At 65.9% G+C, this 85947-nt stretch carries 92 protein-coding genes, 1 tRNA gene and 1 riboswitch; of the genes, 63 read left to right on the forward strand and 30 right to left on the reverse strand.

Annotated features, from left to right (window positions below; translation table 11 throughout):
* The 7 genes from L0C60_RS08315 to mglB all read right to left on the reverse strand — a co-directional run.
* The coding region (locus tag L0C60_RS08315; RefSeq protein ID WP_243092659.1) for an MFS transporter at window positions 1-437 on the reverse strand (437 nt) is incomplete at its 3' end.
* Window positions 434-919 carry a hypothetical protein gene (locus L0C60_RS08320; RefSeq protein ID WP_243092660.1) on the reverse strand — a complete coding sequence of 162 codons (486 nt, stop codon included), beginning with the start codon at window positions 917-919 and terminating at the stop codon, window positions 434-436. The genes L0C60_RS08315 and L0C60_RS08320, both read right to left, overlap by 4 nt.
* A gap of 63 nt (window positions 920-982) precedes the next feature.
* Window positions 983-2671 carry a b(o/a)3-type cytochrome-c oxidase subunit 1 gene (locus L0C60_RS08325; RefSeq protein ID WP_243092661.1) on the reverse strand — a complete coding sequence of 563 codons (1689 nt, stop codon included), beginning with the start codon at window positions 2669-2671 and terminating at the stop codon, window positions 983-985.
* A 3-nt stretch (window positions 2672-2674) separates the two neighbouring features.
* Window positions 2675-3181, reverse strand: coding sequence for a cupredoxin domain-containing protein (locus L0C60_RS08330; protein ID WP_234505069.1), 507 nt, complete (start codon window positions 3179-3181; stop codon window positions 2675-2677).
* Between the two features lie 3 nt (window positions 3182-3184).
* Window positions 3185-3289: a cytochrome c oxidase subunit 2A gene (locus tag L0C60_RS08335; RefSeq protein ID WP_039459144.1), complete on the reverse strand. Its 105-nt coding sequence runs from the start codon at window positions 3287-3289 to the stop codon at window positions 3185-3187.
* Window positions 3290-3479: 190 nt separating this feature from the next.
* A complete protein-coding gene (mglA, locus tag L0C60_RS08340; protein ID WP_039459146.1) occupies window positions 3480-4070 on the reverse strand; it encodes a GTPase MglA in 591 nt (196 codons plus the stop codon).
* A 1-nt stretch (window position 4071) separates the two neighbouring features.
* Window positions 4072-4563: a GTPase-activating protein MglB gene (mglB, locus tag L0C60_RS08345; protein ID WP_234505071.1), complete on the reverse strand. Its 492-nt coding sequence runs from the start codon at window positions 4561-4563 to the stop codon at window positions 4072-4074.
* Window positions 4564-4580: 17 nt separating this feature from the next.
* On the opposite strand from mglB, the gene L0C60_RS08350 reads away from it, so the two are divergent.
* From L0C60_RS08350 to L0C60_RS08400, 11 genes are all read left to right on the forward strand, one after another.
* On the forward strand, window positions 4581-5906 hold the full coding sequence (locus L0C60_RS08350; RefSeq protein WP_234505073.1) for a M20/M25/M40 family metallo-hydrolase: 1326 nt from the start codon (window positions 4581-4583) through the stop codon (window positions 5904-5906).
* Window positions 5907-5911: 5 nt separating this feature from the next.
* The gene (gene speB, locus L0C60_RS08355; RefSeq protein ID WP_234505075.1) at window positions 5912-6793 is read left to right on the forward strand and encodes an agmatinase; all 882 of its coding nucleotides are present in this window, start codon (window positions 5912-5914) and stop codon (window positions 6791-6793) included.
* A 28-nt stretch (window positions 6794-6821) separates the two neighbouring features.
* Window positions 6822-7709: an alpha/beta hydrolase family protein gene (locus L0C60_RS08360; protein ID WP_234505076.1), complete on the forward strand. Its 888-nt coding sequence runs from the start codon at window positions 6822-6824 to the stop codon at window positions 7707-7709.
* An 85-nt stretch (window positions 7710-7794) separates the two neighbouring features.
* The gene (locus tag L0C60_RS08365; protein WP_234505079.1) at window positions 7795-8697 is read left to right on the forward strand and encodes a quinate 5-dehydrogenase; all 903 of its coding nucleotides are present in this window, start codon (window positions 7795-7797) and stop codon (window positions 8695-8697) included.
* Window positions 8694-9248, forward strand: coding sequence for an elongation factor P (gene efp / locus L0C60_RS08370; protein ID WP_234505081.1), 555 nt, complete (start codon window positions 8694-8696; stop codon window positions 9246-9248). The genes L0C60_RS08365 and efp overlap by 4 nt, the downstream gene beginning before the upstream one ends.
* Window positions 9249-9358: 110 nt before the next feature.
* Window positions 9359-9856 carry an acetyl-CoA carboxylase biotin carboxyl carrier protein gene (accB, locus tag L0C60_RS08375; RefSeq protein WP_234505085.1) on the forward strand — a complete coding sequence of 166 codons (498 nt, stop codon included), beginning with the start codon at window positions 9359-9361 and terminating at the stop codon, window positions 9854-9856.
* The gene (accC, locus tag L0C60_RS08380; protein WP_234505087.1) at window positions 9853-11190 is read left to right on the forward strand and encodes an acetyl-CoA carboxylase biotin carboxylase subunit; all 1338 of its coding nucleotides are present in this window, start codon (window positions 9853-9855) and stop codon (window positions 11188-11190) included. The genes accB and accC overlap by 4 nt, the downstream gene beginning before the upstream one ends.
* A 12-nt stretch (window positions 11191-11202) precedes the next feature.
* Entirely contained in the window at window positions 11203-11532 is a 330-nt protein-coding gene (locus L0C60_RS08385) for an Asp23/Gls24 family envelope stress response protein (RefSeq protein WP_234505170.1), read from the forward strand.
* The gene (gene nusB / locus L0C60_RS08390; protein ID WP_234505089.1) at window positions 11525-11980 is read left to right on the forward strand and encodes a transcription antitermination factor NusB; all 456 of its coding nucleotides are present in this window, start codon (window positions 11525-11527) and stop codon (window positions 11978-11980) included. The genes L0C60_RS08385 and nusB overlap by 8 nt, the downstream gene beginning before the upstream one ends.
* Complete coding sequence (locus tag L0C60_RS08395) at window positions 11981-12832, forward strand: bifunctional methylenetetrahydrofolate dehydrogenase/methenyltetrahydrofolate cyclohydrolase (protein ID WP_234505091.1); 852 nt, start codon at window positions 11981-11983, stop codon at window positions 12830-12832. It abuts the gene before it with no gap.
* Complete coding sequence (locus L0C60_RS08400) at window positions 12816-13271, forward strand: divergent PAP2 family protein (RefSeq protein WP_234505093.1); 456 nt, start codon at window positions 12816-12818, stop codon at window positions 13269-13271. The genes L0C60_RS08395 and L0C60_RS08400 overlap by 17 nt, the downstream gene beginning before the upstream one ends.
* Here L0C60_RS08400 and L0C60_RS08405 read toward each other — a convergent pair.
* Window positions 13250-13450 carry a hypothetical protein gene (locus tag L0C60_RS08405; RefSeq protein WP_234505095.1) on the reverse strand — a complete coding sequence of 67 codons (201 nt, stop codon included), beginning with the start codon at window positions 13448-13450 and terminating at the stop codon, window positions 13250-13252. The two genes, L0C60_RS08400 and L0C60_RS08405, sit on opposite strands and share 22 nt — an antisense overlap.
* Window positions 13451-13524: 74 nt before the next feature.
* Here L0C60_RS08405 and L0C60_RS08410 point away from each other — a divergent pair, with 74 nt between their 5' ends.
* Entirely contained in the window at window positions 13525-15510 is a 1986-nt protein-coding gene (locus L0C60_RS08410) for a (Fe-S)-binding protein (RefSeq protein ID WP_234505097.1), read from the forward strand.
* Here the strand turns inward: L0C60_RS08410 and L0C60_RS08415 are convergent.
* From L0C60_RS08415 to L0C60_RS08425, 3 genes are read right to left on the reverse strand one after another with little or no spacing between them, the layout of a single operon-like run.
* Entirely contained in the window at window positions 15500-16024 is a 525-nt protein-coding gene (locus tag L0C60_RS08415) for a class I SAM-dependent methyltransferase (RefSeq protein ID WP_234505099.1), read from the reverse strand. The genes L0C60_RS08410 and L0C60_RS08415 overlap by 11 nt on opposite strands.
* Window positions 16017-16691 carry a TerC family protein gene (locus tag L0C60_RS08420; protein WP_234505172.1) on the reverse strand — a complete coding sequence of 225 codons (675 nt, stop codon included), beginning with the start codon at window positions 16689-16691 and terminating at the stop codon, window positions 16017-16019. The genes L0C60_RS08415 and L0C60_RS08420 overlap by 8 nt, the downstream gene beginning before the upstream one ends.
* A gap of 5 nt (window positions 16692-16696) precedes the next feature.
* Window positions 16697-17635: an alpha/beta hydrolase-fold protein gene (locus L0C60_RS08425; protein ID WP_243092662.1), complete on the reverse strand. Its 939-nt coding sequence runs from the start codon at window positions 17633-17635 to the stop codon at window positions 16697-16699.
* A 42-nt stretch (window positions 17636-17677) separates the two neighbouring features.
* Here L0C60_RS08425 and L0C60_RS08430 point away from each other — a divergent pair, with 42 nt between their 5' ends.
* On the forward strand, window positions 17678-17836 hold the full coding sequence (locus tag L0C60_RS08430; protein ID WP_234505104.1) for a hypothetical protein: 159 nt from the start codon (window positions 17678-17680) through the stop codon (window positions 17834-17836).
* 8 nt (window positions 17837-17844) lie between these two features.
* On the opposite strand, the gene L0C60_RS08435 is transcribed toward L0C60_RS08430, so the two are convergent.
* The gene (locus tag L0C60_RS08435) at window positions 17845-18669 is read right to left on the reverse strand and encodes a DUF1517 domain-containing protein (protein ID WP_234505108.1); all 825 of its coding nucleotides are present in this window, start codon (window positions 18667-18669) and stop codon (window positions 17845-17847) included.
* 114 nt (window positions 18670-18783) lie between these two features.
* On the opposite strand from L0C60_RS08435, the gene lon reads away from it, so the two are divergent.
* The gene (lon, locus tag L0C60_RS08440; protein ID WP_234505174.1) at window positions 18784-21198 is read left to right on the forward strand and encodes an endopeptidase La; all 2415 of its coding nucleotides are present in this window, start codon (window positions 18784-18786) and stop codon (window positions 21196-21198) included.
* 21 nt (window positions 21199-21219) lie between these two features.
* On the opposite strand, the gene bshA is transcribed toward lon, so the two are convergent.
* From bshA to L0C60_RS08455, 3 genes are read right to left on the reverse strand one after another with little or no spacing between them, the layout of a single operon-like run.
* On the reverse strand, window positions 21220-22317 hold the full coding sequence (gene bshA / locus L0C60_RS08445) for an N-acetyl-alpha-D-glucosaminyl L-malate synthase BshA (protein WP_234505111.1): 1098 nt from the start codon (window positions 22315-22317) through the stop codon (window positions 21220-21222).
* A 56-nt stretch (window positions 22318-22373) separates the two neighbouring features.
* Window positions 22374-23480: an LptF/LptG family permease gene (locus L0C60_RS08450; protein ID WP_234505113.1), complete on the reverse strand. Its 1107-nt coding sequence runs from the start codon at window positions 23478-23480 to the stop codon at window positions 22374-22376.
* Window positions 23477-24097: a hypothetical protein gene (locus tag L0C60_RS08455; RefSeq protein ID WP_234505116.1), complete on the reverse strand. Its 621-nt coding sequence runs from the start codon at window positions 24095-24097 to the stop codon at window positions 23477-23479. Before L0C60_RS08455 ends, L0C60_RS08450 begins: the two co-directional genes overlap by 4 nt.
* Window positions 24098-24161: 64 nt before the next feature.
* On the opposite strand from L0C60_RS08455, the gene L0C60_RS08460 reads away from it, so the two are divergent.
* Together L0C60_RS08460 and L0C60_RS08465 are read left to right on the forward strand one after the other, a co-directional pair.
* Entirely contained in the window at window positions 24162-25595 is a 1434-nt protein-coding gene (locus L0C60_RS08460; protein ID WP_243092663.1) for an O-antigen ligase family protein, read from the forward strand.
* The gene (locus L0C60_RS08465) at window positions 25592-25999 is read left to right on the forward strand and encodes a hypothetical protein (protein ID WP_234505120.1); all 408 of its coding nucleotides are present in this window, start codon (window positions 25592-25594) and stop codon (window positions 25997-25999) included. The genes L0C60_RS08460 and L0C60_RS08465 overlap by 4 nt, the downstream gene beginning before the upstream one ends.
* Window positions 26000-26002: 3 nt before the next feature.
* On the opposite strand, the gene L0C60_RS08470 is transcribed toward L0C60_RS08465, so the two are convergent.
* The 3 genes from L0C60_RS08470 to L0C60_RS08480 are packed head-to-tail and all read right to left on the reverse strand — an operon-like array spanning window position 26003 to window position 28717.
* On the reverse strand, window positions 26003-26578 hold the full coding sequence (locus L0C60_RS08470; RefSeq protein WP_267962567.1) for an apolipoprotein A1/A4/E family protein: 576 nt from the start codon (window positions 26576-26578) through the stop codon (window positions 26003-26005).
* Window positions 26579-26587: 9 nt separating this feature from the next.
* Window positions 26588-28210, reverse strand: a complete 1623-nt coding sequence (locus L0C60_RS08475; RefSeq protein WP_243092664.1) for a hypothetical protein — start codon at window positions 28208-28210, stop codon at window positions 26588-26590.
* Between the two features lie 18 nt (window positions 28211-28228).
* Window positions 28229-28717, reverse strand: coding sequence for an FHA domain-containing protein (locus L0C60_RS08480; protein WP_243092665.1), 489 nt, complete (start codon window positions 28715-28717; stop codon window positions 28229-28231).
* 303 nt (window positions 28718-29020) lie between these two features.
* On the opposite strand from L0C60_RS08480, the gene L0C60_RS08485 reads away from it, so the two are divergent.
* The 28 genes from L0C60_RS08485 (at window position 29021) to L0C60_RS08620 (ending at window position 59004) form a co-directional block, all read left to right on the forward strand.
* Window positions 29021-30262 (forward strand): oligosaccharide flippase family protein, encoded by a 1242-nt coding sequence (locus L0C60_RS08485; RefSeq protein ID WP_279231941.1) that lies wholly within the window; start codon window positions 29021-29023, stop codon window positions 30260-30262.
* On the forward strand, window positions 30259-31380 hold the full coding sequence (glf, locus tag L0C60_RS08490; protein WP_243092667.1) for a UDP-galactopyranose mutase: 1122 nt from the start codon (window positions 30259-30261) through the stop codon (window positions 31378-31380). Before L0C60_RS08485 ends, glf begins: the two co-directional genes overlap by 4 nt.
* Window positions 31373-32287 carry a glycosyltransferase family 2 protein gene (locus L0C60_RS08495; protein ID WP_243092668.1) on the forward strand — a complete coding sequence of 305 codons (915 nt, stop codon included), beginning with the start codon at window positions 31373-31375 and terminating at the stop codon, window positions 32285-32287. The genes glf and L0C60_RS08495 overlap by 8 nt, the downstream gene beginning before the upstream one ends.
* Before the next feature lie 156 nt (window positions 32288-32443).
* Window positions 32444-33328 carry a glycosyltransferase family 2 protein gene (locus L0C60_RS08500; RefSeq protein WP_243092669.1) on the forward strand — a complete coding sequence of 295 codons (885 nt, stop codon included), beginning with the start codon at window positions 32444-32446 and terminating at the stop codon, window positions 33326-33328.
* Between the two features lie 172 nt (window positions 33329-33500).
* Window positions 33501-34658 (forward strand): O-antigen ligase family protein, encoded by a 1158-nt coding sequence (locus tag L0C60_RS08505; RefSeq protein WP_243092670.1) that lies wholly within the window; start codon window positions 33501-33503, stop codon window positions 34656-34658.
* Window positions 34615-35691, forward strand: coding sequence for a glycosyltransferase family 4 protein (locus L0C60_RS08510; RefSeq protein WP_243092671.1), 1077 nt, complete (start codon window positions 34615-34617; stop codon window positions 35689-35691). The genes L0C60_RS08505 and L0C60_RS08510 overlap by 44 nt, the downstream gene beginning before the upstream one ends.
* Window positions 35692-35839: 148 nt before the next feature.
* A complete protein-coding gene (locus tag L0C60_RS08515) occupies window positions 35840-36934 on the forward strand; it encodes a sugar transferase (protein ID WP_243092672.1) in 1095 nt (364 codons plus the stop codon).
* Between the two features lie 9 nt (window positions 36935-36943).
* Window positions 36944-37756, forward strand: coding sequence for a hypothetical protein (locus L0C60_RS08520; RefSeq protein ID WP_234507559.1), 813 nt, complete (start codon window positions 36944-36946; stop codon window positions 37754-37756).
* Between the two features lie 154 nt (window positions 37757-37910).
* Window positions 37911-37984: transfer RNA gene (locus L0C60_RS08525), tRNA-Gln, on the forward strand.
* A 45-nt stretch (window positions 37985-38029) separates the two neighbouring features.
* The gene (locus tag L0C60_RS08530; RefSeq protein WP_234507561.1) at window positions 38030-38410 is read left to right on the forward strand and encodes a response regulator; all 381 of its coding nucleotides are present in this window, start codon (window positions 38030-38032) and stop codon (window positions 38408-38410) included.
* A 4-nt stretch (window positions 38411-38414) separates the two neighbouring features.
* Entirely contained in the window at window positions 38415-40547 is a 2133-nt protein-coding gene (locus L0C60_RS08535) for a transglycosylase domain-containing protein (RefSeq protein WP_234507793.1), read from the forward strand.
* Window positions 40531-41274 (forward strand): RNA methyltransferase, encoded by a 744-nt coding sequence (locus tag L0C60_RS08540; RefSeq protein ID WP_234507563.1) that lies wholly within the window; start codon window positions 40531-40533, stop codon window positions 41272-41274. Before L0C60_RS08535 ends, L0C60_RS08540 begins: the two co-directional genes overlap by 17 nt.
* Entirely contained in the window at window positions 41267-42814 is a 1548-nt protein-coding gene (locus tag L0C60_RS08545) for a sensor histidine kinase (RefSeq protein ID WP_234507565.1), read from the forward strand. Before L0C60_RS08540 ends, L0C60_RS08545 begins: the two co-directional genes overlap by 8 nt.
* A 19-nt stretch (window positions 42815-42833) precedes the next feature.
* Window positions 42834-43319, forward strand: a complete 486-nt coding sequence (locus L0C60_RS08550) for a low molecular weight protein-tyrosine-phosphatase (protein WP_418952991.1) — start codon at window positions 42834-42836, stop codon at window positions 43317-43319.
* Window positions 43282-44070 (forward strand): fructosamine kinase family protein, encoded by a 789-nt coding sequence (locus L0C60_RS08555; RefSeq protein ID WP_234507567.1) that lies wholly within the window; start codon window positions 43282-43284, stop codon window positions 44068-44070. Before L0C60_RS08550 ends, L0C60_RS08555 begins: the two co-directional genes overlap by 38 nt.
* Complete coding sequence (locus tag L0C60_RS08560) at window positions 44046-44804, forward strand: DUF4388 domain-containing protein (protein WP_234507569.1); 759 nt, start codon at window positions 44046-44048, stop codon at window positions 44802-44804. The genes L0C60_RS08555 and L0C60_RS08560 overlap by 25 nt, the downstream gene beginning before the upstream one ends.
* Before the next feature lie 7 nt (window positions 44805-44811).
* Window positions 44812-45657, forward strand: a complete 846-nt coding sequence (locus L0C60_RS08565) for a pseudouridine-5'-phosphate glycosidase (RefSeq protein WP_234507571.1) — start codon at window positions 44812-44814, stop codon at window positions 45655-45657.
* A 4-nt stretch (window positions 45658-45661) separates the two neighbouring features.
* A complete protein-coding gene (locus L0C60_RS08570) occupies window positions 45662-46522 on the forward strand; it encodes a RodZ domain-containing protein (protein WP_234507573.1) in 861 nt (286 codons plus the stop codon).
* A 61-nt stretch (window positions 46523-46583) separates the two neighbouring features.
* A complete protein-coding gene (gene rimO / locus L0C60_RS08575) occupies window positions 46584-47888 on the forward strand; it encodes a 30S ribosomal protein S12 methylthiotransferase RimO (RefSeq protein ID WP_234507575.1) in 1305 nt (434 codons plus the stop codon).
* A gap of 12 nt (window positions 47889-47900) precedes the next feature.
* Window positions 47901-49238, forward strand: coding sequence for a Trk system potassium transporter TrkA (gene trkA, locus L0C60_RS08580; protein WP_243092673.1), 1338 nt, complete (start codon window positions 47901-47903; stop codon window positions 49236-49238).
* Window positions 49210-50682 carry a TrkH family potassium uptake protein gene (locus L0C60_RS08585; RefSeq protein WP_243092674.1) on the forward strand — a complete coding sequence of 491 codons (1473 nt, stop codon included), beginning with the start codon at window positions 49210-49212 and terminating at the stop codon, window positions 50680-50682. Before trkA ends, L0C60_RS08585 begins: the two co-directional genes overlap by 29 nt.
* A 20-nt stretch (window positions 50683-50702) precedes the next feature.
* Window positions 50703-53159, forward strand: a complete 2457-nt coding sequence (gene glgP / locus L0C60_RS08590) for an alpha-glucan family phosphorylase (RefSeq protein WP_234507580.1) — start codon at window positions 50703-50705, stop codon at window positions 53157-53159.
* 39 nt (window positions 53160-53198) lie between these two features.
* A complete protein-coding gene (locus L0C60_RS08595) occupies window positions 53199-53963 on the forward strand; it encodes an ABC transporter substrate-binding protein (RefSeq protein ID WP_234507582.1) in 765 nt (254 codons plus the stop codon).
* A gap of 48 nt (window positions 53964-54011) precedes the next feature.
* The gene (locus tag L0C60_RS08600) at window positions 54012-54800 is read left to right on the forward strand and encodes an amino acid ABC transporter permease (RefSeq protein WP_234507584.1); all 789 of its coding nucleotides are present in this window, start codon (window positions 54012-54014) and stop codon (window positions 54798-54800) included.
* 61 nt (window positions 54801-54861) lie between these two features.
* Window positions 54862-55812 carry a TAXI family TRAP transporter solute-binding subunit gene (locus L0C60_RS08605; RefSeq protein WP_234507586.1) on the forward strand — a complete coding sequence of 317 codons (951 nt, stop codon included), beginning with the start codon at window positions 54862-54864 and terminating at the stop codon, window positions 55810-55812.
* Window positions 55813-55876: 64 nt separating this feature from the next.
* Window positions 55877-57847 (forward strand): TRAP transporter permease, encoded by a 1971-nt coding sequence (locus L0C60_RS08610; protein ID WP_234507588.1) that lies wholly within the window; start codon window positions 55877-55879, stop codon window positions 57845-57847.
* Window positions 57844-58587, forward strand: a complete 744-nt coding sequence (locus L0C60_RS08615; protein ID WP_267962774.1) for an amino acid ABC transporter ATP-binding protein — start codon at window positions 57844-57846, stop codon at window positions 58585-58587. The genes L0C60_RS08610 and L0C60_RS08615 overlap by 4 nt, the downstream gene beginning before the upstream one ends.
* 3 nt (window positions 58588-58590) lie before the next feature.
* Entirely contained in the window at window positions 58591-59004 is a 414-nt protein-coding gene (locus tag L0C60_RS08620; protein ID WP_234507591.1) for a hypothetical protein, read from the forward strand.
* On the opposite strand, the gene L0C60_RS08625 is transcribed toward L0C60_RS08620, so the two are convergent.
* The 3 genes from L0C60_RS08625 to L0C60_RS08635 all read right to left on the reverse strand — a co-directional run bounded on the left by L0C60_RS08625 (window position 58955) and on the right by L0C60_RS08635 (window position 60868).
* On the reverse strand, window positions 58955-59806 hold the full coding sequence (locus L0C60_RS08625; protein WP_234507593.1) for a patatin-like phospholipase family protein: 852 nt from the start codon (window positions 59804-59806) through the stop codon (window positions 58955-58957). The genes L0C60_RS08620 and L0C60_RS08625 overlap by 50 nt on opposite strands.
* Window positions 59803-60135, reverse strand: a complete 333-nt coding sequence (locus L0C60_RS08630; RefSeq protein ID WP_234507595.1) for a helix-turn-helix domain-containing protein — start codon at window positions 60133-60135, stop codon at window positions 59803-59805. The genes L0C60_RS08625 and L0C60_RS08630 overlap by 4 nt, the downstream gene beginning before the upstream one ends.
* A 130-nt stretch (window positions 60136-60265) precedes the next feature.
* Window positions 60266-60868: a PIN domain-containing protein gene (locus tag L0C60_RS08635; RefSeq protein WP_234507597.1), complete on the reverse strand. Its 603-nt coding sequence runs from the start codon at window positions 60866-60868 to the stop codon at window positions 60266-60268.
* 33 nt (window positions 60869-60901) lie between these two features.
* Here L0C60_RS08635 and trpC point away from each other — a divergent pair, with 33 nt between their 5' ends.
* The 5 genes from trpC to L0C60_RS08660 are packed head-to-tail and all read left to right on the forward strand — an operon-like array spanning window position 60902 to window position 65229.
* Window positions 60902-61666, forward strand: coding sequence for an indole-3-glycerol phosphate synthase TrpC (gene trpC, locus L0C60_RS08640; RefSeq protein WP_234507600.1), 765 nt, complete (start codon window positions 60902-60904; stop codon window positions 61664-61666).
* A 4-nt stretch (window positions 61667-61670) separates the two neighbouring features.
* A complete protein-coding gene (hisA, locus tag L0C60_RS08645) occupies window positions 61671-62375 on the forward strand; it encodes a 1-(5-phosphoribosyl)-5-[(5-phosphoribosylamino)methylideneamino]imidazole-4-carboxamide isomerase (protein WP_234507601.1) in 705 nt (234 codons plus the stop codon).
* Between the two features lie 7 nt (window positions 62376-62382).
* Window positions 62383-62697 (forward strand): hypothetical protein, encoded by a 315-nt coding sequence (locus L0C60_RS08650; RefSeq protein WP_234507603.1) that lies wholly within the window; start codon window positions 62383-62385, stop codon window positions 62695-62697.
* Window positions 62694-64694, forward strand: a complete 2001-nt coding sequence (locus tag L0C60_RS08655) for a single-stranded-DNA-specific exonuclease RecJ (RefSeq protein ID WP_243092675.1) — start codon at window positions 62694-62696, stop codon at window positions 64692-64694. The genes L0C60_RS08650 and L0C60_RS08655 overlap by 4 nt, the downstream gene beginning before the upstream one ends.
* Complete coding sequence (locus L0C60_RS08660; RefSeq protein ID WP_234507606.1) at window positions 64666-65229, forward strand: DUF6812 domain-containing protein; 564 nt, start codon at window positions 64666-64668, stop codon at window positions 65227-65229. Before L0C60_RS08655 ends, L0C60_RS08660 begins: the two co-directional genes overlap by 29 nt.
* Here the strand turns inward: L0C60_RS08660 and L0C60_RS08665 are convergent.
* Together L0C60_RS08665 and L0C60_RS08670 are read right to left on the reverse strand one after the other, a co-directional pair.
* Window positions 65213-67804, reverse strand: coding sequence for a valine--tRNA ligase (locus L0C60_RS08665; RefSeq protein WP_243092676.1), 2592 nt, complete (start codon window positions 67802-67804; stop codon window positions 65213-65215). The two genes, L0C60_RS08660 and L0C60_RS08665, sit on opposite strands and share 17 nt — an antisense overlap.
* Window positions 67805-67854: 50 nt before the next feature.
* A complete protein-coding gene (locus L0C60_RS08670; RefSeq protein ID WP_243092677.1) occupies window positions 67855-68442 on the reverse strand; it encodes a hypothetical protein in 588 nt (195 codons plus the stop codon).
* A gap of 70 nt (window positions 68443-68512) precedes the next feature.
* On the opposite strand from L0C60_RS08670, the gene L0C60_RS08675 reads away from it, so the two are divergent.
* From L0C60_RS08675 to L0C60_RS08695, 5 genes are read left to right on the forward strand one after another with little or no spacing between them, the layout of a single operon-like run.
* Window positions 68513-69565: an Mrp/NBP35 family ATP-binding protein gene (locus L0C60_RS08675; RefSeq protein WP_234507611.1), complete on the forward strand. Its 1053-nt coding sequence runs from the start codon at window positions 68513-68515 to the stop codon at window positions 69563-69565.
* A gap of 1 nt (window position 69566) precedes the next feature.
* Complete coding sequence (locus L0C60_RS08680; protein WP_234507613.1) at window positions 69567-70163, forward strand: helix-turn-helix transcriptional regulator; 597 nt, start codon at window positions 69567-69569, stop codon at window positions 70161-70163.
* 4 nt (window positions 70164-70167) lie between these two features.
* The gene (locus L0C60_RS08685) at window positions 70168-70932 is read left to right on the forward strand and encodes a 50S ribosomal protein L11 methyltransferase (RefSeq protein ID WP_234507615.1); all 765 of its coding nucleotides are present in this window, start codon (window positions 70168-70170) and stop codon (window positions 70930-70932) included.
* Between the two features lie 3 nt (window positions 70933-70935).
* Window positions 70936-71622: a 16S rRNA (uracil(1498)-N(3))-methyltransferase gene (locus L0C60_RS08690; protein ID WP_234507617.1), complete on the forward strand. Its 687-nt coding sequence runs from the start codon at window positions 70936-70938 to the stop codon at window positions 71620-71622.
* Complete coding sequence (locus L0C60_RS08695; RefSeq protein ID WP_234507620.1) at window positions 71619-72050, forward strand: hypothetical protein; 432 nt, start codon at window positions 71619-71621, stop codon at window positions 72048-72050. The genes L0C60_RS08690 and L0C60_RS08695 overlap by 4 nt, the downstream gene beginning before the upstream one ends.
* Here L0C60_RS08695 and L0C60_RS08700 read toward each other — a convergent pair.
* Window positions 71964-72866: an AEC family transporter gene (locus L0C60_RS08700; protein WP_234507622.1), complete on the reverse strand. Its 903-nt coding sequence runs from the start codon at window positions 72864-72866 to the stop codon at window positions 71964-71966. The two genes, L0C60_RS08695 and L0C60_RS08700, sit on opposite strands and share 87 nt — an antisense overlap.
* 9 nt (window positions 72867-72875) lie before the next feature.
* Here L0C60_RS08700 and L0C60_RS08705 point away from each other — a divergent pair, with 9 nt between their 5' ends.
* Window positions 72876-73697 (forward strand): Rossmann-fold NAD(P)-binding domain-containing protein, encoded by an 822-nt coding sequence (locus L0C60_RS08705; protein ID WP_234507623.1) that lies wholly within the window; start codon window positions 72876-72878, stop codon window positions 73695-73697.
* Here the strand turns inward: L0C60_RS08705 and L0C60_RS08710 are convergent.
* Window positions 73692-74600 (reverse strand): zinc-binding dehydrogenase, encoded by a 909-nt coding sequence (locus L0C60_RS08710; RefSeq protein WP_234507625.1) that lies wholly within the window; start codon window positions 74598-74600, stop codon window positions 73692-73694. The genes L0C60_RS08705 and L0C60_RS08710 overlap by 6 nt on opposite strands.
* A gap of 37 nt (window positions 74601-74637) precedes the next feature.
* Between L0C60_RS08710 and L0C60_RS08715 the strand changes: the two genes are divergently transcribed.
* On the forward strand, window positions 74638-75237 hold the full coding sequence (locus tag L0C60_RS08715; protein ID WP_234507628.1) for a protoglobin domain-containing protein: 600 nt from the start codon (window positions 74638-74640) through the stop codon (window positions 75235-75237).
* Here the strand turns inward: L0C60_RS08715 and L0C60_RS08720 are convergent.
* From L0C60_RS08720 to L0C60_RS08735, 4 genes are read right to left on the reverse strand one after another with little or no spacing between them, the layout of a single operon-like run.
* Window positions 75234-76040, reverse strand: coding sequence for a carbohydrate ABC transporter permease (locus tag L0C60_RS08720; protein WP_234507630.1), 807 nt, complete (start codon window positions 76038-76040; stop codon window positions 75234-75236). The two genes, L0C60_RS08715 and L0C60_RS08720, sit on opposite strands and share 4 nt — an antisense overlap.
* Window positions 76040-77149 (reverse strand): carbohydrate ABC transporter permease, encoded by a 1110-nt coding sequence (locus L0C60_RS08725; RefSeq protein WP_243092678.1) that lies wholly within the window; start codon window positions 77147-77149, stop codon window positions 76040-76042. Before L0C60_RS08725 ends, L0C60_RS08720 begins: the two co-directional genes overlap by 1 nt.
* Window positions 77150-77203: 54 nt before the next feature.
* Complete coding sequence (locus L0C60_RS08730; RefSeq protein WP_234507634.1) at window positions 77204-78439, reverse strand: ABC transporter substrate-binding protein; 1236 nt, start codon at window positions 78437-78439, stop codon at window positions 77204-77206.
* Complete coding sequence (locus L0C60_RS08735; RefSeq protein WP_234507636.1) at window positions 78396-79589, reverse strand: ROK family transcriptional regulator; 1194 nt, start codon at window positions 79587-79589, stop codon at window positions 78396-78398. Before L0C60_RS08735 ends, L0C60_RS08730 begins: the two co-directional genes overlap by 44 nt.
* A gap of 119 nt (window positions 79590-79708) precedes the next feature.
* A riboswitch (cobalamin riboswitch) is annotated at window positions 79709-79867 on the forward strand.
* 139 nt (window positions 79868-80006) lie between these two features.
* Between L0C60_RS08735 and L0C60_RS08740 the strand changes: the two genes are divergently transcribed.
* The 7 genes from L0C60_RS08740 to L0C60_RS08770 are packed head-to-tail and all read left to right on the forward strand — an operon-like array spanning window position 80007 to window position 85182.
* Entirely contained in the window at window positions 80007-80861 is an 855-nt protein-coding gene (locus L0C60_RS08740) for an ABC transporter substrate-binding protein (protein WP_234507638.1), read from the forward strand.
* Between the two features lie 3 nt (window positions 80862-80864).
* Complete coding sequence (locus tag L0C60_RS08745) at window positions 80865-81893, forward strand: FecCD family ABC transporter permease (RefSeq protein ID WP_234507640.1); 1029 nt, start codon at window positions 80865-80867, stop codon at window positions 81891-81893.
* Entirely contained in the window at window positions 81880-82632 is a 753-nt protein-coding gene (locus L0C60_RS08750) for an ABC transporter ATP-binding protein (RefSeq protein ID WP_234507642.1), read from the forward strand. Before L0C60_RS08745 ends, L0C60_RS08750 begins: the two co-directional genes overlap by 14 nt.
* Window positions 82613-82945 carry a hypothetical protein gene (locus L0C60_RS08755; protein WP_234507644.1) on the forward strand — a complete coding sequence of 111 codons (333 nt, stop codon included), beginning with the start codon at window positions 82613-82615 and terminating at the stop codon, window positions 82943-82945. Before L0C60_RS08750 ends, L0C60_RS08755 begins: the two co-directional genes overlap by 20 nt.
* Window positions 82946-82984: 39 nt before the next feature.
* Window positions 82985-83722, forward strand: a complete 738-nt coding sequence (locus tag L0C60_RS08760) for an SDR family oxidoreductase (RefSeq protein WP_234507646.1) — start codon at window positions 82985-82987, stop codon at window positions 83720-83722.
* Between the two features lie 20 nt (window positions 83723-83742).
* On the forward strand, window positions 83743-84018 hold the full coding sequence (locus L0C60_RS08765) for a hypothetical protein (RefSeq protein WP_234507648.1): 276 nt from the start codon (window positions 83743-83745) through the stop codon (window positions 84016-84018).
* A 3-nt stretch (window positions 84019-84021) separates the two neighbouring features.
* Complete coding sequence (locus L0C60_RS08770) at window positions 84022-85182, forward strand: serine hydrolase domain-containing protein (protein WP_234507650.1); 1161 nt, start codon at window positions 84022-84024, stop codon at window positions 85180-85182.
* Between the two features lie 16 nt (window positions 85183-85198).
* On the opposite strand, the gene mntR is transcribed toward L0C60_RS08770, so the two are convergent.
* A complete protein-coding gene (mntR, locus tag L0C60_RS08775) occupies window positions 85199-85864 on the reverse strand; it encodes a manganese-dependent transcriptional regulator MntR (protein ID WP_234507652.1) in 666 nt (221 codons plus the stop codon).
* Window positions 85865-85947: the final 83 nt, after the last annotated feature.

The raw sequence follows: 85947 nt of genomic DNA on the forward strand, positions 1-85947 counted from the left end.
CCTAGGGTGGCCCCCAAGGTGTCCAGGCCCCGGTGGAGGCCGTAGGCCCGGCCTAGGGCCTCTTGGGGCACGCTTTCCGCCAAGAGGGCGTCCCGGGGTGCCGTTCTAAGACCCTTGCCCGTGCGGTCCAGAAAGCGGTAGAGGAGGACATGAAGGGGGCTTTGGGCCAGGGCGAGGAGGGGCCTTAAGAGGGCGGGGAGGCCATAGCCCAAAAGGAGAAGGGGCTTGCGGCGGCCCAACCGGTCGGAGATCCTTCCCCCCACCACCTTGAAAAGGCTCGCCGTGGCCTCGGCCACCCCCTCCACGAGGCCCAGCGTCCCTGCTCCCGCACCCAGGCCCGCGAGGAAGAGGGGCAAGAGGGGATAGACCATCTCGCTCGCCACGTCCATGAGGAAGCTCACGAGCCCCAGGAGGTACACCAAGGGAGGAAGCCTCATGGCCGGTGCCTCAGGTAAAGCCCAAGCAAGAAGGGCTCGGGGAGGGTCATGAGGAGGGACAGGGGGTCCAAGGGCGCAGGGGCCAGCCAGGCTGGCCCCAAAGGGGTGCCAAAGGGGAGGGGCAGGGTGCGGGTCAAGAGAAAGAGGAGAAGGAAGACCGAGGATAGCCCCACCCCCACCCGCCACACCCAAGGGGCAAAGGGCGGGTCTCGGTCGGGATACATGAAGCGGAGGACCAGAAGGAGGAGGGCATAGGTGGCCTTTAGGGCAAGGAGGACGAGGAAGAGTTGGCCGTAGAAGTAGTACTCGCTCACCAGGCCGTAGCGCACCGCCTCGGCTTCCGTGACGCCCAAAGCGCTCCCGCATAGCCCCTGGCCCAGGGTGCCCTCGAGACCCAGGCCCAGAAACTGCAGGAAAAAGGGGAGAAGGCTTAGGGCCACCACCCAAGGAAGCCCCGGACCGGAAACGAAGCCCACGGCCATACTTTTCCCCTCCTTTTAAAAAAGATCAAGGGCCGGAAGTCCCCGGCCCTTGACGAAGGGCACCTACCAAAGCCGTACGCCCGGCACCGGGTTCAGGTTGCTGAAAAGCTGCACCAGGGTGGGCCCGTAGGCCAAGACCACCAGGATCACCGCCACGGCGAACCAGAAGCCGATGCGGTCCATGGCCTGGACGAGCCTCCGGTCCTCGGGGCCGGAGATCACCTCGGCGAAGGGCACCGGGGCCTCGGCGAGCTCTGGCCGCCGCTCGCGCCCCAGGAGGACGCTGAAAAGGCCGTAGATGAAGAGGAGAAGCGCCACGAGCAGGATGATGCCCGCCAGGATGTTGAAGACCATGGGCATGGCGGCGTGGGCGTAGGCGTCCGGCACCTGGGCGATGTAGGCCCGCCGGGGTACGTTGAGGAGCCCCGCCCAGTGGAGGCCCACCGCCATGACCATCATGCCGATGAACCAAAGCCAGACCACCGCCAGGCCCAGCCGCCTTTGCCCATCGGAGATGGGCTTGCCCGTGAGGTTGGGGATGAGCCACCACAAGGAGCCCATGGCGGTGAGGGTGACGAGGTTTGCCACCTGGAGGTGGAAGTGGCCGGGAATCCAGGCGGTGTTGTGCACCACGTAGTCCAGGGTAAAGCTGGCGTTCACAATGCCACCCGCCCCGCCAGGGATGAAGCCGATAAGCCCGAGCACCGGGGCCACGAAGGCCGGGTTGTCCCAGGGAAGGGCCTTGATCCAGCCCAAAAGCCCCTTCCCGCCCCGCATCCTTCCGGCAAACTCCAGGCTTGCGGCGATGGTGAAGGCGGTCATCAGGCTCGGTACCGCCACGAAGAGGGTGAGGACGGAGTGGATCATCTTCCAGGTGGGGTCAATCCCCGGGTCGGCGAACTGGTGGTGGAACCCCACGGGGGTGGAGAGGAGGAGGAAGAGGAGGAAGGCGAGCCGGGCCATGGGGTCGGATACCAGCTTCCCGCCCGCTTGCTTGGGCAGGATGGTGTAGATGATGGCGTAGGCGGGCAGGAGCCAGAAGTAGACGATGGGGTGGCCCGTCCACCAGAAGAGGGTGCGGGCCACCAGGGGGTCAACCCCCTGGATGAGGCCAAAAGACCAGGGCAGGAGGAAGAGCACCGCCTCCAGAACGAGCCCGATGGAGGCCAGGAACCACATGAGCCAGAAGACCACGGCCATGTAGGTGACCAAGGGGGTTACCTTCCCCGGGTTTTGCGCCTTCCAGCGGCGCCAGAGGTCCAGGACGATGTAGATGCTCACCCAGGTGGAGAGGACGAAGACGCTCGCCCCCAGGTAGAAGGCCCAGTGGCCCTTGAGGGGCGGGTAGAAGGTGTAGAGGACCGTGGCCTCGTTGGCGAGAAGGGGGAGGGCGGCCACCACGAGCCCCAGGAAGGCCATCCACCAGGAGAGCCACATGAGGCCCATGTTGGGCCTAAGGTTTAGCTCCCGTGCCGGCAGATAGACCATGATGGCCTGGGCGAAGAGCTGGGTGAAGACGATGGCGTTCAAGACCCCGTGCAGGGTGAGCCCCTGGTAGTAGGACTGGACAAAGGGGAGAAGGCGCTTGAGCAGGGGGTAGGCGTCCACGTTCCCGTAGTTCAGGGCCTGGAAGGGGCCAAAGAGGCTCCCCACGATGACGGCGATGAAGCCCAGGACCAGGAAGTAGAGGGTGGCCTTCTTTTCCGGATAGGCCTCGTAAATACGGCTAATCTCTCCCGTACGCACCGCCATAGCTCACTCCTTCACCACGATCTTGCCGAACATGTTCTGGTGGCCGATGCCGCAGTACTGGTTGCAGATGATGCGGTACTCCCCGGCCTTCTTGAAGGTGTAGCGCACGGTGGACACCTCCCCGGGAAGCACCTCCACGTTGATGTTGGTGCCCTCCACGTGGAAGCCGTGGATCACCTCGGGGCTGGTGATCTTGAAGACGATTTCGGCCCCCTTGGGTACCTCAATGGGGTTGGGCTGGTAGCCATAGGCGAAGGCCAGGACGTAGACCGTGTACTGGTTGGGGCCGGTCTGGACCACCGCCTGGGCGGGGTCGGCCCAGGGGCCCTCCGTGCGCACGGTGGCGGGGTTGACCCGCTCCAGCTTGCCCGCAGGGATAGCCCCGGCGGTGTGGGTGGCCAAGGTGTAGGCGATGAGGGCGATGAAGACGATGAGCATGGCTAGGGAAAAGGCCAGCCAGCCCTTCTCGTAAGCCAGGATCGCCTTGTGCGCCTTGTGTTCGTCCACCATGGTTTACCCCCTAGCGAAGAAAAGGGCATATACCCCCAGCCAGAAGACCAAGATGGTGAGGGTAAGAACCACTATTACTCCCATGGCGCCAACCGGTTTCTCCTCCATACCCTTCCTCCCTAACGGCGGGGTGCCGTATACGGGGGTTATGGTAGCGAAAAGCCCGTCAAAGGGTGAAGTACATTTGTCCCTTACTTTAGGGAGCAATTGGGACAAAAGTCCCTTCCCGCTCTTAGATACAGGAGGGGGGTAAAGGGAAGGGCCGGGAAGATTTCCCGGCCCCCGGCTTCGTCCCGGCTTAGGCCCCGCTTCCCACCCGGGCCAGGACCAGGCGGCTCACCTCCTTAAGGGTTTCAAACACCCCCTTCCCCTCCGTGGCCACCGCCTCAAACACGGGGAAGCGCCCCTCTGGGTCCACCACCGCCCGGACCATCTCCACGGGGAGGGCATCGGGGAGGTCGCGCTTGTTGACTTGGAGGACCACGGGGAGGTCTTCCACCTTCAAGCCGTATTCCGCCAGGTTTTCCCGCATGTTGCGCATGCTCTCGGCGTTGGCCCGGAGTCGGTTTGGGGCGGAGTCGGCCACGAAGACGATCCCGTCCACGCCGCGAAGGATGAGCTTGCGGCTGGCGTTGTAGAAGACCTGCCCGGGCACGGTGTAAAGGTGGAAGCGGGTTTTAAAGCCCTTCACTTCCCCCAAGTCCAGGGGGAGAAAGTCAAAAAAGAGGGTTCGCTCGTCCTCGGTGGCCAAGGAAACCATCTCCCCCTTCCGCCCCTCGGGGATTTTGCCGTAGATCCACTTTAGGTTGGTGGTCTTGCCCGAGAGGCCGGGGCCATAGTAGACGATCTTGAAGTTGATCTCGCGGTTGGCGAAGTTGATGGTGCTCATGTTAGTTGCCAAAGAGCTCGTCCAGGAGGGCCTTGGCTTCCTCGCGGTACTGGGTGTCCAGGTTGAGCTTGGGCGGGTTGGCCAGGGCTTCCTCGGCGAGCCTAGCTAGGGCCTCCGCCGCCCGCTTCCCGTAGAGCTTCACCTTGCCCAGGGGGGCGTTCTCGTCAAAGACCAGGACCAAAAGGGCGTGCTCCCCGGCCTCGTCCACGTAGAGGCCCATGCGCTCGCCCTGGTGCACCACCTCCTGGAAGCGGGCCTCACCCAGGAGCTTGGCCAAAGCCTGGGTGGCGGCGGCGTTTCCCGCCACCAGGGTGGCGAGGGAGTCCAAGGGCGGGGGCTTAGGGGCCCATAGGGCCTCCTTGTGGGCCAGGACGAAGCCCTTGCGGTCTATGAAGAGGGCGTACCGGGCCCCGGTTTCCCGAAGCGTTTCCTCCAGGACGTCCATGGCCCGCTCGTAGGGGCCTCCGTAGAGGACCAGGGAAGGTTCCACCATAGTATGCTCAGTCTACCATGAGGCCTTTTCTAGAGGAGGCAAGGGCCCTTCTTGCGGAGCTCGTGGCCTTGCCCACGGTGAGCGCCGAGGGCCGGGCTTTGGCGGAGGGGGCGGAAAAGGTGGCGGGGCTCTTGGAAAGCCTGGGCCTAGAGGCGGAGCTTCACCCGGGCTATGGCCCCCCGGTGGTCTATGCCGAGGGAGGCGAAGGGGAGAGGACCCTTTTGTTCTACAACCACTACGATGTGCAGCCCCCGGACCCCTTGGAGCTCTGGGAAAGCGACCCCTTTACCCTCACGGAACGGGACGGGGCCTGGTACGGCCGGGGCACCCACGACGACAAGGGGGAGCTGGTGGCCAGGGTGATGGCCCTAAAGCTTTTCCAGGAAAAGCACGGGTTTTTGCCCCGGGTGAAGTTCGTGGTGGAGGGGGAGGAGGAGGTGGGAAGCCCCCACCTCGAGGCCTACGTGGAGGCCCACGCCCCCCGTCTACGGGCGGACGCCATCCTGTGGGAGGCGGGGGGCGTGGACGCCCAGGGGCGGCCCTACCTCTACGCCGGGCTTAAGGGGATCGTGGCCCTGGAGCTTAGGGTGCGCACCGCCCGCTATGACCTCCACTCCTCCTACGGGGCGGTGGTGGAAAACCCCATCTACCGCCTAAGCCGGGCCCTGGCCTCCTTGAGGGACGAGGAGGGGAGGGTCCTCATCCCGGGCTTTTACGCCAAGGTGCGCCCCCTCACGCCCTTGGAGATGGAGGTGCTCTCCGAGATCCCCGACGAAAGCGAGGCCCTAAAGGAAGCCTTCGGCGTGCGGGACTTCTTGGGGGGTGCGAGGAACCTAGAGTTCAACCAGAGGCTTTACGCCGAGCCTTGCGTCAACATCAACGGCATTCACTCGGGCTACGGGGGGCCTGGGTCCAAGACGGTTCTCCCGGCGGAGGCCTACGCCAAACTGGACTTCCGCCTGGTGCCGGACCAGGACCCCGAGGAGATACCCGTGCTCTTGAAGCGCCACCTCGAGGCCCACGGCTTCCACGACGTGGAGGTGGTGGTCTTGGAGAAGGGGGAGCGGCCCGCCCGCTCGGACCTCGCCCACCCCTTCGTGGGCCTGGCGCGAAAGGCCCTGGAGGAGGCCTTTGGGGCGAAGGCGGTGCTTTACCCCAACATGGCGGGGTCTGGGCCCATGTACCCCTTCCTCCACCACCTGAAGGCCCCGGCGGTGGGCCTAGGGGTGGGCTACCCGGGGAGCCGGGTCCATAGCCCCAACGAGCACATCCGCATCCGGGACTTTGAGCGGGGCACCTTGGCCATCCTACGCCTAATGGAGCGCTTCTTCGGTATCCTCTAGGGGCTATGCGCCTCGTCTTCGGCGAACAAGACACCCCTTACGAGATGGCGCGGGTGGTGGTCCTGCCCGTGCCCTACGACCTTTCCCTCTCCTTCCTCCCGGGGGCAAGGCGGGGCCCCGAGGCCATCCTCCTGGCGAGCCGGGAGCTTGAGCCCTTCCTCCTGGAACTGGGCATCGCCCCCGAGGAGGCGGGCATCCACGCCGCCGAGCCCGTGCCCTGGGTGGCGGGAAGCGCCGAGGAAAGCCACCGCCTGATCGGGGAGGCCGCAAGGGCCCACCTGCGGGCGGGGAAGTTCCTGGTGGCCCTCGGGGGGGACCATTCCATCACCCGCCCCTTGGTCCTGGCCCATCGGGAGGTCTTGGGGGAGTTCTCCCTCCTCCACATTGACGCCCACGCCGACCTCTACCCGGAGTGGCAGGGCTCCCCTTACTCCCACGCCTCTCCCTTCCACCGCCTCCTCCTCGAGGGCTTCCCCCTGGTCCAGGTGGGCATCCGGGCCATGGACCGGGACTCGCTTCGCCTGGCACAGGAGAAGGGCGTGGCCCTCTTCCCCGCCCACCGGCTTCACCGGGAGGGGCTTCCCCTAAAGGAGATCCTCGCCGCCTTGGGGAAGCGGGTCTACATCAGCTTTGACTTTGATGCCCTGGACCCTTCCCTCATGCCCAGCGTGGGTACCCCCTTGCCCGGGGGGCTTTCCTACCGCCAGGCGGTGGACCTCCTGGAGGCGGTTTTCGCCGAAAAGGAGGTGGTGGGGATGGACTTCGTGGAGCTTTCCCCCAATGGCCAGTTCCACGCCGAGATGACCGCCGCCCAGCTCGTCTACCACGCCATCGGGCTCAAGGCCCTGAGCGCCGGGTGGCTCGCCCCGGAAGGGGAGCACAGTTAGCCTAGGCCTTTCCCGCTAGCCTGGGGGCATGCGCCGGGTAGCCTTCGCCCTGGGCTTCCTCGCCCTGGCCTGGGCCCAGGCTCTCACCCTTCCCGAGCTCCGCGCCCGGACCTACGGGGAAGGGGGCTTCCGGGTGGAACGGGTTCTGGAAGAGGGGGTCCGCTTCACCCGGGTCCAGTTCTCCCACCTTTCCGAGGGCCTAAGGGTCCACGGCTTCGCCAACCTTCCCAGGGGCAAGGGGCCTTTCCCGGTGGTGGTGGTCCTCCACGGCTACGTGGAGCCGAGCCGCTACCGCCTCCTCGCCTACACCGCCCGTTACGCCGACTGGCTCGCCCAGGAGGGGTTTCTCGTCCTCCACCCCAACTACCGCGGCCACCCCCCTTCCGAGGGCGCCCCTGCCCGGGGCCTCCGCCACGCCTACGCCGTGGACGTGCTCCACCTCCTCGCCGAGGTGCGCAAAGGGGCCTTCCCCCAGGCGGATGCGGGCCGCATCGCCCTCTTGGGCCACTCCATGGGGGGCGGCATCGCCCAGGTGGTGAGCCTGGTGGACCCTGGGCTTAAGGGGGTGGTCCTTTACGGGAGCATGAGCGGGGACGAAAGGCAGAACCTGGAGCGGATCCTCCACTGGTCCCGGGGTGCGCGGGGAAGGGAGCTTTACACCCTATCGCCCGAGGTCCTGCGCCAGGCCTCCCCCTGGACCTACCTGGCGGAGCTTTCCGTCCCTTATAGCGTCCACCACGGCCTAAAGGATGCCCAGGTGCCCCCCGAGTGGTCCTGGGAGCTTTGCCGGAGGCTCAAGGCCTTGGGGAAGCCCGTGGAGTGCTTCAGCTACCCAGCGGGCCACCTCTTCCAGGGGGAGGCGGACCGGCGCTTTAGGGAGCGGGTCCTGGCCTTCTTGGGGCGGGTGTTGCGCTAGGGTGAAGGGGATGGGGGCGTTTTTGGCCAACCTACAGGCCCTCTTCCTGGCCCTTGGCCTCCTCTTCGGGCTAAAATAGCCCCTCGTGGCCAAGCGCGTGGTTTCGGTTTCCCTGGGGAGTAGCCGCCGCGACTCCGTGGCGGAGGTGGAGCTCCTCGGGGAAAAGGTGCTCCTGGAAAGGCGGGGGACGGACGGGGATCTGGAGCGGGCGGTGGCCCTGATCCGGGAACTGGACGGCCAGGTGGACGCCATCGGCCTCGGGGGGATTGACCTCTACTTGGTGGCGGGGGGAAGGCGCTACGTCATCAAAGACGCCAAGCGCCTCAAGGGGGCGGCGCGGAAGACCCCGGTGGTGGACGGCTCGGGGCTCAAGCACACCTTGGAGAGGCGGGCGGTCAAGGAGCTCGCTTCCCTCATAGACTGGAAGAACACCAAAGTGCTCCTCCCCTCCGCCGTGGACCGCTTCGGCCTGGCGGAGGCCCTTTGGGAGGCGGGGGCCAAGGTGCTCTACGGCGACTTCATCTTCGCCCTGGGCCTGCCCATTCCCCTCTATCGCCTTTCCCTATTGCAAAAGCTCGCTTACCTTCTCCTTCCCGTCCTCACCCAGCTTCCCTTCCGCCTCCTTTACCCCACGGGGAAGGAGCAGGAGAAGCAGGTCCTGGACTGGCGGACCCGGTACTACGTTTGGGCCGATCTCGTGGCCGGGGACTGGCACTACATCCGCCGCTACATGCCCGAGGACATGCGGGGGAAGGCGGTCCTCACCAACACCACCACGGAGGAGGACCTGGCCTTCCTCAAGGCCCGGGGGGTGAAGCGCCTCATCACCACCACGCCCCGCTTAAAGGGCCGGAGCTTTGGCACCAACGTCATGGAGGCGCTTTTGGTGGCCTTGGCCGGGCGGGAGCTCGCCGAGGCCGACTACCTCCGGTATATTGACCTCTTAGGGCTTAAGCCCCAGGTCTTGAACCTAGAGGAGGAAGCATGATCAGCGTGACCGACCTGCGACCTGGAACCAAGGTGAAGATGGAGGGCGGCCTCTTTGAGTGCGTGGAGTACCAACACCAAAAGATCGGCCGCGGTGGGGCGAAGGTGGTGGCCAAGTTCAAGAACCTGGAAACCGGGGCCACCATTGAGCGCACCTTCAACTCGGGGGAGAAGCTCGAGGACATCTACGTGGAAACCCGCGAGCTCCAGTACCTTTACCCCGAAGGGGACGAGCTCGTCTTCATGGACCTGGAAACCTACGAGCAGTTCCACGTGCCCAAGGACCGGGTGGAGGCGGCCCGCTTCCTGAAGGAGGGGATGACGGTCCTGGGGGACATGTACGAGGGCCGCCCCCTCAAAATCACCCCGCCCACGGTGGTGGAGCTCAAGGTGGTGGACACGCCTCCTGGGGTGCGGGGGGACACGGTTTCCGGGGGGTCTAAGCCCGCCACCTTGGAAACGGGGGCGGTGGTGCAGGTGCCCCTTTTCGTGGAGCCCGGTGAGGTCATCAAGGTGGACACCCGCACCGGCCAGTACGTGGGCCGGGCCTAGCCCAAGGGGTGCGTGGGGGCCCGGCTCGCCGGGTCCCCTACGTTTTGACCCGGTCTAAGGGAGCTAACCTTTCGCCATATAAGGTAAGCTTTATGCCACGAGGTGCTTCTATGACGCCCAAGGAGCTCAAGCAGATCCTGCAAGCTTTGGTGGAACACGGGGTGAGCGAGCTTACCCTGGAAACCCCCGACTACAAGCTCACCGTACGGCGTGGGGGGGAGGTGCAGGTGGTGGCGGTGCCCCAGGCGGTGCCCGCCCCGGCCCCGGTCCTGGCTCCCCTGCCCCAGGCGGAGGCCCCAGCACCTCCCCCGCCTCCCGCCCCGCAGGAAGCGCCCAAGGCCCCCGCCCAGGGGGAAGAGTGCGCCGGGTGCGTGGAGATCCGCGCCCCCATCGTGGGCACCTTCTACCGGGCGCCGGCTCCCGATGCCCCGCCCTACGTGAAGGAGGGGGACCGGGTGGAGAAGGGGCAGGTGCTTTGCATCATTGAGGCCATGAAGCTCATGAACGAGATTGAGTCCGAGGTTTCCGGCATCGTGAGGAAGATCCTGGTGCAAAACGGGGAGCCCGTGGAGTACGGCCAGCCCCTTTTCCTCATCCAACCCGTATGAAGAAGGTCCTCATCGCCAACCGGGGCGAGATCGCCTTAAGGATCATCCGGGCCGCCAAGGAGCTCGGCATCAAGACGGTGGTGGCCCACTCCACCGCCGACGAGAAGAGCCTCCCCGTCCTCCTGGCGGACGAGGCCATCTGCATCGGCCCGCCCCCCTCGGGGCAGAGCTACCTTAATATCCCGAACCTCCTCTCCGCCGCCATCGTCACCGGGGCCGACGCCATCCACCCGGGCTACGGCTTCCTGGCGGAGAACGCCACCTTCGCCGAGATGTGCCGGGAACACGGCATCACCTTCATCGGCCCCACCCCGGAGAACATGCGGGCCCTGGGGGACAAGGCCACGGCCCGCAAGGTGGCCCGGGAGGCGGGCGTGCCCACGGTGCCCGGCACGGACGAGATCGCCAGCGTGGAGGAGGCCAAGCGGGCGGCCTTGGAGATCGGCTACCCCGTGATCCTCAAGGCCTCCGCCGGCGGGGGTGGGCGGGGGATGCGGGTGGTGCACACGGAGGAGGAGTTGGAGCGGGCGGTGCAACAGGCGCAAGAGGAGGCCCGGGCCGCCTTCGGCAACCCCGCCATCTACCTGGAGAAGTACATTGAGGAGCCCAAGCACATAGAAATCCAGGTCCTGGGGGATGGGGAGAACGTCATCCACCTTTGGGAAAGGGACTGCTCCATCCAGCGCCGCCACCAGAAGCTCTTGGAGGAGGCCCCAAGCGTCCTCCCCTACGAAACCCGCAAGGCCATCGCCGAGGCGGCGGTGCGCCTGGCGGCCCACGTGGGGTACGTTTCCGCCGGCACCCTGGAGTTTTTGGTGGACAAGGAGGGGAACTTCTACTTCATTGAGATGAACACCCGCATCCAGGTGGAGCACCCCGTGACGGAGATGATCACCGGGGTGGACCTGGTGCAGGCCCAGTTCCGCATCGCCCAAGGGGAGAAGCTTTGGCTTCGGCAGGAGGACATCGTGGTGCGGGGGCACGCCCTCGAGGTGCGCATCAACGCCGAGGACCCCGAGAAGGGCTTTAGGCCCTCCATCGGCAAGGTGGAAACCCTCCTCTTCCCCGGGGGGCCCGGCATCCGGGTGGACAGCCACCTCTACGCCGGCTACCAGATCCCGCCCCACTACGATAGCCTCATCGCCAAGATCATCGCCTGGGCCCTCACCCGGGAGGAGGCCATAAGGCGGATGGAGCGGGCCCTTTCGGAAACGGTGATTGAGGGCCCCGGCCTCAAGACCACCATCCCCTTCCACCAAAAGGTCCTGCAGAACGCCTTCTTCCGCCGGGGGGCGGTCTACACCAACTTCGTGGCCCGGCGCATGGAGATGTAGACTGGGCGTGTGATGGTGGACTACGAGATCAGCGACCACGCCCTCGAGGCCCTGGTCCTCCACGCCCTGGAGGGCCTGGAGGGTGTGCGGCCATTGGAGGCCGTCCCCCGCTCCCTGGGAGAGGTTTTCCGGCGCGCCAAGCCCGTGAAGGTGGAAAGGACGCCGGAGGGCCTGAGCGTGGACCTGGTCCTTTCCGTGGACTACGGCCTCGCCATTCCCGAGCTGGCTCCAAGGGTGCAAAAGGCCGTGGCCGAGGCGCTTTTTGTGGCCACCGGGGAGGCGGTGAAGGCGGTGAACCTCACCGTGGCCCAGGTGGAGTACCGCAAGGAGGCCCATGCTTAGACGGGCAAGGGAATTGGCCATGCGCGCCCTCTTCGCCCACACCCAAGGGGGCGTGGGCCTGGAGGAGGCCTTCCGCCACGCCCTGGAGGAGATGGGCGGGGAGGACGACCCTTACGGCGACCCCCTGGACGAGGAGGGGATCGCCTTCGCCAAAAGGCTTCTCCAAGGCTACACGGCCCACCGGGAGGAGGTGGACCGGGTCCTTAGGGAAACGGTGGAGGGCTGGGACTTCGCCCAGATGTCCAAGACCGACCTCACCGTCCTCCGCCTCGCCACCTACGAGATGCTCTACGAGCCCACCCCCTTCGCCCCCCTCATTGAGGTGGCGGTGAAGATCGCCAACCGCTACGGGGGGGAGCACTCGGGGGCCTTCGTCAACGGGGTGCTGGGCCGCCTCTACCGGCGGATCCAGGAGGGGGAGCTGAAGACCGTGCCCAAGGAGGCGTAGATGACCCTAGCCCGTACCCTTTCCGGCCACGAGGTGGCGGAGGCGGTGTACGCCGAACTTCGGGAGAGGCTAAAGGCTTTGCCCTTTGTCCCCTCCTTGCGGGTCCTCCGCTTGGGAGAGGACCCGGCCTCCGTGTCCTACGTGCGGCTTAAGGACAAGCGGGCCCGGGAGCTTGGGTATAGGAGCCAGGTGGAGGTCTACCCCGAGGACTTCCCCGAGGAGGCCCTGCTTGCCCGCATTGCCGAGCTCAACGCCCACGAGGACGTGGACGGCATCCTGGTCCAGCTTCCCTTGCCCCGGCACATCCGCACCGAGAGGGTCCTCGAGGCCATCCACCCCCTCAAGGACGTGGACGGCTTCCACCCCGTGAACGTGGGCCGCCTTTGGAGCGGGGGAGAGGGGCTTTTCCCCTGCACGCCCTTGGGGATTGTCCGCCTCCTCAAGCACTACGGCGTGGACCTAAAGGGCAAGGAGGTGGTGGTCTTGGGGCGCTCCAACATCGTGGGGAAGCCCTTGGCGGGCCTCCTCCTGCGGGAGGACGCCACGGTGACCGTGGCCCACTCCAAAACGGAGGGCCTCCCCGAGGTGACGCGCCGGGCGGAAATCCTGGTGGTGGCTGTGGGGAAGGCCCACCTGGTGCGCAAGGACTGGGTGCGGCCCGGGGCCATCGTGGTGGACGTGGGGGTGAACCGGGTGGAGGGGCGGCTTTTGGGCGACGTCCACCCCGAGGTGGCGGAGGTGGCCTCCGCCCTCACCCCGGTGCCCGGGGGCGTGGGGCCCATGACCGTGGCCATGCTCATGGCCAACACCCTCAAGGCGGCCCTCCTGAGGCGGCATGGAGCTTCTCTATAACCAGGTCTTCTGGACTGCCATCCTGGCCAACTTCCTGGCCCAGACCCTGAAGCTTTTCCTCTACTACCTCTTGGAGGGCCGCTTCCAGTGGGAGCGCTTTTTGGAAACCGGGGGGATGCCGAGCTCCCACTCCGCCACGGTGAGCGCCCTGGCGGTGGCGGTGGGGCTAGAGGAGGGGTTTGGTAGCTCCCTCTTCGCCGTGGCCGCCGTCTTCGCCCTCATCGTCATGTACGACGCTACGGGCATCCGCCGGGCGGCCGGGCTTCACGCCCAGCTCCTCAACCAGCTCGTCCAGGAACTCCAGAAGGTCCTGGAAAAAGGCCCCGCCCCCGAGCCCCTGAAGGAGCTCTTGGGCCACACCTACCTCGAGGTCCTGGTGGGGGCCCTCCTGGGGGCCCTGGTGGCCTTCCTCAGCTATCAGCTTTTCCCGGCGGCGTAGAAGGCCAGGGTCTGGCCCAGGAGGAAGACCAGGAGGCCAAGGACGGGGGCCAGGAAGAAGACGAAGACGCTCAGCAAAAGGACCAAGACCAGGGGCAATAGGGGCTTTTGGAAGCGGCGGAAGACGAAGAGGTTTAAAAGCCCAAAGAGGAGAAGGACGAGGAGGGCTACGGTTTCCACAAGGGGCCATTGTACGCTCTTGCCATGGATGGGGAATCGGGTAAACTTTTACCGAGTATAAGGAGGGCCATCCCATGTTGACCCTACCGGAAAAAATCCTCTTCCTCCTCGTGGCGGCGGTAAGCCTTTACTACGCCTACACCGGCTTCCGGCGCGTCTACCTGGCCATAAGACGGGGGCGGCCCGAGGACCGCTTTGACCGCCTACCCGAGCGGGTGGGCAGGGCCCTCTGGGCGGTCCTCACCCAGGAAACCGTCTTCAAGCGCAGGCCCCTCGTCTCCCTCCTCCACGCCTTTGTCTTCTACGGCTTCGTCTACTACCTCTTGGTGAACCTGGTGGACCTGTTGGAGGGCTACTTCCCCCTTCACACCCAGGGGGGCCTTTGGAACATCTATAACCTCCTCGCCGACCTCCTCACCGCCTTGATCCTCGTGGGCATCCTGGGCCTCATGCTAAGGCGCTACGTGGTGGCCCCCAAGGACTTCACCTGGAACCCCAAGGTGCCCCTCCACGAGAGGGTGCGCCAGGGCATCCCCAGGGACTCCGCCATCGTGGGAGCCTTCATCACCTTCCACGTGGGTAGCCGCCTCCTCTCCAAGGCGGCGGGCCTGGCCCAGGAGGGCCCAGACCCCTTCCAGCCCGTGGCCAGCGCCCTGGCCCAGGCCTTGGCCGGGCTATCCCCTTCCGCCCTGGTCTTCATGGAGCACGTTTTCTGGTGGGGCGCCTTGGGCTCCATCCTCCTCTTCCTCCCCTACTTCCCCCGCTCCAAGCACATCCACCTCTTCATGGCCCCCATCAATCTGGCCTTCCGCAAGGAGAAGCCCGGGGCCCTCCTGCCCTTGGACTTGGAGAAGGAGGAGGAGAAGTTCGGGGCGGAAAGGTTGGAGGACCTCTCCTGGAAGCGGCTTTTGGACGCCTACGCCTGCATCATGTGCAACCGGTGCCAGGAGGCCTGCCCCGCCTACACCACGGGCAAGGCCTTAAGCCCCGCCGCCATCCTCATCTCCGAGCGCTACGAGCTCAACGAGATCCTGAAGGATTTCGCCGCCGGCAAGGAAAGCCCAAGGCCCCTCATGGACTTCGCCCTGAACGAGGAGGCCCTTTGGGCCTGCACCACCTGCATGGCCTGCGTGGAGGTCTGCCCCGTGGGCAACGAGCAGATGCTCCACATCCTGGACGTGCGCCGGGCCAAGGTCCTCATGGAAGGGGAGTTTCCCCAAGAGCTCAACAACGCCTTCCGGGGCATGGAGCGCTCGGGCAACCCTTGGGGCATCGGCCAGGACAAGCGCCTGGACTGGGCCGAGGGGCTTAGCGTGCCCACCGTGGAGGAGAAGCCCCACCCCGAGGTCCTCTACTGGGTGGGGTGCGCCCCGAGCTACGACCCCCGGGCGCAGAAGATCGCCCGGAGCATGGTGGAGATCCTGAACGCCAGCGGGGTGGACTGGGCGGTCCTGGGGCGGCGGGAGAAGTGCACCGGGGATGCCGCCCGGCGGGCGGGGAACGAGTACCTCTTCTTCCAGCTCGCCACGGAAAACGTGGAAACCCTGAACCAGGTGGCCCCCAAGACCATCGTCACCACCTGCCCCCACTGCTTCCACACCCTGGGGAACGAGTACAAGGACTTTGGCGGCCAGTACCGGGTGGTCCACCACTCGGAGTTCATCGCCGAGCTTTTGCGCACGGGGCGGCTCAAGGTTTCCGAGGAAACCCGCAAGGTGGTCTTCCACGACCCCTGTTACCTGGGCCGCCACAACGGGGTCTACGAGGCCCCCCGGGAGGTGCTCAAGGGGGTGGGGCTTGTCCTCACGGAGCCCCAAAGGAGCCGGGAGAAGAGCTTCTGCTGCGGGGCGGGCGGGGCCCAGTTCTGGAAGGAGGAGGAGCCCGGGGCCATGCGGGTTTCCCAAAACCGCTACCTGGAGCTCAAGGCCACGGGGGCTGAGGTCATCGCCACGGGTTGCCCCTTCTGCATGGCCATGATGAACGTGGAAACCGCCCAGGACGAAAGCGCCCCGGAGGTCTTGGACATCGCCGAGCTGGTGGCCAAGGCCCTCAAGGCCTAACGTAGACGGCGAAGGCCCGGTGGCCCTCCCGCCACCCCTCCCCATAGGCCCTTAAGGCGAGGCCGGGGGGAGGGGTTAGGAGCTCGTAGCGCTCCCAGTAGAAGGGGCTACCCTCCCTTCCCCTGCGCCTCGCCTCCTCCCGGGTGAAGCCCTCCACCAGGAGAAGCCCCCCTGGGAGGAGGAGGGGGGCGAGGGAGGAAAGGAGGGGGCGGTTCACGTAGTAGGAGAGGACGATGCCGGCGAAGGGGCCTTGGGGGAGGGCGGGGTCGGCCTCGAGGTCCCCTTCCACCAGGGTGAGGCCCGGGGTGCCCTTTAGGCGCTCTAGGGCCACCCGGCTCCTCTCCACCAGGACCACGGGGTGGCCCCGCCCGAGGAAGTAGCGGGCGTTCCGCCCAAGGCCCCCCGCCAGGTCCAGGACGGGTCCCATGGGCACGAAGGGCCCGTAGGCCCGCACCACGAAGGCGGGGGGGCGGTCCTCCGCCCCTTGGTAGAAGGCGTCCCAGTCCCTAGGCATGGCGGCGGAAGGCGAGGAGGCTGCCCACGAGGAGGATGAGGAGGGTGCCGCTCCAGAAGAGCGCCTTGGGAAGCTCAAAGGCGAGCTCCGGGCGGTGGAGGAGGTGGGCGAGGGTGGCCTCCCCCTCCAGGAAAAGCTTTACCCCCGCCCAGCCCACCAGGGCGTAGGCCACCTTCTCCAGCCCGGGAAAGCGCTCCATGAGGACCACCACGCTGCTCGCCAGAAGGCGGATGAAGAGGATGCCCAGGGCCACCCCCAGGAAGACCAGAAGGAGCTCCTTGGAGAAGGCCACCACCGCCAGGATGGAGTCCACGGCGAAGGCCAGGTCCACCAGGTTGATGAGGAGGACCACCCGCCAAAACTCCCGGGCCGCGGCCTCCAGGAGGGGTTTGGCCTCCCCTTGGTCCTGGAAGTGTTGGAGCATGAGGTGGAGGAGGTAAAGCCCTCCCAGGATCTCCACCCACCAGAGCCGGATGAGGTAGACGGCGAAGAGGAGGGCGAGGCCCCGAAGGACGTAGGCCCCGAGGATCCCGTAGAAGAGGGCCCGCCGCCTGAGGTGGGGCGGCAGGGGCTTCACCATCACCGCCAGGACCAAGGCGTTGTCCCCGGAGAGGAGGGCCTCGAGGGCGGCCACGGAGAGGAGGACGAGGAGGGCCTCGAGGCTCATCTGGCTCACCCTTCCCCCAAGAGGTAACGGAGCCCAGGGGCCAGGGCCTGCTTCCAGGTGACCCAGTTGTGGCCCGAGGGGCGCTCCTTGTAGGCGTGGGGGGCTTTCCGGTCGGCGAGAAGGGCGGCGAAGCGGCGGTTTGGCCCAAGGAGCCACTCCAGAAGCCCCACCTCCAGGTAGATGCGGGGCAAGGCTTCCGCTTCCCGGTAGCGCTCAAGAAGCCACTCCTCGTCCTGGTAGGCGTCCATCCCCCCGGGGTGGGCCTTGAGGGCGGGGGAGAGGGCGAGGACCTTGGGAAAGCGCCCCGGGTGGCGCCAGGCCTGCCACAAGGAGAAAAGCCCGCCCAAGGAGGCCCCCACCAGGACCACCTCCCCCAGGGGGCCGTACGCCCGTTCCACCTCGGCCAAGACCCCGTGGAACTCCCCCTCGTAGGCTTCCGAGAAGCGGTATTCCCGGCTCCGGTCTATGGGCTCCACGAAGACGAGGCGCACCGGGGGGATCTCCCCCCGCTCCAGGAGGGCCCTGGCCACCTTGTGGAGCCCGGCGGTGCGGTAGAAGGCCACCCCGTCCTGGGCCACCACCGTGGCCTTAGGGGCTTCCCCCGTTTCCGCCACGTAGTAGCGCCTTTCCCCCAGGCGGTGCCGGTGTACCTTGGGCTCCGTTTGGGGCTCAGGGGGGGCCTCGTAGCGGAAGCCGGGAAGCCGGATGGCCCGGGGATAGGTCCACCAGGGGTTTTCCGCCTTCTCGGGGTTGTCGGGGTCGGGGAAGGGTTTTCCCTCCCGGTCTAAGAAGGCGTATTCCACATAGGCCCCTTCCGGGAACTCCAAGGTGAGGGGGCCCTCCAGGGGGATGGGGTTCCTCTCCCAGTCGGTGAAGTCCCCGACGAGGGCCTTGGCCCCTTCCGGCGGATAAAAGGTGACGCGCCTATGGCCTACCCGTACCACGGCTATACTCTACCCACGAAGGTAGGCATCGTGGGCTCCGGCATGGCGGGCAGCGCCGCCGCTTACGCCCTTGTTCTCCTTGGGGTGGCGCCGGAGGTGGTCTTGGTGGACCTGGACGAGGCCCTGGCCCGGGCCCATGCGGCGGCTTTGCGGAGAAGCGCCGAAATTCTTAAGGAAGCGGTCTTCGCCCTGGGGTTGTGACCCTGAGATTAGAGCTTTTCCAGGCCTGGATAGAGGAGCAGGAGTTCCTCCTCGGTGAGGGCTTCCTCCTCCCGCTCCGGGGTCCAGGAGAGGTAGAAGGCGAGGAGGGTGAAGGGGCTTGACCCCGCCAGCTCCAAAAGGGCCTCCTTCACCGCCTTTGGGGTGAGGGGGCGCTTGGGGGCGAGGACGCTCCGGTCTGCCAGGATGAGGCTCACCACCACGTACCGCCCCCCAGGCTCAAGCCTCGCCTGGTAGGCCTCCGCCACCCGCTTCTTTCCCTCAAAGTGGCGGAAGGTTTCCTGGTACTTGCTCCTTTCCTCCAGCATCCAGGCGTCAAACCGGGCCAGGGCCTCCGCCTCGGAGCCGTGTTCCACCTCGTAGCTGGCGAAGCGCCAACCGGGTTCTTCCCTTAGGAGAAGCAAAGCGGCCTCGTCCAGGAGGTCGGCAAGCCCCTTGGCCGTGGTGGTGTCCGCCTCCTCGGCCAGGCGCCTAAGGGCCCCTTGCACCCCGGGGCGTTGGAGGAGGGCGAGGCGCAGGCGGGCGGCGCTCGCCACGGGGCCTTCCCCCGCCTGCCTTAGCCCCCGCACCATGAGGAAGGCCACCAGGGCGAGGCCCAAAAGGACCACCACCGGAACCACCCCCAGGCTTCCTCCGCCTCCCGGGTAGACCACCACGGGGCCAGGGTAGGTGGGCACGGGCATGGGGTAGGTGGGTGCCGGCCCCGGGGCCATGGGCGGGGGACTGGGGCTATAGGGGCGCCCCCCCACCCCGCCCCCGCTTTTCTGGGCCAAGGCCAGGCCCAGGAGGAGGAGAAGCACCCAAAGCCGCGCCACCGCTATAGCATAAGGCTTTGTGCCTGGGGGCCCTTTGCGCTAAACGGGACTTCGCAGTAAACTTGATATAGGTAGGCTTAGGCTATGGACGAGAAAAGCCAAAGGAGGGAAACCATGCTGCCAGAATCCTTGCCCGTCTGCCCCGTGCGGGGGTCGGTCATCTACCCCACCATGGTCATGCCCATTGATGCCGGCCGCCCCATCTCCATCCGGGCCATTGACGAGGCCTTGGCCCGGGAGCGGGTGCTCCTCATCGTGAGCCAAAAGGACAAGGAGGTGGAGGCCCCCAAGCCCTCCGACCTCTACGAGGTGGGCACCGCCTGCAACATCCTCAAGATGCGCAAGAACCCGGACGGCTCCGTCCAGGTCCTGGTGCAGGCCTTCGCCCGGGTCCGGGTGGCGGAGTGGCTGGACCTGGGGGACCACCTCGAGGCCAAGGGGGTAGTCCTGGCGGACGAGCCCGGCGACCCCACCCTGGTCAAGGCCCTGGTGCGGGAGGTGAAGGACAAGTTCCAGGCCCTCCTCAAGGAGGGGCGGTACCTTCCGCCGGAGGTGGTCCAGTTCGTCCTGAACCTGGAGGACCCCTCCCAGCTCGCCGACTACATCGCCTTCCACATGGACTTCCGCCTGGAGGACAAGCAAAAGGTTCTGGAAACGGCGGAGGTGGCGGAGAGGCTCAAGCGGGTCCTCATCCTCCTGCAGGCGGAGCTGGACCTCATTGAAACGCAAAAGCGCATCCAGCAACAGGTCAAGGAGGAGATTGACCGCAACCAGCGGGAGTACTTCCTCAGGGAGCAGATGAAGGCCATCCAGCGGGAGCTCCACGGGGAGGAGGGGGAGCAGGAGGTGGAGGAGTTCCGCAAGAAGGTGGAGGAGCTCAACCTGCCCCCCGTGGTGCGCCAGGAGGTGGAGCGGGAGCTCAACCGCTTCGCCCGCATGCACCCCGACTCCGCCGAGGCCAGCGTCATCCGCACCTACCTGGACTGGATCGTCAACCTCCCCTGGAACAAGCGCACGGAGGACAACCTGGACCTCAAGCGGGCCAAGGAGATCCTGGAAAGGGACCACTACGGCCTGGAGAAGGTCAAGGACCGGGTCCTGGAGTTCTTGGCCGTGCGCAAGCTCAAGGCCGAGCGGGCCAAGCGGGGCGAGATCCCCGAGGAGGAGGTGAACAAGGGGCCCATCCTCCTCTTCGTGGGGCCGCCCGGGGTGGGGAAGACCTCCATCGCCAAGAGCATCGCCGAGGCCTTGGGCCGCAAGTACGTGCGCATCTCCTTGGGCGGGGTGCGGGACGAGTCGGACATCCGGGGGCACCGCCGCACCTACATCGGGGCCATGCCGGGGCGGATCATCCAGGGCCTGCGGCAAGCGGGCACCAAGAACCCCGTCTTCCTCCTGGACGAGGTGGATAAGCTCGGCATCTCCTACCAAGGGGACCCGGCGGCGGCCCTCCTGGAGGTCCTGGACCCCGCCCAGAACAAGGAGTTCGTGGACCACTACCTGGGCGTGCCCTTTGACCTGAGCGAGGTGATGTTCATCTGCACCGCCAACTTCCCCCAGAACATCCCCGCCCCCCTCTGGGACCGCATGGAGGCCATTGAGTTCACCAGCTACATTGAGCAGGAGAAGCTGGAGATCGCCAAGCGCTACCTCCTGCCCCGGCAACTCAAGGAAACGGGCCTGGCCGAGGGGCAGGTGGTGGTGACGGAGGCGGCCCTCATGCGCCTCATCACCCACTACACCCGGGAGGCGGGGGTCCGGCAGCTGGAAAGGGAGATCGGGGCCCTGTTGCGCAAGGCGGCCCGGCAGATCCTGGAGGAGGGCAAGAAGCGGGTGCGCATCACGGAGAAGGACCTGGAGAAGTACCTGGGCCCGCCCCGCTTCCTCCCGGAAACCGAGGCCCGGGAGCCCCAGGTGGGCGTGGCCACGGGCATGTACTACACCCCCGTGGGCGGGGACATCATGTTCGTGGAGGTTTCCGTCATGCCCGGCAAGGGGAACCTGATCCTCACCGGGCAACTGGGGGACGTGATGAAGGAGTCGGCGCGGGCGGCCCTCTCCTACGCCAAGAAGAACGCCGTGCGCTTCGGCATCCCCTTGGAGCGCTTTGAGAAGTCGGACATCCACATCCACGTGCCCGCCGGGGCCATCCCCAAGGAGGGGCCTTCCGCTGGGGTGGCCATCGTGAGCGCCCTGGTTTCCGCCCTCACGGAGGTGCCCGTGCGCCACGACATCGCCATGACCGGGGAGATCACCCTCACGGGGCGGGTCCTGCCCATCGGCGGGGTCAAGGAGAAGGTCCTGGGGGCCAGGCGGGCGGGGATCCGCGAGGTGATCCTGCCCAAGCCCAACCAGGCGGACCTCTCGGACATCCCCGCCCCCTTGCGCCAGAACATGACCTTCCACTTCGTGGAGCACCTGGACGAGGTTCTTGACCTGGCTCTAGTGGGCGGCTTGAAGGCCCTCGAGGCCCGCGCAAAGAAGGCCAAGCCCAAGGGGCGCAAGAAGGAGCTCGTAGCCCACGCCTAGGGGGCCCATGGCCCTGGGGGGCTAGCCCCCCAGGGCCTTTTCGTACACCTCCAGGTACTGCCGGGTGATGCGCTCGGGGTGGAAGCGCTCTTGCGCGTAGGCCCGGGCCCTTTGCCGCATCTGCGGAAGCTCGGGGTGGGCGAGGAGCTCCAAAACCGCCTCGGCGAAGCCCTCCAGGTCCCCGAGCTCCACGAGCCGCCCCACCTCCGGGCGGACGAGCTCCGGCACCCCCCCCACCGCCGTGGCCACCACGGGTACGCCACAGGCCAGGGCCTCGAGGGCCGCCTGGCCGAAGGACTCCTCCTCCGAGGCCAGGAGGAAGAGGTCCGCCGCCCCCAGGACCTCCTCGGGTTGGGGCGTGGGGGGGTGGAAGGTGACCCAGGCCTCCACCCCAAGCTCCCGGGCCACCCGCTTCGCTTCCCCTTCCTCCGGGCCCTTGCCCAGGAGGAGGAGGCGCGCCCTCGCCTTCTGGCGCACCTTGGCGAAGGCCCGCACGATGTCCGGCACCCGCTTGATGGGCCGGAAGTTGGAGGCGTGCACCAAAAGCCACTCCCCTTCCTCGGCGTAAAGCCCCTTCCGCTCGGGGCGGGGGCGGAAGCGCTCGGGGTCCACGGCGTTGTGGATCACCACGGGCTTTACCCCAAAAGCCCTTTCCGCTTCCTTGGCCAAAGCCTGGCTCACCGCCGTGGTGGCCCGGGCTGCCTGTAGGGCCCGCCTGGTGGGCCCATGGAAGGCGGGGTCCATGCCCAGGACGGAAACGTCCGTGCCGTGGAGGGTATGCACCAGGGGGAAGCCCTTGCCGAAGGCCAGGTAGCTGGCGGCGGCGTGGGGGATGGCGTAGTGGGTGTGGACCAGGTCCAGGCCGAGCCGCTTGGCCTCCCGCTCCAGGGTCCCGGCCAGGGAAAGGGTGTAAAGGGGTCCGGGGAAGACGGGGTAGAAGGGGAGGTCCACGGGGACGAAGGTGGCGGGGCTATCCTTGGGCAGGCGGAAGGGGCGCTCCGTGGCGAAGAGGAAGACCCGGTGGCCCATCCGGGCCAGGCGGTCGGCGAGCTCCGTGGCCACGATGCCGCTTCCCCCAAGGCCCGGGTAGGCCACGAGGCCAAGCCTTAGGGGCTTCACTCCTGGCGCCCTCCCTCTTTTTCCCCTACAGGTCTAGAGAAAGCCATGCCCCAAGTCTAGCGCAGGGCCCGCGCCCCCAGGGCGAGGAAGAGGAGGTTGGCCCCCCAGGCCCCAAGCTCCGGGGGCAAAGCCCCGATGCCGGCTAAGGAGCGCCCCAAGAAGAAGGCCCCGTAGTAGGCCAGGGCCAGGACCACGCTCATCCCCAAGGCGAGCCCCGTGCTCCGCCCGTAGCGGAGGGCCATGGCCGCCGCCAGGAGGACCAGGACCAGGTTGGCGAGGGGCAGGGCCAGCTTGGAGTGGAACTCCAACCGGGCCCGCCAGCGCTCCAGGGGGGCCAGGAAGGGGTCTTTGGCCTTCCGCCAGGCCTCGGAGAGGCTATCCTGGCCGAAGCTAAAGGTGTCGGCGTAGTCGGCGATGGCCCGGGCCCGGGAGAGGTCGGACTCCACCTCCAAGAGGGACCCTTGGCTCACCACCTTGAAGACGCGGCGCACCTGGCCGAGGAGGTCCTTGGCCCCCTCGAGGCCCGGCACCTCCTTGAAGTCCACCCGGTAGTAGCGGTAGTGCTCCAAGGTGATGACCTTCCCCTCCCACCGGCCCCGCTCGGCGAAGAGGAAGGTGCCCTCCTCCCCTTGGAAGGCGGAGATCCTTACCCCCAGCATCTCCTTCCTCTCCCAGTCAAACCCGGAGAAGTAGAGGCTTTTCCCCTGGCCGATGGGGATCTGGAGCCCCACGAGCCGGTGGAGCCCGGCCCCCTGGGTGTGGATCTCGTCCCACCAGGCCACCCGCACCCGCTCGTTGTAGTGGGGCACCACGGCCTCCTGGAGGTAAAGGGCTATCCCTGAGAGCACCGCTCCCACAGCCAGGAGGGGAAGGGCTGCCCGGTAAAGGGGGATCCCCCCCGAGAGGAGGGCGAACTGGGCCCCTTCCGCCGAAAGCCGCCCAAAGACCAGCACCGTGGTCACCACGGTGGCGATGGGGAAGACCTGCACCAAGACCCCGGGCACGTGGTAGGAAAGCCAGCGGAGGACCTTGACAAGGGGCACCCCCTCCAGCCACCGCGCCCCGGCGTAGAAGAAGCCGAAGAGGTAGACGGCGGTGAGGAAGGCCAGGGCCAGGAGGAGGACGGGTAGGCTTTCCCTTAGGACGTAGCGGTAAAGGGTCATGGGAGGCGGCTAGCGTAGGTGACGAGGCGCATGGCGCTCTCGGGTACCTTGGTGGAGGCCAAGACTTTCCCCCCTTGGAAGCGGAGGTGGAGCCGGGCGGAGGCCCCTTGCCCCTTGAGGGTGGCCTTGCCTTCCTGGTAGGTGAAGCTTCCCAAGGCCAAGGCTTCCCTCCCCTTCAGGTCCACCACCAGGGCTTCCGCCTGGAGCTTAGGGCTATCCGCCTGGACCTTGCCCTTGAGCACCACCACCTCCTCGGCGAAGAGGGCAAGGGCCCTTTCCGCCTTAAGCCCCTTGAAATCGGCGTTGCTAAAGGTGAGGCTTTGGAAGCGGGCTTCCTGCTTGGGGATGTCGTGCTCCAGGCTTTGGGCGAGGAAGGTTTCCTTGCTGGAGAGGAGCTCCACCCCCCTTGCCCGGACGAAGGCGCCCTCTTTGTACTCAATGTAGCTTCCCTTCAAGCGGAGTCCGTTTTCGTTGTCCACCAGGATCCCCCCCTGGGGAAGGGTGGTGACCCCGGTGTCCAGGTTGACCCGTTGGGGGCCGAAGGGCTCCACGCTGAAGGTGGCGAAGCGGGCAGCCAGGGCTACCCCGAGGAAAAGCAGGGGCCAAAGCCTTCTCATGGAGGGCACTTTACCCCATTTCCCTTAGGGTTGCGTTAGCTCCCTTTTTGGTAAAGTTTAGCCCGTGCGCCTCCTTTCCCTAGGCCTCGCCCTTGCGCCCCTCTTCCCCTTCTTGGGCTGGCTTGCTCCCTTCTTCTTACCCGGCCTTCGCGGGCTTCCCCGTCCCATCTTGGGCCTGCTGGGGTTCTACGCCCTTTCCCTTCTCCTCCCAGCCCTTTTTGCTCCCGAGCCCTTGGCCTTTCCCATGGCCCTTTTCCGGGTGCTCTACGTCCTCGGCTTGGTGGGGGCGGGGGTAGTCTTGGCCAAGCGCTTCTCCTCGGAAGCCTTAGCCCCCCTGGGGTATGGCCTAGCCCTCCTTTACCTGACCGCTTTCGCCGCCACCTACCTCGTCTTTGGGGACAGGGCGGTGGGGGAGCGCCTGGCCCACCCCTTCCATAGCCCCGTGGGGCTCGGCCTCATGGGGGCGGTGGGCGTCCTCTTGGCCCTTTACCTGCGCTACCCTTGGCCCTTTCGCCTTCTCCTGGGCCTTCTTGGGGGGGCGGTCCTCCTCCTTTCCGGGAGCCGGGGGGGGATGCTGGGGCTTCTTTTGGGCGGGGCGGGGGGGCTTCTCTTCCGCCGGCGGGGGTTTTGGGCGTTGGGGCTTTCGGGGCTTCTCCTGGGGGTTGCCACTTTCCTGGACACCCCGGCCACGGAGCGGTTTTTCCAGGTCCAGCTTTCCGGGCGGGAAGCGCTTTGGCTTCGGGCGTACGAGGTTTACGCCGCCCACCCCTGGACCGGGGTGGGGCCCTACCTCCTAGGGGACTACCTTCGGGGAACCCTGTTTGGGGACTGCTTTCTCTTTTCCCTTTTGGAGGCGCGCGGCCTAATGTGCCCCGCCTGGCTTAAGCCTCTAGGGGGGTTCTGGCAGTTCGCCCATAACCACTTTTTGCAAGCCCTGGGGGAAAGTGGGCCCTTAGGGGCCTTGGGACTCCTTCTCCTCGTGGGGGGATTTTTGGCGGCGGCCTGGGGGGATGGGCTTCTTTTTTCCCTCCTCTTGGCCTACGCCGCCATGGGCATGGTGGACAATCCCTTTAGCGTCCCAAGTCCCTTCCGCGGCGAGATTTTCTTCCTAGCGGGGGGGTTGGCCTTGGCCCAGGGACGCCTTGTCCTAAGCCGTACCTTGGGCCTTGCCGCAGGGGTGGCCCTCCTTTGGGCCCTTCCCTTTTGGCAACTTGCCCTCACGCCTTCCCCTTCGCCCCCCCGCCTGGCCTACGCCGCCTTGGGACGGGAGGGGGGAGTGGTGCGCCTCGAGGGGGGCGAGGGCTACCGGGTCCAGGTCTGGCTTTGTGCCAAGGCCTGCCGCCGTGTGGGCTGGGAGTGGGATGGGGCTAAGCCCATCGCCTTTAGCCTTCCCAAGGACCTACCTCCCGGGTCCTACCGGCTACGGGTCCTGGTCTTTGCCCCCTCGCGCCTTGGGCAAAAGCCCCTTTATGCCCTGGAAAGGGAGGTGGTGCGGTGAGGGGGGCTTGGTTCCTTGCCCTTTCCCTCCTTGGCGCTTTGGGGCTAGGGCTTTGGGGCCTACGGGAGGCTTTTGCCCTGCGTCCCTTGGCCCTTGGGCCCTGCCGGCCAGGCCCCTTGCCGGAGCGGGCGGAGCTTTGGACGAACGGGGTGGTGGAGATCCCCCTTTGCCGCAAGGCCACCTTGGTTCTCCGCCTCGAGGGCACCCCCGCCCAGGGTAAGGGGCCCCACGTCTTGGTGGCCGAGGGAGGCCGCCTCCTCTTTGAGGGGGAGGTTTTGGGCCTTGTGGAGCTCAGGTTCCGCACCTCGGGGGAAGGCATCGTGGCGGTGGCCTTCACCGATGACCTTTACCTTCCCCCGGAGGACCGGAACCTCTTCCTGCGGGGGCTCCTGGTGGAGCCTTAGGTCTTACCGGAGGAGGCTGATCAAGGTTAAGACTATGCCAATGGCGGTGAAGACCAGCATGGCCTTGTTGAAGGCCCCGTTGATCTCCGCTTTGACCTCTTGGCGCAGGGAGTAGATCGCCTCTTCCAGCCCTTGGATGCGCCCCTCCAGCTCGGTCCTAAGCTGTTGGATGCGTTCCTCCAGCTTGGTCTCTACCTGCTGGATGCGTTCCTCCAGCTTAATTTCTACCTGTTGGATACGCTCCTCCAGCCTGGTCTCTACCTGTTGGATACGCCCTTCCAGTTTGGTTTCTACCTGCTGGATGCGTTCTTCTAGTTCAGCCTTGACCTGCTGGATACGCCCTTCTAGTCTGGTCTCTACCTGCTGGATGCGTTCCTCCAGCTTGGTTTCTACCTGTTGGATACGCCCTTCCAAACGGGCTTCCGCGGTCCTCAGTTCCCCTTTGACCTCCTCGCGCAAGGTGTCAATGCGGCGGGAGAGATCGCTCACCAAGGGAGGGAGTACCTGGAGGGTAGCTTCCACGATGCCCTCCAGCTTCTCCAGGCGCTCGGCCAGGCGCTCAGGGTCCACTCCTGGCATAAGGCCATTCTAGCGCAAGGAAAGGCCGAAGGTGAGGCTTAACCCCGGGGTTTCGTCGTACTGCCCCTGGAGGACGTTTTGCGCCCGAAGCTCGTAGGCGAAGCAGCCGTCGTAGAGGCGGAGGGTGAGGCCGTAGCGGGTAAGCCCTCCGCCCCCAAAACCCACCTCGGGGGCGAGCCAAAGGGCCTGGCAGCAATTGCGGTCCGGTAGGGGCATGGCGTAGGCGAAGCGGACCTCCTCCAGGCTTCCCCGCACGTAGGCCGCCCGGAGGCTTCCGAAGCGCTCGCTTTGGAAACGCCCTTCCAGGCGGTCTAGCCGGTTCCCCAGGGGGTTTTCCAGGGTGTAGCCGAGGCCCAGGGGGCCATAGGCCGCGTCCACGAAAAGCCTCTGGTATTCGTCCCGGTTCTCGTAGGTGAAGGGCGGGGTCTGGCCCAAAGGCTCAAGCCTCCCCCCGTACCCTGCCCGTAGGGTAAGTTCCCCGTCCCGGAAGCTCCCTTCCACGCTTCCTCCCAGGGCCAGGTAGGGGTCGTACCCGGCCCCGGGGTAGAGGGTGAAGAGCAGAGCGGGGGTGAGGGAGAGGCGAAAGGGGCCTTCCTGGAGGGTAGCCCGGTAGGAGGCTTCTAGCCCCAGGGTCCAGCCTTGGCTCCTTCCCGTTTCCGCATAGCGGAGGAAGGGGCTAAGGGTAAGGTCCTCCAGGCGGAAGGTGGGGCGGTAGCGGACCTCGAGGCGGGGGGTGTCGGCGTCGGGGGGCTTGGGGCTTGCGGCGAAGAAGAGGTCGCCGAAGAAGGCCCTGACCCCGGGGGCGTAGCCCAACTGGGCCTCCATGCCCCGGTCCCCCTCCCGGTAGCCCAGGAGGAGGGCTTTCTGCTCGGTTCCGAGGCCCGTGGCCAGGAGGGTAAAGCGCCTCTCCCACCGCCCAATCTCCTCCCCGGGCTTGGGGAGGGGGAAGCCCCTGACCCCCACGCTCCAACCCCCGTCCGCTGTGCTCCCCAGGACCAGGGGGCTTTCCAGGGTCGGTTTGCGGTGGGCGTTGGCCCGGGCTTCCCCCAGAGGGATGTCCAGCGCCCAGAGGCCCAGGCGCGCTTCCCCCACGAGTTCGCCACTGGCCACGTCAAACCGGGCCTCCTCCATGGCGAGGCGCACGTCCTCCCCGCAGGGGCAGGGCGTGGCCAGAAACCCTTTGAGGATGGCTTCCTTTTGGTGGAAGCGGGCCTCTTCCGCCCTTACCCGGTAGGCGGGGGACTCGAGGAGGACCCTTTGGCCCAAGGGGGGGCTTTCCAGGAGGACGCTTTCCGCTTCTGCCCGAAGCCTTCCCTGGGCAAGGCGCACGCCCTTCAGGGTCTTGCCCTCCAGACGCTCCGCCTGGATACGCCACCCCTCCGCCTCCCCGGTGAGGTTTTCGGCGAAAAACGCCTTGGCCTCCTCTCGGTAGCGGATGAGGGGGGTCTCGAGGAGAAGGCCTTCCCGTTCTAGGCAAGCGCGTCCCTCAAAAACGAGCTCCTCCCCATCGTAGGTGAGTTCTTCTCCGCCCAATAGTCCCTCTTCCGTTTCCAAGGTGTAGGGCCTTTGGGCGCAAGGGCCCGCCAAGGCCAAGCTTCCCCAAAGGGCTAAGAGGGGGAGTAGGCGCCTCATGGCTAAGACGATACCAGACTAGAGGGCCCAGCCCGAGGGCCTTGCCGGGTAGGGTGGGGCCTGGCCCCGCTTGACCTCTACCCGGAAAAACCCCGAGAGGGTGAGGGTGCCCCCCGTGGCCCGGGCTTGGGCCAGGGCCTGGTCCAGGAGGGTGCTTAGCTCTAGGAGGAAGCGGTCTTGTACCGCCTTCTCCACGGGCAAGGCGCCGAAGGTGAGGCAGGCGGGGTTTACCTTTGGGCAGTGGGGTTCTAGCCTGAGCCTCCCCCCAAGGAAGTAGAGCCGCCAGCTTCCCAGGTCCACCCGGTACCCGGCCCGCAGGTGGTCCTGGTACTGGAGGGCGAGCCTTTGCCAGAGCTCCCTGGCTTCTTTGCCCACGGGGCTTAGGGTGTACCGCCAGGCTGTGGCGCCCTCCTGGGTGAGGCTTTGGCTCCGGGTGAGCCGCCACTCTTGGGCGTGGGCCAAGGGGAGGAGGAGGAGTATGAGGAAGCTTGGCCCACCCCTTCGCATACCCTTTCATTCTCCCTCCGTCGGCCTTGGTTCTCTGCCTCCCGAGGGTTTGTGGGGGAGGTCCTGTAAGGTGTTATAGTTTGGTGGGGATGGCGCCTGTGTGGACATGTGTGTAAGGCGAGCGTGGATGCTTTTGGAGCGAGGTGGAGTGTGAAGAGGGTGGTGATAGTGGATGCTGGTTACGTGGGTCTTGCCACGAGGGTGGTCTTGGCCTACGTGGAGCACAGGTTAAGGCCCTTGGGGTCGTTTGGGGGGTGGTAACTCCTGCGTAGGCTAGGGCGAGAGCATCATCTTTTCGGAACGCTGGTTCGTTCAAAGACGGTTAAAAGTCTCTTTTACCTGTACCTGGTTCAGGTTGCGAATTACTTGTTTCCCCTCCTTACTCTTCCATACTTGGCGCGGGTGTTGGGCCCAGATGGCTTTGGTGTGATGACCTTAGGCCAGACTCTGGCGCTATACCTTCAACTCCTTGTGGAGTACGGCTTTTCTCTTTCCGGAACCCGGGAGGTGGCACGGCATCGGGAGGACCGGGAGGCAGTAGCTTGTATTGTTTCTGGGGTGATGGGGGCCAGGGTCTTCCTCCTGTTACCTGCGACCTTACTAGCTTTTCTGGCCCTTTATCTGCCGCCCTTTAAGGGAAGGGAGGACATAGTGGGAGCGGCGTTCTTTTGGGCGGTGGCCTGGGGGTTTAGCCCAGCATGGGTTTTTCAAGGTTTGGAGCACATGCGGGAGGTGGCCTTTTTAGAGGTGCTGACTCGAGGGCTAGCGGCCCTAGGTGTTTTCTTCCTGGTGCGCTCACCTGAACACGCTTATCTTCCCCTGATGCTGAATGGGGTAGGGGCCGCGGTCGCTACGGCGATAGGGGTCGTGTGGTTGGGTAGGACCCTGCCCTTGCGTCCACCTTCTCTAAGAGGGGCTCTTAACTTTCTGGTTTTGGGCGGACGTTTCTTTTTTCCACGGTTGGTAGTTAGTTTTTATGCAGCTGCGAATCCTATAATTCTTAGTTTCTTTGCTTCTCCCTTACAAGTAGGCCTTTACGCAGGGGCGGAGCGGGTTGCAAAGGCAATGCTGGGTCTGATAGAGCCTTTTAATCGGCTTTTCTTCCCTCGGCTTTCTCATTTAGTTAGATATGATCCGAGGATAGCCGGGCTTCTAGCTGTGCGGGTTCTAGTCGTTATGGGGTGTCTCGCTGGAGTGGGCGCATTGTTCTTGTGGGTTTTTTCTCCTTGGTTAGTGCGGTTTCTTCTAGGGACAAGCTATGAGGAATCGGTCCCAATCGTGAAAGTCCTTGTGCTACTCCTACCGCTTATTGCGATGTCTAACCTTTTAGGAATACAGATGCTGTCTTGGGGGATGGATCGCTCCTTCAATACTGTTATCCTTTCAGCGGGGTTGCTGAACATCGTTTTAACGACAGCGTTAAGCGCTTTGGGAGGGCCTTTGGGCTTAGCTTGGGCAGCGGTTTTGGTAGAAGCTTGGGTGGTGGGTGGGATGGTTTGGTACCTCCATAGGCATAGGCGGCTTCCCTGGGAGGTTGCCCAATGAAAGTAGACTACGCTATCGTGGGTGCTGGTTTTACTGGGGCCACCTTGGCGGAGCGGATCGCCTCGGAGCTGGGGAAGCGGGTCCTGGTGGTGGAGAGGCGGGACCACATCGGGGGGAACGCCTACGATGAGATGGACGAGCGGGGGGTTCTGGTCCACCGCTACGGTCCCCATATCTTCCACACGGAGAGCCGGAAGGTGTTTGAATACCTCTCCCGCTTCACCGAGTGGCGCCCCTACTTCCACCGGGTGCGGGCGGTGGTGGAGGGGAAGGAGATTCCCCTGCCCTTCAGCCTGGCCTCCTTGCGAGCCCTCTTCTCCAATCGGGTAGCGGACCGCCTGGAGGAGAAGCTCATAGGGCGCTTTGGCTACGGGGCCCGGGTGCCCATCCTTCGGCTCAAACAGGAGGACGACCCTGACCTTCGCTTCCTGGCGGACTACGTGTACAAAAACGTCTTTGAGGGGTACACCCTGAAGCAGTGGGGAATGCGCCCCGAGGAGCTTTCCCCTTCCGTGACGGCGCGGGTGCCCGTTCTCGTCACCTACGATACCCGCTATTTCCAGGACACCTACCAAGCCATGCCTAAGGAGGGGTACACGGCCCTTTTCCGGCGGATGCTCCGGCACCCCAACATCAAGGTGCTCCTGGGGGCGGACTGGCGGGAGGTGGAGGGAGAGGTGCGGTACCGGTACCTCATCTACACGGGGCCTATAGACGAGTTCTTCGGGTACGCGCATGGGCCCTTGCCCTACCGCTCCCTGCGCTTCCAGCTGGAGGGAAAGCCAGTGCCTTGGGCCCAGGAGGTGGGGACGGTAAACTACCCCAACGAGTACGCCTACACCCGGGTCACGGAGTTCAAGCACCTCACGGGGCAGGACTACCTACCCCACACCGCCTTGTGCTACGAGTACCCGGAGGCCTACGAGCCGGGGCGGAACGAGCCCTACTACCCGGTGCCCAAGGAGGAGAACGAGGAGCGGTACCGGCTCTATTTGGAGGAGGCCAAGAGGCTCAAGGGGGTGTACTTCGCCGGGCGGCTTGGGGATTACCGGTACTACAACATGGACCAGGCGGTGGCACGGGCGCTGAAGCTTTTTGAGGAGGTGGCGCGTGGATAGGGTGTGTGCTGTGATCGTGACGTATAACCGGAAGGCCCTACTCAGGGAGTGCTTGCAGGCGGTACTCGCCCAGACCCGTCCTCCTGACCACGTCCTGGTGGTGGACAACGCTTCCACGGACGGGACGGCGGAGATGCTTCGGGAGGAGTTCCCCCGGGTGGAGGTCCTGAGGCTTCCCGAAAACCAGGGGGGGGCTGGGGGGTTTCACGAGGGGATGAAGTGGGCCTACAAGGCGGGGTACGACTGGTTTTGGCTGATGGATGACGATACAGTTCCAGAAAAGTCCACATTAGAGGGACTGTTTCAAGGAGCTTTGGAATATGAGCTGGATGTGGTAGGACCGCTTCCTCTTTCCATTGAAGATCCGAGGGAGCTCGCCTATCCTCTGCCAGTAGGGTTTTTGCTTACGTTTAACCGAAACTTGGTGGACGAAAGTAGTATACGTTGGGGTGAGAGTCAACTCTTTCTAGGCGTCTTGGTGAGCAAGAGGGTTGTGGAATGTGTGGGACTTCCTGATTCTCGCTTATTTATCCGGGGAGATGAAGTTGAGTATGGCTTGCGCGTTTCCCGAGCGGGAATGCGGGTGGCTACGTTGCCTTGGGTGAGGGTGGTTCATCCGAGTTTTCGCCGGGAGCTCTTTATTCTCTTGGGAAGACGCTTTGTGGTGGGGTATTCAGGAAACCCTCGTAAAGACTTCTACAACTTTCGCAACCGAATCTATATCTTTCGCAAATACTACTCGCTCTGGCCAGTGAAGGTATTTCTAGACTTGGTACGCCACATCTGGTTCTTTTTAGGGGTGCGCCGAGGTGACTGGAAGGGTTTGGCCCTGTGGTTCAGGGCTGCATGGTTTGGGTTTAGGGGAGCCCTAGTGCCATATGAGAAAGTTTTTGGTGAGCATAGATGAATACGAGCGTTCGTTGCAGTTTGCTGCAATATTTGAGGGATTGAGCGGAAGGACATATTTTGCGCTTCAGCTTGAAGTTGGCTCACGTGGGGAGTCAAGCTTTTGGGAGAAGACAGTACTGCTTTGCTTCCGTGCCTTGAGGGGGCTTCGTGGGTTATGGATAAGCCTCTAGTAACCATTGGGATTCCTTTCCGCAATCCGGGTCCTTTTATTGACCTCGCCGTGCGCTCCATTTTCGCACAGACTTATGAGAACTGGGAGCTGATCCTAGTGGATGATGGTTCTGACGATGGAACGTATGAGCGTGTGGTAGCAATACGGGACTCGAGAGTAAAAGTCGTGAGAGATGGTGAAAACAAGGGCCTTCCTGCCCGATTGAATCAGATTGTTACCCTGGCCCAGGGAAAGTATGTCGCGCGGATGGATGCCGATGACATTATCCATCCTGAGCGCATTGAAAGCCAGGTGCGTTACCTGGCGGATCACCCAGAGGTGGATGGAGTTACAACGGCGGCCTATTTAATAGATGAAGAGGGGCACCTAATTGCCTCGCTTCCGGGTGTTCAGCCCTCGGTTTGTGAGGTCCTTTCAAGGGGTGGTTATCTACATGCGTCCTTGATGGCGCGGCGAGATTGGTTTGTGGCCCATCCTTACTCCCTGGAGTACCCCAGAGCAGAAGATCGGGAATTGTTCGTGCGTACCTATGATGCATCAAAGCTGCAGGTGCTGGACGAGCCCCTGTACTTCTATCGTTGGTTTGGGTTGCCACGGAGCAGGATTCTGCGAATAGGCTACCGCAGTGAAAGAAAAATTATGCTCAAATACGGACCACGTCTTGTGGGGTGGGGAGCTACGTTTTGGCTGATGGCTAGGTCCTGGGCGAAGGAAACCGTGGTCGTGCTCGCTGAGCGTCTGGGCCTGGAACGGGCCTTGGAATGGCGGGTGTCTTTCACCAAGGTCACGCCTAGAGATGAGGCCCGTTTTGCTGATGCCATGGCGAAGGTTATGGCCACTGCTGTTCCGGGCTGGGACAGTAGGTAGCTAGATGAGGCTTGCTTGAGTTGTAGGTAACATGTTTCTTTGTCGGTGTTGAGATGTGGGGGTGTGTGGGTGTTTGCTGTGCGTTGTCTTAGGATCGCCAAAGGTGCAGAAGGGGTGGTAGGTGACAGCACTTGGGAGTAAGAAAACTAGCGTAAAGGGAAGAATGCCCTTTGTGTTTTTCATTCTAGGGCTTTCCTTATCCGTCGTTCGCTGGGAACCTGCATTTTTTGATGTGGCGCTGCCCTTGGTAGCGCTGTTGGGGTATAGATGTTTTGCTTGGAGGTTTAGACATGCTCTAGCCTTTCTTTTAGTTGGCCTTTTTATATTCAGCCATTTGCCTTCATTGTTGATTGCTCTATGGGGTGTCCATGACCCGGTGGTTCCATGGGGACGAGCAGTGTTTTATGCGCTTGTTACCTTTTACTTAGCTTTGGTTTCACTTTTATTTATGGGAATAAAACAAAACTTTTCCATTCATTTTTTTGGGGGGTATCTTGGAGGCGCCTTGTTGTCCTCCCTTTTTGGCGTTTTCGCCTTCTTAGGTATGCCGGGTCTCGAGTCATTACTTTGGGGTGGGTCAAGGTTGGTGGGTTTGTTTAAGGACCCTAACGTTTTTGGGGCTTTTTTAGTGCCAGCATTGCTTTTTTTGCTTGCCCAAAGCTTCAGGCGCAAGCCTCTTTGGTTGCTTACTTTTTTGCTTTGCATGGCCGCTTTGCTGTTATCTCTCTCAAGGGGGGCTTGGGTTAACTTCCTCGTTGCGCTGGTGGTATGGACATTTTTGCGTCCAAAGGCCAGATGGCCTTTGATTCTGCTGATGTTTTCGTTGTTTATAGCAACTTTTCTTTATGCAACACTCTTGCTAGGCGATACTTTTTCCTCACGCTTGGGTTTCCAGCCTTATGACCGCGATAGGTTCAGCAAGCAGGCGGAGGCCCTAGTTGCGTCCTGGGAGGACCCTATAGGGAAGGGGCCGGGATCGGCCGAGTACCTTTTGGAGTATGCCACCCACAACTCCTATGTGCGCTTGGCCTTTGAAACCGGTTGGGTCAGCCTTTGCTTCTGGCTTGCCTTTGTAGGCCTTAGCATGGCTTATGCGCTGAGGTGTGGACTCAAGCAGGGCAGTTTATTGCACGAGATCGTATTCGCGAGCCTCGCCGGTATTCTCGCAGAAAGCTTCGTCATCGATACGCTCCATTGGCGGCATATGTGGATTATGCTTGGCTTAGCATGGTCGGGGTATGCGTGTGCTTTATCTGATCACCCGAGCCGAGCCAGGGGGGGCCCAGATGCATCTTCTGGAGCTCCTGAGGGCCTTCCGGGACAGGGCTGAGCTACACCTGGCCGTGGGGCAGGACCAAGAGGATTTCTTGGTGGAGGCTGCCCGGGAGCTGGGGGTGGAAACCCACCTGCTTGCTCACCTGGTCCAACCGTTAAGGCCCGTATCGGACTGGCGGGGACTTGGGGAAGTAAGGGAGTTAATCCGGAGGGTTCGCCCCCATCTAGTCCATGCCCACTCCTCCAAGGCGGGTTTCCTAGGCCGGCTTGCGGCGAAGAGTCTGGGAATAAAGAGTATCTTTACAGCCCATGGTTGGGCTTTTACTGACGGGGTGAGCCCCGCACGAAGGGCTTTAGCCCTCACCTTGGAGCGCCTGGCGGGCCGGGCTGGAGACCTCGTCCTCGCTGTGTCCGAAAGGGACCGGGAGCTTGCTCTACGTTACCGAGTGGTGCCTCCCGAAAGGATTCGCCTGGTATGGAACGGGGTTCCGGACACCCCTTTGCGGGCGAATCCAAGCCACAATCCCCCCAGGATCGTCATGGTGGGGCGCTTCGCGCCGCAAAAAGACCACGCCCTCTTGCTTAGGGCGCTTGCGGAGCTAAGGGATCTTCCATGGCGCTTAGACCTGGTGGGCCAAGGGCCTCTTTTGCCCGAAGTACAGGCCCTGGCGGAACGCTTAGGCCTGGAGCAGCGGGTCCGTTTTCTTGGGAAGCGGTTGGATGTGGACCGTATCCTGGCCGACGCGCAGGTTTTTGTCCTGGCTTCCAATTGGGAGGGCTTGCCCCTTTCCGTGTTGGAGGCCATGCGGGCAGGGCTTCCCGTGGTGGCGAGCGATGTGGGGGGGGTGCGGGAGGCTGTGCTGGAGGGCAGAACAGGTTTCCTGGTGCCCCGGGGAGATGTGACGCTTTTGCGGGAGCGCCTTGCCCTTTTGCTCCAGGACCCGAGTCTGAGGGTAGCTCTGGGGAGGGAAGGGCGAAAGAGGTATGAAGCCCACTTTACCCTGGAGAGGATGCTTCGCCAGGTTTGGGCCGCCTACGAGGAGCTTTTGGCCGCCCCTTCATCCCCTTTTCAGGGAGTTGTAGGGTAGCATGGAGGGCATGGGCGTGTTGGAGCTAAAGCTGCCCTATCGGCTTATCAAACCAAGGAGTTGGCCCAGTCCCTGGCTTGCCCTGGGTCTGCTCCCTGCGCTCTTAGGGGCCCTTGTCTTCTTTGGTCTGCCCCCTTGGAGGGGGGAGGTGGGCACGCTCGTGTTCCTTACTGTCCTCGCCCATCTCTTGGCTTTTCTCTCCACCGACCGGATGGCCCGCTATCCGGGGAAGGAGGCCTGGGGGCTTGCGGCCTTTAACCTCTTGCTTTTTACCCTCCTTTTGGTGGCGGTTTTGGCTTTGGGGAGGCTTTACTACTCTAGGGGTTATCTCCTGATGGCTACCCTCTTTGCCTTCCCCCTTTTGGTGTTCTACCTGACCCGTATGCCCCCTGTGCGGCTTGCCCTCGTTCCCGGTGAGGTGGCGGATTGGCTTAAGGCGCACTTCAGGGGGGAACTTCCCGTGGTCCGTCTTGATGAGGTGGAGGGGGTGGTGGCGGACCTCCATCACCTGGACCCAAAGGCTTTGCCCTTTCTGGCGGAGGCTTCCCTGAGGGGGATACCCATCCTCCATGCGGCGAGCGTGTACGAAGGGTATACGGGTAGGGTACCCCTAGGCCCCGATTTCAACGAGGGCCTCATGGCCTTGGCGGAGACGGACCGGGGGCTATATCCGTGGTTCAAGCGGGTGTGGGAGGTGGGGCTGGTCCTTGTCCTTTCGCCCTTTCTCCTTGTCTTGGGGCTTCTCGTAGCGCTTTTGGTCTACCTGGACTTAGGCCGGCCTGTGCTTTTTGCTCAGGAGCGTGTGGGCCTGGGTGGGCGCCCTTTTAGGGCCTACAAGTTCCGCACCATGCGGGGCGCTCCGCGGGAAGGGGTGTATGCGGGTGAAGAAGAGGCCAGGATAACCCGCCTTGGCCGCTTCTTGCGGCGCTACCGGTTGGACGAGTTGCCGCAGTTCTGGAATATTTTGAAGGGGGATATGAGCCTTGTAGGCCCGAGACCGGAGCAACGGATCTTGGCGGAGGCTTACGCGAAAGAAATTCCCCTTTATCCCTTGCGCCACAGCGTCCGTCCAGGGCTTACGGGCTGGGCCCAGGTGCAGCAGGGATATGCGGAAGGGGTGGAGGGAACCCTGGTTAAGCTCAGCTACGACCTATACTACATCAAGCATCTCTCCTTTTGGCTTGACCTTCGGATTCTGGTAAAGACCCTTTGGGTTATCGGTACGGGTTTTGGGGCACGTTGAACTTTGGGTATGAACGCAGAAGCAGAGGTGACCTTTTTAGATCTCCTCAAGGCATTGCGACGGAGTTGGTACTGGCTCTTGGGGGGCGGTTTGCTTCTTGGGGTGCTCGTGGGGTGGGGTAGTGTTCTATTGCCACCGCGTTATGTGAGCGAGATGGCGGTGCAAGTAGCCACAAAAAAGCCTCAAGAGGGGGTTTCCTTTTTAGTAGAACCCATGCCTTTGGCGACGGAAGGGGTTTCCTTAGCTCTCCCGCGTCCGAGCCAGCTACCCTGGGGCGATTGGATTGGTGATACTTTAACTGAGGTTTTAAGCGAAAACCAAACGAAAGGGAAGTTTGATGCGGTGTATAGGAGTGGCGTACTGAGCCTGAGGGGTTTTGGTAGTACCCCCGAGGAGGCACAAAGAGAAGCCCACGAGGTCTACGAAGTTATTGAGGGGGAACTGAGGAAACGGGTAGAGGCTTTTTGGCGAAGCTATCTTCGTGGAGAGGAGATGGTGCTTCGTCAGGGGTTAGGGGAGCTAAGGGAAGCGCTTCAAGCGCTTGCGCAGAAAAATCCCGATTCTTCCATCCCCCAGCACTTCCAAGCTACAGCGACCCTTATGGAGGTGCGCATCCGCCAACTTGAAGCCTACCAGGAGGAAACGGCGTTGCATGGGTTGGTGGAGGAAACCTTGGCCTCGAGCCTAAGCCTTCTCCAGGCAGCGCAAATCCCAGAACACCCGCAAGAGCGGTATCCCTGGCGATATGGGGTGCTAGCCACCTTAACCTTTTGGTTATTTGGAAGTCTCTTGGTCTTTACCAGAGAGCTTTTGCGGGCCTGAGGTAGAGGAGGGTGAGATATCCGGGGGGGCTTATTTCTGCCTGGAAGGCTTTTTGGTGCGACACACATGGCCTTGTTTATGGGCAGGATGGGTCGCTTCCGGAAGAGGGGGTTTGACGGCAGGAGGGTTTTGCCCTACAATCCCCCTTGGACGCTGGGGCGTCGTCTAATGGCAGGACAGCGGACTTTGGATCCGCCGGTCGTGGTTCGAGTCCACGCGCCCCAGCCAAATTTTTTTCATAGATTTTTCGCACCTCTCCGGTAAACTGGCCCCGTGGCCACGGAGTACCCGGGACTGCTCCTATTAAGCCGCAACGAGGCGCTGCGCGCCTACGTGGAGCTTGTCCTCTCGGAATCAGGGCTCCCCCTACGTTACTTTGATTCGGCTAAGGAAGGGCTTTTTTGGCTTTTAGACCATACTCCCAAGGCCATCCTTTTAGATGAGGACTTGGACGTGGACCCCTTTGCTGTGGCGGCCCGTATCCGCCACGTTAGACGCCTTAAGGGCGTGCCCTTGGCTGTGCTCATTTCTCCGTCGGATAGGCTTCGTACCACGGCGGAAGTGGTTCGCGTGGCGCCTCTGGAGAAGCCCCTGAGCCGCGAGAAGCTTTTCCAGCTTGTGGGCGGTTCTCCCCAAGAAGGGGAGGTTGGGTAAACTGGTGGGCGTGCGGGTGTTCCGACTTCTTGCCGTGACGTTCTTGGGGCTCTTGGTCGGGGCTGCCCTGGCCTTGGGCTATCTCGCCTATGGGTACACCCGCCATCTGCCCGACCTGTCCCAGTTTGAGCGCCTACGCCTCACCGCCACCTCGGTCCTTTACGCCCGGGATGGCACGCCCATCGCCCAGATCGCCAGCGTGGAGGAGGGACGGGCCATCCACCGGAGCCTGGTGCGCCTCGAGGAAGTTTCCCCGGCGGCGGTGGCGGCCGTCGTTTTTTCCGAGGACCGCCGCTTTTTCCAGCACTACGGGGTGGACTTCGTACGCATGGTGGGCGCCCTTTGGGCCATCCTCCAAGGGGACCTGCAAGGGGGAAGCACCATCACCACCCAGGTCATCAAGAACACCCTCCTCAAGGAGCTGGCCCAGGCCCGTTCCCTGGAGCGCAAGTTCAAGGAGTGGGCCTTGGCCTTGGAGCTGGAGCGGCGCTACACCAAGGAAGAAATCTTGGAAATGTACCTGAACGTGATCCCCTGGGGCGGCAACGCCGTGGGGATCAAGGGGGCGGCGGAGGCCTACTTTGGCAAGGACCCGGCCGCCTTGACCCTGGCGGAGGGGCTTTACCTGGCCTCGCTCATCCCCGCCCCTAACGCCCGCTATGCTGACCTTTCCGGGGTGCGCCAGCGCATGCGCCTTCTCCTGGACCAGATGGTGGCCGAGGGGTGGGTGAGCCCGGAGGTGGCCGAGGCCGCCTGGCGGGAACCCCTGGTGCCCAAGGGGTGGCGGGCCCGGTACGATGGCGAGGGGAACCTGCTGGAGGCCGAGCTCGTGGACCCCGAGGCCCGGCTCGTGCGCCAACTGGACTTCCGCATGGCCCCCCACTTCGTCTTGGAGGTGCGGCGCTTCCTCGAGGCCCGCTTCGGCCGGGAGAAGGTCTATGGGGAAGGGGGGCTTAAGGTCTACACCACCCTGGACCCCGCCATGCAGCGGGCGGCGGAACGGGCGGCTGCGGAGGCCCGCCTGCCCGAGGGGGCGGACCTCGCCATCGTGGGCTTGGACCCGGAAACAGGGGAGGTCCTGGCCCTGGTGGGGGGGGTTAGGCGGGAGGGGGACGAGTACAACCGGGCCACCCGGGCCCTGCGGAACCCGGGAAGCGCCGTCAAGCCCTTCGTCTACGCCACCGCCTTTGAGGAGGGCTTTACCCAGGCCAGCTTGGTGCCCGACCGTCCCCTGGAGTTTCCCGACCCCAGCCAGCCTGGGGGGGTGTGGCGGCCCAAGAACTTCTCGGGGACCTTCCTCAACCGGGAGATCACCGTGCGCTACGCCCTGGACCTCTCCCTCAACCTCCCCGCCATCTACACCGCCAACGCCATCGGCGTGGAGAAGGTGGCGCGGAAGCTTTCCGAGGCGGGGTTTGCCGTGCGCTACCCCACCTTGGCCATCGCCATCGGCGGGGCCTCCATCACCCCCGTGGACCTGGCCGCCGCCTACGCCGCCTTCGCCAACGGGGGCTACCGGGTCACGCCCCTTTACGTCCTGAGGGTGGAGGACGCCCAGGGAAGGCTCCTCTACCAGGCTACCCCTGAGCGCCGGAGGCTCTTTAGCCCTGAGGCCGCCTACCAAGGGTGGGACCTCCTGAAGGGCTACGTGTACGACCTGGGGGAGAAGGGCCTGGCCAAGGGGGCCCGCATCCCGGGCCGGGTGGTGGGGGGTAAGACGGGCACCACCAACGAGGCCCGCGACCTCTGGTTCGCAGGGGTGACCCGGGGGCTTTCCGCCGTGGTCTGGGTGGGCCGGGACGACAACAAGCCCCTGCGCATGGGGGGGCGGGAGCCCTCTAGCTCCGTGGTCAACCCGCCCATCTGGCGGGCCTTCGTGGCGGAGGCCCTAAGGGGCCGCCCGGGGGGCGACTTTCCCCCGCCTTCCGGGCTCGTGGAGGCCCGGGTGGACCTGGTTTCGGGCCTGCCCTCGCCGGAGGGGGTAGCCATGTGGTTTCCCCAGGGCAAGGTGCCCCTTCCCCCGGCAGAACCCCCTTCCGAGACCGCCCCCGTGCTCCCCTCTGAACCCCAGGGCCAGACGCCACCGGAGGCCCCGCCCACCCCACCCTTGGAGGAGTCCCATGGAACCTCGCCCTGACCTGAGCCATATCCGCATCGTCTTGGTGGAGCCGCAGGAGCCCATGAACGTGGGGGCTGTAGCCCGGGCCATGCGCAACTTCGGCCTTTCCCGGCTTTACGTGGTGAACCCCCATCCCCGGGTGGGGCCGCCCTGGGCCCGGGAGGCCTACTGGCTTGCGGTGCACGCCGAGGGGATTTTGGACGGGGCCGTGGTGACGGAAAACCTTTTGGAGGCCCTCGAGGGCACCCACTTCGTGGTGGCCACCACGGGCCGGCCCAGGGAGCTATACCCCGCCCCCGTGGTGCCCGCCTGGGAGGTGCCGCGCCACGCCCTCGCCGTGGAGGGGGAGGTGGCCTTGGTCTTCGGCCGGGAAACCTTCGGCCTCACCAACGAGGAGTTGGACCTGGCCCACCTGATCGGCACCATCCCCACCGCCCCCGAGCAACCCTCCTTGAACCTGGCCCAGGCGGTGGTGGTCTTCGCCTATGAGCTCTACAAGGGGGCGATAGGGTGGGAAGCGGGCGAAAAGGAAACGCTCGCCCCCACGGAGGCCCTGGAGGCCCTCTTCGCCGATCTCGGGCGGTACATCCTGGAGATCGGCTTCACCGACCCCCACCGCCACCCCTACGCCATGCGCCGCCTGCGCCGCATCCTGCATAAGGCCCGGCTTTCCCCGGGGGAGGTGCAGCTCTTAAGGGGGCTACTCCACCAAAGCCGTTACGCCATGGGGAAGAAGGATGGCTAGCCAAAGCCTCTACCGCCTCGTCCGCTTAGCCCAACGCCTCTTGCCGCCCCTCATCGCCTTGGTGGTGGTGGTCTTTGAGCTGGCCCTTTTCCCCTACCGGCACGTGGATGCCCTCCTTTGGCTCCGCCTGGGCTTTTACGGCCTGGTGGGGCCTTTGGTCACCTACGCCGTCTTGGAGTGGATCGCCCAGGAGGTCTTGGAGAAGCTCCGGGCGGAAAGGGCTTTGGAGGAGGCCAACCGCAGGCTTTTGGCGGCGGGGCGGGTCTTCCGGGAGGCCCTGGAGAGCGAGAACCTGGAGGAGGCTGTCCACCGCGTGGCCCGGGCCCTCCAGGAAACCCTGGGCTACCCCCTGGCCCTGGAGGTGGAGGGCGTGCGGGCGGGGGAGGAGTGTGGGGGGGTGAGGGTGGAGCTTCCCGGCCTCAGGGGGTACCTGGAGGCCTGTCCCCCCACCCCGGAGCGGGCCTTCCTGGAGGTGTTGGCCCACGAGGTGGGCGGGGCCTTGCAGGCGGTGGTGGCGCGAAGCCGTGACCTCCTCACCCTCTTTGAGGTGGACCAGGCCCTGAAGGCGGAGGCCAACCTGGACCGGCTTCTGGAGAACCTCTTGGAGCGCATCCAGGACTGGGCGGAGGCGGAGGGGGGCGGGGTGCTTCTTCTGGACGAGGAGGGGTTCTTGCTCCCCCGGGTGGTGCGCAACCTAGCCCTCCCCGCCCATCCCTTCCTCCCCGAGGGGGCTTGGAAGGGGGCCTTGGAGGGTCCGGTGTTCGTGGCCCCCGAGACCCTGGCCCTACCCCTGAAGGCCAGGGAGCCCGTGGGGGTCTTGGTGCTCAAGGGGAAAGGCCTTTCCCGGCGCATCCCCTTCCTTTCCTTCCTGGCCTCCCAGGTGGCCCTGGCGGTGCGGAACGCCCAGGCCTACCTGAGGGCCGAGGAGCTCGCCATCAACGAGGAGCGCACCCGGATCGCCCGGGAGATCCACGACGGCCTGGCGCAAAGCCTGGCCTTCATGGCCCTGAAGCTGGACCTGGCGGAAAGGCTTTTGGACAAGGACCGGGAGGCCGCCCTAAAGGCGCTTTCCGAGGTGAAGGACACCTTGCGGAGCCAGATCCGGGAGGTGCGCCGGAGCATCTTCGCCCTCAGGCCCATTGACCTGGAGCGCTACGGCTTCCTGGAGTCCGTGCGCCGCTACGCCCAGGCCTTCGCCGAGCAGGCGGGGTTCCGGGTAAACCTTTCCTTGCCCGAGGCCGTGGGGCTATCCCAGGCGAGCGAGCTTGTGCTCTTCCGCGTCCTCCAGGAGGCCCTCACCAACGCCGCCAAGCACGCCAGGCCCACCCGGGTGGAGGTGGTCTTGGAGCCCTTGGGGGAAAGGGGGGCGAGGCTTGTCGTGCGGGACAACGGCCAAGGTTTCCAAAACCCCGAGGCCCAGGGCTTGGGAGGCTTTGGCCTCACCCAGATGCGGGAGCGGGTGGAGGCCCGGGGAGGGCGTTTCTGGGTGGCCTCGGCCCCGGGGAAGGGCACGGAGGTGGGGGCGGAGGTGCCCTACTAGGGGCCCTATGATGGAGGGTATGGAGCGCCCCACGCGCGTGCTCTTTGTCTGCTTGGGCAACATCTGCCGAAGCCCATTGGCGGAAGGGGCTTTCCGCAAGCTCCTAAGGGAGCGGGGCCTCGAGGCCCACTTTGAGGTGGACTCCGCCGGCACCGGGGCTTGGCACGCGGGAGAGCCCATGGACCCCAGGGCCCGGCGGGTCTTGGAGGCGGAAGGGGCCTACTTCCCCCACGTGGCCCGGGCCATGACCCGGGAGGACGCCCTCTACTACGACCACATCCTGGTCATGGACCGAGAGAACCTGGCCGAGGTCCTAAGGCGCTTCCCCGAGGCCCGGGGCAAGGTGCGGCTCCTCCTGGACTACCTGGGCGGGGGCGAGGTGAAAGACCCCTACCACGGGGACTACCAGGACTGCCTCGAGGTCTACTGGACGGTGGAGGCCGCCTGTAGGGCCTTCCTGGAGGTCCATGGACCCAAGGGCGCTTCTCCGGCGGGCGGGGCTTGAGGCGGAAGGCCCCCTCCTTCCCCTCCACGGGGGGGATATGGCCCGGGTGTGGCGGGTGGGGCCCTACGTGGTGAAGGTGGCGGAAGACCCCCCGCCGGGCCTTTTCCCCGCCGAGGCCAAAGGACTGGCCGAGCTCGGGAAAAGGGGGGTGAGGGTGCCCCGGGTGCTCCACGTGGCGGAGGAGGGCCTGGTGCTGGCGTACCTGGCCCCGGGGAAGGAGGACTGGGAGGGGCTTGCCGCCATGCTCGCCCGCTTGCACCGGCAGAAGGAGGCGGTGTACTGGGCCGAGCCCGGCTTTCTCGGCACCTTTCCCCTTCCCGGGCGCCGAGGGGGGGAGTGGATGGAGTTCTTCTTCCTGCGGTGCGTGGAGCCCCTTCTAAAGGCCACCTGGGAGCGCCTAGAGGGGCTTGGGCCCAAGGTGGAGGCCCTTTTCCGGGAACCCCTCCCCACGGAGGGCCCGGCTCCCCTCCACGGGGACCTCTGGCACGGGAACGTCCACTTCGCCCAAGGGGGGCCGGCCCTCCTGGACCCCTCCTTCTTCGTGGGGGAGAGGGGGGTGGACCTGGCCATGATGCGGCTTTTCGGGGGCTTCCCTCCCGCCTTCTGGCGGGCCTATGAGGCCCTTTACCCGGTACCCGAGGCGGTGGCCAGAGCCCTGCCCCGGTACCAGGTGTACTACCTCCTCGCCCACGTGCACTTCTTTGGCCGGGGCTACCTGGGGGCACTATGGAAGGCGATTTCCGCCTCTTAGGCCCCATTGACCTCCTGCAACTCCTGGCCCAGGGGGGCAGGACGGGGCTTTTCCAGGTGGAAACCCCGGGCGGGGTGGGGGAGGTCTACCTGGAGCGGGGCCGCCCCGTGCACGCCGCCTTCCTGGGCCGGGTGGGCCGGGAGGCCCTTTTGGAGGTCCTCGCCCTAAAGGAAGGGCGTTTCCGCTTCCACCTGGGGGGCAGGGCCCCCCTCACCACCCTTTCGGGGCCCTTGGAGGCCTACCTCCTCAAGGCCATCCGCACCCTGGACGAAAGGGTGGAGGTGGGTCCCTTTGACCTGGTCCGCCCCTCCACTCGGCTCGGGGCGGTGGGGGCCACCTTGGACCCGGTGGAGCTCGCCCTCCTCGAGGACCTGGGCCAGGGCAAGAGCCCCTTGGACCTCGTGGGGCCCTCTAGGCCCCTGGAGGAGGTGCTGAAGCGCCTCGGCCACCTGGCCCGGCTGCGCCTGGTGGAGGTTTCGCCCCGGGTACCCCGCACCGCCCGGCTCCAGGTAACCCTGGGAAAGCGGGGCGCCCAGGTGGATGCCCTCCTCCTCAAGGCCTGGCGGGCCCACTACGGGGGCTTTACCCGCGTGCGGGTCAAGGGGGCGAAGGAGGCGGTTTTGCCCGTGGAGGGAGCGGAAGGGCTTGGGGTGGAGCTAAGGCTTGCTCCCGAACTCCTCCTCTTCCACGGGCTCAAGGTGGGGGAAGAGGTCCTGGTCTGGCCCGAGGTATAGTGGCCCCATGCGGGAAGCCTTGGTGGCCTTGGAATCTGCCGTTCTCACCCACGGCCTGCCCTATCCCTTGAACCTGGAGGTGGCCTTGGGATTGGAGGAGGCGGTGCGGGAAGAGGGGGCAAGCCCGCGCACCATCGCCCTGCTGGACGGGGCGGTGCGGGTGGGCCTAAGCAGGGATGAGATGGAGCGCCTCGCCCAAGGCGGGGCGGAGAAGGCGAGCCTTTGGAACCTGGCGGCCCTCCTCGCCAAGGGGAAGAGCGCCGGCACCACGGTGGCGGCCACGGTCCACCTGGCCCACCGCCACGGGATAGAGGTCTTCGCCACGGGGGGCATCGGCGGGGTGCACCCCGAGCCCCACGACGAGAGCGCCGACCTCGTGGCCCTGGCCCGCACCCCCATCCTGGTGGTGGCCTCCGGGCCCAAGGCCATCCTGGACCTGAGGGCCACCTTGGAGCGGCTGGAAACCCTGGGGGTGAGCGTGGTGGGCTACCGCACGGACCGCCTGCCCGCCTTCTTCTCGCCCGTTTCCCCCTACCCCGTGCCCGCCCGGGTGGAAAGCCCCCTGGAGGCGGCCCAGGTGTACCGAGAGGCTAAGGAGCTCGGCCTGGGGGCGGTTTTGCTGATGAACCCCGTTTCCGAGGGGATCCCCTATGAGCGGGTGGCGGCGTGGGTGGAGGAGGCGAGCCACCAAGCGGCTAGGGAAGGGGTCTACGGCAAGGCCCTCACCCCCTACCTCCTCCGGCGGCTTTCCGAGCTTTCCCACGGGGAAACGGACCGGGTGAACCGGCGCCTCCTCTTGGAAAACGCCCGCTTGGCGGCCCAGGTGGCCCGGGCCCTTGCGGGGCTAGAATAGGCTTGTGTGCGAGCTGGGGGAAAGGCTTAGGCGGGCGCGGGAGGAGAAGGGCCTAAGCCTAAAGGAGGCGGCCGAGAGGCTTTCCCTAAAGGTGGGGGTGTTGGAGGCCCTCGAGGCCTGCCGCTTTGAGGCGCTTCCCGAACCCGCCTTGGTCCGCGGCTACCTCAGGCGGTACGCCCGGCTTTTGGGCCTGGACCCCGAGCCCCTCCTGGCCCTTTACCCCGTGGTCCCCTCCCCCGAGCCCCCTCCTCCCCGGAAAAGGGGGCGGCCTTGGTCCCTTTGGCTCCTTCTCCTTTTGGTCCTTGGGGCATTGGGCTATGGAGCCTACCTCCTCCTGAGGCCCGCCCCCACCCAGGTGGTGGCCTTACCCGAACCCCCGAAGCCCCCTGAGCCCCTTCGCCACGCCCTCCGGGTGGCGAGCGAGCCCCCCGGGGCCCGGGTGTACCTGGACGGCTTTTACCTGGGCCAGACCCCCCTGGTGACCCCGCCCTTGGAGGAGGGAAGGCGGGTTTTGCGGGTGGAGCTTCCCGGCTACGTCCCGTGGGAGGAGGAGATCCTCCTGGACCGGGACCTTTCCCTGAACCTGCGGCTTTCGCCCCTTCCCCAGGCGCCCGCTCCCGCCCCGGCTCCTTCGGCGCAGGCGGGGAAGCTCGTGCTCAAGCTAGAGGGCAGGAGCTGGCTTCGGGTGACCCAGGGGGAGAAGCGGCTTTACGAGGGCATCCCCGAGGTGGGCACGGAGCTTAGCTTTGACCTCCCCGTGGAGGTGCGGGCGGGGAACCCCGGGGGGGTGCGGGTCTTTTTGGACGGAAAGGACCTGGGGCTTTTGGGGGAGCCGGGAAAGCCCCTGACCCGGAGCTTCCCCTAGGCGGGGGCCTCGGGTTTTCGCTATACTGCAACCTTGTTGGGGCTTGGCCCCAAGGAGCGCTATGGCAAAGATCGGCTTCGTGAGCCTGGGTTGCCCCAAGGCTTTGGTGGATTCCGAGCAGATCCTCTCCCGGCTCAAAGCCTTAGGCTACGAGACGAGCCCAACCTACGAGGAGGCCGAGGTGGTCATCGTGAACACCTGCGGCTTCATCACCCCTGCGGTGGAGGAGAGCCTCGAGGCCATCGGGGAGGCGCTAAAGGAAAACGGTCGGGTCATCGTGACGGGGTGCCTGGGGGCGCGGCCGGAGGTGATCCGCGAGCGCCACCCGGAAGTTTTAGCGGTCACGGGGCCAGGGGAGGTGGAGGAGGTTTTGGAGGCGGTGGAGAAGGTCCTGCCCCCTCCCCGGGACCCCTTCTTGGACCTGGTGCCGCCCCAGGTGAAGCTTACGCCCAAACACTACGCCTACCTGAAGCTTTCCGAGGGGTGCGACCACCGCTGTAGCTTCTGCATCATCCCCAAGCTCCGGGGGAGGCTCCGCTCCCGGGACGCCGCCGAGGTCCTGGCCGAGGCGGCGAGGCTCGTGGCCACGGGCACCAAGGAACTCCTCCTCGTCGCCCAGGACCTTTCCGCCTACGGGGTGGACCTGGGCCACCGGGCGAGCTTCTGGGGTGACCGCCTGGTGCGGGCGGAGCTTAAGGACCTCCTCGCCCACATGGCGGAGCTTGGGGCCTGGATAAGGCTCCACTACGTCTACCCTTACCCCCACGTAAAAGACCTCCTTCCCCTCATGGCCGAGGGAAAGGTCCTCCCTTACTTGGACGTGCCCTTGCAACACGCCTCCGAGCGCATCCTGCGCCGCATGCGCCGGCCAGGGGGGTACCAAAGCCACCTCAAGACCCTTAAGGCCTGGCGGGAGGTGGTGCCGGACCTCGCCCTCCGCTCCACCTTCATCGTGGGCTTTCCCGGGGAGACGGAGGAGGACTTCCAGGTCCTCCTGGACTTCCTGGAGGAGGCGGAGCTGGACCGGGTAGGGGTCTTCACCTACTCCCCGGTGGAGGGGGCGGAGGCCAACGCCCTGGACGGCCACGTGCCCGAGGAGGTAAAGGAGGAGCGGAAGGCGAGGCTTATGGACCTCCAGGCCAAGGTGAGCCTGCGGAAAAACCAGCGCTTCGTGGGGAAGACGCTTGAGGTCCTGGTGGACGAGCTTCCCGAGCCAGGCCTTGCCGTGGGCCGCACCTACCGCGACTCCCCCGGCATTGACGGGGTGATCTACGTGGAAACGGACGGTACGGCGCGGGTGGGGGAGTGGATCCAGGCCAGGGTGACCCGGGCCGACACCTACGACCTTTACGGGGTCCAGGTTTAGCATAGGGGCGGTATGTACATCGTCATCGCTGGGGGCGGGGAGGTGGGCGGGGAGCTTGCCCGTACCCTGGAGAAGGCCCACGAGGTGGTGGTCATTGACCGGAACCCCCAGGCCAAGGAGCGCCTGGCCCACCTGGACGTGAAGGTGGTGGTGGGCGGGGCCACGGACCCCGACACCCTCAGGGAGGCCGGGGTGGACCGGGCGGATCTCTTCATCGCCAGCACGGATTCCGACGAGGTGAACCTCCTCGCCTCCCTCCTAGCCAAGGGCCTTGGGGCCAAGGAAACCCTTTGCTTCGTGGGCAAAGGGGGGTACGTGGAGGTTTTGGCCGATCCCCGCACGGCGGAAATCCTTGGAACCCGCATTGACAAGGTGCTTTGGCCGCAAAGGGCCATGGCCCGGGAGATCGTGGAGGTGATCCTGGTCCCCGGGGCGGTGGACACGGAGTTCCTGGCGGGGGGGAGGCTTCGCTTCGTGGAGTACCGGGTGAAGGAAGGTGGGCCTTACGTCCACCGCCTCCTGACCGAGGAAGCCTGGCCCGAAGGGGTCTTGGTGGTGGGGGTGGTGCGGGACGGGGCCTTCCTTAGCTTCGCTCATCCGGATTTTCCCGAGCTCGTGCTGGAGCCTGGGGACAAGCTCCTCTTCGTCACCACCCTGAGGGCCTTCCCTGAGCTGGAGGCCTGCTTCGCCACGGGCCGGGGCGTGCGTCGGGTCATGATCCTGGGCGGGGGGAACGTGGGGTTTATGGTGGCCCAGGAGCTTTTGCGCAGGCGGCTGGAGGTAGTTATCGTTGAGCCCAACCGGGAGCGGTGCGAGTGGCTTTCCCAAGAGCTTCCCGGGGCGCTCGTCATCCAGGGGGACGGCACGGACCTGGAGCTTTTGGAGGCGGAGGGGATGCAGGAGGCGGACGCCGTGGTGGCGGTTACGGACAACGACGAGAAAAACCTCCTCGCCTCCCTCCTCGCCAAGCAACTAGGGGTGGGCAAGGTCATCACCCGGGTTTCCCGCTCGGAAACCCGCAGGCTCTTTGAACAGGTGGGGATTGACCTCCCCCTCACGCCCCGCCAGGCGGCGGTGCGGGGGGTATTGGACTTCCTGGGACCGGAGAACGTGGAGCATGTTTCCACCATGGACGAGAACATAGAGCTTCTGGAGGTGGAGCTTCCTGGAGACTTCCGCCCGAGACCCCTTAAGGCCCTGGCCGAGCCCCAGGTGGTTCCCGTGGCGTTGGAACGGGATCACCGGGTGATGCTTTACCGGGAGGACCTGTCGGCCCTCCCTGGGGATCGGCTCTTCTTGGTGGCGGCCCGGGAGGTGGCGGATGAAACCGTGGCTCGCATCGCCCGCTAGGCCGGGCTTCCGCTCAAGCCTTTACCTCCTCGGGCTCACCTACCAGGGGATGGGGGCCCTCCTTTTCCTGTTCGCCCTTCTGGCTTTGCTCTTGGAGGAGGATGCCCGGGGTTTCGCCCTTGGGGCGCTTCTGGGGATGCTTCTGGGTAGAGCCCTTCAGGCCATGGGCCATCCCCAGGCCCAGCCCCGCAGGGCCGAGGTCTTTGCCAGCGTGGCCCTCCTTTGGATCCTGGTGCCCGCCTTGGGGGCTGTGCCTTACTGGGTTTCCGGGGGGCTTGGCTACCTGGACGCCCTCTTTGAGTCGGTTTCCGGCTTCACCACCACCGGGGCCACGGTCCTCGCCGATTTCCGCCAGTTCGGGCAAAGCCTTTTCCTCTGGCGCGCCCTTACCCAGTGGATGGGGGGCATCGGTATCGTGGTGCTTTTCTTGGTGATCTTCCCCCAGCTCCAGGTGGCGGGGCGCCAGGCCTTTTTCGCCGAGAGCACGGGGGTAGAGAAGGACCGCCTGACCCCGAGGCTTCGGCACACGGCCATGGCGGTGCTCAGGGTGTACCTGCTTCTCACGGGGTTTGCCTTCCTCGCCTACCTGGGGGCGGGTATTCCCCTTTACGAGGCCTTGGCCAACGCCCTCACCACCATTCCCGCCGGGGGATTTAGCCCGAACCCCCAAAGCTTCGCCGCCTATACCCCTTTGGCCCAGTGGCTGGGTACCCTTTTCATGTTTTTGGCGGGGGTCAACTTCCTTTTGCAGTACCGGCTTTTCTTTGGCCGGGAAGTGAAGCCTCTTCTTCGGGACGCCGAGTTCCGCGCCTATGTGGGTGTCGTGTTCCTCTTCGGGACCCTTCTCGCCCTATACCTCTACACCCACCACATGTACGGGCTGGAGGCGAGCCTCCGCCACGCTTTTTTCCAGGTGGTATCTATCCTCACCACCACGGGTTTCGCCAGCGTGGACTTCGCTCAGTGGGTGGTTCCCGCCCAGGCTCTCTTGGTCTTCTTGATGTTCATTGGCGGAAGCGCCGGCTCGGGAGCGGGGGGCATCAAGGTGGTGCGCTGGCTCCTCCTTTTTGGGCTTTTGCGCCGGGAGGTTACCCGTACCCTGCACCCAAAAGCGGTCTTGCCCCTCCGCTTGGGCGCGCGGGTAGTGCCGGAGGAGGCCCTTCGGCAGGTGGCCGTTTTCGTTTTCCTCTACACCGTGCTCTTCGGTCTGGGAACCTTGGCTTTGGCCCTTTTGGAAGGCGACTTCGTGGTGGCCTTCACCGCCAGCGCCCAAGCCATCGGCAACATCGGCCCAGGGCTTGGTCCCGTGGGGCCCATGGGTTCGTATGCGGAGCTTACCCCGCTGTCTAAACTGGTCCTGGTCTTCCAGATGTGGGCCGGACGCATAGAGATTCTGCCCGTGGTCCTCCTCTTTAGCCCGGAACTTTGGCAAAGGCTCCGTTAGTTTGGGTATAATCTCCCCCCGTGAGGACCCTAGGCCATATCACCGCCATGCCCGTGCTCCCGGGGCCCCTACAGGGCTTGCGGGAGCTTGCGTATAACCTTTGGTGGAGCTGGAATCCGGAGGCGGCGGAGCTATTCCAAGAAATAGATCCTTTGCTCTGGAAGCGCTTCCGGGGTAACCCGGTGAAGCTCCTCTTGGAGGTGGACCCGGCCCGCCTCGAGGCCCTCTCCGGCACCAGCTACCCCGCCCGGGTGGAGGCGGTGGTGGGCGCCCTGCGCCGCTACCTGGAGGAAAGGCGGGCCAAACGGGGCCCCAGCGTGGCCTATTTCTCCGCCGAGTACGGCTTCCATAGCTCCTTGCCCATCTACTCCGGGGGGCTTGGGGTCTTGGCCGGGGACCACATCAAGGCGGCCAGCGACCAGGGCCTGGACCTCTTGGGGGTGGGGATCTTCTACCACGAGGGGTACTTTCACCAGCGCCTTTCCCCCGAAGGGGCCCAGGTGGAGGTGTACGAGCCCTTGCACCCCGAAGCCCTTCCCCTCCTTCCCGTGCAGGACCCCGAGGGGCGGCCCCTAAGGGTGGGCCTGGATCTGCCGGGAAGGAGGCTTCTCCTTGGGGCTTACCGGGTCCAGGTGGGGGCGGTGCCCGTCTACCTCCTCACCGCCAACCTGCCGGAAAACGCCCCCGAGGACCGGGCCATCACCGCCAGGCTCTATGCCCCGGGCTTGGAGATGCGCCTTTTGCAGGAGATGGTCCTGGGGATTGGGGGAGTGAGGCTATTGCGCGCCTTGGGCCTTTCGCCCCAGGTCTTCCACATGAACGAGGGCCACTCCGCTTTTCTGGGACTGGAAAGGCTTCGGGAGCTCCTTTCGGAGGGGCATCCTTTCCCCGTGGCCTTGGAGAGGGTCCGGGCCGGGGCCCTTTTCACCACCCATACCCCCGTGCCCGCCGGCCACGACGCCTTTCCCCTGGACCTGGTGGAGCGTTACCTGGGGGGCTTCTTTGCGGGGCTTGGGGTGGGGTGGGAGGCGCTTTTGGCCTTGGGCCTCGAGGAGAAGCCTTGGGGGAAGGTCTTCTCCATGTCCAAGCTGGCCCTTTCCACCAGCGCCCAGGCCAACGGGGTCTCCCGCCTCCATGGGGAGGTTTCCCGCCGGATGTTCCACCACCTCTGGCCCGAGCTCCTGCCCGAGGAGGTGCCCATCGGCCATGTGACCAACGGCGTGCACACCTGGACCTTCCTCCACCCCCGCCTCCGCCGCCACTACGCCGAGGTCTTCGGCCCCGAGTGGCTCAAGCGCCCGGAGGACCCCGCCACCTGGAAGGTGGAGGGGTTGGGGGAGGAGTTTTGGCGCATCCACCAAGAGCTCCGGGGCGACCTGGTGCGGGAGGTGCGTAGGCGGCTTTACGAGCAGCGCCGCCGCAACGGGGAAAGCCCAAGCCGCCTGCGCGAGGCGGAAAGGGCCTTGGACACGGAAGCCCTCACCATTGGCTTCGCCCGCCGCTTCGCCACCTACAAGCGGGCGGTCCTCCTCTTCAAGGACCCAGAAAGGCTTCTTAAGATCGTGCGGGGGCCCTACCCGGTCCAGTTTGTCTTCGCCGGCAAAGCCCACCCCAAGGACGAGCCGGGAAAGGCGTACCTGCAGGAGCTGGTGGCCAAGATCCGGGAGCTCGGCCTCGAGGACCGCATGGTGGTCCTGGAGGACTACGATATGTACCTGGCCCGCGTCCTGGTCCACGGCTCGGACGTCTGGCTCAACACCCCCCGGCGCCCCATGGAGGCCTCCGGGACGAGCGGCATGAAGGCCGCTTTGAACGGGGCCCTTAACCTGAGCGTGCTGGACGGCTGGTGGGCCGAGGCCTATAACGGCAAGAACGGCTTCGCCATCGGGGACGAACGCACCTACGAGAACGAGGAGGCCCAGGACATGGCGGACGCCCAGGCCCTTTACGACGTCCTGGAGTCCGAGGTCCTCCCCCTCTTCTACGCCGTGGGGTCCGAAGGGTACTCCTCTGGCTGGCTTTCCATGGTCCACGAGAGCCTGCGCACCGTGGGACCCCGCTTCAGCGCCGCCCGCATGGTGGCGGAGTACGCAGCGCTTTACCAAACCGGGAAGGCTTGGTCCGAGCGCGCCGCCCTAGAGGCGGAAGCCCTTAAGGCCTTCCACGAAGCCCTCCCCGCCTTCTTCGCCTTGGGCCTCGAGGTGGAGGTGCCGGGGGACCTCACCCTGAACGGCACCCCCATGCGGGTGCGGGCCTGGGTGAAGGGGGAGGTGCCCGAGGCCTTAAGGCCCTTTTTGGGGGTGGAGCTCGTGGTGCGCCGGGGGGATGGGGCCTTCTGGGTGGTGCCCTTGGCGCCGGAGGGGGACGGCTACGGCCTGGCCTACCGTCCTCCCCGTCCCGGGAGCTACGCCTATGGGGTGCGCCTGGCCTTGAGGCACCCCGTCACCGGCCGGGTGGGGTGGGTGCGCTGGGCCTAGGCTTGCTATAATCTTCCGGTGTACGCAAGGAGGTATGCGATGAAGAAGCTTTTTGTGCTTATAGGCCTTTTGGCGCTTTCCCTGGGGTTTGCCCAGGTGCGGAGCTTGGACCAGATCCGGCGCTCGGGGGAGATCCGCATCGGCACGGAAGGGGCTTTCCCCCCGTTCAACTACTTTGACGAGAAGAACCAGCTTACCGGCTTTGAGGTTGAGCTGGGCAACGCCATCGCCAAGAAGCTGGGCCTGAAGCCGGTCTGGATCACCCAGGCCTTTGACAGCCTCCTCATCCAGCTCAACCAGGGCCGCTTTGACTTCGTCATCGCCTCCCACGGCATCACCGAGGAGCGGGCCAAGGCGGTGGACTTCACCAACCCCCACTACTGCACGGGCGGGGTCATCGTGAGCCGGAAGGGAGGCCCTAAGACGGCCAAGGACCTCCAGGGCAAGGTGGTGGGGGTGCAGATCGGCACCACCTACATGGAGGCGGCGCAGAAGATCCCCGGAGTCAAGCAGGTGCGCACCTACCAGAAGGATCCGGACGCCCTCCAAGACCTCCTGGCAGGCCGCTTGGACGCCTGGATTACCGACCGCTTCGTGGCCAAGGAGGCCATCAAGGAGAGGAAGCTGGAGAACACCCTGCAACTGGGGGAGCTGGTTTTCCAGGAGAGGGTGGCCATGGCGGTGGCCAAGGGCAACAAGAGCCTCCTGAACGCCCTCAACAACGCCCTGTCCGAGCTGATGAAGGACGGCACCTACGCGCAGATCTCCAAGAAGTGGTTTGGGGAGGACGTGCGCTGCAAGTAGCCCGTATTTGACCCAAGGGCCGAGCGCCCTTGGGGTTTTCTTCTGCCTATGCCCCTTTGGCTGCGCCTCGTTTTGCTGCTAGCCCTCCTCCTTGGAGGGTACGTCCTCTTCTTCGCCCTTTTGGGGGTAGCCCTGGAGCGCTACTTCCTCCTCACGGGCTTCGGCCCGGAGCGGGCGGCCTCCGCCAGCCAGGCCATGGCCCTGGGGGCGGAGATTACCTTGAAGCTCACCCTGATCTCGGGCCTGGCCGGCCTCGTCATCGGCGTCTTCGCCGGGATGTTCCGGCTTTCCTCCCGGGCTTGGGTGCGGCTTCCCGCCACCTTTTACATCTGGGTCACCCGGGGCACCCCCCTTTTGGTCCAGATCCTCTTCGCCTACAACGCCCTGCCCCTCTTGCTCCAGCCCCTCTGGCCCGAGGCCCAGCAGGCCCTCACCCCTTACTGGGCGGCCTTCATCGCCCTTTCCTTCAACGTGGGGGCCTACAACGCCGAGGTGGTGCGGGCGGGGATCCAGGCCATTCCCAAGGGGCAGTGGGAGGCGGCGTGGTCCTTGGGCCTTTCCCCGGCGGACACCATGCGCTTTGTGGTCCTGCCCCAGGCCTTAAGGATCGTGGTGCCCCCCTTGGTGAACAACGTGGTGGCGCTCCTCAAGGACTCCTCCCTGGCCAGCGCCATCGCCCTAACGGAGCTCGCCCTTTCCGGGCAAAGGATCATCTCCGCCACCTTTCGCCCGGTGGAGGTCTACCTGGCGGTGGCCGCCATCTACCTCCTCCTCACCACGGTGCTCACCGCCTTTACCAACCAGCTGGAGGTGCGCCTAAAGGTGCGCACGCGTTAGGGCTTGCTATGGGGTAGCTACCCCGGGTATACTGCCCTCGGCGCAAAGGAGGTGCATGGATATGCGTATAACGCGTGGGTTGCTTGCGGGAATGGTCCTGCTGGGCCTCGGCCTAGCCCAGGAGTTTATCACCATCGGTTCGGGTTCCACCACGGGGGTTTACTTCCCGGTGGCCACCGGCATGGCCAAGCTGGTGAACGACGCCAACGTGGGGATTAGGGCCAACGCCCGCTCCACCGGGGGAAGCGTGGCCAACATCAACGCTATCGCCGCCGGGGAGTTTGAGATGGCCCTGGCCCAGAACGACATCGCCTACTACGCCTACCAGGGGTGCTGCATCCCTGCCTTTGAGGGCAAGCCGGTGAAGGGGATCCGGGCCCTGGCCGCCCTCTACCCCGAGGTCATCCACATCGTGGCCCGCGCCGATGCCGGGATCCGCACGGTGGCGGACCTCAAGGGCAAGCGGGTGGTGGTGGGGGACGTGGGCTCCGGCACGGAGCAGAACGCCCGGCAGGTCCTCGAGGCCTACGGCCTCCGCTTTGAGGACCTGGGCCAGGCCATCCGGGTGAGCGCCACCCAGGGGATCCAGCTCATGCAGGACAAGCGGGCGGACGCCCTCTTCTACACCGTGGGCCTGGGGGCAAGCGCCATCCAGCAACTCGCCCTCACCACCCCCATCACCCTGGTGGCGGTGGACCTGGCCAAGGTGCAGGCCATCGCCAAGAAGTACCCCTTCTACGTGGGCTTCAACATCCCGGGGGGCACCTACAAGGGCGTGGACGTGACCACCCCCACGGTGGCGGTTCAGGCCATGCTCATCGCCTCGGAGAAGCTTTCCGCCGACACCGTGTACAAGTTCATGAAAGCCGTCTTCGGCAACCAGGAGGCCTTCAAGAAGATCCACCCCAACCTGGAGCGCTTCTTTAGCCTGCAGAAGGCGGTGAGGGGCCTGCCCATTCCCCTGCACCCTGGGGCGGAGCGCTTCTACAAGGAGCTAGGGGTCTTGAAGTAGGCTTAAGGCCGTACCCAGGGGGCCCCGCCCGGGGCCCCCTTTGCCTGGCGGCGAAGGAGGGAGGATGACGGACGCCAACCTTTTGGTGGAGGAAAGCGAGCTTGGGGGAAGGCGCCCTAAGGGGGTGGGCCGCTTTCTCCTCTTGGGCCTAGGGGTGGCCTGGAGCCTTTTCCAGCTTTGGGCCACGGAGGTGGGCACCCTGGACCCCATGCGGCTCAGGGCGGTCCACCTGGCCTTTGCCCTGGCCCTGGCCTTTTTGGCCTACCCGGGAAGGCGGGGGCCCAAGGAGCGCATTCCCCTTCTGGACTGGGCCCTGGCCCTTCTGGGGGTGGCGGGGGCCCTTTACGTGGTGGTGGACTACTACGGCATCACCCAGCTTCGGGGCGGCATCCCGAGCGGAAGGGACGTGGCCTTTGGCACCCTCACCCTCTTGGTCCTCTTCCTCGCCGCCTGGCGGGTGGTGGGGCCCGCCCTGCCCATCATCGCCTCGGTCTTTGTCCTCTACGCCCTCACCGGGCCCAAGGGCCTCCTGCCCTTCACCCTGCCCCCTTGGCTCCAACTCCATGCCGGAAGCCAGTGGGGGCAACTGGTGGGCCAGCTCTACACCACCGCCGAGGGCATCTGGGGGGTGCCCCTAGGGGTTTCCGCCACCTTTGTCTTCCTCTTCGTCCTCTTTGGGGCCCTGCTGGAGAAGGCGGGTGCGGGGCACTTCTTCATCCAGGCGGCCTATGGCCTTTTGGGCCATTTCCGCGGGGGGCCGGCCAAGGCGGCGGTGGTGGCGAGCGCCCTCACGGGGGTGGTTTCCGGAAGCTCGGTGTCCAACGTGGTCACCACCGGGACCTTCACCATTCCCCTCATGAAGCGGGTGGGCTACCCCCCGGAGAAGGCGGGGGCGGTGGAGGTGGCGAGCTCCTCCAACGGCCAGCTCATGCCTCCCGTCATGGGGGCGGCGGCCTTCATCATGGCGGAGTTTTTGAATATTCCCTATAGCCAGCTCATCCTCATCGCCCTCATCCCCGCCCTGCTCGCCTACGCCACCCTGTTCATCACCGTGCACCTCGAGGCCCTCCGCCTCGGCCTCCAGGGGGTGCCCCGCTCCGAGCTTCCCCCCTTGGCCCCCGTGCTCCGCTCGGGGGCGCACTACCTCCTGCCCCTCGCCTACCTCATCTACGCCCTGGTGGGGCTTCGGCTTACCCCGGAGCGGGCCGCCTTGAACACCCTCTTCCTCATGGCCCTCCTCATCCTCCTCCAGGAGGCTTGGCGGGCGTGGCGGGGCGGGGCGGGCCTGGGCTTTGGCCTTGCGCGGGGGGTGAGGCTCCTCGTGGAGGGCCTCGAGGCGGGGGCTCGGGGCATGGTGGGCATCGCCCTGGCCACGGCCAGCGCCGGGGTCATTGTGGGCATCGTCACCATGACCGGGATCGGCTTCGGCCTCACGGACATCGTGGAGAGGCTTTCCGGGGGGAACCTGCTCCTCGTCCTCATCCTGGCGCAGCTCACGAGCCTCCTTTTGGGCATGGGCCTCCCCACCACGGCCAACTACATCGTCATGGCCTCCTTGGTGGTGCCCGTGGTCCTCACCCTGGCGGAAAAGGCGGGCTACCCCGTGCCCCCCGTGGCCGCCCACATGTTCGTCTTCTACTTCGGCATCATGGCCGACTCCACGCCCCCCGTGGCCCTGGCCGCCTACGCGGCGAGCGCCATCGCCAAGAGCGACTTCTGGAAAACGGCGGTCCAGGGCTTCGTGTACGAGCTTCGCACCGCCCTTCTCGCCTACATGTTCTTCTTCAACCCCAAGCTCCTCCTCCTCGGGGTAGAAAGCCCCCTGGAGGGGGCCTGGATCGTCCTCACCGCCCTCCTGGGCATGACCGCCTTTAGCGCAAGCCTCGTGGGCTTCCTGCACAAGAGGACGAACCTCTTGGAGAGGGCCTTGCTCATGGGGGCCGCCTTGACCCTGGTGGTGCCGGGCCTCCTCACGGACCTGGTGGGCTTTGGCCTTTTGGCCTTTACCTATCTCCTCCAGCGGGTGCGAAAATGAGGGCGGTGGCACCCATCATCCGCATTCGGAACCTGCACAAGTGGTTTGGTTCCCTGCACGTGCTCAAGGGGATTGACCTGGAGGTGGCCCCGGGGGAGAAGCTCGTCATCATCGGCCCTTCGGGCTCGGGAAAGAGCACCCTGATCCGCTGCATCAACCGCCTGGAGGACTTCCAGGAGGGGGAGGTGGTGGTGGATGGGCTTAACGTGAAGGACGAGCGCGCCTTAAGGGAGGTGCGGCGGGAGGTGGGGATGGTCTTCCAGCAGTTCAACCTCTTCCCCCACATGACGGTCTTGGAGAACATCACCCTGGCCCCCATCCGGGTGCGGGGCTGGTCCAGGGAGAGGGCGGAGCGGAAGGCCTTGGAGCTCTTGGAGCGGGTGGGGATTCTGGACCAGGCGCGGAAGTATCCGGCGGAGCTTTCCGGGGGGCAGCAGCAACGGGTGGCCATTGCGCGGGCCTTGGCCATGGAGCCCAAGGTGATGCTGTTTGACGAGCCCACGAGCGCCCTGGACCCGGAGATGGTGGGGGAGGTGTTGGACGTGATGCGGGACCTGGCGCGGGGCGGGATGACGATGCTGGTGGTGACGCACGAGATGGGGTTTGCCCGGGAGGTGGCGGACCGGGTGGTGTTCATGGACCGGGGGCAGGTGGTGGAGGAGGGGAGGCCGGAGGAGATCTTCACCAGGCCCAAGGAGGAGAGGACCCGGGCCTTTTTGGATAGGGTCCTGCACCACTAGCCCGTGGAAGCGTGGCTTCGGGCCCTTAAGGCTTTGGCCGACCCCCGGGCCCCTTGGCCCGAGCGCCGGAAGGGGCTATGGCTTTACGCCCTTTCCCTTTTGGCCCTGCAGGGCGCTTTCCTCCTCCTTCTTTCGCCTTTTATGCCTCGGGCGGACCACCCCCTCCTTTGGGGCCTGGCCCTCTTGGGGGGCGGGTGGTTGCTTTGGCTTGGGGAAAGGGCTTGGAAGGACAAGACCCCCCTTTCCCCCCTGGTGGCGGCGGGGTTTGGGGCCTCCTTGGCCTTCTTCCTGGGGGTGATGGGGCTCCTTCTAAGGCCCTTTGGGCTTGGGCTTTGGCTCCTTGGAGGGGTGGGCTTTTACCTCCTCCTTAGGCGGGCCGAGGCGGCCTTGGGGCGAGGAGGTGGGGGAGGTCTTTGAGGCGGGGGCGGGCCAGGGCTTGGATCTCCCGAAGCCTTTCCTGGGCCCGCTGCTTTCCGAGGGTATAGACCAAGGGGAGCTTCTCGTGGTCAAAGGTGTCTATGGGGAAGGGGGGGTCTAGGGAGAGGACGAGGTCCGCCTCCTGGAGGGCCAGCGCCTTAAGCCGCCTGCGGCTCGCTTCCCCGGCCAGGAGGGCGGCCTCGAGGGCCGTCCGGGGGGGCGTTTGGGGCGGCGGGTTGGACACGTCCACCGCCACCACCTTCGGGAAGAGGGCCTTGGCCGCCCGCACGGGCACCTTCTCCGCCACGTCCCCGTCCACGAGGAGCTTTCCCTTCCACTCCACCGGGGGAAAGAGCCCGGGGATGGCGGCGCTGGCCAGGACCGCCTTCCACACCGGGCCTTCCCGCAGGACCACCGCCTCCCCCGTGAGGAGGTCCGCCGTTTGGATGGCGAGGGGGATGGGGCTGTCCTCGAGGCGGGCGTCCCCGAAGAGGCGCTTTAGGCCCTCCGCTACCCGGGAGGTGTCCGTGAGGGCTTGCCGCCTTAGGGCGGAGAAGAGGCGGGCCAGGAGGCGGAGGTTTCCCGCACGCCGCAAATCCGCTATGTTCTCGTCAAAGACCGCCTGGTGCACCTTCCAGGGGTCCTTGTGGCCAAAGGCCCAGGCGCAAGCGGCCAAGGCGCCGGCGGAGCTTCCCGCCAGGCCCCGGATGGGGATGCCCGCCTCCTCCAAGACCGCAAGCACCCCCAGGTGGGCGTACCCCCGCACGCCCCCACCGCCCAAGGCCAAGGCCACGCCCTTCATTCTGTATAGCCAAGGCCCAGTTCCTGCCCCTCGCGGATGAGCTCGTTTAGCAGCTCTTGGCCTTTCTTCCTGGACGCCTCCAGGTAGGCCAAGAGATCCTTGGCCAGGACCCGCCGATGGGTCCCCACCTTGCGGTAGGGGATTTCCCCTTCTTCTAGAAGGCGAACGAGATAGGGCCGGGAAACCCCAAGGAGTTCCGCCGCCTGGCTGGTGGTGAGCTCGGCCTCCAAGGGAACGATCCGCACGGGTTCATTTCGGAGGAGGGCCTCTAAGAGGTCTTTCAGAAGCTGGGCGAGCTCGGGGGTAAGGACCAGGGAAACCTCTTCCAAGTGCAAGACCTTTCCGGGGGTTAACCGCTCCCGGAACCGGCGAAGGTCTTCGTGGGAAGTTTGGGTTGCAAAGAGCACACCGCTCATGGTGTACGCAGCGTACCATATAAACGAAATAAACGCAATAGCGCTAAAGCTCGGAAGCAAACGCGCGCAGGAGCCCAGCGAACTCCGTCAATCCCGCCTTTCTCAGGCTTTCCAGGAACGCAGGCGCATCTAACGGAGGGTTCCGCAGTTGACCTCTCTGATTGCGTAGAATTTTGAGGATTGCCCCTGGTATGGCGTTTTCCCGAATCAAAGCTTCGGCCAGTTCTACCAAGAATGCGTCAGGGTGGAGGGCTACGAGGTCAAAGCGGGCTAAATCTTCTTCTGGAAAGTCATGGAGATTAAAGGTGAGGATGGCTTCTGCCCCTCCCCAATGGGCGGCGGCCACCACGTGGCGGTCGTTCTCGTCGGGAAGGCGCACTTGGGGCACCAGGTGTTCATAGCCCTCCACGAGGGGTTCATAGGGTTTCAATAGCGACTCCATTATGGTCGGTGTGGCCTTAACCCGCTCCACCTGTCCGGGTCCTAAACCGGGCCGCTTTTGTAGGAAGTTTCGGATCCACTCCTCGTGTACCCGTCGGCTCCACTTGAGCCGCACCAGGCCTTCTAGGGCTAGCCCCATGAAGAGATCCCGCGTTTGGGTGGGGTATAGGACGCAAGCGTCTAGGAAAACGATGCGGGGTAGCATGGCCCAATTCTAAAGCTGCTGTACACTATTCCCATGCGGCCTGACCTTTCCCGGGTGCCGGGGGTGCTGGGGGAGATTGCCCGGAAGCGGGCTAAGGAGGTGGCCCCGTACCCCCTGCCCGTTCCTCCGCCCGCACCCTCCTTTAGGGAGGCCCTCCTCCTTCCTGGCCTTTCCCTCATCGCCGAGGTGAAGAAGGAAAGCCCCTCCGAAGGGGCCATCCGGCAGGTGGACCCCGTGGAGGCGGCTAGGGCCTACGCCCGAGGGGGTGCCCGGGCCATCAGCGTCCTCACCGAGCCCCACCATTTTGGGGGGAGCCTTTTGGACCTGGAGCGGGTGCGCCAGGGGGTGGCCCTTCCCCTCCTGCGCAAGGACTTCGTGGTGGACCCCTTCATGCTGGAGGAGGCCCGGGCCTTTGGGGCGAGCGCCGTCCTCCTCATCGTGGCGGTGCTGGGGGAGCTCACGGGGGCTTACCTGGAGCGGGCGAGGGCCTTGGGGCTGGACGCTCTGGTGGAGGTGCACACGGAAAGGGAGCTGGAGGTGGCCCTCGAGGCCGGGGCGGAGATCCTCGGCATCAACAACCGCGACCTCGCCACCTTGCGCATAGACCTGGCCACCGCCCCCCGTCTGGGCCGGCTGGCCCGGGAGCGGGGGTTTGGGGGTGTCCTGGTGGCGGAGTCGGGCTATGGCCGGCGGGAGGAGCTCAAGGCCTTGGAAGGGCTTTTTGATGCGGTCCTCATCGGCACGAGCCTCATGCGCAAACCCGACCTGGAGGGGGCGGTGCGGGAGCTTGTAGGATAGCCCCATGCTGGTCATCCCCGCGGTGGACCTCAAGGGGGGCCGGGCGGTGCGGCTTTACGAGGGCCGCCCGGAGGCGGAAACCGCCTACGGCGACCCGGTGGCGGCGGCCCTTCGTTGGCAGGAAGAGGGGGCGAGGCTTTTGCACCTCGTAGACCTGGACCGGGCCTTGGGCACGGGGGATAACCGCGAGGCCCTTTCCCAAATCGCCCAGGCCCTTGCCGTGCCCTTCCAGGTGGGCGGAGGGATCCGCTCCTTAGAGGCCTTGGAGGAGGTGCTCTCCTTGGGAGCAAGCCGGGCGGTGGTGGGTACCGTGGCGGTGAAAAACCCCCCCCTCCTGGAAAGGATGCTTTCCCTAGCGGGCCCGGAGCGGCTGGCCCTGGCCTTGGATGCCCGGGGGCTTGAGGTGGTGGTTTCGGGCTGGCAGGAGGCCACGCTCCTTTCCGCCCTAGACCTCCTCAGGGACTGGGCGGCCATGGGGGTGCGGACCGTCATCTACACGGACGTGCGCCGGGACGGGACGCTTAGGGGCCTGGACCTCGAGGTGGTGGCCCGGGTGCGGGAGGCCTGGCCCCATGCCCTCATCGCCGGGGGCGGGATTGCGGGGCCCGAGGACCTTTGGGGCCTAAAGCGCCTAGGGGTAGAAGGGGCCTTGGTGGGGAAGGCGCTTTACGAGGGGAGGGTCCGGCTCAGGGACTTCGCCGTATCCTGAGGGGAGTATGAAGCTCGTCCACTGGACCTTTCTCCTGGTAAGCCTCGGCGTGGCCGGGGCGGGGCTTTACCTGTACCTCACCTACCCCTTCCTGGTAGTGCCCACCCCGTGGGGGCCTAGGCCCCTTTACCTCGTCCTCCCCACCGCCTACGCCCTGGGCTTCGTGGTGGGGGGGCTCTACGCCCTGGCCCTCTGGCTTTCCGGCCTGGGGGCCCGGCGGGTCCTCCTGCGGGAGGTGCGGCGGCTCCAGGGGGAGGTGAACGCCCTAAAGCGGGAGCGGATTGAGGAGATCCCCCGCATCCCCGACCGGGAAGAGCCATGAGGGAAAGGGTCCGCTGGCGCCTCCTTCCCCTGCCCCCCGTCCCCGAGTGGCTTGGCCTCATGGAGGCCTTCGGGGTGGGGCCCGAGGCCGCCTTGGCCTACTGGCACCGGGGGGTGAGGCGGCGGGAGGACCTCGTGCCTCCCCTTACCCGGCTTCCCCTCAAGGGCCTCGAGGAGGCGGCCGAGCTTTTAGCGCAGGCGCTAAAGGAAGGCAAGCGCATCCGCATCCACGGGGACTACGACGCCGATGGCCTCACGGGAACGGCCATCCTGGTGCGGGGGCTTCGGGCCCTAGGGGCCAAGGTCCACCCCTTTATCCCCCACCGCCTGGAGGAGGGCTACGGCGTCCTCATGGACCGCATCCCCGAGCACCTGGAGGCGGCGGACGTTTTCGTCACCGTGGATTGCGGCATCGCCAACCACGCCGAGCTCCGGGAGCTTGTGGAAAACGGGGTGGAGGTCCTGGTCACCGACCACCATACCCCCAAGGAAACCCCGCCCCCGGGCCTGGTGGTCCACCCCGCCTACACCCCGGGGCTAGGGGAGCACCCCACGGGGGCGGGGGTGGCCTTTTCCCTCCTCTGGGCGCTCCACGAGCGCCTGGGGCTACCGCCCCCTTTGGCCTACGCCGATTTGGCGGCGGTGGGCACCATCGCCGACGTGGCCCCCCTCTGGGGGTGGAACCGGGCCCTGGTGCGGGAGGGATTAGCCCGGCTTTCCACCTCCAGGTGGGTGGGCTTACGCCTCCTCGCCCAGGCGGTGGGCTACACGGGGAAGGCGGTGGAGGTGGCCTTCCGCATCGGCCCCCGCATCAACGCCGCAAGCCGCCTGGGAGAGGCGGAGAAAGCGCTCAACCTCCTCCTTACGGATAGCGAGGCGGAGGCCCAGGCTTTGGTGGAGGAGCTCAACCGCCTCAACGCCCGCCGCCAGGCCATAGAGGAGGAGATGCTAAAGCGCCTTCTCCCCAAGGCCGACCCTGAGGCCAAGGCCATCGTCCTAAGGGACCCGGAAGGCCACCCCGGGGTGATGGGCATCGTGGCGAGCCGGATCCTCGAGGCCACCTGGCGCCCCGTCTTCTTGGTGGCGCAGGGCAAGGGCACGGTGCGAAGCCTCCCGCCCATCAGCGCCGTGGGGGCCCTTAAGGAGGCGGAAGACCTCCTCGTCCGTTTTGGCGGCCACAGGGAGGCGGCGGGCTTCGCCCTGGACGAGGCCCGCTTCCCCGAGTTCCAAAGGCGGATAGAAGCCTACGCCGCCCGCTTCCCCGACCCCGTGCAGGAGGTGCCCTTGCTTGGGCCTTTGCCCCCGCTTTCCCAGTTGCCCTCCCTTTACCGGGCCCTTTCCGCCCTGGAGCCCTTCGGGGCCGGGAACCCTGAGCCCCTTTTCCTGCTTGCGGGAAGCCCCGAGGAGGTGAGGACCATGGGGGAGGGCAAGCACCTTTCCTTCCGGCTCCAAGGGGTGCGGGTGGTGGCCTGGCGCATGGGGGAGAAGGGGGTGCCGAGCCCCGTGGAGGCGGCGGTGCTCCTCACGGAAAACCGCTTCAATGGCACCGTGAGCTACGAGGCCCAGGCCCAGGACTTCCGGGTGCCGGGGGAGCTTCTTGGCGAGGCCGAGCCCTTCGCCTTCCCCCTTTCCCTGGAGGAGGCCCTGGCCCGGGCCCGGATGGGGGAGGGGGTGTACGTGCCCGAGGAGAACCTGGAGGGGCTGGCCTACGCCAGGCGGCAGGGCTTCCGCCTTCTCCCTCCGGAGGAGGCCTCCCTTTGGCTCGGCCTTCCCCCTTACCCAGTGGCCCAGAAGCGGGTGGAGGTGGCCTTGGGGAGCGAAACCAAGAGGCGGCTGGAAAGGCCCCCCGTTTTGGAAACCCCCGGAGAGGCCCTTAGGGCGCACGTGGCCAAGAGGCTCCTCTTCGCCTACGAGAGGCGGCACCCGGGCCTTTTCAGCGAGGCCCTTTGGGCGTACTGGGAGGTGAGCCGTGTACAAGCAACCGCGGGAAGCCCATGAGGCCTGGATCTATACCCAGGCCTACCGGGTCTACGGGATGATCTACCTGGTGCCGGGCTCGGGCACCGCCGATCTCTTGAACCAGGAAAGGGTCTACCTGCCGGTGACGGGGGCCCTCATCTATACCCCGGGGTACCTCCACCCTCCCGAGGCCAAGGACCTGAAGGCCAGCACGGGCTTTTTGGCCTTGAGAAAGGAGCGGATCCAGTGGGCGGTGGGAGGAAGACTGGCGGAGCCCCGCACGAGCCCCGCCCTTTTGGAGAGGCGGTCTTTGGCCTTCCTTTTTGGGGACTACCTCTTGGCGGGGGAGCTTCTTGTGCCCCGGGGGGTTAGGCTTTCCGACCACCTTTCCCAGGCCAAGCCCTTTCAGACCCTCCTCGAGGCCCGCCTCTACCTCCTCCGCCCCGACCGTCCCATCGTGGACCTGGAGCCGGTGGAACGCTTCCCCTTCGTCACGCTAAACCTGCGCCTGGCCGAGGCGGTGGCCGAGGCGCCCGGGGAGGCCCACGACCCCCGCCTCACCCTATTTGGCTGAGGGCTTCCCGGATCCTTTCCGCCTGCTCCAGGTTTTCCTTAAGCCTAGCCTCCTCCGCCGCCACCACCTCCTTGGGGGCTTTCTCCCGGAACCCGGGGGCGGAGAGCTTCTTTCGGCTCCTTTCCGCCAGCTCTAGGAGTTCTTTGAGCCGCTTCTCCTGCCGGCGCTTCCACTCCTCCACGTCCAGGAGGCCCTCCAGGGGCATCCGGGCCGTGACCTTGGGTAGGGCCTTGACCAAGGCCCTTTCCGGCTTCGCCGTAAGGAGCTCGGCCCGGGCCAGGAAGCGGAAGACCTCCAGGTTTTCCCCCACGGGCGCCGTTTCCCCTTCCAGGTAGACCCCCACCTCCTGCCCCGGGGGAAGCCCCGCCTCGGCCCTTAGGGCCCGCACCGCCGTCACCGCCTGCCTTAGGGCCTCAAAGGCGGTTTCGGCCTCCTTTTCTTCCTCCCCCTTGGCCTCGGGCCAGGCCTCGAGGGCGAGTTCCTCCTTGCCGGTGAGGGCCTGGAAAAGCTCGCTGGTGATAAAGGGCATCATGGGGTGGAGGAGCTTGAGGAGGGTGGCGAGGGCTTCCTCCAGGGTCCTTAGGGTGTGGGCGTTTCCCGCCTTGAGGGCGGGCTTGGCCGCCTCCAGGTACCAGTCGCAGAACTCGCTCCAGACGAGCTCGTAGACCTCCCGGGCCGCCTGGGCCAGGTCCAGGGCCTCGTAGAGGGCGGTGATCTCCTCCACGCCCCGGCTTAGGCGGCTTCGCATGAAGCGGTCCGCCAGGGTGGGGGCGTCCTCCTTGGCCTGGAAGCCTTCCCGGGAGAGGAGGACAAAGCGGGCGGCGTTATAGAGCTTGTTGGCGAAGTTGCGGGCCATCTCCAGCCAGCGGGGGTCTAGCCTTATGTCCTGTCCCCCCGTGGCCAAATAGAGGAGGGCGAAGCGAAGGGCGTCGGCCCCGTAGCGCGCCACCAGCTCCAGGGGGTCTATCGTGTTCCCCTTGGACTTGGACATCTTCTGGCCCTTTTCGTCCAGGAAAAGGCCGTGGAGGAGCACGGTCTTGAAGGGCCTTTCCCCCATGAAGTGGTAGCCGGAGACCTCCATGCGGGAGACCCAGAGGAAGAGGATGTCGTACCCCGTGACCAGGACGTCCCCGGGGTAGAAGGCCTTGAGGTCCTCCGTTTCCTCGGGCCAGCCCAGGGTGGAAAGGGGCCAAAGGGCCGAGGAGAACCAGGTGTCAAAGACGTCCTCGTCCCGCCTGAGCCTCGGGCTTCCGCAGGCCTCGCAGTGGGTGGGGTCTTCCAGGTAGCGCTCGGGGCGCGGGACGTTGATGGCGCCGCAGTCCTCGCAGTACCAGGCGGGGATCTGGTGGCCCCACCAAAGCTGGCGGGAGATGTTCCAGTCCTTGACGTTCCTGAGCCAGTCCAGGTTGACCTTCTTCCAGCGCTCGGGCACGAAGGCGATGTCCCCCCGCTCCAGGCCCCTTATGACCTTTTCCGCCAGGGGCTTCATGGAAAGCCACCACTGGGGGAAGATGGCGTACTCAATGGGGGTGCCGCAGCGGGAGCAGGTGGCGAGGGCGATGGTGTAGTCCTCCTCCTTCACCAGGTGCCCCGCCTCCCGGAAAAGCTCCACCGCCTTCCTGCGGGCCTCAAAGCGGTCCAGGCCCCTGAGGGCCTCGGGTACCCGCTCGCCTTCCATCTTCCCTTCCAGGTTGATGACGGAAACGGGCTCTAGGCCGTGCCGCTCCCCGATCTCGTAGTCCAGGGGGTCGTGGGCCGGGGTGACCTTGAGGGCCCCGGTGCCGAACTCCTTCTCCACGGCGGGGTCGGCGAGGATGGGGATCCAGATCTCCGTGAGGGGGATCCGGGCCCTTTTGCCGATGAGGTGCCGGTAGCGCTCGTCCTCGGGGTGGACGGCGATGGCCTGGTCGGCGAAGACGGTTTCGGGACGGACGGTGGCGATCTCAATGAAGCCACCCCCCTCCACCTCGTAGCGCAGGGTGTAGAGCCTGCCCGGGGTGGGCTCGGTTTCCACCTCCAGGTCCGAGAGGGTGGTTTCGCACCGGGGGCACCAGTTCACGAGCCTGGGGGCGCGGTAGGCGAGGCCCTCGTGGTAGTAGCGGGAAAAGGCGTAGCGCACCGCTTTGGAGCGCTTTTCGTCCATGGTGAAGGCCTCCCGGCTCCAGTCGGCGCTGGCCCCAAGGCGCTTCAGTTGCTTCAGGATGGTTCCCCCCGACGCCTCCTTCCACTGCCAGACCCGCTCTAAAAACGCCTCCCGCCCTAGGTCGTGCCGGGTCTTGCCCTCCTTGAGGAGGAGGCGCTCCACCACCACCTGGGTGGCGATCCCGGCGTGGTCGGTGCCGGGAAGCCACACCGCCTCAAACCCCCGCATGCGCTTGTAACGGATGAGGGCGTCCTGGAGGGAGTTGTCCAGGGCGTGGCCCATGTGCAGGGAGCCCGTGACGTTGGGGGGCGGCATGAAGATGACGAAGGGGGGTTTGCCGCTTTTGGGGTTGGCCACGAAGGGGTTATTCGCCCACTTCTCCGCCCACTTGGGTTCCACCGCTTTGGGATCGTAGGCCTTGGGTAGGTCCATGCTACCCATCACTTTACCCGGACGGGCTTGGGAAAGGCCACCCGAGGGGGTTAGGGGAGGGCGTAAAGGTAGTAGAGCCCATTTCCCAGGTGGAAAAAGGCCTCCTCAAAGGCCAAGCCCTCAATGGGGGTGTCCTTGGGGATGGCAAGGGTGAACGCCCCCACCCGGATCCCCTCGGGGAGGAGTTCCAGGGTCCCCGTGGCGAGTTCCTGGCTTTCCGCCTCCGGGTCGTTTAGGGGCGTGTAGAGGAGGCGCACGGGTAGGCCCTTAAGGCTAAAGAGCACGTTGCTGGGGTCGTGGAAGGGGGCCCGGTGGAGGAGGCGCTCCTCCACCTCCACCACCTCGCCCAGGAGGGCGTAGCGGTCCAGGGGCAAAAGGGCCTTGCCGCTTTCTAGAAGTACCAGGAACCGGGTGCGGTCCTCCTCGGAGAGGAGCACGGGGGCCTTGTGGGGGCCCACCTTGGGGTCTTGGTCCAGGCGCCCCTTGAGGAGCTCTTTGGCGGCCTTTAGGGCCTCTTCCCGCGTGGGGTAGAGGCTATAGGGGTTCACCTTGAAGAGGAGCTCGTAGCCCTTGGGGCCCTGGATGAGCCAGGCCAGGTGGAGCTCAAAGAAAAGGCGCTTTTGCCAGGCGGGGTGCATAGGGAGGAGTATACGCTTTGTGCCTTCACCCCTTGCCCAAAGCTATCGCCGGGTATACTCTAGGCCCGGTATGGCGCTATCGGAAGAGCGGGTCCTCGAGGCCCTGCGCACGGTGATGGACCCCGAGCTCGGGAAGGACCTGGTGTCCTTGGGCATGGTGGGGGAGGTGCGGCTGGAGGGCAAGCGGCTGGAAGTCCTCGTGAACCTCACCACCCCCGCCTGTCCCCTGAAGGGGCAGATTGAGGCGGACATCCGGAAGGCCCTTCTCCCCCTGGGCCTGGAGGAGGTGCAGGTCCGCTTCGGCGGCGGGGTGAAGGCCCCGGAGCAGTACCCCATCCCCGGGGTGAAGCACGTGGTGGCGGTGGCCTCGGGTAAGGGCGGGGTGGGGAAGAGCACCGTGGCCGCCAACCTGGCCCTGGCCCTAAGCCGGGAAGGGGCGGCGGTGGGCCTGCTGGACGCTGACCTCTACGGGCCGAGCCAGGCCAAGATGTTCGGCCTGGAGGGGCAGAAGCTTAAAGTGGACCAAAACCGAAAAATCCTCCCCTTGGAGGCCTATGGCATCAAGGTCCTCTCCATGGCCAACCTCGTTCCTCCGGGCCAGGCCATGATCTGGCGTGGGCCCATCCTCCACGGCACCCTGAAGCAGTTTTTGGAGGAGGTGAACTGGGGGGAGCTGGACTACCTGGTGGTGGACCTTCCCCCAGGCACCGGGGACGTGCAGCTAAGCCTGACCCAGCTCACCAAGGTTTCGGGGGGAGTAATCGTCACCACCCCTCAGGAGGTGGCCCTCATAGACGCCGAGCGGGCGGCGGACATGTTTAAAAAGGTGCAGGTCCCCATCCTGGGCGTGCTGGAGAACATGAGCGCCTTCCTCTGCCCCCACTGCGGCAAGCCCACCCCCATCTTCGGGGAGGGGGGCGGTAGGCGGCTTGCCGAGAAGCTCAAGGCCCGCTTCCTGGGCGAGATCCCCCTCACCCTTTCCCTGCGGGAAAGCGGGGACCAGGGGGTGCCCGTGGTGGCCAAGGACCCCGAGGGCCTCGAGGCCCAGGCCTTCCGCAAGGCGGCCCAGGAGCTCGCCGCCGCCTTGAGCGTCCAGACCTTCATCGCCCTGCCCATGGCCTGACATGGCCCTTCTCCTGGAAGGCACCAAGGAACGGGTTTTGGACCTCCTAAGGGTCAGGCCCCGCACCGCCAAGGAGGTGGCGGAGGCTTTGGGCATCAGCCAGGTGGCGGCCCGGAAGCACCTGGAGGACCTGGAGGCCCGGGGCCTGGTGCGCTCGGAGGTGCGGCGTTGCCCTGGCCGGGGCCGGCCCTACCGGCTCTACCAAGCCCAGGACGAGGGGGCACCCTACGCCGCCCTTTGCGGGGACGTACTAAAGGGCCTCGAGGGGGCCCTGGGGAAAGAGGGGGTGGTGCGGCTCCTTTTGGAAAGGAACCGGAAGCTCTTCGCCCCCCTAAACCTCCAGGGGCTTCCCCTCAAGGAAAAGCTAGAGCGCCTCGCCGCCTTCCTCCGCACCCAGGGCTACGAGGCGGAGGTGGTGGAGGAGGAGGGGAGGCTCTACCTCTGCCAGCACCGATGTCCCAAGCTCGCCCTTTCCCGCGAGCACGAGGCCCTTTGCCAAAGCGAGCTCCTCGCCTACCAGGAGCTTTTGGGCCTGCCCCTCTTGCGGGAAGAGCGCCTGGCCGAGGGGGGAAGCTGCTGCCGCTACCGCGTAGAATAGCGGGGTGTGGGTATACCGCCTAAAGGGGACGCCTTGGGAACTGGACCCCATCCTCCCCGAGCTCTTTGACCGGGGGGCGAGGGGCTTGGAGGAACGGGAAGGGGAGGTCCTCGCCTACTTCCCTGCCCCCCTGGACCTGCCCTACGGGGGGGTCTGGGAGGAGGTGCCGGACGAGGACTGGCTTTCCGCCTGGCGGCGCGACCTAAAGCCCGCCTTGGCCCCGCCCTTCGTGGTCCTGGCCCCTTGGCACACCTGGGAGGGGCCGGAGATCCCCTTGGTCATTGAGCCCGGCATGGCCTTCGGCACCGGGCACCACGAGACCACCCGCCTGGCCCTCATGGCCCTCGCCCGCCACCTCCGCCCCCGCGAAAAGGTGCTGGACCTGGGCACGGGAAGCGGCATCCTGGCCATCGCCGCCGCCAAGCTCGGGGGAGAGGCCTTGGGGGTGGACATAGACCCTTCCGTCCTCCCCCAGGCGGAGGCCAACGCCCGGCAAAACCGCGTGGCGGTGCGCTTCCTGGAAGGGAGCCTCACGGAGGCCCTGCCCTTTGGGCCCTTTGACCTTGTGGTGGCGAACCTCTTCGCCGAGCTCCACCAGGCCTTTGCCCCCCAGTACCGGGCGGCCCTGGCCCCCGGGGGGCGGCTTCTCGCAACCGGCATCCTCAGGGAAAAGGCCCCCATGGTCCGGGAGGCCCTGGTGGGTGCAGGCTTCGCCCCGTTGGAGGAGGTGGGGGAGGGGGAGTGGGTCCTCCTCGCCTACCGGAGGTAGCCCATGCGCCCCCACCGCGCCTACAGCCCAGGCCTTACCGGGGTGCTTTCCCTAAGGGAAAGCCGCCACCTCCTGGAGGTGCTCAGGGCCCGGGTGGGGGACCGGTTCACCGTGTTTGACGCCGAGCGGGAGGCCTTAGCGGAGGTGGTGGACCTGGGGCCCCCGGTGCGCTACCGCATCCTCGAGGAGCGCCGCCCCGAGCGGGAGGTGGGGGTGGAGGTGGTCCTCTACGTGGCCCTCCTCAAAGGGGACAAGCTGAGCGAGGTGGTCCGGGGGGCCACGGAGCTCGGGGCCACCCGCATCCAGCCCCTCGTCACGCAGCATAGCGTGCCCAAGGAGATGGGGGAGGGGAAGCTTAAGCGCCTCCAGGCCATCGCCGTGGAGGCGGCGAAGCAGTCGGGGAGGCTAAGGGTTCCCGAAATCCTTCCCCCCATTCCCCTCAAGGCGGTCCCCCAGGTGCCCCAGGGCCTCGTGGCCCACGTGGGGGCGGGCCGCCTGGTGCGGGAGGCCTTGGACCCGGAGAAGCCCCTGGCGCTCGCCGTGGGGCCCGAAGGGGGCTTCGCCGAGGAGGAGGTGGAGCTTTTGCAGGAGAGGGGCTTCACCCCCGTCACCTTGGGGCGGAGGATCCTGAGGGCGGAAACCGCCGCCCTCGCCCTCCTCGCCCTTTGCACCAGCGGGGAGGGAAGGTGAGGGCGTTTTTCCTTTTGCTCCTCCTCCTTTCCGCTTGCCGCTACACCTTTTTGCCCCTGGACCCGGGCAAGCCCTCTCCTCCGGAAAGGCCTTTCCTGGTGGCCCGGCTCATCCCGGAGGCGCAGGAGGCGAGGCTTGTCCTAAGGGTGGAGCGCCTGCTCCGTCCCGGCTACCTCCACCTCCTTTGGTACCGGGAGGAAACCCTCCTCCTGGAGAAGGCGCTTTTCCTGGAGAGTCCTGGGGAGTACCAGGTCCGGTTTCCCCTACAAGAGGGGTACCACCGCTTGGTGGGGCTTTTTGAAGGGGTGGCGCTTTTCCAGTTGGACCTGGGCACGCCGGGCCTACCGGACCCCGATGAACCAAAGGACCAGGGGGATGGTGAGGAAGGCCAAGAAGGTGGAAACCACCACGCTTCGCGCCACCCGTAGGGCGTCCCCGCCAAACTCCCGCGTCATGAGGAAGGCGTTCACCGCCACGGGGGTGGCGGACTGGAGGACCAGGACCTGGTGTTCCAGCCTGGGAAGCCCCAGAAGAAGCCCCGCCCCGTAGGCGAGGAGGGGGGCTAGGAGGAGCCTCAAGGCGCTGGCCGTGGCCTCAAAGGGGCCCACCTGGAAGCGGGTCTGGCCCATCTGCATTCCCAGGGTTAGGAGGAGGACGGGGATGGCCGCCTGGCCCATGAGCCGCACCCCCTCGTCCAGGCGGAAGGGGAGGGAGACCCCTAAGGCCTTTAGGAGAAGGCCCAGGAGGAGGGCGTAGAAGAGGGGCAGGCGCAGGGTGAGGCGAAGCCCTTCCCATAGCCCCCCGCCCCGGATGAAGGCCGGCCCCAGGCCGAACATGACCACGCTGGAGAGGACGAAGTAGACCACGGCCCGCCGAAGCCCTTCCTCGCCCAAGGCGAAGTAGGTGAGGGAAAGGCCCATGTTGCCGGAGTTGGGGAAGAGGCTACAGACCACGAGGCCTTTAAGCCCTTCCGGGGAGAGCCCAAGAAGCCTCCCCGTCCCTTGGATGAGGAGGAAGAGGAGGGCGTAGGTGAGGGCGAAGCCAAAGAAGAGCCCCCAAAGCCCTTCCCGGGTGTACTCCGCCCGGTACATGGCGTCAAAGATCAGGGCGGGCACCAGGAGGTAGAGGGTGAGGCGGCTTAGGGTGGTGAGGTCCATGGGCATGCGCCGGCCCAGGAGGTAGCCGGAGAGGACCACCAGGGCCACGGGGACCACGGTGTTGAGGAGGGCCTGCATGTGGGGCATTCTAGGGCTATGCCGAGCTATCGGGAACTGGCGGAGGCCATCCGCAAGGTCCTCCTGGAGGGGGCCGTGGCCCCGAGGAGGCAGGTTTTGTCCCTTCCTTGGGGGCAGTTTTTGGCCATGCCGGCGGCGGACGGGGAGGTGGCGGTGTGCAAGCTGGTGACGGTGGCGCCGGGGAAGGCCCCCATGGTCCAGGCGGAGGTGTGGGCCAAGCGCCTGGCCACGGGGGAGGTCTTCCACCTTCCGGGGGAGGAGCTCACCCAAAGGCGCACCGCCGCCCTTTCCCTCCTTGCCGCCAGCCTCCTTGCGCCTAGGCGGGAAGGGGCCCTCCTGGTGGTGGGGCCGGGGGCCCAAGGGGAGGCCCACCTCGAGGCCTTCGCCGAGGGCTTCCCCCTCACCCGGGTCCTGGTGCGGGGGAGGGGGCGGGAAAGGGTGTTGGCCTTTTTAGCCAAGGCCCAAGAACTGGGGCTAGAGGCTTCCGAGTGGCGGGAGGAGGAGGTCCCCGAGGACGTGGCCTTTATCGTCACCGCCACCCCAAGTCCCACCCCCGTCCTGCCCCCCAGGGTGCCGGATGGGGTCTTCCTGGCGGCGGTGGGGAGCTATCGCCCGGAGATGCGGGAGGTGCCGGAGGCCTTGGTGGCCCAGGCCGCCCTCTACTGCGACACGGAGGACGCCCTTGTGGAGGCGGGGGAGCTTCAGGGGCTAGACCGCCCCGCAATCCCCTTGCGGGAGGCCCTTTTGGGCAGGCGCGCGGAGGGGCGGTTCGTCCTCTTCAAGAGCGTGGGCCACGCCCTCTTTGACCTGGCGGCGGTGCGGGCCTATTTGCGCCTATAGCCGGACCACGATTTTGCCCGTGTGCCCGCGGTCCAAGAGGGCCTGGAAGGCGGCTTCCGCTTCCGCAAAGGGGAAAACCCTGCCCACCACGGGTTTGAGCTCCTTCCCAAGCCGGGGGAGGAGAAAGCCCAAGGCCTCCTCCACGAGGGCCCTTTCCCCCATGAGGGGCGCAAGCCAAAAGCCCAGGACGGCGAGGTTTTTCCGCATGAGCCGCAAGGGGGGGATGGGCACCACCTCCCCCTCCGCCGCCCCGATGTAGACCAAGCGGCCTTGGGGCTTGAGGAGGGCGAGGCTTTCCTCTATGGCCTTGCCCCGCACTTCCAGGACGAGGTCCACCCCGCCCAAGGCCTTCACCCTTTCGGGTAGCTCCTCGTAGGTGGCGGCAAGGTCCGCCCCGAGGCGCTCAGGGAGGGCGAGCTTTTCCGGCCTCGAGGCCGCCGCTACCACCTTTAGGCCCAAGGCCCTTGCCACCTGCACCGCCGCCGTGCCCAAGGCCCCCGCCGCCGCCTGGACCAGGACGCTTTCCCCGGGCTCCACCCCCGCCCGCTTTAGGGCCAGGTAGGCGGTGAGGAAGGAGACGGGGTAGGCTGCGGCCTCCTCTGGGGAAAGCCCATCGGGCACGGGCAAAAGGGCCGCCTCCGGCACCGCCACCCGCTCCGCCAGGCCCCCTTGGCCCACCAAGGCGGCGTAGCGCCCCTTCCCCACCCGCCCCACCACCTCCATCCCCGGGATGAAGGGTGGGTGGAGCCGGGTGAGGTAGGCTCCAAGCCGCAAGAGGTGGTCGGCGAAGTTCAGGCCCACCGCCTCCACCTGGAGGACCACCTCCCCGGGCCCCGGCTTGGGGTCTTCCACCTCCTTAAGGACCAAAGGGGCCCCTAGTTTCTCCTGCACCCAGGCTTGCATGGGGGTAGTTTAACCTGGCTTGGTATTCTTTAGCTGGATGACGGAGAAGAACCTCGCCCGCTTTTACCAAATCGCCCAAGAGATCTGGAGCCAGCTCCCGCCCTCGGCCCGTTTCCGGCCCCTGGAGGACGGGAAGATCCTTTCCCGAAATGCCTCCCTCATGGAGGGCTGGACGGAGGACCTGGTCCAAGGCTTTTACGACACCCTCTTCGGCCACCCCGCCACCCGGAGGGTCTTCCGCGAAGGGGAGAGGCCCGCCCGGGAGAAGACCCTAAGGGACTGGTACCTGCGCACCCTCAGGGGTCCCTTTAATGGCCAGTACTTCGCCTGGCAGGCCTTGGTGGGGCTTGTTCACGTGCGCCGGGGTGTGACCAACGCCATGATGGCCGCCATGTGGAACTGGCTGGTGGAGGAAGTGGGGCGAAGGGCCCGGGAGCACCTCCCCCTGGAGGAGGCCCGGGCCTTGGAGGACGCCTGGCGCCGCTTGGCCTTCACCGTCATGGCCCTCATCGCCGAGGAGTACCTGGAGGCCTACCTCGAGGCCCTGGCCCTCGCCAAGGGCCAAGACCCCCGGGCCTTTATAGAAGAGGCCCAGGAGGCCGCGGCCCGGCTTTTGGAAAGGCTTAAGCCCGCCTAGCCCTTCACCGACCCGGCCAAAAGCCCCCGCAGGAAGTACCGGCCCAGGAAGATGTAGACGAGCAGCGTGGGCAAGGCGGCCAGGATGGCCCCGGCCATGGGCAGGTTCCACTTCACCGCCTCCCCCCCGGCGAGCTGCGCCAGGGCCACGGTGATGGGTTGGCTTTCCGGCCGGGTCAGGGTCACGGCGAAGAGGAACTCGTTCCAGATCTGGGTGAACTGCCAGATGGCCACCACCACGAAGGCAGGGGCGGAAAGGGGCAGGATCACGTGGCGGAACACGCCGAAGAAGCCCGCCCCGTCTATCCGGGCGGCCTCCACCAGCTCATCGGGGATTTCGCTGTAGTAGTTTTTGAAAATCAGGGTGACGATGGGGATGCCGTAAATCACGTGCACCAGGATGAGGCCGAGGAGGGAGCCGTAGAGCCCAATGGCCTTCACGAACTGGAAAAGGGGGATGAGGATGCTCTGGTAGGGGATGAACATGCCGAAGAGCATGAGGGCGAAGAGGAGGTTGGAACCGGGAAAGGGCCACTTGGCGAGCACGTAGCCGTTCAGGGCCCCTACCATGGCGGAAAGCAGGGTGGCGGAGAGGGCCAGGACCAGGGAGTTTTGGAACTTGGGCCGGAAGGCTTCCCAAGCGATGCGGAAGCTCTCCCAGTACACGGGGTCAGGCCACTGCCAGACCGTGTCCAGGGTGATTTTGGCGGGCTCCTTGAGGGCCGTGAGAACCACCAGGTAGACGGGAAGGAGGAAAAACCCCGCCATGAGGAGGAGAAAGGCGTAGAGGAAGATCCGGCCCATCAGCGCCGCACCTCCTTTCTGAGTTGGCTTGCCAGGTAGGGGATGACCACCACGGCCACGAGAAGGAGGAGGAGGATGCCGATGGCCGCCCCTTTGGCGAACTGGTTGCCCCGGAAGGCCAAGAGGTACATGTAGATGGCGGGCACGTCCGTGGGGGCGTAGTCCAGGCCGGCCATGGCGAAGATGAGGTCAAAGATCTTCAAGGCGATGTGGCCCAGGACGATCATGGCGGAAAGGGTGATGGGGGCAAGCAGGGGGAGGATCACGTACCGGTAGGTCTGCCAGGGGCTAGCCCCGTCCACCTTGGCGGCCTCGAGGATCTCCACCGGGATGCCCCGAAGCCCCGCCAGGTAAAGGGCCATGGTGTACCCCGACATCTGCCACACCGCCGCCAAAATCACCCCCACCAAGGCCAGGCTAAAGCCGTGGGGTTCGGGGTAGGGGAGGAGGTGCACCCCCCGTCCCAAGGTGAAGGCCCAAAGGAGGAGCACCCCGCCCGAAAGGAGGGCAAAAAAGCGCCGCTTCCTCTCCCCTTCCCGGTGGGCCCGGTAGGCCACGTAGAGGAGCATGAGCCCCACCGCAAGGGCGGTGTAGAAGGGGAGTTGGTTCCAGTCAAAGACCAGGACCTGCTCCCGGGTGGTGAGCCAGGGGAAGGACAAAGGGGGTAGGCCAAAGAGGGTGGGCAGGACGTTCACCCCGCCTTGGGGTTGGAGGAGCCAGCGCCAGATGGTCCCCGTGACCACGAAGGAGAGGGCCATGGGGAAAAGAAAGACCGTGCGGAAAAAGCCTTCCCCCTTGGGGCTTTGGTCCAGCGCCACCGCCAGGAGAAACCCGAGGCCCAGGCTGCCCGCCATGAAGAAGAGGGTGAAGAAGATGAGGTTCACCACGCTTTGGCGGAAGCGCACGTCCACAAAGCCGGTGAAGAGCTCCTGGTAGTTGGCGAGGCCCACGAAGTGAAGCTCGGGCCTTTGGGCCAAGGCCTGGGCGGGGTTCTTGCCCCAATCGCTCAGGGAGACGTAGAGGTTTTGCCCGATGAAGCCGTAGACGAAGATGCCCACCGCCACCAAGGAGGGAAGGAGGACCAGGAAAGCCGTGATGCGGTCGCGCATGTTTCCTCGGGGAAAACCCCGTGGGGGACCAAGCCCCCACGGGGAGAAGGGCCCTTAGCGGCCCAGGCCCACCTGGTCGGCGATGGCCTGGGCGGCGTTGGCCGCCGCCTGCGGGCTCTTGGTCTGGAGGAAGATCTCCATCACCGTGCCGAACTGGCTCATGAAGCTCTCGGGCGCCACGGCCCCGTGGACCAAGGAGCCCACGATGCGGTTGGACTTCCAGTCCCGCATGGCCGCCTGGCCGTAGGCGTTGTACTTGGCGGGGTCGGAGTCCAGGCGGGCGGCGATGGAGCCCTTGAGGGGGTTGAAGGTGTCCTGCCCCTCCTTGGAGCCCACGAGCCTAAGCCAGTTGAGGGCGTTTTGGCGGTTCTTGGCCCCCTTGGGCAGGCCGAAGGAGTCGGAGAGCATCATGAAGACCCCCTGGGTGCCAGGGGAGGGCGCCCAGGCGAAGTCGGTGCCGGGGCGGAGCTTCAGGGTGGTGGCCATGTAGCCCGCCGCCCAGTCGCCCATGATGTTGAAGGCGGCCTGGCCCTGGACCACCCGGTCCACCGCCTGTTGCCAGGAGAGGCCAGCGGCGTCCTTGTTGGCGCAGTCCAGCACCTTGCCGAAGGTTTCCCAGACCGCCACCGCCTTGGGGTCGGTGAACTTCAGCTTGCCGTTCCAGAGGCTATTCCAGCCGTCCGCCCCCAGCATGGCCAGGGCCACGCTTTCCCACAGGTGCTGCTGCGTCCAGTTCTCGCCCAGGGCCAAGGGGGCTTGGAGGCCTTTGCGCTTAAGGGTTTCGCAGGTGGCGAGGAACTCGGCCCAGGTCCTGGGCGGGTTCACCCCCCACTCCCTTAGCTTCGCCGGGATGTACCACATGACGTTGGAGCGGTGGATGTTCACCGGCACGCTCCAGATGCCCCCCTTGTAGGAGATGAGGTCAATGAGCCCCTTGGGGAAGGCCTGGAGCCAGCCCTCCTGGCGGAAGAGGGAGGTGAGGTCCTCCATGCGGTTCGCCACCACCCAGGTGCCGATGAGCTCCATGCCGGCGTGGACCTGGAAGGTGTCCGGAGGGTCGCCCCCCAGCATCCGGGTCTTCAGAACCGCCTTGGCGTTGACCCCGGCCCCCCCGGTGACCGTGGCGTTGATGACCTCCACGCCCGGGTACTTCTGCTTGTAGAGCCGGATGAGGGCCTCGAGGGCCGGCCCCTCGTCCCCCGCCCACCAAGAGAAGATCTCCAGCTTGCCCGTCTGGGCCAGGGCGCTAAGCCCCAAAGCCATGCCGAGTACCCAAAGCCACTTCCTCATACCTACCTCCATTGCGACGTGGGCTTTCCGCCCACAGGCCGCCCAACTCAAAGAAGCGCGCCAAGAAGAGGCTCGCCCCGCCCACCGCTGCCGCCAGGTGCCCGTAGGAGGAGGGTTGGACGGAAAGGGCGCGGTGGGTTTCCAAGAAGGCGTGTTCCGCCAGCGCGCGGCGCATGGGGGCTTCCAGGAAGGGGAATAGCTCCGCTGCCTTCCCCCCCACCACCACCCGGGAGGGGTCGTAGGCCACGGCCAGGTTGGCGAGGAAGCGCCCCAAAGCCTCTCCCAGGTGGGCTAGGGAACGGAGGGCTAGGGTTTCGCCCCTCTTGGCCTCCGCCAAGAGGGCCTCGAGATCCTCCGCCTCCCCACCCAAGGCCTGGTAATGCCTCAAGAGGGCCCCAAGGCCGAGCTCGGTTTCCAGGCACCCCTTGCGCCCGCAGGCGCAGGGGGCCTCCCCAGGGCCAAGCCAGTGGCCCACCTCCCCCGCAGCCCCGTTGGCCCCTCGGAGGAGGCGGCCTTCCGAAACCACCCCTACCCCGAGGCCGGTGCTAAGGACGAGGTAGGCCAGGTTGGCTTCCCCGTGGAAGAAGACCTCGGAGAGGGCAGAAGCCTTGGCGTCGTTCTCCGCTAGGGCGGGAAGGGGAAAGGAGGCCAGGTAAGGGGTTAGGTCCAGGTCCCGCCAGCCTAGGTTTGGGGCGTAGAGGAGCCTGTTCCCCACCACCACCCCGGGCAGGGTGAAGCCGAGGCCCAAGGCCCCTTCGGCTCGGGGGAAGACCTCTTCCCGAAGCCGGCGGAAGCGTTCCTCGGGCCCCGCCTCCTTGGGCTGGGCCCACTCCTTCGCCCAAAGCACCTCGCCCCGCCAGTCCAAAGCGAGGAGGACCGTGCCCTCCACCCCGATTTCGGCGCCCAGGGCGAAACGCGCCCCCGGGCGGAGGTGCAGGAGGGTGCCCGGGCGGCCCAAGGGGGGGGAGGTGAACGCCCCTTCTTGCAAAAGCCCTTCCTTGAGGAGCTCGTCCACGAGCCGGCTCACGGCGCTTTTGGCCAAACCCGTGAGCCGGGAAAGGTCAGCCCGGGTGAGGGGGCCCCGCCGCAGGTGGCCCAGGATGGCGCGGCGGTTGAGCCTGCGGATTTCCTGCGTGTCCCCTTTGCGCACCCTCACCCCCTTTAGTTCGTTCTCAGGACTAAGTAAACCACCCTCCCCGTTCTTCGTCAAGCCCTTGTCAGCAGGGGCAAAGCGCCATAGCCTAAGGGCATGGCCCGCTAGGGCCTCAAAGCCAGGTCCGTTGCCCTGGTGCCTGGGCGCGTAGTCCAGGCTTAAAGTGGGGAAGTCCGGTGCAAGTCCGGCGCTGTCCCGCAACGGTAACCGGCCAAGCTACGGGGCTTTCTTCGCAGGCCGGAAGCCCGAATACCTGCCAGGGCCGTCCGCCTTTCCCCATGGCGGGCACCTCACGCGGATGGGGGGTTGGGGGCTTCCTGAGCTTTTCCCGCCCCTGCCGCTTTCGGCAGGGGCGTTGCCCTACCTCCCCCGGGCCCGGTGCGCCTGGCCCTAGCGGTCTAAAGGGAGGTGGGTATGAGGAAGCTTGTGGCGTTCTTCTCGGTCCTATTGGCCTTGGCCTTCGCCTTTCCCGTCACCCTCACGGACGACCTGGGCCGCCAGGTCACGCTCAAAGCCCCACCCAAGCGCATCGTTTCCATGTTGCCCTCGGTGACGGAAACGGTGTGCGCCCTCGGGGCTTGCGACCGCCTGGTGGCCACGGACGACTACTCCGACTGGCCGGAGAGCGTGAAGCGCCTGCCCAAGGCTGGGGGGCTTTACAACCCAAACCCCGAGCTCATCGTTTCCCTTAAGCCGGACCTGGTCCTGGTTTCCCGCTACGGGAGGCTTTACGAAACCTTAGAGCGGGCGGGGCTTACCGTGTTCGTGGTGCGGACGGAAACCTACGAGGACATCTTCAAGACCGTGCGCACCCTGGCCCAGCTCTTGGGGCTTCCCTCCCAGGGGGAGAGGCTGGTGGCCCAGATCCAGCGGGAGGTTTATGGGGAGGAGGTCCGGGCGGCCAAGGCCAAGGCCAGGCCCCGGGTTTACTACGAGATTGACCCCACCCCCTACACCGTGGGACCCGAGAGCTTCATCGGGGTCCTCATCCAGAAGGCCCGGGGGGTGAACATCGTCCCCAAGGAGCTTGGGCTTTTCCCCAAGATCGCCCCCGAATTCGTGGTGGAGAAGAACCCCGAGGTCATCGTGGCCACCTACCCGGGTGCCCGGGAAACCATCCAGAGCCGGCCCGGCTGGAACCGGGTGAGGGCGGTCCAGACGGGGAGGATCTGCGTCTTTACCGGGGGCGAGGATAGCCTCCTTTCCCGCCCTGGTCCCCGGGTGGCCCAGGGCCTGAAGCTACTCGTGGACTGCTTCCACGGGCGTTAGGCCATGACCCTCTCCTTGCCCCTTGCCCTCCGGCGAAGCCTCGTCTTCGCCTGGCTCCTCGCCCTTTTGGCCTTGGCCTTGGTCCTGGGGCTCGCCTTGGGGGCGGTGGCGGTGCCCCCAGGGGAGGTGGTGCGGGCCCTTTTGGGCCTCGAGGCCAACCCCATCGTCACCGAGCTCCGCCTTCCCCGGGTCCTCGGGGGGATGCTGGTGGGGGCGGCCTTGGGGGTGGCGGGGGCTGCCTTCCAGGGGCTTTTCCGCAACCCTTTGGCCGACCCCTACCTCATGGGGGCCGCCTCGGGGGCGGCCTTTGGCGTGACCCTCTTGGCCGTCCTCCTTGGGGGGCTTTCCCCCGCCTTCGCCCAGCACGTCGTCTTCCAGGGCCTCCCCCTTTCCGCCACCCTCTTTGGCTTCCTCGGGGCCCTCTTCGCCACCCTCCTCACCCTGGTCCTCGCCGGCGGGGTGGCGAGGACAGGGGAGTTGGTCCTGGCGGGGGTGGTGGTGGGGAGCGTGCTCACGGGGCTTACCACCTACCTCATGCTCCAGGACGCCGACCGGGTGCGGGCAGTCTTCGCCTATACCCTGGGGAACCTGGCCTTCCTGGGGTGGCCCTCGGTGAAGGCGCTGGCCCTTTTCCTCCTCCTTGCCCTGCCCCCCCTTCTCCTCCTGGGCCGGGTGCTGAATGCCTTGCAACTGGGGGAGGAGGTGGCGCAAAGCCTGGGGCTTCCCCTAAGCACCCTAAAGCTCCTCCTCCTCGCCGCAGCGAGCCTCCTCACCGCCGCCAGCGTGGCCCAGGCGGGGATCATCGGCTTCGTGGGGCTTGTCACCCCGCACGCCCTGAGGCGCCTTTTGGGGGAGGACTACCGGGTCCTCCTCCCGGCGAGCGCCCTGGGCGGAGCTGCCCTTCTGGCCCTGGCCGACCTCCTCGCCCGCACCCTCACGCGGCCCGCCGAGCTACCCGTGGGCGTGGTCACCACCCTTTTAGGAGGGCCCTTCTTCCTCTACCTCCTTTGGAGGCGCCGTGGACGGGCTTGAGGCTAGGGGCATCGTGGGGCCTTTTGCCCTGAAGGGGGTGGACCTCCTTTTGCGCCCGGGGGAGTGGGTGGCCCTCCTCGGGCCCAACGGCTCCGGCAAGAGCACCCTGCTTAGGGTAATGGCGGGGCTTCTTAGGCCCAAGCGGGGAGCGGTGTACCTGGAGGGAAAGCCCCTTAGGGCCTACGGGAGCTACGCCCGGGGCCAACGCCTCGCCTACCTGCCCCAAGGGGGGCCATACCCGGAGGGGCTCTTGGTGGAGGAAGTGGTGCGCCTCGGGAGGCTTCCCCACCTTGGATTATGGGGTAGGGAAGGAGAGGAGGACCGGGAGGCGGTGGCCTGGGCCCTGGAGGTGGCGGGGGCGGCCCACCTAAAGGGGCGGCTTCTCGGGACCCTTTCCGGGGGCGAGCGGCAGCGGGTCCTCCTGGCCCGCGCCCTGGCGGCGAGGCCCCGGTACCTCCTCCTGGACGAGCCCACCACCTACCTGGACCTGGCCCACCAGGCCGAGGTGGTGGCCCTCCTTAGGGGCCTGGCGGAGCGGGGGGTGGGGGTGCTCTCGGTCCTACACGACCCCAACCAGGCGGCCTTGGCCCACCGGGTGGCGGTCTTGCGGGATGGGCGCCTCCTTGCGGAGGGGCCGCCCGGGGCCGTGTTGGCAGAACCCCTTCTCCGGGGGCTTTACGGGCCCCGGGTGCGGGTGGCCCTTTTGGAGGGAAGGCCCCATGTCTATCTGGACGGATAGGGCCAGGCTGTACGTGCGGGGCGGGGTCCTCCTCCTAGACCTGGGAAGGGAAGCCCTTTTCTACACGGAAAGCGGCCCCCGATGGGCCCGCTACCTCCTGGTGGGGCGGCTTTACCCGCGGGATTGGCTTCGGCTTTCCCTTCCCCGGCAGGGGGTGCTCCACTACCCCCTTCCCGTGGATCCCTTGGCCTTTGAGTGGGAGGGCGATACCCTCGTCCTGCCGGGCCTCCGGGTCTACCTGGGAGGACCGCCCCCCTTCGTGGAAACCCCCTACTACGCCTGGTGCTTGACGGAGGGGGCGGAAAAGGGGTAGGGTGGCCTTACCGACCGTTCGGTCGTGGGGAGGTGTGCCGTGCGGCTCAAGGACAAGGTGGTTCTCATCACCGGGGCGGCCCACGGGATCGGCCGGGCTACCCTGGAGCTCTTCGCCCGGGAAGGGGCGAGGCTGGTGGCGGCGGACATAGAGGAAGGCCCCCTGGAGGAGGCGGCCTCCGCCACGGGGGCCATGCCCCTCGTCATGGACGTGGCCGACCCCGCCTCCGTGGAGCGGGGCTTCGGGGAGGCCCTGGCCCGGTTTGGCCGCCTGGACGGGGTGGTGCACTACGCCGGCATCACCCGGGACAACTTCCACTGGAAGATGCCCCTGGAGGACTGGGAGCTGGTGCTTAGGGTGAACCTCACGGGGAGCTTCCTGGTGGCCAAAGCGGCCTCGGAGGCCATGCGGGAGCGGAACCCGGGGAGCATCGTGCTCACGGCGAGCCGGGTGTACCTGGGGAACCTGGGGCAGGCGAACTATGCGGCCTCCAAGGCGGGGGTGGTGGGGCTCACGCGCACCTTGGCCCTGGAGCTTGGCCGGTACGGGATCCGGGTGAACGCCTTGGCCCCGGGGTTTATCGAAACGCGGATGACGGCCAAGGTGCCGGAGAAGGTGCGGGAGAAGGCCATCCAGGCCACGCCCTTGGGGCGGGCGGGGAGCCCCATGGAGGTGGCCTATGCGGCGCTTTTCCTGGTTTCCGACGAGTCTAGCTTCATCACCGGCCAGGTGCTCTTCGTGGACGGGGGAAGGACCATCGGGGCGGCGCCCGCCTAGCCTAGGGGTAAGCTTGGGGCATGCGGGCTTTGGGTTGGCTTTTGCTCCTGGTGGGCTTGGTGTTGGCTTGGCTTTTCCTTGGCCCCTTGGTGGCCTTCCTCCTTGCCTTCTTGTTCGTTCCCTTAGCGCTTTTGCTTGTCGCCTTGGCCTTGCCCTTGGCCCTTTTGGCCTTGGGGTTGGGGGTGGCGCTAAGCCTTATGGGGGTTTTCTTCAAGTGGCTTCTGCCCGTGGGCTTTCTCCTCCTAGGCCTTTGGCTGCTTCTAAGTCCCAAAAGGCCCATTCCCGAGGGGTGGTGAGGCATGGATTTTAGCGGACTGGATGGGCTTTTCCGCCGTATGACGGAGGAGGGCTTCCTGCCCGGGGCGGTGGTCCTGGTGGCCCGGGAGGGGGAGGTGGTCTTCCAGGGGACCTACGGCTTTCTGGACCCGGAGAGGGGCCTGCCCATGCGGGAAGACGCCCTTTTCAGGGTCTACTCCATGACCAAGCCCTGGGTTTCCGCCCTGGCCCTCTCCCTGGTGGAGGAGGGCGCTCTAAGCCTTCTGGACCCCGTGGAGAAGTACCTGCCTGGGTTTGGGGCCTTGCGGGTGGGGCGGGAGGTGGGCGGCGAGGTGCGGGAGGAGCCCCTGCGGGCCCCCGTCACCGTCTACGAGCTTTTGCGCCATACCGCCGGCTTCACCTACGGGGTCTTCTTCGCCTCCCCCGTGAAAAGGCTTTACCTCGAGGCCGGCGTGGACCGGTTTGACCTAAGCCGGGAGGCCTTTTTGGAGCGGCTTGCCGCTTTGCCCCTCCGCTTCCAACCGGGGGAGGCTTTTGAGTACGGGCTTTCCACGGACGTGCTGGGCCACCTCCTCGAGGCCGCCACGGGGAAAAGCCTGGCGGACCTGCTTGAGGAGAGGGTCTTTGCGCCTTTGGGCATGCGGGATTCGGGCTTCCAGGCCAAGGACCCCGTTCGCCTCGCCAAGCCCTTCCCCAAGGACCCGGAGACGGGCCGGCGCATCGCCCTCATCCCCGTGGAGGCCCCGCCCCCCCGCTACGCCGGGGGGATGGGCGGGGTGAGCACCGCTTCCGATTACCTGCGCTTCCTGGAGGCCTTGCGCACGGGGAAAGGCCTCCTCCACCCGCGCCTGGCCCGGCTCATGGCCGAGGACCACCTGGGCCCCCTCTACCCCGAGGGCCTGAAGCGGGGCCCCGAGTACCTCCCGGGCCCCGGGTACGGGTTTGGGCTGGGGGTGGCGGTCCGCCTGGGGGCGGGCCTTTCCCCGGGAAGCCCGGGGGAGTTCAACTGGGCGGGGTTTGGCGGCACCTACTTCTTCGTGGACCCCTCCTTGGGCCTAAGCGCCCTCTACATGAGCCAGGCCCCCAACCTGCTTTCCGTTTTGGAGCCCTCGAGGGCCCTCCATTCCCGCCTGGGGGCCAGGCTCCAGCACGCCTTCCGCACCCAGGTCTACCGGGCCCTTTAGGGTGTTGCTCCGCAGGTCAATCATCCCCGCCCGCCTCCACCCCCACGGCGGCGGCGAGGTCGGGGGGTAGGAGAAAGACCTTGTTCCCCAGGGCCACCCGCACGCCGTTTTGGCGCTCCAGGACCCGGAGGCGGGCCCCGGGGGTAAGCCCGAGCCGGGCCAGGAGGTGGAGCGTCCCCGGGTCTTGGACCAGGGCCCGCACCACCCGCGCCTCCCCGAGCGGGGCCTCGGTCAAGGGTGTGGCGGGCGCTTCCGGCAAGGCGAGGTCCTGGGTGGGGATGGGGTCCCCGTGGGGGTCAAAGGGGGGGTGGCCCAAGAGCTCGGCGATGCGGGCCTCAAAGGCCTCGCTGATCACGTGCTCTAGCCGCTCCGCTTCCTCGTGAACCTCCTCCCAGCCGTAGCCCAGGGCCTGGTGGAGGTAGGCCTCGAGGAGCCGGTGGTGGCGCAGGACCTCGAGGGCTACTCTCCGCCCAGCAAGGGTCAGGCTTGCTCCTTGGTAAGGCTGGTGTTCTACCAGACCTAGAAGGGCGAGCTTCTTGAGCATTTCGGTAGCCGATGGGGGGCGAACCCCCATCCGGCTTGCCAAGGCTTGGGTGGAAACCGGGGCTTGGCCTTCGAGCTCCAAGAGAAGGAGGTTCTTTAGGTAATCTTCCTGGGCTTCGGTAAGGGGGGGGCGCTGCATAGGAACCGGGATCGCTTAGCCAGGCCTAGTATAACCCAAGTTGCTACCCAGCCATCTTCTGGGTCAGGAGACTGATGTTATGG

Origin of the sequence: Thermus hydrothermalis, from assembly GCF_022760925.1 — a bacterium.
GTDB lineage: Bacteria > Deinococcota > Deinococci > Deinococcales > Thermaceae > Thermus > Thermus hydrothermalis.

Excerpts from the sequence above, each read along its gene's own strand:
- L0C60_RS08665 (WP_243092676.1), bottom strand. The coding sequence starts at position 67,804 with ATGGACCTACCCAAGGCCTACGATCCCAAAGCGGTGGAACCCAAGTGG.
- L0C60_RS08560 (WP_234507569.1), top strand. The coding sequence starts at position 44,046 with ATGGAAGGCGATTTCCGCCTCTTAGGCCCCATTGACCTCCTGCAACTC.
- L0C60_RS08635 (WP_234507597.1), bottom strand. The coding sequence starts at position 60,868 with ATGCTACCCCGCATCGTTTTCCTAGACGCTTGCGTCCTATACCCCACC.
- L0C60_RS08605 (WP_234507586.1), top strand. The coding sequence starts at position 54,862 with ATGCGTATAACGCGTGGGTTGCTTGCGGGAATGGTCCTGCTGGGCCTC.
- L0C60_RS08720 (WP_234507630.1), bottom strand. The coding sequence starts at position 76,040 with ATGGGCCGGATCTTCCTCTACGCCTTTCTCCTCCTCATGGCGGGGTTT.
- L0C60_RS08360 (WP_234505076.1), top strand. The coding sequence starts at position 6,822 with ATGCGCCGGGTAGCCTTCGCCCTGGGCTTCCTCGCCCTGGCCTGGGCC.
- L0C60_RS08745 (WP_234507640.1), top strand. The coding sequence starts at position 80,865 with ATGACCCTCTCCTTGCCCCTTGCCCTCCGGCGAAGCCTCGTCTTCGCC.
- L0C60_RS08655 (WP_243092675.1), top strand. The coding sequence starts at position 62,694 with ATGAGGGAAAGGGTCCGCTGGCGCCTCCTTCCCCTGCCCCCCGTCCCC.
- L0C60_RS08595 (WP_234507582.1), top strand. The coding sequence starts at position 53,199 with ATGAAGAAGCTTTTTGTGCTTATAGGCCTTTTGGCGCTTTCCCTGGGG.
- lon (WP_234505174.1), top strand. The coding sequence starts at position 18,784 with ATGCTGCCAGAATCCTTGCCCGTCTGCCCCGTGCGGGGGTCGGTCATC.
- L0C60_RS08600 (WP_234507584.1), top strand. The coding sequence starts at position 54,012 with ATGCCCCTTTGGCTGCGCCTCGTTTTGCTGCTAGCCCTCCTCCTTGGA.
- nusB (WP_234505089.1), top strand. The coding sequence starts at position 11,525 with ATGCTTAGACGGGCAAGGGAATTGGCCATGCGCGCCCTCTTCGCCCAC.
- L0C60_RS08610 (WP_234507588.1), top strand. The coding sequence starts at position 55,877 with ATGACGGACGCCAACCTTTTGGTGGAGGAAAGCGAGCTTGGGGGAAGG.
- L0C60_RS08330 (WP_234505069.1), bottom strand. The coding sequence starts at position 3,181 with ATGGTGGACGAACACAAGGCGCACAAGGCGATCCTGGCTTACGAGAAG.
- L0C60_RS08585 (WP_243092674.1), top strand. The coding sequence starts at position 49,210 with ATGAAACCGTGGCTCGCATCGCCCGCTAGGCCGGGCTTCCGCTCAAGC.
- L0C60_RS08710 (WP_234507625.1), bottom strand. The coding sequence starts at position 74,600 with ATGCAAGCCTGGGTGCAGGAGAAACTAGGGGCCCCTTTGGTCCTTAAG.
- L0C60_RS08545 (WP_234507565.1), top strand. The coding sequence starts at position 41,267 with ATGGCTAGCCAAAGCCTCTACCGCCTCGTCCGCTTAGCCCAACGCCTC.
- L0C60_RS08450 (WP_234505113.1), bottom strand. The coding sequence starts at position 23,480 with ATGACCCTTTACCGCTACGTCCTAAGGGAAAGCCTACCCGTCCTCCTC.
- L0C60_RS08520 (WP_234507559.1), top strand. The coding sequence starts at position 36,944 with ATGAACGCAGAAGCAGAGGTGACCTTTTTAGATCTCCTCAAGGCATTG.
- L0C60_RS08470 (WP_267962567.1), bottom strand. The coding sequence starts at position 26,578 with ATGCCAGGAGTGGACCCTGAGCGCCTGGCCGAGCGCCTGGAGAAGCTG.
- L0C60_RS08420 (WP_234505172.1), bottom strand. The coding sequence starts at position 16,691 with ATGAGCCTCGAGGCCCTCCTCGTCCTCCTCTCCGTGGCCGCCCTCGAG.
- hisA (WP_234507601.1), top strand. The coding sequence starts at position 61,671 with ATGCTGGTCATCCCCGCGGTGGACCTCAAGGGGGGCCGGGCGGTGCGG.
- L0C60_RS08455 (WP_234505116.1), bottom strand. The coding sequence starts at position 24,097 with ATGAGAAGGCTTTGGCCCCTGCTTTTCCTCGGGGTAGCCCTGGCTGCC.
- trkA (WP_243092673.1), top strand. The coding sequence starts at position 47,901 with ATGTACATCGTCATCGCTGGGGGCGGGGAGGTGGGCGGGGAGCTTGCC.
- L0C60_RS08680 (WP_234507613.1), top strand. The coding sequence starts at position 69,567 with ATGGCCCTTCTCCTGGAAGGCACCAAGGAACGGGTTTTGGACCTCCTA.
- speB (WP_234505075.1), top strand. The coding sequence starts at position 5,912 with ATGCGCCTCGTCTTCGGCGAACAAGACACCCCTTACGAGATGGCGCGG.
- L0C60_RS08415 (WP_234505099.1), bottom strand. The coding sequence starts at position 16,024 with ATGCCTAGGGACTGGGACGCCTTCTACCAAGGGGCGGAGGACCGCCCC.
- L0C60_RS08650 (WP_234507603.1), top strand. The coding sequence starts at position 62,383 with ATGAAGCTCGTCCACTGGACCTTTCTCCTGGTAAGCCTCGGCGTGGCC.
- L0C60_RS08730 (WP_234507634.1), bottom strand. The coding sequence starts at position 78,439 with ATGAGGAAGTGGCTTTGGGTACTCGGCATGGCTTTGGGGCTTAGCGCC.
- L0C60_RS08765 (WP_234507648.1), top strand. The coding sequence starts at position 83,743 with ATGCGGGCTTTGGGTTGGCTTTTGCTCCTGGTGGGCTTGGTGTTGGCT.
- L0C60_RS08550 (WP_418952991.1), top strand. The coding sequence starts at position 42,834 with ATGGAGCGCCCCACGCGCGTGCTCTTTGTCTGCTTGGGCAACATCTGC.
- L0C60_RS08555 (WP_234507567.1), top strand. The coding sequence starts at position 43,282 with ATGGACCCAAGGGCGCTTCTCCGGCGGGCGGGGCTTGAGGCGGAAGGC.
- L0C60_RS08335 (WP_039459144.1), bottom strand. The coding sequence starts at position 3,289 with ATGGAGGAGAAACCGGTTGGCGCCATGGGAGTAATAGTGGTTCTTACC.
- L0C60_RS08700 (WP_234507622.1), bottom strand. The coding sequence starts at position 72,866 with ATGCCCCACATGCAGGCCCTCCTCAACACCGTGGTCCCCGTGGCCCTG.
- L0C60_RS08705 (WP_234507623.1), top strand. The coding sequence starts at position 72,876 with ATGCCGAGCTATCGGGAACTGGCGGAGGCCATCCGCAAGGTCCTCCTG.
- L0C60_RS08325 (WP_243092661.1), bottom strand. The coding sequence starts at position 2,671 with ATGGCGGTGCGTACGGGAGAGATTAGCCGTATTTACGAGGCCTATCCG.
- L0C60_RS08565 (WP_234507571.1), top strand. The coding sequence starts at position 44,812 with ATGCGGGAAGCCTTGGTGGCCTTGGAATCTGCCGTTCTCACCCACGGC.
- L0C60_RS08675 (WP_234507611.1), top strand. The coding sequence starts at position 68,513 with ATGGCGCTATCGGAAGAGCGGGTCCTCGAGGCCCTGCGCACGGTGATG.
- L0C60_RS08690 (WP_234507617.1), top strand. The coding sequence starts at position 70,936 with ATGCGCCCCCACCGCGCCTACAGCCCAGGCCTTACCGGGGTGCTTTCC.
- L0C60_RS08385 (WP_234505170.1), top strand. The coding sequence starts at position 11,203 with ATGGTGGACTACGAGATCAGCGACCACGCCCTCGAGGCCCTGGTCCTC.
- accB (WP_234505085.1), top strand. The coding sequence starts at position 9,359 with ATGACGCCCAAGGAGCTCAAGCAGATCCTGCAAGCTTTGGTGGAACAC.
- L0C60_RS08625 (WP_234507593.1), bottom strand. The coding sequence starts at position 59,806 with ATGAAGGGCGTGGCCTTGGCCTTGGGCGGTGGGGGCGTGCGGGGGTAC.
- rimO (WP_234507575.1), top strand. The coding sequence starts at position 46,584 with ATGGCAAAGATCGGCTTCGTGAGCCTGGGTTGCCCCAAGGCTTTGGTG.
- L0C60_RS08395 (WP_234505091.1), top strand. The coding sequence starts at position 11,981 with ATGACCCTAGCCCGTACCCTTTCCGGCCACGAGGTGGCGGAGGCGGTG.
- L0C60_RS08480 (WP_243092665.1), bottom strand. The coding sequence starts at position 28,717 with ATGCGAAGGGGTGGGCCAAGCTTCCTCATACTCCTCCTCCTCCCCTTG.
- L0C60_RS08475 (WP_243092664.1), bottom strand. The coding sequence starts at position 28,210 with ATGAGGCGCCTACTCCCCCTCTTAGCCCTTTGGGGAAGCTTGGCCTTG.
- L0C60_RS08320 (WP_243092660.1), bottom strand. The coding sequence starts at position 919 with ATGGCCGTGGGCTTCGTTTCCGGTCCGGGGCTTCCTTGGGTGGTGGCC.
- L0C60_RS08400 (WP_234505093.1), top strand. The coding sequence starts at position 12,816 with ATGGAGCTTCTCTATAACCAGGTCTTCTGGACTGCCATCCTGGCCAAC.
- L0C60_RS08755 (WP_234507644.1), top strand. The coding sequence starts at position 82,613 with ATGTCTATCTGGACGGATAGGGCCAGGCTGTACGTGCGGGGCGGGGTC.
- L0C60_RS08670 (WP_243092677.1), bottom strand. The coding sequence starts at position 68,442 with ATGCACCCCGCCTGGCAAAAGCGCCTTTTCTTTGAGCTCCACCTGGCC.
- L0C60_RS08410 (WP_234505097.1), top strand. The coding sequence starts at position 13,525 with ATGTTGACCCTACCGGAAAAAATCCTCTTCCTCCTCGTGGCGGCGGTA.
- mglA (WP_039459146.1), bottom strand. The coding sequence starts at position 4,070 with ATGAGCACCATCAACTTCGCCAACCGCGAGATCAACTTCAAGATCGTC.
- accC (WP_234505087.1), top strand. The coding sequence starts at position 9,853 with ATGAAGAAGGTCCTCATCGCCAACCGGGGCGAGATCGCCTTAAGGATC.
- L0C60_RS08430 (WP_234505104.1), top strand. The coding sequence starts at position 17,678 with ATGGCGGGCAGCGCCGCCGCTTACGCCCTTGTTCTCCTTGGGGTGGCG.
- L0C60_RS08615 (WP_267962774.1), top strand. The coding sequence starts at position 57,844 with ATGAGGGCGGTGGCACCCATCATCCGCATTCGGAACCTGCACAAGTGG.
- efp (WP_234505081.1), top strand. The coding sequence starts at position 8,694 with ATGATCAGCGTGACCGACCTGCGACCTGGAACCAAGGTGAAGATGGAG.
- L0C60_RS08770 (WP_234507650.1), top strand. The coding sequence starts at position 84,022 with ATGGATTTTAGCGGACTGGATGGGCTTTTCCGCCGTATGACGGAGGAG.
- mglB (WP_234505071.1), bottom strand. The coding sequence starts at position 4,563 with ATGGTGGAACCTTCCCTGGTCCTCTACGGAGGCCCCTACGAGCGGGCC.
- trpC (WP_234507600.1), top strand. The coding sequence starts at position 60,902 with ATGCGGCCTGACCTTTCCCGGGTGCCGGGGGTGCTGGGGGAGATTGCC.
- L0C60_RS08510 (WP_243092671.1), top strand. The coding sequence starts at position 34,615 with ATGCATCTTCTGGAGCTCCTGAGGGCCTTCCGGGACAGGGCTGAGCTA.
- L0C60_RS08725 (WP_243092678.1), bottom strand. The coding sequence starts at position 77,149 with ATGCGCGACCGCATCACGGCTTTCCTGGTCCTCCTTCCCTCCTTGGTG.
- L0C60_RS08500 (WP_243092669.1), top strand. The coding sequence starts at position 32,444 with ATGGATAAGCCTCTAGTAACCATTGGGATTCCTTTCCGCAATCCGGGT.
- L0C60_RS08715 (WP_234507628.1), top strand. The coding sequence starts at position 74,638 with ATGACGGAGAAGAACCTCGCCCGCTTTTACCAAATCGCCCAAGAGATC.
- glf (WP_243092667.1), top strand. The coding sequence starts at position 30,259 with ATGAAAGTAGACTACGCTATCGTGGGTGCTGGTTTTACTGGGGCCACC.
- mntR (WP_234507652.1), bottom strand. The coding sequence starts at position 85,864 with ATGCAGCGCCCCCCCCTTACCGAAGCCCAGGAAGATTACCTAAAGAAC.
- L0C60_RS08350 (WP_234505073.1), top strand. The coding sequence starts at position 4,581 with ATGAGGCCTTTTCTAGAGGAGGCAAGGGCCCTTCTTGCGGAGCTCGTG.
- L0C60_RS08740 (WP_234507638.1), top strand. The coding sequence starts at position 80,007 with ATGAGGAAGCTTGTGGCGTTCTTCTCGGTCCTATTGGCCTTGGCCTTC.
- L0C60_RS08540 (WP_234507563.1), top strand. The coding sequence starts at position 40,531 with ATGGAACCTCGCCCTGACCTGAGCCATATCCGCATCGTCTTGGTGGAG.